Origin of the sequence: Cohnella terricola (assembly GCF_007786475.1) — a bacterium.
GTDB lineage: Bacteria > Bacillota > Bacilli > Paenibacillales > Paenibacillaceae > Cohnella > Cohnella terricola.
This window is the reverse complement of record NZ_VNJJ01000006.1, coordinates 1-115343: the sequence shown is the minus strand read 5'-3', so window position 1 is coordinate 115343 and position 115343 is coordinate 1. Positions and strand designations below refer to the sequence as shown.

106 protein-coding genes, 2 pseudogenes and 1 riboswitch (1 of these 109 running past the window's edge) are annotated in these 115343 nt (G+C 54.1%); of the genes and pseudogenes, 75 read left to right on the top strand and 33 right to left on the bottom strand.

What is annotated here, in order from left to right; all coding sequences use genetic code 11:
* Nucleotides 1-384: the 5' portion of a TetR/AcrR family transcriptional regulator gene (locus tag FPZ45_RS12480; protein ID WP_144701927.1), read on the bottom strand. It extends 270 nt beyond the left edge of the window; the window shows 384 of its 654 coding nt (coding positions 1-384); it begins with the start codon at nt 382-384; its stop codon lies off the left edge, out of view.
* 176 nt (nt 385-560) lie between these two features.
* Between FPZ45_RS12480 and FPZ45_RS12475 the strand changes: the two are divergent.
* The 5 genes and pseudogenes from FPZ45_RS12475 to sigJ all read left to right on the top strand — a co-directional run.
* A pseudogene (locus FPZ45_RS12475) lies at nt 561-686 on the top strand (NAD-dependent dehydratase); the annotation flags it as partial.
* 139 nt (nt 687-825) lie between these two features.
* Nucleotides 826-1524 carry an HNH endonuclease gene (locus FPZ45_RS25705; RefSeq protein ID WP_246120429.1) on the top strand — a complete coding sequence of 233 codons (699 nt, stop codon included), beginning with the start codon at nt 826-828 and terminating at the stop codon, nt 1522-1524.
* A gap of 20 nt (nt 1525-1544) precedes the next feature.
* Nucleotides 1545-2090, top strand: a complete 546-nt coding sequence (locus tag FPZ45_RS12465; RefSeq protein ID WP_144701923.1) for a guanylate kinase — start codon at nt 1545-1547, stop codon at nt 2088-2090.
* Between the two features lie 12 nt (nt 2091-2102).
* Nucleotides 2103-2765 carry a hypothetical protein gene (locus FPZ45_RS25325; RefSeq protein ID WP_186438371.1) on the top strand — a complete coding sequence of 221 codons (663 nt, stop codon included), beginning with the start codon at nt 2103-2105 and terminating at the stop codon, nt 2763-2765.
* A 96-nt stretch (nt 2766-2861) separates the two neighbouring features.
* A complete protein-coding gene (gene sigJ / locus FPZ45_RS12450) occupies nt 2862-3761 on the top strand; it encodes an RNA polymerase sigma factor SigJ (RefSeq protein ID WP_246120428.1) in 900 nt (299 codons plus the stop codon).
* Here the strand turns inward: sigJ and FPZ45_RS12445 are convergent.
* Nucleotides 3754-4200 (bottom strand): carboxymuconolactone decarboxylase family protein, encoded by a 447-nt coding sequence (locus FPZ45_RS12445; RefSeq protein WP_144701914.1) that lies wholly within the window; start codon nt 4198-4200, stop codon nt 3754-3756. The genes sigJ and FPZ45_RS12445 overlap by 8 nt on opposite strands.
* Nucleotides 4201-4750: 550 nt before the next feature.
* Here FPZ45_RS12445 and FPZ45_RS12440 point away from each other — a divergent pair.
* From FPZ45_RS12440 to FPZ45_RS12430, 3 genes are all read left to right on the top strand, one after another.
* Nucleotides 4751-7426 (top strand): YhgE/Pip domain-containing protein, encoded by a 2676-nt coding sequence (locus tag FPZ45_RS12440; protein WP_144701912.1) that lies wholly within the window; start codon nt 4751-4753, stop codon nt 7424-7426.
* Between the two features lie 207 nt (nt 7427-7633).
* Complete coding sequence (locus FPZ45_RS12435; RefSeq protein ID WP_144701909.1) at nt 7634-8650, top strand: ABC transporter substrate-binding protein; 1017 nt, start codon at nt 7634-7636, stop codon at nt 8648-8650.
* 82 nt (nt 8651-8732) lie between these two features.
* A complete protein-coding gene (locus tag FPZ45_RS12430; protein ID WP_186438370.1) occupies nt 8733-10331 on the top strand; it encodes an AraC family transcriptional regulator in 1599 nt (532 codons plus the stop codon).
* A 64-nt stretch (nt 10332-10395) separates the two neighbouring features.
* Here the strand turns inward: FPZ45_RS12430 and FPZ45_RS25320 are convergent, their stop codons facing one another.
* Complete coding sequence (locus FPZ45_RS25320; RefSeq protein ID WP_186438369.1) at nt 10396-10569, bottom strand: hypothetical protein; 174 nt, start codon at nt 10567-10569, stop codon at nt 10396-10398.
* 130 nt (nt 10570-10699) lie between these two features.
* Here FPZ45_RS25320 and FPZ45_RS12425 point away from each other — a divergent pair, with 130 nt between their 5' ends.
* Both FPZ45_RS12425 and FPZ45_RS12420 read left to right on the top strand, forming a co-directional pair.
* Nucleotides 10700-11860, top strand: a complete 1161-nt coding sequence (locus tag FPZ45_RS12425; protein ID WP_144701903.1) for a glycosyltransferase family 4 protein — start codon at nt 10700-10702, stop codon at nt 11858-11860.
* 12 nt (nt 11861-11872) lie between these two features.
* On the top strand, nt 11873-13183 hold the full coding sequence (locus tag FPZ45_RS12420) for a UDP-glucose dehydrogenase family protein (protein WP_144701900.1): 1311 nt from the start codon (nt 11873-11875) through the stop codon (nt 13181-13183).
* Nucleotides 13184-13306: 123 nt separating this feature from the next.
* On the opposite strand, the gene FPZ45_RS12415 is transcribed toward FPZ45_RS12420, so the two are convergent.
* From FPZ45_RS12415 to FPZ45_RS12385, 7 genes are all read right to left on the bottom strand, one after another.
* On the bottom strand, nt 13307-15052 hold the full coding sequence (locus FPZ45_RS12415; RefSeq protein WP_144701898.1) for a DUF4352 domain-containing protein: 1746 nt from the start codon (nt 15050-15052) through the stop codon (nt 13307-13309).
* 49 nt (nt 15053-15101) lie between these two features.
* Nucleotides 15102-16334 carry an efflux RND transporter periplasmic adaptor subunit gene (locus tag FPZ45_RS12410; RefSeq protein ID WP_144701895.1) on the bottom strand — a complete coding sequence of 411 codons (1233 nt, stop codon included), beginning with the start codon at nt 16332-16334 and terminating at the stop codon, nt 15102-15104.
* 34 nt (nt 16335-16368) lie between these two features.
* On the bottom strand, nt 16369-19470 hold the full coding sequence (locus tag FPZ45_RS12405) for an efflux RND transporter permease subunit (RefSeq protein ID WP_144701892.1): 3102 nt from the start codon (nt 19468-19470) through the stop codon (nt 16369-16371).
* Nucleotides 19471-19730: 260 nt separating this feature from the next.
* Nucleotides 19731-20738, bottom strand: a complete 1008-nt coding sequence (locus tag FPZ45_RS12400; RefSeq protein ID WP_144701889.1) for a FecCD family ABC transporter permease — start codon at nt 20736-20738, stop codon at nt 19731-19733.
* The gene (locus FPZ45_RS12395; protein WP_144701886.1) at nt 20735-21742 is read right to left on the bottom strand and encodes a FecCD family ABC transporter permease; all 1008 of its coding nucleotides are present in this window, start codon (nt 21740-21742) and stop codon (nt 20735-20737) included. The genes FPZ45_RS12400 and FPZ45_RS12395 overlap by 4 nt, the downstream gene beginning before the upstream one ends.
* A gap of 22 nt (nt 21743-21764) precedes the next feature.
* The gene (locus FPZ45_RS12390) at nt 21765-22730 is read right to left on the bottom strand and encodes an iron-hydroxamate ABC transporter substrate-binding protein (RefSeq protein WP_144701883.1); all 966 of its coding nucleotides are present in this window, start codon (nt 22728-22730) and stop codon (nt 21765-21767) included.
* A gap of 35 nt (nt 22731-22765) precedes the next feature.
* Nucleotides 22766-23743 (bottom strand): iron-hydroxamate ABC transporter substrate-binding protein, encoded by a 978-nt coding sequence (locus FPZ45_RS12385; RefSeq protein ID WP_144701880.1) that lies wholly within the window; start codon nt 23741-23743, stop codon nt 22766-22768.
* Nucleotides 23744-24072: 329 nt separating this feature from the next.
* On the opposite strand from FPZ45_RS12385, the gene FPZ45_RS12380 reads away from it, so the two are divergent.
* The 6 genes from FPZ45_RS12380 (at nt 24073) to FPZ45_RS12355 (ending at nt 32208) form a co-directional block, all read left to right on the top strand.
* Entirely contained in the window at nt 24073-28116 is a 4044-nt protein-coding gene (locus tag FPZ45_RS12380) for an S-layer homology domain-containing protein (RefSeq protein ID WP_186438368.1), read from the top strand.
* Nucleotides 28117-28307: 191 nt separating this feature from the next.
* Nucleotides 28308-29378 (top strand): dual-specificity RNA methyltransferase RlmN, encoded by a 1071-nt coding sequence (gene rlmN / locus FPZ45_RS12375; RefSeq protein ID WP_144701874.1) that lies wholly within the window; start codon nt 28308-28310, stop codon nt 29376-29378.
* Nucleotides 29379-29403: 25 nt separating this feature from the next.
* Nucleotides 29404-30378: an aldo/keto reductase gene (locus tag FPZ45_RS12370; RefSeq protein ID WP_144701871.1), complete on the top strand. Its 975-nt coding sequence runs from the start codon at nt 29404-29406 to the stop codon at nt 30376-30378.
* A 101-nt stretch (nt 30379-30479) separates the two neighbouring features.
* Nucleotides 30480-30809 (top strand): chaperone CsaA, encoded by a 330-nt coding sequence (csaA, locus tag FPZ45_RS12365; RefSeq protein ID WP_144701868.1) that lies wholly within the window; start codon nt 30480-30482, stop codon nt 30807-30809.
* 16 nt (nt 30810-30825) lie between these two features.
* Nucleotides 30826-31821: a peroxiredoxin family protein gene (locus tag FPZ45_RS12360; protein WP_144701865.1), complete on the top strand. Its 996-nt coding sequence runs from the start codon at nt 30826-30828 to the stop codon at nt 31819-31821.
* A 93-nt stretch (nt 31822-31914) separates the two neighbouring features.
* Nucleotides 31915-32208, top strand: coding sequence for a response regulator transcription factor (locus FPZ45_RS12355; protein ID WP_144701862.1), 294 nt, complete (start codon nt 31915-31917; stop codon nt 32206-32208).
* A gap of 65 nt (nt 32209-32273) precedes the next feature.
* On the opposite strand, the gene FPZ45_RS12350 is transcribed toward FPZ45_RS12355, so the two are convergent.
* Entirely contained in the window at nt 32274-32825 is a 552-nt protein-coding gene (locus FPZ45_RS12350; protein WP_186438367.1) for a pyridoxamine 5'-phosphate oxidase family protein, read from the bottom strand.
* A gap of 106 nt (nt 32826-32931) precedes the next feature.
* On the opposite strand from FPZ45_RS12350, the gene pdxR reads away from it, so the two are divergent.
* The gene (pdxR, locus tag FPZ45_RS12345; protein ID WP_144701859.1) at nt 32932-34359 is read left to right on the top strand and encodes a MocR-like pyridoxine biosynthesis transcription factor PdxR; all 1428 of its coding nucleotides are present in this window, start codon (nt 32932-32934) and stop codon (nt 34357-34359) included.
* 50 nt (nt 34360-34409) lie between these two features.
* Entirely contained in the window at nt 34410-34889 is a 480-nt protein-coding gene (gene greA, locus FPZ45_RS12340; protein WP_144701856.1) for a transcription elongation factor GreA, read from the top strand.
* A 60-nt stretch (nt 34890-34949) separates the two neighbouring features.
* On the opposite strand, the gene FPZ45_RS12335 is transcribed toward greA, so the two are convergent.
* Entirely contained in the window at nt 34950-35831 is an 882-nt protein-coding gene (locus FPZ45_RS12335) for a pirin family protein (protein WP_144701853.1), read from the bottom strand.
* A gap of 142 nt (nt 35832-35973) precedes the next feature.
* Between FPZ45_RS12335 and FPZ45_RS12330 the strand changes: the two genes are divergently transcribed.
* Nucleotides 35974-36645 carry an aspartate/glutamate racemase family protein gene (locus FPZ45_RS12330; protein WP_144701851.1) on the top strand — a complete coding sequence of 224 codons (672 nt, stop codon included), beginning with the start codon at nt 35974-35976 and terminating at the stop codon, nt 36643-36645.
* A gap of 87 nt (nt 36646-36732) precedes the next feature.
* On the top strand, nt 36733-37431 hold the full coding sequence (gene rpiA / locus FPZ45_RS12325; RefSeq protein ID WP_144701848.1) for a ribose 5-phosphate isomerase A: 699 nt from the start codon (nt 36733-36735) through the stop codon (nt 37429-37431).
* 73 nt (nt 37432-37504) lie between these two features.
* Here rpiA and FPZ45_RS12320 read toward each other — a convergent pair whose 3' ends face one another.
* The 6 genes from FPZ45_RS12320 to FPZ45_RS12295 all read right to left on the bottom strand — a co-directional run bounded on the left by FPZ45_RS12320 (nt 37505) and on the right by FPZ45_RS12295 (nt 43220).
* Nucleotides 37505-38218 (bottom strand): GntR family transcriptional regulator, encoded by a 714-nt coding sequence (locus FPZ45_RS12320; RefSeq protein WP_144702617.1) that lies wholly within the window; start codon nt 38216-38218, stop codon nt 37505-37507.
* A 9-nt stretch (nt 38219-38227) separates the two neighbouring features.
* On the bottom strand, nt 38228-39244 hold the full coding sequence (locus tag FPZ45_RS12315) for a sugar kinase (protein WP_144701845.1): 1017 nt from the start codon (nt 39242-39244) through the stop codon (nt 38228-38230).
* Nucleotides 39237-39995, bottom strand: coding sequence for a 2-dehydro-3-deoxy-phosphogluconate aldolase (gene dagF / locus FPZ45_RS12310; RefSeq protein WP_144701843.1), 759 nt, complete (start codon nt 39993-39995; stop codon nt 39237-39239). The genes FPZ45_RS12315 and dagF overlap by 8 nt, the downstream gene beginning before the upstream one ends.
* A gap of 1 nt (nt 39996) precedes the next feature.
* Nucleotides 39997-41100, bottom strand: a complete 1104-nt coding sequence (locus FPZ45_RS12305) for a DgaE family pyridoxal phosphate-dependent ammonia lyase (protein ID WP_144701840.1) — start codon at nt 41098-41100, stop codon at nt 39997-39999.
* Complete coding sequence (locus FPZ45_RS12300) at nt 41066-42184, bottom strand: amidohydrolase/deacetylase family metallohydrolase (RefSeq protein WP_144702614.1); 1119 nt, start codon at nt 42182-42184, stop codon at nt 41066-41068. The genes FPZ45_RS12305 and FPZ45_RS12300 overlap by 35 nt, the downstream gene beginning before the upstream one ends.
* A gap of 118 nt (nt 42185-42302) precedes the next feature.
* The gene (locus FPZ45_RS12295; RefSeq protein WP_144701837.1) at nt 42303-43220 is read right to left on the bottom strand and encodes a LysR family transcriptional regulator; all 918 of its coding nucleotides are present in this window, start codon (nt 43218-43220) and stop codon (nt 42303-42305) included.
* Between the two features lie 134 nt (nt 43221-43354).
* Between FPZ45_RS12295 and FPZ45_RS12290 the strand changes: the two genes are divergently transcribed.
* The 3 genes from FPZ45_RS12290 (at nt 43355) to FPZ45_RS12280 (ending at nt 47647) form a co-directional block, all read left to right on the top strand.
* Entirely contained in the window at nt 43355-44422 is a 1068-nt protein-coding gene (locus tag FPZ45_RS12290; RefSeq protein WP_144701834.1) for a branched-chain amino acid aminotransferase, read from the top strand.
* A 155-nt stretch (nt 44423-44577) separates the two neighbouring features.
* A riboswitch (cyclic di-GMP riboswitch) is annotated at nt 44578-44664 on the top strand.
* 78 nt (nt 44665-44742) lie between these two features.
* Nucleotides 44743-46602 carry a flagellar assembly protein A gene (locus FPZ45_RS12285; RefSeq protein ID WP_186438366.1) on the top strand — a complete coding sequence of 620 codons (1860 nt, stop codon included), beginning with the start codon at nt 44743-44745 and terminating at the stop codon, nt 46600-46602.
* 43 nt (nt 46603-46645) lie between these two features.
* Nucleotides 46646-47647, top strand: a complete 1002-nt coding sequence (locus FPZ45_RS12280) for an HD-GYP domain-containing protein (RefSeq protein WP_186438365.1) — start codon at nt 46646-46648, stop codon at nt 47645-47647.
* A gap of 278 nt (nt 47648-47925) precedes the next feature.
* On the opposite strand, the gene FPZ45_RS12275 is transcribed toward FPZ45_RS12280, so the two are convergent.
* Genes FPZ45_RS12275 through FPZ45_RS25950 form a run of 3 tightly spaced genes read right to left on the bottom strand, consistent with a single transcriptional unit; the run spans nt 47926 to nt 49611 of the window.
* A complete protein-coding gene (locus FPZ45_RS12275) occupies nt 47926-48612 on the bottom strand; it encodes a class I SAM-dependent methyltransferase (protein ID WP_144701825.1) in 687 nt (228 codons plus the stop codon).
* Nucleotide 48613: 1 nt separating this feature from the next.
* Nucleotides 48614-49087, bottom strand: a complete 474-nt coding sequence (locus FPZ45_RS25955; RefSeq protein WP_342780047.1) for a class I SAM-dependent methyltransferase — start codon at nt 49085-49087, stop codon at nt 48614-48616.
* Between the two features lie 59 nt (nt 49088-49146).
* Nucleotides 49147-49611 carry a MerR family transcriptional regulator gene (locus FPZ45_RS25950; RefSeq protein ID WP_342780046.1) on the bottom strand — a complete coding sequence of 155 codons (465 nt, stop codon included), beginning with the start codon at nt 49609-49611 and terminating at the stop codon, nt 49147-49149.
* A gap of 134 nt (nt 49612-49745) precedes the next feature.
* Here FPZ45_RS25950 and FPZ45_RS12265 point away from each other — a divergent pair, with 134 nt between their 5' ends.
* Nucleotides 49746-50345, top strand: coding sequence for a class I SAM-dependent methyltransferase (locus FPZ45_RS12265; RefSeq protein WP_144701823.1), 600 nt, complete (start codon nt 49746-49748; stop codon nt 50343-50345).
* A 59-nt stretch (nt 50346-50404) separates the two neighbouring features.
* Here FPZ45_RS12265 and FPZ45_RS12260 read toward each other — a convergent pair whose 3' ends face one another.
* Nucleotides 50405-51268 carry a polysaccharide deacetylase family protein gene (locus FPZ45_RS12260; RefSeq protein ID WP_186438364.1) on the bottom strand — a complete coding sequence of 288 codons (864 nt, stop codon included), beginning with the start codon at nt 51266-51268 and terminating at the stop codon, nt 50405-50407.
* A gap of 205 nt (nt 51269-51473) precedes the next feature.
* Complete coding sequence (locus tag FPZ45_RS12255; protein WP_144701817.1) at nt 51474-51764, bottom strand: hypothetical protein; 291 nt, start codon at nt 51762-51764, stop codon at nt 51474-51476.
* A gap of 195 nt (nt 51765-51959) precedes the next feature.
* On the opposite strand from FPZ45_RS12255, the gene FPZ45_RS12250 reads away from it, so the two are divergent.
* The 4 genes from FPZ45_RS12250 (at nt 51960) to FPZ45_RS12235 (ending at nt 56461) form a co-directional block, all read left to right on the top strand.
* On the top strand, nt 51960-53498 hold the full coding sequence (locus tag FPZ45_RS12250) for a bifunctional GNAT family N-acetyltransferase/carbon-nitrogen hydrolase family protein (RefSeq protein ID WP_144701814.1): 1539 nt from the start codon (nt 51960-51962) through the stop codon (nt 53496-53498).
* A gap of 15 nt (nt 53499-53513) precedes the next feature.
* On the top strand, nt 53514-54416 hold the full coding sequence (locus tag FPZ45_RS12245) for a carbon-nitrogen hydrolase family protein (protein ID WP_144701811.1): 903 nt from the start codon (nt 53514-53516) through the stop codon (nt 54414-54416).
* 384 nt (nt 54417-54800) lie between these two features.
* Complete coding sequence (locus FPZ45_RS12240; protein ID WP_144701808.1) at nt 54801-55322, top strand: RNA polymerase sigma factor; 522 nt, start codon at nt 54801-54803, stop codon at nt 55320-55322.
* Nucleotides 55319-56461, top strand: coding sequence for a hypothetical protein (locus tag FPZ45_RS12235; protein ID WP_144701805.1), 1143 nt, complete (start codon nt 55319-55321; stop codon nt 56459-56461). Before FPZ45_RS12240 ends, FPZ45_RS12235 begins: the two co-directional genes overlap by 4 nt.
* On the opposite strand, the gene FPZ45_RS12230 is transcribed toward FPZ45_RS12235, so the two are convergent.
* On the bottom strand, nt 56450-58135 hold the full coding sequence (locus FPZ45_RS12230) for an ABC transporter substrate-binding protein (protein WP_144701802.1): 1686 nt from the start codon (nt 58133-58135) through the stop codon (nt 56450-56452). The genes FPZ45_RS12235 and FPZ45_RS12230 overlap by 12 nt on opposite strands.
* A gap of 124 nt (nt 58136-58259) precedes the next feature.
* Here FPZ45_RS12230 and FPZ45_RS12225 point away from each other — a divergent pair, with 124 nt between their 5' ends.
* From FPZ45_RS12225 to FPZ45_RS12195, 7 genes are all read left to right on the top strand, one after another.
* Entirely contained in the window at nt 58260-59756 is a 1497-nt protein-coding gene (locus tag FPZ45_RS12225) for a DUF4153 domain-containing protein (RefSeq protein WP_144701799.1), read from the top strand.
* Between the two features lie 23 nt (nt 59757-59779).
* Entirely contained in the window at nt 59780-60250 is a 471-nt protein-coding gene (locus FPZ45_RS12220) for an NUDIX hydrolase (RefSeq protein ID WP_144701796.1), read from the top strand.
* A 5-nt stretch (nt 60251-60255) separates the two neighbouring features.
* Entirely contained in the window at nt 60256-60606 is a 351-nt protein-coding gene (locus tag FPZ45_RS12215; protein ID WP_246120427.1) for a DUF6509 family protein, read from the top strand.
* Nucleotides 60607-60766: 160 nt separating this feature from the next.
* The gene (locus FPZ45_RS12210; RefSeq protein WP_144702608.1) at nt 60767-62509 is read left to right on the top strand and encodes an ABC transporter ATP-binding protein; all 1743 of its coding nucleotides are present in this window, start codon (nt 60767-60769) and stop codon (nt 62507-62509) included.
* A gap of 17 nt (nt 62510-62526) precedes the next feature.
* A complete protein-coding gene (locus FPZ45_RS12205) occupies nt 62527-64284 on the top strand; it encodes an ABC transporter ATP-binding protein (protein ID WP_144701793.1) in 1758 nt (585 codons plus the stop codon).
* A gap of 17 nt (nt 64285-64301) precedes the next feature.
* A complete protein-coding gene (locus FPZ45_RS12200) occupies nt 64302-64538 on the top strand; it encodes a hypothetical protein (RefSeq protein ID WP_144701790.1) in 237 nt (78 codons plus the stop codon).
* A 68-nt stretch (nt 64539-64606) separates the two neighbouring features.
* Nucleotides 64607-65275: a DNA-binding response regulator gene (locus FPZ45_RS12195; RefSeq protein ID WP_144701787.1), complete on the top strand. Its 669-nt coding sequence runs from the start codon at nt 64607-64609 to the stop codon at nt 65273-65275.
* Between the two features lie 347 nt (nt 65276-65622).
* Here the strand turns inward: FPZ45_RS12195 and FPZ45_RS12190 are convergent, their stop codons facing one another.
* Nucleotides 65623-67089: a methyl-accepting chemotaxis protein gene (locus tag FPZ45_RS12190; RefSeq protein ID WP_144701784.1), complete on the bottom strand. Its 1467-nt coding sequence runs from the start codon at nt 67087-67089 to the stop codon at nt 65623-65625.
* Between the two features lie 187 nt (nt 67090-67276).
* Here FPZ45_RS12190 and FPZ45_RS12185 point away from each other — a divergent pair, with 187 nt between their 5' ends.
* The 8 genes from FPZ45_RS12185 to FPZ45_RS12150 all read left to right on the top strand — a co-directional run bounded on the left by FPZ45_RS12185 (nt 67277) and on the right by FPZ45_RS12150 (nt 76223).
* On the top strand, nt 67277-68440 hold the full coding sequence (locus FPZ45_RS12185; protein WP_144701782.1) for an iron-containing alcohol dehydrogenase: 1164 nt from the start codon (nt 67277-67279) through the stop codon (nt 68438-68440).
* A 155-nt stretch (nt 68441-68595) separates the two neighbouring features.
* Nucleotides 68596-70113, top strand: a complete 1518-nt coding sequence (locus FPZ45_RS12180) for a spore germination protein (RefSeq protein WP_144701779.1) — start codon at nt 68596-68598, stop codon at nt 70111-70113.
* The gene (locus FPZ45_RS12175) at nt 70110-71210 is read left to right on the top strand and encodes a GerAB/ArcD/ProY family transporter (protein ID WP_144701776.1); all 1101 of its coding nucleotides are present in this window, start codon (nt 70110-70112) and stop codon (nt 71208-71210) included. Before FPZ45_RS12180 ends, FPZ45_RS12175 begins: the two co-directional genes overlap by 4 nt.
* On the top strand, nt 71207-72319 hold the full coding sequence (locus FPZ45_RS12170; RefSeq protein ID WP_144701773.1) for a Ger(x)C family spore germination protein: 1113 nt from the start codon (nt 71207-71209) through the stop codon (nt 72317-72319). Before FPZ45_RS12175 ends, FPZ45_RS12170 begins: the two co-directional genes overlap by 4 nt.
* Before the next feature lie 110 nt (nt 72320-72429).
* Nucleotides 72430-73716 carry an MFS transporter gene (locus tag FPZ45_RS12165; protein WP_186438363.1) on the top strand — a complete coding sequence of 429 codons (1287 nt, stop codon included), beginning with the start codon at nt 72430-72432 and terminating at the stop codon, nt 73714-73716.
* Nucleotides 73706-74623, top strand: coding sequence for a polysaccharide deacetylase family protein (locus tag FPZ45_RS12160; RefSeq protein ID WP_144701770.1), 918 nt, complete (start codon nt 73706-73708; stop codon nt 74621-74623). The genes FPZ45_RS12165 and FPZ45_RS12160 overlap by 11 nt, the downstream gene beginning before the upstream one ends.
* A gap of 114 nt (nt 74624-74737) precedes the next feature.
* Nucleotides 74738-75835, top strand: coding sequence for an MBL fold metallo-hydrolase (locus tag FPZ45_RS12155; RefSeq protein WP_144701767.1), 1098 nt, complete (start codon nt 74738-74740; stop codon nt 75833-75835).
* A 52-nt stretch (nt 75836-75887) separates the two neighbouring features.
* Entirely contained in the window at nt 75888-76223 is a 336-nt protein-coding gene (locus tag FPZ45_RS12150; protein WP_144701764.1) for an MGMT family protein, read from the top strand.
* Here the strand turns inward: FPZ45_RS12150 and pepT are convergent.
* Nucleotides 76195-77430: a peptidase T gene (pepT, locus tag FPZ45_RS12145; protein WP_144701761.1), complete on the bottom strand. Its 1236-nt coding sequence runs from the start codon at nt 77428-77430 to the stop codon at nt 76195-76197. The two genes, FPZ45_RS12150 and pepT, sit on opposite strands and share 29 nt — an antisense overlap.
* Nucleotides 77431-77598: 168 nt before the next feature.
* Here pepT and FPZ45_RS12140 point away from each other — a divergent pair, with 168 nt between their 5' ends.
* The gene (locus tag FPZ45_RS12140; protein WP_144701758.1) at nt 77599-78117 is read left to right on the top strand and encodes a hypothetical protein; all 519 of its coding nucleotides are present in this window, start codon (nt 77599-77601) and stop codon (nt 78115-78117) included.
* A gap of 588 nt (nt 78118-78705) precedes the next feature.
* Here the strand turns inward: FPZ45_RS12140 and FPZ45_RS12135 are convergent.
* Nucleotides 78706-79896, bottom strand: a complete 1191-nt coding sequence (locus FPZ45_RS12135) for an oxalate decarboxylase family bicupin (protein ID WP_144701755.1) — start codon at nt 79894-79896, stop codon at nt 78706-78708.
* 80 nt (nt 79897-79976) lie between these two features.
* Nucleotides 79977-80858, bottom strand: coding sequence for a helix-turn-helix transcriptional regulator (locus FPZ45_RS12130; RefSeq protein WP_144701752.1), 882 nt, complete (start codon nt 80856-80858; stop codon nt 79977-79979).
* Between the two features lie 156 nt (nt 80859-81014).
* Here FPZ45_RS12130 and FPZ45_RS12125 point away from each other — a divergent pair, with 156 nt between their 5' ends.
* The 15 genes from FPZ45_RS12125 to FPZ45_RS12055 all read left to right on the top strand — a co-directional run bounded on the left by FPZ45_RS12125 (nt 81015) and on the right by FPZ45_RS12055 (nt 94410).
* The gene (locus tag FPZ45_RS12125; RefSeq protein ID WP_144701749.1) at nt 81015-82400 is read left to right on the top strand and encodes an MATE family efflux transporter; all 1386 of its coding nucleotides are present in this window, start codon (nt 81015-81017) and stop codon (nt 82398-82400) included.
* A 100-nt stretch (nt 82401-82500) separates the two neighbouring features.
* The gene (locus tag FPZ45_RS12120; RefSeq protein WP_144701746.1) at nt 82501-82953 is read left to right on the top strand and encodes an Rrf2 family transcriptional regulator; all 453 of its coding nucleotides are present in this window, start codon (nt 82501-82503) and stop codon (nt 82951-82953) included.
* 109 nt (nt 82954-83062) lie between these two features.
* The gene (locus tag FPZ45_RS12115; protein WP_144701743.1) at nt 83063-83431 is read left to right on the top strand and encodes a DoxX family protein; all 369 of its coding nucleotides are present in this window, start codon (nt 83063-83065) and stop codon (nt 83429-83431) included.
* 398 nt (nt 83432-83829) lie between these two features.
* Entirely contained in the window at nt 83830-84276 is a 447-nt protein-coding gene (locus tag FPZ45_RS12110) for a MarR family winged helix-turn-helix transcriptional regulator (protein ID WP_144701740.1), read from the top strand.
* A gap of 115 nt (nt 84277-84391) precedes the next feature.
* The gene (locus FPZ45_RS12105) at nt 84392-85342 is read left to right on the top strand and encodes a ring-cleaving dioxygenase (protein WP_144701738.1); all 951 of its coding nucleotides are present in this window, start codon (nt 84392-84394) and stop codon (nt 85340-85342) included.
* Nucleotides 85339-85956 carry an alpha/beta hydrolase gene (locus FPZ45_RS12100; protein ID WP_144701737.1) on the top strand — a complete coding sequence of 206 codons (618 nt, stop codon included), beginning with the start codon at nt 85339-85341 and terminating at the stop codon, nt 85954-85956. Before FPZ45_RS12105 ends, FPZ45_RS12100 begins: the two co-directional genes overlap by 4 nt.
* 104 nt (nt 85957-86060) lie before the next feature.
* Nucleotides 86061-87320 (top strand): MFS transporter, encoded by a 1260-nt coding sequence (locus tag FPZ45_RS12095; RefSeq protein WP_144701736.1) that lies wholly within the window; start codon nt 86061-86063, stop codon nt 87318-87320.
* A gap of 52 nt (nt 87321-87372) precedes the next feature.
* Nucleotides 87373-87798, top strand: coding sequence for an SRPBCC family protein (locus tag FPZ45_RS12090; RefSeq protein ID WP_144701735.1), 426 nt, complete (start codon nt 87373-87375; stop codon nt 87796-87798).
* Nucleotides 87785-88153 carry an ArsR/SmtB family transcription factor gene (locus FPZ45_RS12085; protein WP_144701733.1) on the top strand — a complete coding sequence of 123 codons (369 nt, stop codon included), beginning with the start codon at nt 87785-87787 and terminating at the stop codon, nt 88151-88153. Before FPZ45_RS12090 ends, FPZ45_RS12085 begins: the two co-directional genes overlap by 14 nt.
* Before the next feature lie 319 nt (nt 88154-88472).
* Entirely contained in the window at nt 88473-90323 is a 1851-nt protein-coding gene (gene abc-f / locus FPZ45_RS12080) for a ribosomal protection-like ABC-F family protein (protein ID WP_144701730.1), read from the top strand.
* Nucleotides 90324-90407: 84 nt separating this feature from the next.
* A complete protein-coding gene (locus FPZ45_RS12075; protein ID WP_144701727.1) occupies nt 90408-90683 on the top strand; it encodes an alpha/beta-type small acid-soluble spore protein in 276 nt (91 codons plus the stop codon).
* A 696-nt stretch (nt 90684-91379) separates the two neighbouring features.
* Nucleotides 91380-92006, top strand: a complete 627-nt coding sequence (locus FPZ45_RS12070) for a TVP38/TMEM64 family protein (protein WP_144701724.1) — start codon at nt 91380-91382, stop codon at nt 92004-92006.
* A 39-nt stretch (nt 92007-92045) separates the two neighbouring features.
* The gene (locus FPZ45_RS12065) at nt 92046-92519 is read left to right on the top strand and encodes a hypothetical protein (RefSeq protein ID WP_144701721.1); all 474 of its coding nucleotides are present in this window, start codon (nt 92046-92048) and stop codon (nt 92517-92519) included.
* 313 nt (nt 92520-92832) lie between these two features.
* Nucleotides 92833-93711, top strand: coding sequence for a protease HtpX (gene htpX / locus FPZ45_RS12060; RefSeq protein ID WP_144701718.1), 879 nt, complete (start codon nt 92833-92835; stop codon nt 93709-93711).
* A gap of 87 nt (nt 93712-93798) precedes the next feature.
* On the top strand, nt 93799-94410 hold the full coding sequence (locus FPZ45_RS12055; protein WP_144701715.1) for a hypothetical protein: 612 nt from the start codon (nt 93799-93801) through the stop codon (nt 94408-94410).
* 43 nt (nt 94411-94453) lie between these two features.
* Here the strand turns inward: FPZ45_RS12055 and FPZ45_RS12050 are convergent, their stop codons facing one another.
* Nucleotides 94454-95239, bottom strand: coding sequence for an HAD-IIA family hydrolase (locus tag FPZ45_RS12050; protein ID WP_144701712.1), 786 nt, complete (start codon nt 95237-95239; stop codon nt 94454-94456).
* 358 nt (nt 95240-95597) lie between these two features.
* Here FPZ45_RS12050 and FPZ45_RS12045 point away from each other — a divergent pair, with 358 nt between their 5' ends.
* The 9 genes and pseudogenes from FPZ45_RS12045 to FPZ45_RS26020 all read left to right on the top strand — a co-directional run bounded on the left by FPZ45_RS12045 (nt 95598) and on the right by FPZ45_RS26020 (nt 103126).
* A complete protein-coding gene (locus tag FPZ45_RS12045; protein WP_144701710.1) occupies nt 95598-96590 on the top strand; it encodes a LacI family DNA-binding transcriptional regulator in 993 nt (330 codons plus the stop codon).
* A gap of 29 nt (nt 96591-96619) precedes the next feature.
* A complete protein-coding gene (locus FPZ45_RS12040) occupies nt 96620-97594 on the top strand; it encodes an N-acetylglucosamine kinase (protein ID WP_144701707.1) in 975 nt (324 codons plus the stop codon).
* A 38-nt stretch (nt 97595-97632) separates the two neighbouring features.
* Nucleotides 97633-98934 carry a 6-phospho-beta-glucosidase gene (locus tag FPZ45_RS12035; RefSeq protein WP_144701704.1) on the top strand — a complete coding sequence of 434 codons (1302 nt, stop codon included), beginning with the start codon at nt 97633-97635 and terminating at the stop codon, nt 98932-98934.
* Between the two features lie 93 nt (nt 98935-99027).
* Nucleotides 99028-100011, top strand: coding sequence for a PD-(D/E)XK nuclease family protein (locus FPZ45_RS25945; protein ID WP_342780045.1), 984 nt, complete (start codon nt 99028-99030; stop codon nt 100009-100011).
* The gene (locus FPZ45_RS25940) at nt 99938-100969 is read left to right on the top strand and encodes an ATP-dependent DNA helicase (protein ID WP_342780052.1); all 1032 of its coding nucleotides are present in this window, start codon (nt 99938-99940) and stop codon (nt 100967-100969) included. Before FPZ45_RS25945 ends, FPZ45_RS25940 begins: the two co-directional genes overlap by 74 nt.
* A 58-nt stretch (nt 100970-101027) precedes the next feature.
* Complete coding sequence (def, locus tag FPZ45_RS12025) at nt 101028-101546, top strand: peptide deformylase (protein WP_144701701.1); 519 nt, start codon at nt 101028-101030, stop codon at nt 101544-101546.
* Between the two features lie 79 nt (nt 101547-101625).
* Complete coding sequence (locus FPZ45_RS12020) at nt 101626-101976, top strand: DUF3243 domain-containing protein (RefSeq protein WP_144701697.1); 351 nt, start codon at nt 101626-101628, stop codon at nt 101974-101976.
* A gap of 298 nt (nt 101977-102274) precedes the next feature.
* Nucleotides 102275-102721: pseudogene (locus FPZ45_RS26100) on the top strand (hypothetical protein); the annotation flags it as partial.
* A gap of 45 nt (nt 102722-102766) precedes the next feature.
* Nucleotides 102767-103126 carry a DUF4362 domain-containing protein gene (locus FPZ45_RS26020; RefSeq protein WP_425457002.1) on the top strand — a complete coding sequence of 120 codons (360 nt, stop codon included), beginning with the start codon at nt 102767-102769 and terminating at the stop codon, nt 103124-103126.
* A gap of 46 nt (nt 103127-103172) precedes the next feature.
* Here the strand turns inward: FPZ45_RS26020 and FPZ45_RS12010 are convergent, their stop codons facing one another.
* The gene (locus tag FPZ45_RS12010; protein WP_144701691.1) at nt 103173-103316 is read right to left on the bottom strand and encodes a DUF4023 family protein; all 144 of its coding nucleotides are present in this window, start codon (nt 103314-103316) and stop codon (nt 103173-103175) included.
* A 149-nt stretch (nt 103317-103465) separates the two neighbouring features.
* Here FPZ45_RS12010 and FPZ45_RS12005 point away from each other — a divergent pair, with 149 nt between their 5' ends.
* Nucleotides 103466-104629 (top strand): DUF3900 domain-containing protein, encoded by a 1164-nt coding sequence (locus FPZ45_RS12005; protein WP_144701688.1) that lies wholly within the window; start codon nt 103466-103468, stop codon nt 104627-104629.
* 68 nt (nt 104630-104697) lie between these two features.
* On the opposite strand, the gene FPZ45_RS12000 is transcribed toward FPZ45_RS12005, so the two are convergent.
* Nucleotides 104698-104955 carry a hypothetical protein gene (locus FPZ45_RS12000; RefSeq protein WP_144701685.1) on the bottom strand — a complete coding sequence of 86 codons (258 nt, stop codon included), beginning with the start codon at nt 104953-104955 and terminating at the stop codon, nt 104698-104700.
* Nucleotides 104956-104997: 42 nt separating this feature from the next.
* Complete coding sequence (locus FPZ45_RS11995; RefSeq protein WP_144701682.1) at nt 104998-105540, bottom strand: hypothetical protein; 543 nt, start codon at nt 105538-105540, stop codon at nt 104998-105000.
* Nucleotides 105541-105639: 99 nt separating this feature from the next.
* Here FPZ45_RS11995 and FPZ45_RS11990 point away from each other — a divergent pair, with 99 nt between their 5' ends.
* The 6 genes from FPZ45_RS11990 to FPZ45_RS11965 all read left to right on the top strand — a co-directional run bounded on the left by FPZ45_RS11990 (nt 105640) and on the right by FPZ45_RS11965 (nt 114148).
* A complete protein-coding gene (locus FPZ45_RS11990; RefSeq protein ID WP_144701680.1) occupies nt 105640-107934 on the top strand; it encodes an alpha/beta hydrolase in 2295 nt (764 codons plus the stop codon).
* A 110-nt stretch (nt 107935-108044) separates the two neighbouring features.
* On the top strand, nt 108045-108578 hold the full coding sequence (locus tag FPZ45_RS11985) for a sigma-70 family RNA polymerase sigma factor (protein WP_144701677.1): 534 nt from the start codon (nt 108045-108047) through the stop codon (nt 108576-108578).
* The gene (locus tag FPZ45_RS11980) at nt 108565-110016 is read left to right on the top strand and encodes a DUF4179 domain-containing protein (protein WP_144701674.1); all 1452 of its coding nucleotides are present in this window, start codon (nt 108565-108567) and stop codon (nt 110014-110016) included. The genes FPZ45_RS11985 and FPZ45_RS11980 overlap by 14 nt, the downstream gene beginning before the upstream one ends.
* Nucleotides 110017-110237: 221 nt before the next feature.
* Nucleotides 110238-110786, top strand: coding sequence for a glycerol-3-phosphate responsive antiterminator (locus tag FPZ45_RS11975; RefSeq protein WP_246120426.1), 549 nt, complete (start codon nt 110238-110240; stop codon nt 110784-110786).
* Between the two features lie 32 nt (nt 110787-110818).
* The gene (gene glpK, locus FPZ45_RS11970; protein ID WP_144701671.1) at nt 110819-112309 is read left to right on the top strand and encodes a glycerol kinase GlpK; all 1491 of its coding nucleotides are present in this window, start codon (nt 110819-110821) and stop codon (nt 112307-112309) included.
* A 132-nt stretch (nt 112310-112441) separates the two neighbouring features.
* A complete protein-coding gene (locus FPZ45_RS11965; protein ID WP_144701668.1) occupies nt 112442-114148 on the top strand; it encodes a glycerol-3-phosphate dehydrogenase/oxidase in 1707 nt (568 codons plus the stop codon).
* On the opposite strand, the gene FPZ45_RS11960 is transcribed toward FPZ45_RS11965, so the two are convergent.
* Complete coding sequence (locus tag FPZ45_RS11960) at nt 114084-115022, bottom strand: ketopantoate reductase family protein (protein ID WP_144701665.1); 939 nt, start codon at nt 115020-115022, stop codon at nt 114084-114086. The two genes, FPZ45_RS11965 and FPZ45_RS11960, sit on opposite strands and share 65 nt — an antisense overlap.
* Nucleotides 115023-115343: the final 321 nt, after the last annotated feature.

The following is a 115343-nucleotide window of genomic DNA, read 5'->3' as shown; positions in this document are numbered from 1 at the left end:
CATCAGATCGGCGTAGGTCAGTTTTCTCCATCCGGCCATTAATGCTTCATACAATACGGGAATCAAACTTTCACCCACATGGAGTAGTTCCTCTTGTAGATGATCGAATAGAGCGTTCAACGCCGTCCACACGGTCGGGAAACTGGTTAACAAGTCTTCCACTTGCACGTCGTTAGCGTGATCCCCTTCTTGGAACATGTCCAGCAGCATCTCTTCCGTACTGGAGAAGTACAGGTATACGCCTCCGCGACTCAGGCCCGACTCTTCCACGACGTCTTTCATGGTGGATGCCAGATAACCTTGACGGATGAAAACCCGTTTGGCGGCTTCCAGTATTTCCTTGCGTTTGTTTTCTCGATGGGTTTCGGTGATCTTAGGGGACATGTCGTCTTCTCTCCTCGTTCAAAATGACACGCATGTCGCTAATGTGGTTTATTCTAAATGACACACGTGTCGGTGTAAATAATGATTTGACTGATCGTTCGCAAGGAACGTGGAGACGTGGTAATGTAGGGAGGAAACGTTTTCCTACTTTTCCCGACATTCACGGAGGTGGCTGTATGAAAGCATTGTTTATCGGAGGAACGGGAACGATCAGTTCCGCGATTACGAAGCAATTGGCCGAACAAGGCTGCGAGTTGTATCTTCTGAACCGGGGGACGCGCACGGACAGGGTGCCTGCGGGGCTGTCCCATAACTATGGTTAGGGGCTGCCCCTTTTTCGCTCAAATTCGGCCAAATGCAAGTGTTGTAACGGTCTCTTAGACCGTTCTACGGACTTCCATGATTTGTCTGGTATGCTATACTCGGAGTATGACTATCGATATGGATCATTCAATACAGTCGCCGGCTACGGCGATCAAATTATGCGTACAATGCCAAGCGTATAAGCCTCTGGACGAATTCGCCTCCAGAAGCGGTCGCAGGGCGGGAAGAAGAAGGCGGAGAGGGACATGCCGGACATGCAGAATAGCGGGCGTCCCGGAAGTGAAACTCCCTCCTCGAAACGAGAATCCGACGAAGGCTGCGGCTGTCAAAGAGCATCCTCCTACTACTCGCCGCAGGCGGAAGAGGAAGAAGCCCGCATCGAACGCTCCTGGAGCGGTTCGTGGAGAGGTTGCGACAAAGCCGAAAATCAAGCTCGACCCGGAAGACCCATCCGGCCTTAGGCCGACGAAGCAGGGTTTTATTCGCATGCGCGGCAAAGGCGATAACGGACGTTCGTGGTACCAGGAAGTCGACCCGGAACTGGCCGTTACGCTTGTGCGGGAACGGGCGGCCGTGGTCGTTAACCGACATACGATCCGTCGCATATATAGCAACAAGGAATTCCGTAATCTGATTCTGACGCGGGATAATTATACATGCTACTTCTGTGGGCAATATGGAGATACGATCGACCATGTTTTGCCACGCGCCAAAGGCGGCCATACGACCCCGCGCAACTGCGTTTGCGCGTGCAACGAGTGCAATCAGTCGAAGGCGGACAAGGATGTCGACGAATTCGTTAGAAATATGAGATGACAACGGCCGGAGGAACAGTTATGTCTATTTGTCTAGTCGTGCTTCAGGGACCAAGCGCTTCGGGGAAGAGCACGATCCAATCGCGGTTAGGTCTTCCCCGAATCGTAACGTGGACTTCACGTTCACCCCGGGAGGGGGAGTCGGACGGTGTCGATTACCATTTTAAGAGCAGATCCGAGATGGAACGGTTGTATGAACTCGGACAAATGCTGGAGATGACGGAGTATCACGGCAACCTTTACGGCACGCCGCTCAAGCTGATCGAGGAAACCGTTCGCGATTCGGAGATGAAGTCGATGATTCTGGACGGGGCCGGCAGTCGGAAAGTCAAAGCGATGTTTCGCGACAACGTGCTGTTAATAGGGATCAAAGCGAGCAAGGAGGACTGCGAGAAGCGCCTAAGCTTGCGCGGACACGGCTTCGAGGAGATCCGAACGAGATTGAGCTCCTTCGATAGGGAAATCGCCGAGCTCTCCCATTGCGATGTGATATTGAACAATACGGACGACAACAAGGGCAAAATCGATATGCTGACCGACTTTATCCGGGAAGGATTGGGAAAATAAAGGGAAGCCGTAGTGCGTAACTGCGGCTTCCCTTTATTCGTCGGCAATGTAACGGTCTCGCAGACCGTTAGAGCCACCGAAACACCGATCAGGGACCTTGTAACGGTCTCGCAGACCGTTAGAGCCGTCGAAACTCCGACCAGGGACCCTGTAACGGTCTCGCGGACCGTTAGAGCCGTCGAAACACCGATCAGGTACCCTGTAACGGTCTCGCAGACCGTAAGAGCCACCGAAACACCGATCAGGGACCCTGTAACGGTCCCGCAGACCGTAAGAGCCACCGAAACACCGATCAGGGACCCTGTAACGGTCTGGCAGACCGTAAGAGCCACCGAAACTCCAACCAGGGATCATGCAACGATCTCGCAGACCGTTAGAGCCGTCGAAACACCGATCAGGGACCCTGTAACGGTCTGGCAGACCGTTAGAGCCACCGAAACACCGATCAGGGACCTTGTAACGGTCTCGCAGACCGTTAGAGCCGTCGAAACTCCAACCAGGGATCATGCAACGATCTCGCAGACCGTTAGAGCCGTCGAAACACCGATCAGGGACCTTGTAACGGTCTGGCAGACCGTTAGAGCCACCGAAACACCGATCAGGGACCCTGTAACGGTCTCGCAGACCGTTAGAGCCGTCGAAACTCCGACCAGGGACCCTGTAACGGTCTGGTAGACCGTTAGGTCAGGTCCGTAACAGCAAACAATATATGGATCGTTCTTCACGTCACGAAATCCGTTCGTGTATTGTCATATTATAGAGGTAAGAATCATGAACGGGAGGGGATTGCCGATGCTGCTTGCCCAAGCTTACGAAACCTATCGCCCGCGGCTGTTCGGACTCGCTTACCGGATGTTGGGGATCGCGGCGGACGCGGAAGATATCGTGCAAGATGTGTTTGCTCATTACATGCGGATGGAAGCCGAAGGGATTCGGGACGAGAAGGCGTATTTGACGAAAATGACGGCCAACCGATGCATCAACTTGCTCAAATCGTCGCGCCGCCGGCGCGAAGTATATACGGGGCCATGGCTGCCCGAGCCAATGCCGGATGACAAAGGCATCTCGTTTTCAGATCCGGCAGAACGCCGAGAAAACGTCGGCTACGCTTACCTCGTGCTGCTGCAGCGGCTGACTCCTTTGGAGAGGGCGATCTATATTTTGAAGGAATCGTTCGGATTCGAATACGGCAATATCGCAGAGATGCTGAATCGTACGGAGATGAGCTGCCGGAAAACGTTCAGCCGGGCAAAGGCGAAGGTTGCGGCAGATGAATCGAAGCAAATATTGGACGAGTCCGAGGGATCGGCCAAGAAAAGCTTCGTCGAAGCGTTCCTTCGCGCGTCGGATACGGGAGATTTCAAGCCGCTGACGGCATTCCTCCTTGAAGACGTAACCCTTATCACCGACGGGGGCGGCAAAGTCCGCGCGGCGATCAACCCGATTCTCGGAATCGGACGTGTGTTGGCTTTCTTCGAAAGCTTGACGGCCAAAGGCACTTTTAAAGAAGGGTTCGAGACCGTTCTTCTGCAAGGCGGCGAGACTGGTTTGGCATTACGCCGGGAGGGGCGGGTCGCGTACGTCCTATGCGCGGAGCGGGAGCCCGAAGGCCCCCGTATCCGCCGTCTCTACATGGTCGTCAATCCGGATAAGCTAACACGTTTTAACTAAAGCAGCCGGGGAACATTCCGGTAGACACGCCGATTCGATTCCAACTGTTAATCGCATTGATCGCCATAATCAGATCGACGAACTGCTTCTCGTCGAAATGGGCGAGCACTCGATCGTACACTTCGCGGGGGACGCCCGCCTCGGAAAGCCTAGTCACGCACTCGGTCAACTCCAGTACGGCGCGCTCCTTTTCGGAGAATTGGGGCGCTTCGCGCCAAGCGGTCAGAAGCATGACTTTCTCCACGGACTCCCCCATGCTAATCAAATCCTTGGAGTGCGTATCGATGCAATACGAACAGCCGTTGATCTGCGACGCGCGCAGCTTGATCCAATCGTAGAGCTTGCGATCGAGCCCGCTATTCTGAATCCACTGCTCGAGTCCAAGCATCGCTTTGAGCGCCTCCGGATTGACGCTGCGGTAATTCATTCTAAGTTCCATTTCCAATCTCTCCTTGCGGTTTGTTTTTGGTTCTCAAGAATAAGACAGAACACGCGCCTTAATTGTGACATGCGGCCGGACGGGATACATTCTTCGCAATTTATGCATTGGCAATACGGGTCGGTGTTATACGAAAAATCATACATAATGCGCTGTTTACACACCGAACGCACCGATTATAAATGAAATTTCATACAGAAATGGTCGCGAAGTGGGCGAGAGTGGAGATTATATATGAAATTTCATACAAAAATGGCCAAACGGAGATGAAATCCGAAAATGTATATGAAATTTCATGCAGATTGGTCCAATTGAAGCCCTACCCGGAGTATCGACGATACTGTCTGCTGTTTGAGCAGGGTGATGATTTTCCCTGACGGTTTTCTTATTAGTGTCCCCGAGCCGCCGTTGATAAAATCACCCGAACAAGGAACGATAAGGCGAAGAAGGGACGGCTTTCCGAATATTCCCTTTCATGTTAAGCTGTCAGTTGAAATATCGGTTATACACATCCAAGTCTCTTCATCCTAACGTTGCAGGTGATGTATTCATGCGGTCCATATGGCAAATTTACAAAACGGATTGGGTCAATATTTTCAAAGTGCCTACCGGAGTCTTTTTAATACTGGCGATTATTCTTCTCCCTTGTCTGTATGATTGGGTCAATATCAAATCGGTCTGGGATCCTTACGCCAACACGTCGGGCGTGAAGGTGGCGGTCACGAACGAGGACCAAGGGGCGACCGTTCTGGATAAGCAAGTGAATATCGGGGACGAGTTGGTGAAAAGCTTACGCCAAAATCCGAAGCTCGGATGGACTTTCGTCGATCGGGAAGAAGCGGAGCGGGGCGTGGACAAAGGTACATACTACGCGAGTATTCTCGTTCCGGCGGATTTCTCCGCGCGAATTACCGGAATCGCCGAAGGCAGGCTGGATCGGCCGGAAGTCGTGTATACCGTTAACGAGAAAGTCAATGCCATTGCGCCGAAGATCACCTCTTCGGGTGTATCATCGATAACGAAACAAATCAACGAAAATTTCACGGAGGCGGTCAGCGAAGCGCTGCTGACCAAGCTGGAGGAAGTCGGCGTACAAGTCGAAGAGCAGTTGCCGACCATTCGCAAGATCGAGAACGGCATATTCGAGCTTGAGAGCAAGCTGCCGGAAATTCGGGCCGCCGGTCAGAAGGTGCTGGAGATCGAGCAAAAGCTTCCGGAAATTCACGCCAAGGCGCAGATCATTCCGGAAGTTGAGCAGCGAATTCCCGAAATCGAGCAAGCCGCCGGTTACTTGCTGCAAATCCAGCAGAACTGGCCTAAGATTAGCGAGGCCGCGTCGGAGGTGCTTGTCATTCAGAGCAAACTTCCGGAAATCAAGCAGGCTGCGGCCAAGGTTCAAGAGCTGGATAGCAACTTCGACAAAGTCGCGGACGCGATTTCCCTAGCGTCGGACAAAACGGCCAAAGCGATGGAAATCGTCGCGGCGGCGCAAGACGCGTTGCCGAGAATCGCGGAGATCGCAGATAAAGGCGCGGCTTTCGCCGATCAACTGAATGAGTTTCTAGCATCGAATGATGGTGCGTTCTCGGCGATTGCCCCGGTCATCAAGCAGAATCTGGCTTTGGCGCAACAGGCCGCGGACACCATTGCGCTGCTTTCCGATAAATTGTTAAACGCTGATCCCGATACATGGCCGACCGCCGACGAAATATACGGCGCAAGGGACAAATTGACGGCAGTCGCAGGCGCGCTGGACCGTACTTCATCGCTGCTAGGACGCATCAACGCGTATCTGCCCGGAAGTCCCTTGACGGGAACGATCGAGCGGATCGATAACGCGGCTAACCGCATGCATCGCCAGTCGGAGATTCTTGGCGAGATCGGATCGGCGTTGGAGAAAGGGAAGGCACCCGCTCGCCAAATGGTCCAGCAATTGAACCAATTGGCGAAACAGACGAGCGAAGATTTGGGAAGCATCTTGTCCCGTTATGACAGCGAGATCGTCCCAGCGATCGCTCAAGGCATCCAGAAGCTCAAGACGACGGCCGGAGCCGCCGCCGACAAGCTTCAAGCGGCGAAGTCCAAGCTGCCGGATGTCGAAGCGATCCTCGCGGATACGAGAGCCGGTCTGGAATTCGGACAAGCGGAGCTGGGCAAGATCCAGGGACAGCTCCCGGAGATTCGCGCGAAAGTACATGAGCTGGCGGTATCTTTCCAAAGCAAAGCGGAAGCATTCGAGAAAGCGATCAATACGGCCGCCCCGTTCGTGAAGAACGATCTGCCTGCGATCGGCAAGAAGCTCGACGAAGCTGCCGCGTTCGGGAAGAACGATCTGCCGGAAGCGGAGCGGGAGCTCTCCAAGCTGGCCGATTTTGTCCGCAACAAGCTACCGGAAGTCGAGAACGGCGTGCACAAGGTAGCCGGTCTTGTCCGCAACGATCTTCCCCAATTGGAAAGCGCGGTACGCCAAGCGGCGGATAAGCTCCGGGCGGTCGAAGAGAATAATCATTTCGCAGAACTGGCCAAGCTGCTAAGGGGCGATATTCGCAAGGAAAGCGAGTTTCTGTCGGCCCCCGTGCAGATTAAGGAAAACAGGAAATATCCGATCCCGAACTACGGCTCGGCGATGTCGCCTTTCTACGGCGTGCTCTCCTTATGGGTCGGAGCGACGCTGCTGATCTCGTTGCTGAAGCCGGATCCGAACAACGAGGAAAACCGGTATAAGCCTTATCAGCTTTACCTCGGTCGGCTCGGAACGTTCGCGACGATCGGGATGTGCCAAGCGCTGGCCATCACGCTCGGAGATTTCTTTATCCTGGATACTTATGTAGCGGATAAGCTTGAGTTCGTGCTTTTCGCGATGTTGGTCAGCCTTGTGTTCGTGACGATCACCTATACGCTATTGTCCGTTTTTGGAAACGTAGGCAAGGGCATCGCGATTATTTTCATGGTATTTCAGTTCTCCAGCTCGGGAGGCACGTTCCCGATAAGTACGGCTTCGCCCTTCTTCCAGGCTCTGAATCCGTTCATGCCGTTTACGTACGCGATCAGTCTGCTTCGGGAAGCGGTCGGCGGCATTCTATGGTCGACGGCACTTCGTGATATTGCCTTCCTAATCGGCTTTATCGCGCTCAGCCTAGTGCTCGCTCTTGCTCTGAAACGCCCGCTGAGCGGAGTGATCCGGAAGTCGACGGAGAACGCCAAGAAAACGAAAATCATCGCCTAGGCCGCCCCGTGGCGAGTCTGGCGTTCGTCGGCACGCAGGCCCTCCTGCTTTCCCGTTTGGGATTGCGGGAGGGCCTTGTTGCGTAATTGGATACGTTTGTCGTCCGAATCTTTCATCCTCGATGTCCGGATACGACATGGCTGACGGCGGACGAATTTGCTATCATTGATAATGGTTATCATTATTAATTAGAAATGAGGAATAGAAATGCGTCATCAACGAAATACATACGGGGTTCTTGCCATCTTGCTGCTTGTAGTCGCGGTTCTGGCCGCATGCGGGAAGAACGATATCTCCCCTTCGACCTCGGGAACGGCGCAGTCGTCGGTCTCGCCTTCGTCTGCGCCCAGCGAATCAGGCTCGGAAGCTGAGGGCGACACCCGGGTATATAAAGACGGACTCGGCAGGGAAGTCGTCATCCCGGCGCATCCGCAGCGGGTCATTACGTCGCAATACTTGCCGCAGATGATCGCGCTCGACGTCAAGCCCGTCGGAGCCGCAAGCCACCTACTTACCAGTTTCGTCTCTATTAAGGATCAAATCGGCGGCATTGAGGATGTTGGGCCGGCTAACGAACTGAACTTGGAAAAAGCGTTGACGCTCGAGCCCGATCTGATCATCGTGGCGGAATGGAATGAGGACAAACTGGACCAGATAAGCAAGATTGCGCCTACGGTCGTCGTGCGATGGGAAGGCAAAGATCCGTTCCAACATCTCCAAGATGTGGCCGATCTGCTTGGCAAAACCGAAGCAGCGGAGCAATGGACCCAGGCTTTTCATAAAAAAAGCGAAGAAGCCCGGGTCAAGCTGGCCGAATTCGTCAAGGACGGGGAAACGTTCGGAGCTGTCGTCATCGGAGGTTACGAGAAAGGCCAACTCCGAGTGTACGGGCCGGGAAACGTCGGCTATACTTTGTTTGAGACGCTTCGGTTCCCGATGACGGATTACGTGAAGGAAGAGTGGGAGAAAGGCAACAATAGCCAAGGTCTTTCGATCTCGATGGAGAAACTTCCGGAATTTGCGTCGGCGGATCGCCTGTTCTTAGTCAAATTCGGCAACGATCCGGATTTCGTTAACGAGATCGAGAAGAGCAGGCTGTGGAAGGACCTTCCGGCCGTTAAGAACGATAAGGTCTACGTCGTCGACGATAAGTTATGGTTCTCTTATGACATCATGTCCTTTAGCGCCCAACTGGAGGATGCGGTTCGGCTGCTTTCAAATTAAAGGTCGAAGTCAAGAAGGAGCAAGGGGAGTTCTTCCGCAGGACGAAGAACTTCCCTTTTCGCGTCCGGAGGTGGAAGTTATTTTGTCCAATGCTAGAAATTCGTCGACGCGGTTATCGACGGTCTATGTTTGGGAGGAAATTCGCATCGAGAACTGCGAGCCGCTATCCCGCCGGCAGCTTCGGCAAACCGGACGGCATACGATGATTGTTTCCCGGGAAGGCGCGGGATCCCTCATCACTGGCGGGCGAGAGTTCTGCCTTGAATTCGGCAAAAGCTTTATTTTCCCTCCTGGCATTGCCATGGAACTGGATAATTCCTCCGAATATCCGCTAAGCGCTTATGTATTGGAATTCCTGCCTGTCTCGTTGCGCAAGAAGCGGCACAAGACGGTGGTTTCTCTTCCGGAGGGAGAGTATCGCATCGTCCCGTTTGCTCGCATGATCGAGTCGGCCCGAGCGTTGTTCGAAAATAGACATCTCAAGGAAGAAGCCGACCAATACGGCAATCACCTGCTCTTCCAGGAAATGATTCATTTGGCGCTAAAGGCGGAAGAAAAAGGACGGGATGACGATGCCGCGCGGGCGGTAAACCGAACGATCAACTATATCGAGACTTCGTACTCGCTGGATCTCTCTTTGGCGCAATTGGCGGAGATGTCCAGTATGTCGACAAGGCACTATTCGCGGCTGTTCCGAAAAATGACCGGTAAGAGTCCGATCGAATATTTGATCGAGCAAAGGCTGAACCGGGCCAAACGATTGCTGCTGACTTCCGGCGACTCGATCCAGGAGATTGCCGCGAGCACCGGTTTTCGCGATCCGTTCCATTTCAGCCGCAGCTTCAAACGGTATACGAGCGTATCTCCCCGCGTCTACGTCCATTTGCGGAAAGAGAATATCCGCGTAGCCGCGATGCAATACTTGGGTGAGATGCTAGCCCTAGGGGTTAAACCCGCCGGGGCTCCCGAGAAACTGCTTGCCGGAGGCTACTTTCGCGGAATGACGGAAGGAATCGCCCGGATCGGAAACTCCGTCGTCCAACCGGATTTGGCAAGCCTGACGGAACTGAAACCCGACGTGATCCTGACTTTCGACGGACATCATTACGAGGATTACGCCAAGATTGCGCCCTCTCTTAGCGTTCCGTGGTCGATGCCGTTCTTCGAACGATTTCGCTACATTGCGGAATGGATCGGCAGAAGCCGGGAGGCGGAAAAATGGATCGCAGATTACTCAGAACGACTCGAACGGACGCGTGAGATTGCAGAAAAAAAGCTCGGGGGAGCGACGGCATCGTTTTTCTGGACGAGGGGGCTTCCGCGAAATTTTCAAGTCTATTACGATATGCCTATTCTTTATCGGGATTTAAAGCTGGCTTCGCCTTCTATCGTGAGCAGCGTTCGGACGAAAGGAGGCTATCCTTTCAAGGAGGACATTCCCTTGAAGGAGATCCGTCGATATTCGGGTGACCATCTCTTTGTGGTCGTTTCCGACGATCCCGATTCCGTTCGCGATATGCGAAGCTTGAATGAGAGCCCGATCTGGAGAGACCTTCCCGCGGTCAAGAAAAATCAAGTCTATTCGCTGACGACGGATTGGCTAATGGAAGATCCGATTTCCTTGTCGGGACAGCTAGTGGACGTTGCGAGAATGCTGGGTTTATCCCAAGCGGATAGGTAGACTAGCAGAAAGTTTCAGAAGAAAGGCGCATGCATCTCATAGAGGTGCATGCGCCTTTCCTTTTCTATTCCCTTTCGCCCTGATGATCGGCGATTCGGTTTGCCGAACCGTTCTGTTCAAACACCTCGGCCGCGTCCTCGGCGGTGAATCCCACTTCGTCTTCCCCGGGGACGGGCATTTTGTTAAGCGGTGTCGTCTGAACTTCCGCCTTGGAGAGTTGTTGTCGGTTATTAGCCAAGAAAATCGCTCCTTTGCATCGATCAAATCCAAAGATTAGTATTCGGAAATGGCGATTCTTTTATGCACGGTTGATACTCCGATAACTTCGTCTTGCTACGATTAAAGCAAATCGTATGGAGGTGCTTCGAATGCCGGAGATTCGATTGGCCTTGTTTACCGATACGTATGCCCCAGAGATGAATGGGGTGGCAAAGACGTTGGAGAGATGGACTGCTTACTTGCGTTCGCGCGGAGTCGCGTGTCAAGTGTTCGCTCCCTCGCGGCCGAGAAAGGAGGACCCCGCGCCGGATTTGGCCGAGCGGCTGAGAAGTATGAGGTTCTTCCTGTACCCTGAGCTTCGGTTCGCGGTACCGCAAATGGCCGGAGCGGAAAGCAAGCTTCTCGAGTTTAATCCGACCGTCGTCCACGTCGCGACGCCCTTCGGCGTCGGGGTGACGGGAAGGCAGCTTGCGCTAAAGCACGGCATACCCCTTGTCGCTTCGCATCACACACACTACGTACGTTACCTGCCCTTTTACAACCTTCAATGGCTCGCCAAAGCGACCTGGAAATACATGAATTGGTTTCACCGCCCTTGCAAGCGTATCTACGTGCCATCGCCATCCGTGTTGGAGGAGTGTCGGGCAGACGGATGGGAAGGGCTTCGTATTTGGAGTCGCGGAGTCGATACGTCGTTATTCCGGCCGGAGTTCGACCGGGAAGGGCTGAGAGATGCGTTAGGCTTGAGCCGCGATCGGTTTACGGTGCTGTACGCCGGTCGGCTCGCTCCGGAGAAGCAAACGGAGGTGGCGGTGGAGGCCGTAAGCAGGTTCATTCGGAATACCGGCATCGATGCGGAGCTGCTGCTGGCGGGGGACGGTCCCTTCGTCGAGAGCATACGGACGCTAACGGAACGTCTACGTGTTCCGGCCCGATTCCTCGGGGCGCTGCCGCAGTCCGAGCTCAGGCGCGTTATGGCCGGATCGGATGTCATGCTCTTCCCGTCCGCGACCGAGACGTTCGGCAACGTCGTTCTGGAAGCGATGGCTTGCGGTCTTCCCGTTATCGGCGCCGCAGGCGGAGCGGTCCCGGACAATGTCCGCCACGGCGATAACGGCATTCTCTGCCCACCGGGAGATGCGGATGCGTTCGCGGAAGCTCTGTCCCGGTTGCATGGCGACGCTGAGCTGAGAACAATCTTGTCGGCGGCGGGCGTACGGGAAGCTTCTGTCCGTTCGTGGGACGGCGTCTTCGCAAGGCTGCTTGCGGATATCGAAGAAGCATCGGTCCCGGCCTTACAGGTTATATAGGAGGACTTTGCCATGAACATAGGCGTATTCGGAGCGGGATATGTTGGATTGGTGACAGCCGTCTGCTTGTCCGATCTGGGTTTCAAAGTGCGGGTCGTCGAGAAGGATCGCGTCAAACGGAATAAACTTCAAGAGGGCGTCAGCACGATCTATGAACCGGGGCTTCAGGAGATGCTTGTCCGCAACTTGAAGGACGGACGGCTGATTTTCACGGACGACAGTCCGTCAGCGATCCAGGCGTCCGAGGTGCTATTCGTCTGTGTCGGTACGCCTTCGAGACCGGACGGCAGTGCGGATATGTCGCAGATCGAAGCGGTGACGAAGGAGATCGTGGAAAGCAGTCTCGATTCGGAATACAAGCTAGTCGTCGTCAAGAGCACAGTCCCCGTAGGTACCGGCCGTTGGATAGAGAAAATGAGCGCTTTGTACGCCAAAGGCCGAAAGGCGAACCTGGAGATCGCCTCCAATCCCGAGTTTCTAAGAGAGGGGGCGGCCGTGAAAGAGTTCATGCATCCGGACCGAATCGTCGTCGGCGTCGCATCGGAGCGTGGAAAATCGTTGATGGAGGACGTTTATCGCTCTTTCGATTGCCCGAAGCTGTTCACGGACTCCCATACGGCAGAGATCATCAAGTATGCGGCGAATTCTTTTCTGGCGACCAAAATCTCCTATATCAACATGGTGTCCGATCTATGCGAGGAGACCGGAGCCGATGTTGCGCTTGTGGCCGAAGGCATCGGCTACGACAAGCGGATCGGTCCGGATTTCCTGAAAGCCGGTCCGGGCTTCGGCGGCTCCTGCTTCCCGAAGGATCTTCGCGCGTTCGCGCATATCGGCAAGTCGTACGGCCTTAACTTCGGCTTGCTGGAACAGGTAATGCAGATCAATCGCGAAAGATCGCAGCGCATGATTCGTAAACTCCGCGAGCAGTTATGGGTGCTGGGAGGAAAACGGATTGCCGTGCTGGGGCTCGCCTTCAAACCGGGAACCGACGACGTCAGGGAGACGCCAGCGATATCCGTTATAGAAGCGTTGCTATCAGAGGGGGCCTCCGTTCTGGCGACCGATCCGCTCGGTATTGCCGGGTTTCGCGATTTGCACGCAAGTCTTGCCGAGAGAATCTCGTTTGTTCAGGACCCGGAAGAGGCTTTGCGCGGAGCCCATGCCGCCGTGATCGTCACGGATTGGGAGGCGTATCGGCAACTGGATTGGGCGGACATCAAGCTGCGAATGGAAACGCCGGTTCTACTAGATGGAAGGAACATGCTCGATCGTAACGAGATGCGCCGTCTCGGCTTCGCGTTCATGGCGGTCGGCCGGTAGGCTTCTTGAAAATAAGGGCTCTGAAATCCGTTAGCCACAATTCGCTAATGATGTAAAGCACGAAACCGCCCGATATACGGGGCTCCATTGTGGAACGCCGTATACCGGGCGGTTTCATTTATCTTACTTTTGCTGCAGCGTCTGAATCAGACGAGCGGATTCGCCGGACGGCGTATCAATGACCTCGTAAATGTTTACCGTCAGCGGGTATTGATACTGCTCGGTGCGCAGGTTATCGAAGCGGAGCGTCTGTTTTCCGCTGATCAAACGATTCGGACCGACAAAGGAGAAGGTTTCCGAACCTAGCACGACGCCGAAGCTATCTGCGATATCAATTTTCAGCTTCGAGAAGCCAGCGTCAACAACGATGTCGTCCGTCCGTTTGATATCTAAATCAAGCGTCAACTTATAGGTGTAGGAAATGAACGGGACCGTATCCCCCACTGCGCCGAGCCACCAATACTTCATCTCTACTTGGAAAGGATACAGGTTCCAAATCTGCGAATCCTCCGCCTCGTTCTGCACAGCAACGCCGAGCTGCGCGAACGGAGTGCTGTAAGGCGCGTCGATCGTGCTGCCTTCCAGCAGACGCAGGGCAAAGCGCCCTTCTTCCTCTGTTTTCGGCACGTTAAATGCATAGCTGACCACATGGCTTAGTCCGGGCATGAGCCGCTGCGTGCTTACGTTTTGGCGGTCGCCAATGTAAGTGTAGCCTTCCCCGTTCGTGAGCTCCGCTTGGAACGCCGGGAGCACGGCAGCCTGCTTGCCGGTGTTCTGCAGCTTGAATTTCGCGATGGCAGTCTTGTATCCGTCACCTTGGTTGTCATGCAGATGCAGCTCGACCAAAGAAATCTGCACGTCTTTATCTACCAGCTCATTAGAAGGATCCAGCGCGATAGGCTTCCCAAACTCGTAGTTGCCCAAGCTGGCCAGAGAAAATCCGGTTGTCGTCGGCAATCCTATGCTCATATACCCGACATGGCGGACCAGTTCGCTTCCATCCGGCGCTTGGTAACGCGCCGGCTTCGTCACTACAAGTTCGCTGAGCTTGACACTCGGGGGAGTCGGGATCGCGAAGATCAGGTTGCGGCTTTCTCCGGCTCCGAGCACCTCGGACTTGTTATCCGCTTTCTCCCCGGCGTAAAGCTTCTTTCCATCCGATCCGCTAATTGCAAAATCGGGAATATAGGCTGTTTCCTTGCCGGTATTCGTCGCTTTCACGGTTACGATGGTTACGTTGCCTTGCGCCTTTACCTGTTGGTACACGCCTGCCGACGTATAAGCGATTGTCGGCGACAGCAGCTCATTCTGGAACGTCTGTCCCCATTGGATCTTGCCGAATGTGCCGCTGCCCGGTTCCCCATTCTTCCATACCTTTCCGGAAAGGTCCATGGAAAGTCGTGTCGTTTCCTTACGCGGGTAGACGTATTCGTCCACCTCCACCCAAGTTAACTTGGACAATTCAAAGGTGTTCGTACGCTTCACGGCCAGCGTATACACTAGCTCGACTTGGCCTTTCGGTTGGATCGCTCGCGAATTCGCCGCGCTTGGTGCGAGCGTGTAGGACACGCCGTCTTTGGTCGTCATCCTGAGCTCGTAATCCGGTACCCTCGTGATTTTGCTGGTTTCGTTCTTAAGCCGAACCACCGCTCCGACGATCGTCGAGTCGGATGACCTCTCCATGAAGGCGCCGATCAGTTGCGCCGACACGGTGCCTGTCAGCTTCTTATACGCAGATTGAGCTGTTTGTGCCGCCTGGCTTTGAGCGGTGGAAGCCTGACCGGCAAATGCCGCTCCAGCCAGCGGCGTTACCGTCATCGAGGCGGTGAGAAGAACGGCGGCCACCGTTTTTGTCCACTTTGTATGCATATCGTCCCTCCGAAAATCATTTCAGTATAATGGCATTTTCTCGCAAATATTAATTAGCAACGTTCACTTGTTCTCCATCCGACAATTGATGCTGCCCCGATACGATCAGCTTTTCTCCAGCTTTGACGCCAGAAATAATTTCCTGATTCAGCTCATTCAAGCGGCCCAGTTCAACCTTGCGTTTCTCAGCCTTATCTCCGTTCAGCACGAAGACGTAGCTGTCTGCGCCTTCCCGAACGATGCTGAGCGTCGGTATGGCTACAACCTGCTCCTCCGCCGCCTCGGTCAGACGAACCTGCACCTTCATGCCCGGCTTTAACGCCTTGTCCGGATTGGCAATCGACAGATTCAATTCATAAGCGTTCGTTTGCGTATCGACCACATCGGCGAAGTAAGTTACTTTGCCGGTGTACATGCTGCTGCTGCCTGGCACATAAAATTGCAATTGCGTTTTGCCCCGCGCCGCATTCGCCGCTTGAGCCGACAGCAACGTCTTTACTTTGATTGGATCGATTTGCAGAATTTCGCCGATGGCGAAGCCTGGGCTAATCGTCATCCCTTCCTGCACGGTCAGCTCGGACAACACGCCGCTGATGGGCGCCTTGATCTCATAGTTCGCCAGCGCGCGTTCCGACAAAACAACTGACAATTGCGAAGCCTTTAACTGCATTTCCAGTCCGGCCACTCCCGTTTCCTTAAGCAGCGCCAAATCGCTTTTCGCCGTCGTATAAGCCGTTTCCGCCTGATTCAGCTCCGATTTCCCGACCAGTCCCGCGTCGTAATCATTCTTCATCTTGTTGTAGTTCTTAGTCGCTTCCGACAGTGCCAGCTCCATCTTAGCCAAATTCGACTCCCACTGCTTCCGCCCGGTTTCAAGCGACAACGCAGCGCTTTCGCGAGACAGCAGAGACTGCTCTTGCTGCAGGAGAGCGTCCGTGTCGTCCAGCGCCACGATTACATCCCCTGCCTTGACCGTCTCTCCGCGTTTTTTCATGATCTGCTGTACGTCGGCTCCCGCTTTGGCCACAATGTGTACTTGAGCTGAAGCAAGTACATCGGCAACCTGCTCGAGAGGCTCGGCAATTTGTATCTTGGCGATTTCCGCCACCTTCACGGTTTTGGCCGCTACTTGGTTGGCATTCGCTGCCGTTTCCGCCGCGCCTTCGGTTTTCGGCTGGGAGGAGCAGCCCGCGATTACGGCAATCCCAGCGGCCAGAACGACGGCGATGCTAACCGTCCTTGCACGTCTTTTGACACGTTTGTTCGAGTTCGAAATGCTCATACGGTAATCTCCTTTATTTAAGTCTATCTTCATCCTAGCTTGCGATCGTTGGAGCGTCCGCCTGCTTTGTCTTTCTGCGGAACAGACGTCCCGTCCACATTTTAATAGAATGAATGGTTTCATAGACGATCGGTACGACGACCAGAGTCAGCAAGGTGGATGTAATCAGGCCGCCGATGACAACGACTGCCAAGCCTTTGGAAATGAGCGTGCCTTCCGACATGCCCAGCCCTAGCGGCAAGAGGGCGAATATCGTAGCCCCTGCCGTCATAATGATTGGCCGTAGCCGGTTCATACCAGCCTCGATCAGCGCATCGCGCACTTCATAGCCATCCTCGCGAAGCTGCTGTACGCGATCGATGAGCACGATGGCATTCGTTACGACAATACCGATCAGCATGAGGAAGCCGATCAGGGAGGTTACATTGAGAGACTCCCCGGTCACAAACAGCCCGAGCAAACCACCGATCACAGCCAGCGGCAGCGAGAACAGGATGGCGAACGGCGCGCCTGCGTTGCCGAAGGCAAGAACCATGATCAGATACACGATAAAGATGGAGGCTCCCATCGCTACGAACATTTGGCCGAAGCTCTCGTTGATATCGTCCGATACCCCGGTCACATCCCGGCCCACACCGGACGGAAGCTCGACCTGATCCAGCGCTGCTTGCACCTTGGCGCTGATGCCGCCTTTGTCCTTGCCTTCGATTTTGGCGGTTACGTTCACAACCTGTTGCTCTTTCTCGCGGGCGATCGAAACCGGAGAATCGATATGGCGTACACTCGCGATATCAGCCAAACGGATTTGCTCGCCGGTTGGCGTTTGGATCGGAATGTTCTCCAGCTTTTCCAGCGAATCCTTATAGGCTTGATCCATTTCGATCGTGGTTTTGTACATGACGTTGTCGAACTTCATGTCGCCGAGATCCCGCTTGCCGATCCACTCCGCCGCGGCTCCCAGCACCTGCCCCGTGCTCATGCCGTAAAGCTGCGCTTTGTTCTGGTTGACGAGCACTTTGACTTCCATCTTGGTTTCACCCAAGGAATCCTTGACTTCGCTCAGCTCGGGGAATTTCTTCATCTCTTCTTGAATTGTCGCTGCCGCCTGCTTCAGTAGCAGCAAATCATCGCCCTTGAGCGAATAGGAGAAGTTCGCTCCTCCGCCACCGCCACCGCCGAACGAGATGAGGGACCCGTCGACTTTGGATTTTTGCGGAAGCTCATATCGAATTTTTTCCTGATATTCCTTCAATACCACGCTCGCGTTGGCATCGCCGGCAACCTCGGTAAACATCGCCGAATTGTAAGGTACGGCATCATTCGAGAAGTTGTACCCGACAAGCGATTCTACGAAAATAAATTGAGGATTTCCGGTTGCGTCCTTCGCATTCATGAGCATGGATTCGATTTCCTTCATTTTAGCATCCATGGCTTCCAGCGAAGTTTCCTTCGGCATCTCGATCATGAAGTACATTTTTTTATCGGATTCGCTGGCCGGCATAAATTCGGACGCCAGCCTCGGAACGATTAGCACTACGGATAAGATGAACAAAAGGCCGGCAGCCAACAACGTCTTCATTTTGTGGTTCAACGAAGCTGCCAAAATTTTCTTATACTGCATCGCAAACTTACCTACATGATTCTCGTCATGGTGCGGTATTTTCGTGCTCTTTATGACGAGCAATTTGGCCAGCATCGGGATGACGGTCAGCGCTACTAGAAGAGACGCCATCAAAGCGCATGCGAGCGTAAGCGCGAACGGCCGGAACACTTCGCCGACCACGCCGCCGACGAATCCGATCGGAGCAAACACGCCCACGGTCGTCAGCGTTGAGGAGGTAATCGCCGCTGAAACCTGCTTGGTCGCCAGCAGGATGACCGATTCCCCCCGTTCCTGCGCTTTAGCCAGCCGGCTGTATACATTCTCGATGACGACGATACTGTCGTCCACGACCCGGCCCACTGCGATCGCGAGACCGCCAAGGGTCATGATGTTCAGCGTAACACCGAGAGGCGCCATCAAGAGCAGCGTCAGCAAAATAGACAGCGGGATCGAGATCAGCACGATAAATGTCATCCGGATATTGCGCAGGAACACCAGGATCATTAGCGATGCGAGAAGGGCACCAAGCGCGCCTTCCTTGACCATGCCGTTAATCGATTTCTTAATTTCCTTCGAATCGGTGAAAATTTCATGGAAACTGACACCGGGCAGCGTCGTTTCCCAATTCGCGATTTGCTTCTGCACGGCGTCACCGAACTCCACCGCGTTTGCGTCTTTTGTCTTGTAGAGATGAAGCCCAATCGCCGGCCTGCCGTCCAGACGGGCGTAGAAGGAAGATTCGCTGATCGATTCTACCTTCGCGATTTGGCTCAGCTCAATCGATTCGCCTCGCGGCGTCCCGATTAGCATTCGGTCCAAATTGTAGATGGTGTTCATTTCGCCGGTGACCCGGACCATTTCCGTGCTGCCGTTAAATTTAACCGAACCTGCGGGACTCGAGGTCAAATTGGACTGGATTTCCGATACCACCTGGGATACCGACAAACCGTAGTTCCCCAACGCGCGGGCATCCAGCCGAATGTTCAGCTTGGCTTCCTGGTTCCCGATCGCATCGATATGGTCGAGACCGGGGATAGAGTTCAACCCGGGTTCGATCACGTTTTTGAAAAGATTGTCGAGCTCCGCCTGATTCATGCCTTCTTCCCCGTAAATCGAGGAATAGTAGACCGGCTGAGAGGCGAAGCCGAACGTCATGACCTTAGGCTTTTCCGCACTATCCGGAATTTTAACGTTCGCAATCAGGCTTTCGATATCCTTCTTGGCGTCGTCCAGTTTCGTCCCTTGCGTAAGCTCCACAATGATCGTGGAAAAATTGTCGCTAGACGTGGAAGTGAGGTTCTTTAATCCCTTCATGTTCGCCAGCGATTTTTCCAGCGGCTTGGTTACCTTATCCAAGACATCCGTTGGAGGCGCCTTGTAGGGGGTACTGACCATGACTACGGGGAACGAGATATCCGGCATGCTCTCGACTTTTAGCGTACTCGTGGAGTACATTCCGCCAAACAGCAGCAAAATCATGAGAATCATGATGGCCGCCACGTTCTTCATGGCAAATTGCGTCATTTTGATCATTCAACGTTCCACTCCTATGTATATTGAACGCTACTTTCACTCTAACCCTCTCTCATTCTATAGGGAAGAGACATTATCCAAAACCTTCCTACGGCGGAATCCTGCCTAGACTTAAGTCCGGGCTTCGCGGTTGGCGGGTAGGCTCCGAGGTCCGTTAGCAATTATGCGCTAATGATGTATTTCGGTTACGTCAAAAAACACGAAATCGCCCGTCTCGGCATTCCGCAATGGAGGCCGTAAGACGGGCGATTTCGTGTCGTTTATTTCTTGAGCAGCAAGTAAGCGAAATAAGGTACTCCGATCAGAGAGACCATGACGCCAGCGGGAATTCCGGTAGGATCGGCGAGATTGCGGCCGATCGTGTCGGCGAGAAGCAGCAGCCAGCCGCCGAGCAGGACGGCGACGGGAATGAACAGCTGGTTGCGCGGACCGACGAGTGCCTTGGCGATATGCGGAGCCATCAGCCCGACGAAGGCGATGCCGCCCGTGACGGAGACGGCGGCAGCGGCCGAGGCGACGGCGGTCATGATCAGAACGATGCGTTCGCGCTCCAGCTTGAGCCCTACGCCGATCGCCGAGGCTTCGCTCAAACTGAGGATGTTCAGCCTGACCGACTTTAATAACGCGAAAGGAATGAGCAAGGCTACCCACGGCAGTAAGGCCCAAATAAACGGCCAATCCGCTCCCCAGATATTGCCTGCGATCCACTTGGCGATAAAATCGACTTTCTCCCGTTCCGCGGACGATATAATGACGATCATGATTCCCGACAAGGCCAGCGAGAATCCGACCCCTACGAGCACGAGGCGGATCGGGTTAAGCCCGCGCGTCCGGCTGTAAGAGAAAACATAGATCAGCAAGGCCGTAACGAGCGCCCCGATGAACGCGACAAGCGGAAGGGCATACACGAACGTGCCGACTTTGATCGGGAAGTACAGAAAGAATACCGCGATCGCTACACCGGCGCCGGAATTGATGCCGATGATGCCGGGGTCGGCCAGATCGTTGCGGGTAACGCTTTGCAGGATGGAGCCAGACAAGGCGAGCGCCATTCCCGACAGGAGCGTGATCAATATACGCGGCATCCTTACGGAGTATAGAATGAAATTCTCCTTGAAGGTGCCGTCCCCGAACAGTACAGGGAACAGCCTGTCGAAGGATAGCGAGGCGTATCCCAGCCCCATGCTCGCAATGGCCGTCAGTACGATGAGTCCTAAGCAAACGAGCAAAATTAAACGTTGTTTTCTAACGAGACTGGATAGGGTCATGTGAGCGCTTTGCCTCCTTTGCGCACGACGAACAGGAAGAAGGGCAAGCCAAGCATGGCTACGATGGCTACCATCGGCGTCTCGTAAGGCGCGTTAATCGTGCGACCGAGCGTGTCGGCGAGCAGCATGAACGCGGCTCCCGTAGTTACCGAAATGGGGAGTACATGCTTGTAATCGGTGCCCACGATCATCCGGACGATGTGCGGAATCATCAGCCCGACGAAAGCGATGTTTCCGACAAGCGCGACCGATGCACCGGTCAGGAAGACGACAAGAACGAACATGACCCCTTTCATGACAACCAGCTTTTGTCCGAGACCGGTTGCCACTTCATCGCTTAAGCTAAGAATCGTCACTTGGTTGGAAAGGAACAAAGCGATCGCGATTCCGACGAGAATGATCGGAGAGATCGCCTGGAGCTGCCCCCACGTCGTGCCGATCAGTCCACCGGCCGTCCACATCGAGACGTCCTTGGAAATCCGAAAGACGATGCTGACGCCCTCGGAGATGGCGTACAGGAAGGCGGAGACCGCAGCTCCGGCAAGCACGATTCGAATAGGAGACAAGCTTCCTTGGCGCAAGGCGCCGAGAACGATCACCAAGGTCGCTCCCAGGGCAGCCCCGATAAAGCAAGCGATCATAATACCGAAATAGTTCAGACCCGGTATGAATACGAAAGCCAGAGCGAGGGCCATGTTAGCCCCGGAAGTCAGGCCAAGCAATCCCGGATCGGCGAGCGGGTTGCGGGTAACCCCTTGCATGATGGCGCCGGATACGGCGAAAGCGGCGCCGATCAGCATCGCGGCCAGCTCGCGCGGCAGCCGGATTTCGCGCAGCACGAGAACTTTGTCCCCCTTATCTTGGGAGGTAAGCGCCAGCCATAGATCGTGGAACGAGGTATCGGCTGCGCCGAATACCATGGCGACTACGAAGCTCAAGACCAATACGATCAAGCTGCCAGCGAGCTTGTAGGCAAACGGGACAGAACGTCGTTTATTCGTCATTGTGATCTCATCTTCCGTTCATTTAACCTAGAAAACTTTTAATAAAGAAATCCAATTGATAATCCAAAGTCAGCGGGTCGTTAAAATAAAACCCTTTCGCATCGACTTCGTAAACGCGATCGTTCTTGACGGCCGGGATGTTCTTGTAGCTCTCGGTCGCTTGGAACGAATTGTCCGCATCGGAGTCTTTGCTAAAGATCACGTAGTCGCCCATATAGTCGGACACCACTTCCGAAGAGAGGGCGTAATAGCCGTCCTTAAGCACCATTTCCTTGACTTTGTCCGGCATGGACAGCTTCATTTCTTGATATAGAATCTCCGTTCCGCGCGCCCAGTGATCCCCGAAGACGTACAATTGCTTGCCGGCGGTCTCGATAACCGACACGGTGCTGTCCGCGCCGATCTTCGCCTTAATTTCATCGCCTGCTTTGGCTGCCCGGGCTTTGAAGTCGTCGACCCACGCTTGGGCTTCTTTTTCCTTGTTGAGGAGCTTGCCGATCTCCAGGTGTTGCGTTAAATAGTCTAGCTTACCGTACGTGAACGTGATGGTCGGGGCGATCTCGTTCAGCTTGTTGATATTCTTGGTATTGGAAAGCCCGATAATGAGATCGGGATCGAGCTCGATGATTTTTTCGAGACTTTCGTCGCTCACCGACTGTACGTCCTTCAGCTTCTCCTCGATCCGAGGGTTCTTTTTGGTCCAATCGTCCACGCCGACGAGAGGAACGCCTAGCGACATCACGTTACCGGCGAACGAAGAAAGTACGACGACGCGCTGCGGATTTGCGGGCACTTCGACCGGACCGTTCTCGGATTGGTACGTGATTGTGCCGGTTTCCGGAGCCGCCGAATCCGAAGGGGAAGCCGATTCGGACGGAACGGCCGTGGACGGCTGGGCGGAAGGGCTGCCCGAGTTATTCTTTTTGTCTCCGCATGCGCTAAGCAGAAGAACAAGAACCAAGGCCATTGGGATAAATAACTTTTTCATGTGCGAAATCTCCTAACTCTCATAACTTGCATGTGTTATTTGCCGAGGAAGCTATGTATGAAGAAATCAAGTTGATAATCCATGCTCAGCGGATCGTTGAAATAGAACGCTTTGGCGTTAGCCTCGAATACGCGGTTATTCTGAACTGCAGGGATGTTCTTGTACGTTTCGGTCGTCTGGAACGAGTTGTCCTCGTCTGTGTTTTTGCTGAAAATGACATAGTCGCCGAAGTAATCTTTCAGAACTTCTTGCGATACGGCGAAGTAGCCGTCTTTCTTCGTCGCTTCAGCCACCTTCTCCGGCTTGGCGAGTCCAAATCCCCCGTCATAGAGAATTTCCGTACCGCGTCCGAAGTTATCTCCGTAGACGTAGAGCTGTTTATTGAACGTTTCGATAACGGAGACGGTCGCGTCCGCGCCGATCTTCGCTTTGATTTCCTCCCCTGCTTTTTGAACGCGCGCTTTGAAGTCGTCGATCCACGCTTGCGCTTCCTTCTCTTTGTTCAGCAGTTTGCCGATCTCAAGCTGTTGCGTTAAGTAATCGACTTTGCCGTAAGTATAAGTAACGGTCGGAGCGATCTGTTTGAATTTGTCGACGTTGTTGATATTCGAAAGTCCGATGATCAGATCGGGTTCCAGTTCGATAATCTTCTCGACGCTTTCGTCCGTTACCGCCTCGACGTCCTTCAATTGTTCTTCGAACCGCGGGTTCTCCTTGGACATTTCGTCCACGCCGACGACCGGCACGCCAAGCGCCATAACGTTCCCGGTCAAAAAGCGGGTAATGACGACGACGCGCTGCGGGTTTTTCGGAACCTCGACAGGCCCGTCCTCGGACTGGTAGACGAACGTTCCGGATTCCGAATCGGCGGAAGCGGAGGGGGACGCCGATTCCGGCGAAGTTGGCTGCACGGACGGACTTGTACCGTCGGCGTTATTGGTCTTACCGCCGCATGCGCTGAGCATCAGAGACAAAGTTAGGATCAGGATGGCGGGCATGAACAGTTTTTTCACGAAATGACTCTCTCCCTTAGCACGAACGTGCTTCTCTTTGTAAATTCGGCCGAAATAAGCCGTTGTTTTCACTCTCTTAATTGAGAATGATTATCATAATCACAAAGATCATTGTACTGGCAAGCGTAATGACTGTCAATAGATAAGCTCATGAGGGCTAATTGTTCTGAGAATCTTTTTTGTCGCGTTAATCATTTAAGCTTGGCTTATAACTTAATACCTATAAGAAAAGTCGAAAATGTTTATAAAATGTTTAGTGCTGTCGAAGTAGAATGATTTCCTGATCGAAATGCATGACTTTATATCTATTTCACTCGGGAGGAACTTACATGAAAACAAGCAAGAAACTCCTATCGGCCATTCTATGTCTAGCTTTGCTGATCGGATGGTTTCCGGGAAAGACTGCCAATGCCGCGGCTCCGACCATAACGGGTTGGGACTCGTTGGGTAATTATATGGAAAGGGAAACGGCGCTTGTCGCTCCGGGGGTACAGATTACCGGCGGGGGGTCGTATGACGACAGCTACGTTAAATTCGGAGTTCTTAACAGTTCTACCGACGAGACGCTCGCACTGGTGCAGTCGGAGTTCCCTTCGATCGAAGCCGGTGTCGTAACGAGCGTTGGTACGGCAGTTTATTTAGGCGATGGAGTGTCGACCAAACAGATCGGGACGATCAACAAAATCTCGGATGGTCAGCAGGGGCGGAATTTGCAGATCGATTTCTCCACGCCGCTCGTTAACGGCAACTTCGAGGATAACGGCGGCAGCGATACAGGCTGGACCATTAATAGAGCGCCGGTGATTATGGGACCGCTAGCCTCGAAGACGCAAGGCAGGCCCGTCACGATTAGCGGGAGCGGACCGTATACGGTTACGGGGCCAGGTTATTCTTTTACGACGGATGTTAACTATATTTCCACACAACACCCGGCGTGGGGATACGAGGGAGATGAAAGACCGCTGTCGGTGACAGCCGCCACGTACAGCAACGTTTATCGTTCGCAGATCGTTACGGAAGGCGAGAATCACGCGTTGCGGCTTTTTTTCAGCGGTACTCTTAGCGTAAACAACAACGGTAAACCTTCTTACGGAACGACCTTTGGTCCAGAGGCGATCAGCACTCCATTCTATGCGCTGGCCGGCGACACGCTGGCGTTTGATTGGAAGGCGTCTCTTATTGATGACGATTACGAGGTATACGGTTTCTTATATAACCTGGAAACGAACAACTATACCGAATTGATGTACGGTCGCGGCGGCAATCAGCCGTGGACGACCGCTCCGGGCGTGATTCCCGCGAATGGCACTTATCAATTCCGCTTCGTTACCGGTTCGTACGACAGAACGGGCGGTTTGGCGGTAGGGGCTTCTCTCTACATCGACAACGTCAGAGTATTCGGCAACTACGTTGACGACGCCGTCGTAGAGAAGGTCGCAAGATTAGTCACCTATCATAATTCGTCCAACAATCCTCCTGATAATAGGACGATTACGATCGAGGCGCGGAACAAAGCAGGCGATATTTCGTCCGATTCGAGCAACTTTACCGTGACTCAGAAAAACGTGCTTACTTACCTGCCGTCCGCTAACGGAACGCTTGTAGGAACGCTTGTGCAAGATTTGGAGACGAGCGAGACGGGGACGCCGGTGACAGCCGTGCCGGATGCGGGCTTCCGGTTTATCGGCTGGAGCGACGGCAAACAAACCGCCACCAGAACGGACGACGCAAGCGCCGACTTGACGGTTACCGCTCTGTTCGCCGCCAGCGAAGCGGCGATCGGAACCGTAGATACGCGTTACAACGTAGATAATGATCGAACGACCATTTCCTCCGACGAGAGCGTGATTAAACTCGGGGTAACGGTTGAAAGCTTCCTGAAAAACTTAACCAAGAACGAACATTCCGATTGGAAGGTCATTCCTTCCGGAACGAACGTAACTAACGAGACGCAATTCAACACCGTTACCGGCAAAGCGCCCGCGGAGTATCTAAGGCCGGGAGATAAGCTGGCGGTCAAATCGGCGGACGGATCGATCGTTGTATACGAGATCGAATGGGCACCCTCGTTCGCCGGAGGCACGGGGACAGCCGGTGATCCTTACCGGATCGATACGGCCGAGCAACTCGCGGACATGAAATACGAGTTGGACAAGCATTTCGTTTTGACGGGAGACATCGACCTTAGCGACTATTCGAACGGGGACGGTTGGAAGCCGATTGGCGATCAGACTTCGCCGTTTAAGGGAACGTTCAACGGAGACGGCTTCGTTATTCGGAATATGACGATCGATCGGCCGGGCGCCGACGACGTCGGATTATTCGGACATACCGATCGGGCGGTCATTCGCAACGTGGGCTTGGAGAACGCCGAAGTGAACGGCGGCGATTATACCGGAATTCTGGTTGGACGGGCCGATAACACGACGATCGAGAACAGCTACGCGCTCGGAGACGTCTCCGGCGGTGATTATACGGGAGGCTTGGCCGGCCAAGTCAACGGTTCCGTCGTCTCGAAGACTTTCGTATCGGGAAGCGTTGAGGGAACGGGCAATACGGGCGGATTAATCGGCCAAGCAAACGGCGGTAAAGTCAATCATTCCTATTACAATAGCGACACGACTTCACAGTCGGACAATTCGGGCAAAGGAAGCCCGAGAACGACATCCGAGCTGCAAACCCAAGCGACTTTCGAGAACTGGGATTTCAATACGATCTGGGTGATCAACGAAGGCAACGATTATCCGAAGCTGATGCCTCGCGTCGTGCAAACCGTAACCGCGCCTACCGGCGCTGTCATTGCAGGCGGAACGATCTCGGCCCAAGTGTCCAGCGGAACGTCCTCGGTTACGGTCGATCTCGCGGTCAACCCGTCCGCAAGCTGGAAGCTGTACAGCGATGAGGCTTGCACTCAGGAAATCACGGATCGGACCTTAGCCCTGACAACGGGCACGGCTACGGCTTACGTTAAAGTAACGGCCAAAGACGGGATGACGACCTCCGTTTACAAGTTGACCGTTACAACGTCGTCATCTTCGGGAGGCGGAGGTGCGCCGGCTACCGAAATCATTAGAGTTCCGGTGGAGGGTAAGGGAAGCAACGCCGTTACCTCGGTAACGATCAATAGAACGAAGGCGAACGACGGTACGAAACGCGACGAAGTAACGTTGACGCTAGAGAACGCCAAGGAAGCGGTCGCCAAATTAAAAGAGGCCGGATCGGATACGGCCAGAATCGTTCTGCCGGATACGAAAGATGAGGTGTCCCAGACCGACATCCGTATTTCGAAAGACGCCCTCAAGGCGTTCGCGGATGGAGGCATCAACCTGGAGATCGTAACCGTTAACGGACGAATTTCCATACCTGCCGCGTCTTTGCAAGGAGTCGGCGATGATCTCTATTTCCGCGTCGTACCGATCAAAGAACAGTCCAAACGCAAGGAAGTCGAACAACGGGCGAGAACGGAAGAAGCGGTACGACGCGTGGCTGGGAGCAACGAGGTTGAAATCGTCGGCAGGCCGATGACGATCGAAACGAACCTGAGCAGCCGTGCGGTCGATATTACGCTTCCGATACCTGCAGCCGAGTTGCCGAGCGATTCGGTCAAGCTGCAACGATTCCTCGACAATCTCAGTGTGTTCATCGAACATGACGACGGAGAAAAGGAATTGGTTAAAGGAAAAATCGTCACGCTTGAAGACGGCAGCAAGGGCATCACGTTCAGAATTACCAAGTTCAGTACGTTTACGATTGTTCAGTTGGGGAACGTGTCGGAGAACACGCAAACGTCCGAAATGCATAAAGGCTACATCGCGGGCTTTGCCGATGGAACGTTCAAACCGGATCAAGGCATCTCTAGGGCAGAGATGGCCGCGCTTCTGGCTCGCGTAGGGCCGGGAGCAGACCAGCCTTCCCAAGCGATCAAGTATACGGACGTTTCCGGCACCTATTGGGCGCGTTCGGTTATCCAACATGCGCAATCCACGGGATTAATGACCGGCTTCAATAACGGTTCGTTCGGTCCCGACAAGACGATCACGCGAGGAGAAATGGCGGCGATCACCGCTCGCTGGCTTAAGCTTGAAGGAAAAGCCGAGTCCGGCTACTCGGATGCTCAAGGGCACTGGGCCGCAGGCTATATCTCGCTTGTCGGCAAGGCCGGTATCATGCAAGGAATGCCGGACGGAAAATTCCAACCAGACAAAACGCTGACTCGCGCGGAAGCAGTGGCAACGATCAACCGCATCTTGAAGAGAGAACCTCTGAAAAACTCCGCGAAGCCTTCGTGGAAGGATGTGTCTAGCAGCCATTGGGCGTTCGGCCATATCGAGGAAGCTTCACATGACCATGAAGCCTCGCTTCACAGTAAATAATCACATATAAGCAAAAGCCCGGCCCCTTGAAACGGACAAGACGAGGGGGGCCGGGCTTTACGCATGACCGTCGCCGCATGATTTCTTTCTATTTTCCGTTACAAGCAATGATGCCTTGTTAATCCAAGTCGTTTCTGGGAAAATAGGAGCAAGATCGCAAGCTCCGGCTTCTAGTGAAATGAGGGTTAGGCATGAATAAAGAATCGATCTACGGACTGACGTTCGATCAATTGACCGACTGGCTGATGGAACGAGGACATAAGAAATCCCGGGCGGCCATAGTCTGGGAATGGCTATACCGCAAGCGGGCGACGGACTTCTCCGAGATGACCGGGGTCAATCCGGATTGCTTGAGCTTATTGGAAGAGCATTTCGTCATGCATACGCAGACCGAGCATACGAAACAAGAGTCGGTGGACGGGACCGTCAAGTTTCTGTTTCGTTTGAAAGACGGCAACCTGATCGAGACGGTGCTGATGCGGCATAAGTTCGGCTTATCCGTCTGCGTGACGACGCAGGTGGGATGCAATATCGGCTGCAGCTTTTGCGCGAGCGGGCTGCTAAAGAAGAGCCGTGATCTATCCAGCGGGGAGATCGTGGAGCAAGTTATGAACGTGCAGCATTATCTGGACAAGGCGGGCAAAGGGGAAGCGGTTAGCCATCTGGTGGTGATGGGTATTGGAGAGCCGTTCGACAACTACGTCAACCTGGTGAATTTCTTGCACGTCATTAAAGATCAGAAGGGGCTTGCCATCGCGGGGAGACGCATTACGGTGTCGACCAGCGGGCTGGCGGACAAAATATACGAGTTCACCGACGACGACCTGAGGGTCAATCTGGCAATTTCCCTCCATGCGCCGAACGATGAATTGCGAACGCGGATCATGAAGATCAACAAGGCGATTCCGATCGCGAAGCTGATGAAAGCAATCGATTATTACCTGGAGAAGACGAAACGCAGAATTACTCTCGAGTACATTCTGCTGAAGGATATCAACGACCAAAGAGAGCATGCTCTCGAGCTTGCCGAGCTGATCGGCGACAGACGACCGCTCGTGAACGTCAATCTGATTCCGTACAATCCGGTCGACGAGCATAGCCAGTACCAGAGGACTGCCCGGACGACGGTAAGCGAGTTTTACGATACGCTGAAAAAGCAAGGAGTGAGCTGCAGCGTACGTCTGGAGCATGGAACCGACATTGACGCCGCTTGCGGACAGTTGAGAAGCAAACAAGTTAAGAAGGAAGCCGTGTCAAGCTGAATAACGTTGCGGAGGGGGACGACAGATGAAGTATCGCCGTCTAGGAGCTAGCGGGCTTGAAGTCTCGCAATTGGGACTTGGCACCAATGCTTTCGGGAAGCGGGCCGATCAGGAAACTTCTATCCGTATCGTGCACTACGCTATGGATAACGGAATCAATTTTATCGATACGGCGAATATATACGCGGGGACGGAATCAGAGCGGATCATCGGGCTGGCGCTTGAAGGGCGGAGGCACAACGCCGTCCTGGCAACGAAGGCGGGCCTGGTGAAGGACCAAGGGCCCAACGGGCGCGGTTCTTCCAGATTTCACCTGCAGCGGGAGCTGGAGGACAGCCTACGCCGTCTTCGGACGGATTACGTCGATCTGTATCAGATCCATACGTTCGATCCGAATACGCCGCTGGAGGAGACGCTGCGCACGCTGGACGATTTCGTCAGTTCCGGCAAAGTCCGCTATGTCGGTGCTTCCAACTATGCGGCATGGGAGATCATGAAGGCGCTAGGGATCAGCGAGCTGAGAGGATATTGCCGTTACGTCTCTACGCAGACGAGCTACTCGCTGGCCGACCGTACCCCCGAGAACGAGCTCGTCCCGTTTTGTCTAGATCAAGGGGTAGGAATCATTCCTTATTTCCCGCTCGCGGGAGGGATTCTGACCGGCAAATACGGCTCCGAGAATAAGGCGCCGGACGGTTCCAGAGCGCAAACGGACCCTGGATTCGCCCGATTCCTGGAAGATCGGAACGTAGCGCTTGGCGCGCAGGTCGGCAAGCTGGCCTCGGCTTTCGACGCGACCCCGAGTGCACTTTCGCTGGCGTGGCTGATGGGAAGGCCGGCGGTATCGACCGTAATCGTGGGAGCGACGCGCGTCGAACAGATGGACGACAATTTGCGGAGCGTTGAACTTGCGTTAGATGCCGGTACGCTGGAAGAGCTCGATACGATCAGCGAGCCGTTCCGCTACGGAAAGCCGTTCGCGACGTATCGGTTGTCCTAAGCCGTCCGGTGGGGGTGGAGGAGGAACGATTTTCTGTCCTCGTCTTCTCTCAGAGAGCTAAATGATAGCGCTTTAAAAGTACATTGGAGGATTTATTTAATATGGCAACAATAGAGGATTTTATGACATTGGATATACGTATCGGTACGATCGTGCGTGCAGAGCCGTTCCCCGAGGCCAGAAAACCGGCGATTAAACTGCAAATCGATTTCGGAGATTTGGGGGTTAAAGCTTCATCGGCGCAGATTACGCGTAGATACGAGCCGGAGACGCTCATTGGCAAACAAGTCGCTGCGGTCGTCAACTTCCCACCTAGGAAAATTGCCGGTTTCAAATCCGAAGTGCTCGTTCTCGGGGCGGTTCCCGAGGAAGATGACGTCGTGCTGCTGCAGCCGGATCGCCCGGTGAATAACGGAACTCCTATCGCATAATCAAGGGGGGAGCCTCATGCCTCTGCCTAATCTGCAGCTCGGCACGTTCGTTCTGAATATCGAATTGTTGGTTTATGTTGCGGCGGGAATGATCGGCGTTCTTGCCTTACGGTTTCGGCTTAGGGAATACGCGGATCGGGCAAGGCTCGTATCCGATGCGTGGAATGCCGTCTTCCTATGGATTGCCGTCTGGAAGGCGAGTCTGCTTCTGCTTGATCCTGCGGCCGTTGTCGCCCATCCGCTCTCGCTTCTGTTCTTCAGCGGCGGAGTGAAGGGGATCTGGCTTGCTTCGGCATCGTCGCTCGGGTTTATTTTCTTGCGAAGCTATAGAAAAGAGGGGATTCGCCGATCGGCGGCTGCAGCAACGATCTGGGGAGCCGGTATGGCATCGGCCGCGTTGCTGGCTCACCTCGTGTTAAGCAGCTCGGCAGGTAACTTGGATTATGCGGGATTCATTGCGGCCATCATATTATTGGCGGCGCTGCTTAGTCCGTCGCCAAGAAGAGCGGCTCAGGCTCTAGGGACGCTGCTTGTCGCAGCGATGGTCGTCTACACGGTGCTTGGCCCGACGACGTCTCGGAATGTTCGCAGCGAGCAGTCCGCTCCCGATTTCGAACTGACGGATTTGAACGGAAATTCAGTCCGTCTGTCCGATTACCGGGGAAAGACAATCGTCATGAATTTCTGGGCGACATGGTGCCGGGTTTGTCAGGCGGAGATGCCGCATGTGGAGAAGTTCTATCAGAACAATAAAGACGGGGATATCGTCGTGATTTCCGTAAACGCAACCAGCCAAGAGAGATCCGCCGCCGTCGTGGAAAAGTACGCGGGCGTGGGCGGGATGAGCTTTCCAATCGCGCTCGACCCGCAAGGCGATGTGTTGAAGCAGTATGGGGTTACCGCATTTCCGACGACCTATATTATCGATCCGTCCGGGAAGGTGAAAAACCGGTATTTGGGAGCCATCAGTTACGACGACATGACGAAAGCCGCGAAAACGCGAAATTCTTAGCCACTACATTTCGTATTTATATGTTATTATTTCCAAGTAGGATATTATTCTCCACGCATAAGCGATCATAACGAATATTGAGGTGCCGAATTGATGATGCAGCATGAGTCTTCGTATTTGTTGGACATCGTAGCCTATTTCGCCCAACTGCACGGATTAACAGCGCGGGAGCAGGAAATCGTGTACTGCCTTTCGAAATACGGATACAGCAACAAACGCCTGGCGGGTGAATTGTGCATATCGGAGAAAACGGTAAAAAACCATATCGCTAAAATTCAGGAAAAAACGAGCGCGAGCTCAACGAGAGAACTACTGTCCATGGTTGTCGAGCAATTCATCGTTTGCCACAGCATGCAAACGGACAAAAAGCTAGCTCTCGCGCTTTAAAAAGAAAAAACGGATCGGCAACCGGCGTCATGCGGTTGCCGATTTTCATTGGCGCCTATGCCGATTTACGCCCGCTCGTCGCGCAGCGTTTTCCCAGGGTAGAATAACCGGCTTTCTTCTGGCGTTTCGTTCATCTTTGCGGTAATCGAATTCGGCACGAGCTTGAACACGCTTGTCTTGCTGCCGAGCGAGGAGATGTATTTCTCGACATGGCTTTGGGACAAAGGCTGATCGTAGTATCCCGGCACATATTTGTCGAGCATGCTTTGCATGGCCTCGGTCGCTTCTCGGGGATCGGATACCGGCTCGACGTTGCCGAAGACCATGACACTCATATACGCAGTGTCCGTGTGGGCCGGAACGACGGCGGAGATCGTGCCAAGGTCCTCGCATACGGAGAAACACGCGCGGGTATTGCGCCGCATCGCGTCGACCTTGCGACCTTCGGAGGCACCGTGAAAGTAGACGAAACCTTTCGACCAGACGTAATTCAATGGGACGACATAAGGGGAATCGTCCGCGGACAAGCCGAGAAATCCGGTTCTTGCCTGTTCGAGAAACGTGTGTATTCGGTCTTGATCCTTGCACTCAAGCTTAAACATTCGCATGGGATACATGGGCTATCTCTCCTCGGGTAATCTATGGTAAGCTCATTGTACAGATCGTCTGTCACTGTTGAAAGTGACAGATTTTTATCATTCCTAGGGGTCAGATGGAGGGGCAATGAGCGGATTATCGCCTTTGTTGGATAGGGAAAGCGGCATTCCCGTTTACCTACAGCTTTATGCGTATATTAGGCAGCAGATCGAATCCGGCAAGTTGGCGTTCGACGACAAACTGCCGTCGATCCGGGAGCTCTCTTCGTACTTGCACGTAAGCAAAAATACGGTCGAGATTGCCTATCAACAGTTGGTTGCCGAGGGTTACGTGCATAGCAAGCCGCGAAGCGGGCTACGCGTTCTGCGGGTCGAGCCGGTAATGGGGGAGAAATCCGGCGTTCCGGTTAGAGGACCGTCCGCGACGGCTCCGAAGATGACCTCGGGGAAGAACGCCGCGGAGATCGACTTCCGATACGGGGACGTCGCGTTGGAGAAGTTCCCGCTTGCGGTTTGGAAAAAATGCATGTCGGACGCGCTAGGAGGCGATTTGCGTCAAATACTCGGTTATGGCGACTTGCAGGGAAACCCGGAGCTTCGTTACGAGATTGCGCGGTATTTGTACGCCTCCCGTGGCATCTATTGCTCTCCGGAGCAGATCTTCCTTGCCGGAGGTACGCAGCAAGCCATTGGTTTGTTGTGCCAATTGTTGCCGCTGGCGAAGCGGGTCGCGATTGAGGACCCCGGCTACGACGGGGTGAGGACGGTGCTGGTCAACCATGACCGCGATATCATTCCGATTCCGATTGAAGCGGACGGGCTGAACGTGGAGGCTGTCCAGAGAAGCGGCGCGGGGGCCGTCTATCTTACCCCGTCCCACCAATTCCCTATCGGAGGCATTCTGCCCGTCCACAAGCGGGCTCGGCTGCTGCAATGGGCGGCGGACGAGGACGCGATGATCCTCGAGGACGATTACGACAGCGAATTCCGTTATCAGGGGCAGCCGATTCCGGCTTTGAAGGCGATGGATTCCCGCGACAGGGTCGTCTATCTGGGGACGTTCTCGAAGTCGTTCCTGCCGGCGATGCGGCTGGGTTACTTCGTGCTTCCCGAACGACTGGCCGGCGATTTCCTGACGCGGCTCGAGCCTTACAGCCAATCGGTATCGCCGTTGCTGCAGCAAGCGATGCTCATGTTTATGAAAGAAGGGCACTTCGAAAGACATGTCCGTAAAATGAGAAAGCTGTATCAAGGCCGGCACCGAGCGCTTCTGAATGCCGTGCATCGGCATTTGGGGAGCCGGGTCGGGATTATCGGGCACAAGGCGGGTCTGCATTTGCTGCTCGATATCCACGGCCGGGACAGCAGCGAGTTGATCGCGCTCGCGGCACGGCGAGGCGTAAACGTGTACTCCCCGAGAAGCTATTGGTGCGAACCGGAAAGCTGCCCCCGTTCCTTCGTCATGCTTGGATTTGGGGGGCTTAGCGAGGGCGCAATCGAAGAAGGCATCCTTAGATTAAGGCAATCGTGGTTCGGGCACGAAAGTGCAACATGATCGGATATAAGGTACAATGGAATAAAGAAAGAAAATAGGAGCTGTAAACCATGCCCGACGATGAAGTGATTCTGACCAAAGAAGGATTGGATAAATTACAAGCCGAGCTTGACGACCTGAAATACGTGAAACGCAAGGAACTGGCCGCTCGCATCAAACTCGCGATCAGCTATGGAGACTTGAAGGAGAACAGCGAATACCATTCCGCCAAAGACGATCAGGCGTTCATGGAGACGAGAATTCTCGTGCTGGATAAGATGCTCCGTAATGCCCGGGTCGTCGACGAGAACGAAATCGACAACTCCAAGGTACAAGTGGGCTCGACCGTCGTGCTTAACGACATCGAATTCGACGAGAAGATCGAGTATCGGATCGTGGGACCTGCCGAAGCGGACGTGACGGACAATAAAATCTCGTACGAAAGCCCGCTCGGCAAGGAGCTGATCGGCAAACGCCTAGGCGACATCGTGAGCGTGGACGCGCCCGTCGGCGTCGTGAAGTACGAGTTGTTGGAGATTAAGGCAGGATAAATATTAAAAAGGGATCAAGCGGGAAGTTCAGTTCTCTGCTTGATCCCTTTCTGTTAGGCGTCAGAAATCGGCTCCGCCCATTTTCCCCGTTTGAAAATCGCGGAAAGCTTCGACCAGTTCCTCCCGGCTATTCATGACGAACGGACCGTGCATGAAGACGGGCTCGTCGATCGGTTCGCCGCTTAAGACGATCACGAGCGCGTCGTCGGAGAGCCCTTCGATGAGGACCTCTCCAGATTCGTTCCGGAACAGGACGAAGTCCCCCTCTCCGGCAGTCGTCCCCCCATTGATTTGCGCCGTTCCCCGAAGCACCAACGCGGCCGAATTGTACGAAGAGGGCAGCTCGAAGCGCGCCTGACCTCCGTTCTTGAACGCGATATCGAAGAGATGGATCGGAGTGAACGTCGATGCCGGGCCTCGAACTCCGTCGTATTCGCCGGCGATAATCCTCACGGTACCGCCTCCGTCCGGCAATTCCGCCCGCCCCATATTTTCTTTCAGCAGCTCTTGGTATTTCGGCTGGTGCATTTTATGCGCTCTGGGAAGGTTGACCCATAGCTGAATCATCTGAAAGAGGCCGCCCCTCTTCGAGAATTCCCGTTCATGATATTCCTTGTGAAGCAGGCCGGAGCCCGCGGTCATCCATTGCACGTCGCCAGGGCCGAGAATGCCGTGGTTGCCGTGATTGTCGTGATGCTCGATATGTCCCTCGTAAGCGATCGTGACCGTCTCGAAGCCGCGATGGGGATGCGCGCCTACTCCTTTAACCGATTCCGAAGGCGGGAAAACGTACGGGGCATTATAATCCATCAGGATAAAGGGGCTAAACCGCGCTCCGAAATCTTGTCCCGAAGGAAAATAGTTGGATACCCGGAAACCGTCGCCAACCATATGAACAGGGGCACCACGAAAAATACCTTCGATTCCGCGAAATGTCGTCATGCGTAATCTCTCCCTCCAATAAATCTTAATTTTATAAATCTTAAATTAAAGATAAAACATAAATCGAATTTCGTCAAGCGTATCGCCCTCCTTCTTAGTCAATATGTTAGAATCGATAAAAAAGATAAGGGACGGGGGAAGGATGACCATACGCATCGGCTGTTTGCACGCCCATTATTCCAACATAGAATACATTGAACAAGCGTTGTCCGGCCGCGAGGCGGAGCTTCTTCATTTTGTGGATCCCGCGCTCGTGTACCGCATCTCATCGGACGAGAACTTTAGTCTGGCCGAAGCCGGGCGCAGGGTGAAGGAACAGATCGAATGGATCGAGCATGCCGGCGTCGATGCGATACTCGTTACGTGCACGAACTACATCGCGGTCATGCAAGATGATCCGTTCACGGCATCGGTACCGATCATGAAGATCGACGAGCCATTTTTTGCCGATATTTGCCGTTATGACGAACCTCAGCTATTGCTTTTTACGAATCCGGCTACCGTCGACGGGACGATGAAGCGACTGCGGGAATACGCGCGGATGAATGGACATAAGCCCGATGTCGAAGCGCTTGTCATCGAAGGCGTGTTCGAACTGATTATGAAAGGGAACAAAGATGAGCATAACCGAGAGTTGTCGGATCGCTTGCGCAGGCTCGTCGGAGTAGGGGAGGGCAAGAGTATCTCCGTCGGCCAGTTGTCCATGTCGGAAGCGGCCGGGCGGGTAGCCGCGGAATCCGGCGTCCCGATCGGAAATCCGCTCGAAAGCCTGATTTCGAGCATGGATACTTTGTTATGGCATGAGACGGCATAACGAAGGTACCTGTTCAAAGTAAGCGGTTAATCATGGTATAATAAGGCTCAGTTATGCGAGCGCAAATCAATCGAAGCGAGGTTTATCATGATCTGGGAAAATAAAATCGCGACTACATTGCAATGGACCAAGGAAATATCCAACAGAGAGCAGAAGGAAGCGGTTGCGGCCAAGATCGCCGAGCGCGTAAAGGACGGGGACGTCATCGGCGTCGGCTCGGGTTCGACGTCATACCTTGCGCTGCTTGCGATCAGCAAAAAAGTGAAGGAGCAGAAGCTTAACGTATTGGCGATTCCGACTTCGCATGAAGTGTCGATGACCTGTTCGATCATGGGACTTCCCACCTCGACACTGCTGAATGCGCGTCCGGACTGGTACTTCGACGGTGCGGATGAAGTCGACTCGCGCAAGAACCTGATTAAAGGGCGCGGCGGTGCGATGTTCGCGGAGAAGCTCGTCATGAAGAGCGCTCCCGAGAATTATATTCTGGTCGACTCCTCGAAGTTCGTCTCCCATCTCGGAGAGAAGTTCGCGGCCCCGATCGAGGTAGATCCGCGGGCGGTTAACCTGGTCGAGACCGAACTGGCCAAACTGGGCGCTAAGGAAGTGCAGATACGCATGGCGGTGGCCAAGGACGGACCGGTCATTACCGAGGCGGGCAATCTCATTCTGGACGTGCGCTTCAATAAGATCGAGGATGGATACGAGAAGGAAGTCAAGTCGATCCCGGGCGTTATCGAATCCGGACTGTTCATGGGGTATAACTTGGAGATTCTGACGACCTGATTTTGTTAAAATCTTAAAAACGGCTTTTGTTCTCCCGTCAGGGGAGACAAAAGCCGTTTTTTGCACCCAACAATCACGCGTCGTAATTGATAAGATACGACTGCAGCGCCGTATTGTAATAGCCGATACTGTACTCGACGACCTCTCCGAAAGGCTCCCGGGAATAACGGGATCTTCGCAGCAATGGCATCCGAGGCTCGAGCTCGAGCAGCTCCGCGACTTCATCGGGAGCGGCGGTAACTTCGAATTGATCGCGAAAATCCACGAGACCAATGTCGCGTTCCTCCAATAAGCCGTACAGCGACTGTTCATCCAGATCCTCAGGCGCGAGATCTCCCGACCTGGTCGTAAGGTAGTGCGAATAGTAAATGTAAGGGACATCGTCCAGATAATAAAGCCGCTGTATAAGCAAGCATCGGGCACCGAACAGTCGATACGGCTCCGATCCGGGATCGTTGTCGATCGTCTCGGACTTCAGCAATTTTTTGCGAATGCGATGTCCTTCCTCGACGAGGATTTCCGTAAAGCTTTTCCCTTTGGACAGTTTTGAAACGGACGTATTGCGGATGACCCTGGTGCCTATGCCGCTGCCCTTCTCCAAATAGCCCTCTTGCACAAGTTCTTGAATCGCATTGCGAACCGTAATCTTACTCACGTTGAATTCCTGCTCGAGCTGGGGCTCCGAAGGAATCAGCATTCCGACAGGATATGCGCCGTGAAGGATCCGGTCTTTCAGAATGCTCCTGATCTGCATATATAACGGCTTTTTATTGCGGGACAAAGCCAACTGCATCCTCTACCTCTCTATATCCCCTGCCGATCGCTCCATGGCCTTGAGAATCTCGTTTTCGGAGGACACGGGGGTGTCGCCTGCGGTCGTGTGGGCAAGCATCGCTGCCGCGGCCGCGAAACGAACCGTTTTCTCTGGCGCGAATCGTTCGAACTCTCCGTGAACAATTCCGCTCGCGTAGGCGTCTCCTGCCCCAATTCTATCATAAACGGCAAAGGTCAACGTATCCGAGAAGAAGAAATTCCGCTGCGTATACATATAACCTCGCAAGGAATGCGTATTATCCGGATTAACGGATCGATGCGTGCCCGCCGCGACGGAAATGCCATAGCTGTCGGCCACGGCTGGAATGAGTTCGGCCAGCAGATCTTCCCGCGCGGACTTCTCGGACGCCAGACCGAGAATATGCATCGCGTCCAGTTCGTTCAACATCGCGATATCTGCAAGCCGCAGCATGCGTTCGTAGAACGGTTTGGCCTTCGCGTAACCGTCGTTGCCCCACAAGGAAGGGCGATAATTGCAATCGAAAACGACGTGGCCTCCATTGGCTTTGACAGCCGATGCGAAGCGGAACATATGGTTCCTTACGACATCGTTCATAGCCAGCGTAATTCCGCAGAAATGGACGGCGTCGACTTGTTTGGCGATGCTCTCGAAATCGTAAGTTTCTTCGGGCGCCGTATTAAAGCTGCTTTCCATCCGGTTGGAATACGTTACGCGGCTCGGACGGGGGCCGAATCCGTTCTCAAGGAAATACATGCCCATATATTTGCCGCCTCTGGCGACGAACGATTGGGAGATGCCCAGCTTGCGCAGCGAAGCCGCCGCTGCGTCCCCAACCGGATTGGGAGGCAGGCAACTGACGAGATAGCTGTCGTGTCCGAGACGGGCAAGCGCCCCCGCGACGTTAACTCCCGTGCCGGAAAAAGAATAGCTCAGCGTGTTTGCTTGCGACAGCAGATCGTACCCCGGCGCTTGCAACCGCATCATGACTTCGCCGAACGCCGCGATTCGCTTAGCCATCGAAACGTTCCGCCAGTTTTTTCATGATCGCGAGGAGTCGTTCGACATCGGCTACGTTCGTTCGGCCCGAGCTAGGGTCGATAATCGAAGAGTAGACGTGCGGGATGACCTGTGGTACGCCTGCCTCCAAGCAAATGCGCACAATCGCTTCGAAGTTGTCCATGTCGATGCCGCCCGTAGGTTCCAGCGCGAAGTTTTCTTCGCCGCAAGCGCGGGCGACTTCGCGAAGCTCGTCTTCTCGGCTCAAACCGTTCATCGGGAAATATTTAAGCGCGTTTCCGCCCATATCTCTGACGAGCGCGATCGCGGACTTAACGGAGACGACGGCTTGTTCCTGTCCAGCCGCACTGATGGGTCCGGTCGAAACGTTCACGAATCCGGGCTGCCCGGTCGGGGACACGAGCGCGTTGATCCAGCCGTCACGCCCGTCCAGGTTGGCCCGGGTTGCGCCTACAGCCGGGAAAACCTGATTGATATGGCTTCCCGGATAATGCTTGGCAATCTCCGCAACGACGGCCGCTTGGCGATTGTCGCCGGCGCCGAGTCCGATCGATACGGCATCGTCGATCGCTTGGCCGTATTGACGCATGGCCGTTACGGCGGCTTCAGCCGTCGGGTAATCCTTGGACAGCACGCCGACGACCACATGTCCTTCGGCGGCTTCGAACACTTCTACGGCATTTTCGATATCGCGCGCCAATACGTTCAAGGCGACGCGGTTGCGGTACAAACGCTTTAATAAGTTCGACAAGTTAGAGTCCCCCCGTAAGTTCGCGTATTCTGGATTCGATAACATGGATATCGTCCCCCTGAAGCGGACGGGGATCGATATCGAAGTAGCCTTGCTTAACGCCGTAGTCTCTAGTGTAGATGGCGATATCGCCGTCTTGCAATCCGTCTACGACTTGCCCGGCATTCGCGCCTGCCAGCGCCGGATCGATCTTGATACGGGCGCGGTAGATCGCGCGTCCGGCTTCGTCCTGCACGATCGTCACTTGGACGCCCGGAAGCTCGTTTAGAGGCATTAAAGCTTGCAGGGAAGCTTTCTCCAACTCGCTCTTGTCGACTTTGGCACCGTATTCGTCCAACGCTTGAAGCAGACCGAACGTCGCTTCTTTGCCAACCTTCATGCTCCGTCCGATGCCGTGCAACTGAACCTTCAGCCATTCGACATATTGGCGTTTGCCCGCGACGATGCCCGAAGTCGGGCCTTCGATCGCCTTCGATCCGCTGTAGATCGCCAGATCGGAGCATTGGACGTATTTTCGCAAGTCTTCTTCGGCCGCCGCATCCACGATCAACGGAACGTTATTACGTTGCGCGACTTCCCAGGCCTCTTCGACGGAAATCATGTTCTTCTGCACGGAATGGTGCGATTTCACGTAGAGGATGGCGGCCGTTTGGGAAGTGATCGCGTCTTCGATGTGCTCGGCCTTTCCTTCGTTGGCATAGCCGACTTCTACGAGCTTGCCGCCGCCAAGATAGACCATCGTTTCGACGGGAGCCCCGTATTGCACGTTATGGCCTTTCAAAATAATAATCTCGTTATCGGTCAGCGGATCCTGATGCAGTCTTACGCTCTTCCGACTGTTGCCTCTAGTCACGAGTGCAGCCACCGACAAGGCGATGCCGCTGGACGCGGAGTTTACGACGACCGCGGCTTCCGAGCCGATCGCTTCCGCGATATAATCTCCGGCTTTATCGACAAGATCGGCGATCTCCACGTATTGCTGCCCGCCAATTTTCATAGCCTCCATGACCGTATCCGTCGGTGCGGACACGCCGAGAATGCTCATGCGCCCGCTGGCGTTGATTACCCGTTTAAGGCCGTATTTCGCATTTAATGAGTTTGCCACTCGCAACAACTCCCCTTGGTTCGATGATGAAGTTTGCGGAACGTTCATCGCCTTCCGAATCGATAAGCGTAACCGGCTTCCGATCAACCGCAAACAGCGTGAGATTCGCCGGGTCGCCGATCCGAATGCGCCCGAGCTCCGGCCTGCCCAACCATTCCGCCGCACGGCGGGTGACGGACGCGATGACCTCTTCCAGGGAGTATCCCAGATAAAGAAACTTGGAGAGGACGTTTGCCAGGCTGTACACCGGTCCGTTCAGCCGGTTGCCGCGATAGATGTCGCTGCTGATCGTATGAAGTCCAATTCCGTGGCTTCTTGCGGCTTCGGCGACTTTGAAGGAGAAACTGGCCGTGCCATGTCCGACATCAAGCCGCACGCCGCGTTCGAGCGCTTCGAGCAGCGCCCGGATCGGCTGGCCATCCTCGCCGAATAGATTGTTCTTTTTTCCGTTTAAATAATGAGTAATGATATCTTTATTCGCCAATAAAGGAAGGATTTCCTCGATGCTCGGCGGGCCGGAGCCGATGTGAACCATCAGCGGAAGCTCAGTTTCATCGGAAAGTCGGCGCGCGATGCGCAAGGGCTCCAGCCCGCTAGGTCCGACGACGCTGCGGCTGATCCGCGCTTTGAGGCCGACGATGGCTTCGCGATAACGCAGGGCGGACTGGGAGACTGCCGACCGATCGATCCATTCCAGATTGGTCAGTTCGTCGATCCTCGCCAGACCGATGCGCGAAATATTCAGAAAGGCAAGCAATCGCGTCGCGGCGCGTTCACCGAGCTTTAGCAGCTCGCCGATCCGATCGGCTCCGCAGCTGCCGGCGTCGACGATCGTCGTTACGCCCTGTTTCACCCCGATCTCGTCGATCTCGTCCCCGTACGGTTCGAATTCGGAGAAAGCATGGACATGCATGTCGATCCATCCGCTCGATACGTAGTTCTGTTCGAAATCGTTCAAGCATGGTGCCATGTCTCCAAGGCTGCCTGACGGAGCGATGTTGGCGATTCTCCCTTGATCGACGAGAATATCGATCGATTCTCCGTTTAATTGCTTGAGGTTGCGCAATAGGTAACGGTCTTTCAGAGTGATCACCCGCTTTCCTTATAACAGTGTAAGTAGCTTATCTTCCCTATAAACAACATAACGTTATAATGTTTGTGGGTCAACAAAAATCTAAAGTGGTTTTTCTTGGGCTGACTTTTTACGTGATATCGCGGAAATTAACGAAGGCTTGAGGGAAGATCTCCATGAAGTGGCGGGCGCTTTTCGAAAGATGGCGGTCCTTAAGCCATACGATGCCGACTTCGCTTTGGAATTCAGCATTGGAAATGGCGATTTTCCGGATGCTTTGAGGGGCAAAAGAGTTCATCACGGATTTCGGCAAGATCGCGGCTCCGATTCCCGATGCGACTAAGGAGAGCGTGATGGCTACGCTTGAGCATTCACTGACGATTCGAGGTTCCAGGCCGAACCGTTTGAATTCCTCGAACACCTGGTTATGCATGAACGTCGTTCGGTCCGTCTTTAAGGTGAGGAACGGAAACCGCGCCAGATCCTGCAAGGTCATCGACCGAAGAGCGGGGTCTGGACACCACTCGCTCGGGAGGAGGGCGACGAACGGGTCGGAAGGAAGCGGCATGACGGAATAATGCTGCGACTGAAAATCGGATTGGAACGGCAGCCGGGTCACGATCAACTCGAGATCCCTGTTCTCCAACAGCTCGCCCAGCAAGAAATGATCTCCTTCCTGTATTTTGAAGGTAACTTGGGGATACTTTTCCGAGAACCTCCGAATGACGCCCGGCAGCAAGGCGACGCAAGAAACGACGGCACCGATCGAGAGAACGCCTTGAACCCCTTCTCCGATCTCTTGTACGTAAGCGATCGTTTCGTCGAACTGGTGCATTAGCGTTATCGCCCGCTGCCGCAGCAGTTCTCCCGCTTGGGTAAGCTGCAATTGCTTGCCCGTTCGGTCGAACAAAACAACGCCCAACTCCTGCTCCATTAGCTTAAGCTGACGACTGAGAGGGGGTTGCTCCATGTTCAGGAGCTTAGCCGCCCGGGTAATCTGCCCCTCGTTCGCGATGGCTAGAAAATAACGCAATTGCCGCATGTCCATTCGAATCCTTGCTCCTTTCGCCTGCATACCCAAAAGGTATGAATTACCGATAAAACAGATATTATCAATATACTTAATCGTTTGGTATGATTCAATTAGAAACTAACGGATATAGACAAGGAGAAGATGACGCAATGGGCCTTAAAATTACCGTAGAACGTTCGACCTCCCCTAAACAGAAACCGGATACCTCCAACTTGGTCTTCGGCAAACATTTCACGGATCATATGTTTATCATGGATTACGACGCCGGCCAAGGCTGGCACGACCCGAGGATCATTCCTTACCAACCGATCTCTCTGGACCCAGCAGCCAAAGTGTTCCATTACGGGCAGACTGTATTCGAAGGGATGAAAGCGTACAAAACGCCAGGAGGACCGGTATTGTTGTTCCGTCCGTTCAAAAACCTGCAGCGGCTTAACCGTTCCAATACGAGGCTGAGCATCCCGTCGATCGACGAAGACTTGGCGATGGAAGCATTGAAGCAGCTTATTAAGATCGACGAGGATTGGATTCCTACCGACGAAGGGACTTCTCTGTACATTCGCCCATTCGTCATCTCGACCCAAGCGACGCTCGGCGTCTCTCCGTCTGAGCAGTATTCCTTCATGATCATTTTGTCGCCGGTCGGCTCCTATTACGCGGAAGGAATCAATCCGGTCAGCATCTTCGTGGAATCGGAATACGTTCGGGCCGTCGCAGGGGGCGTCGGCAACGCCAAGACTGGAGGCAACTACGCTGCTGGCCTTAAAGCGCAGGAAGAGGCATCGGGCAAAGGCTACTCCCAAGTGCTCTGGCTCGACGGGGTTCACCGCAAGTACATTGAAGAAGTCGGGAGCATGAACGTGTTCTTCAAAATCGACGGTAAAGTCGTCACCCCGGCGCTCAACGGGAGCATTCTAGATGGCGTTACCCGGGATTCGGTCATCCAAGTGCTGAAGCATTGGAATATCGAGGTCGAAGAAAGAAAGCTCTCGATCGATGAGTTGGTTGAAGCCTATCGGAAAGGAACGTTGGAAGAAGCTTTCGGGACGGGGACGGCTGCTGTCATTTCGCCGATCGGAGAATTGAACTGGCAAGGCGACAAGATGACGTTAAACGAAGGGCGAACGGGGCCGCTGTCGGAAAAAGTGTACGAATTCATGACTGGATTGCAAAAAGGCGTGGTCGAAGATCCGTTTGGCTGGGTCGTGAAGTTATAAAGGCAAGTGGTATTTAGCATATGAATTTACATTTTTCGATAATTCTCTTGAAAATGATGAGACTATAGACATATAATTATAAATGAATAAATTATTGAACTAGGCACACGTGCTTATATGAATAGTTCAAATGTTTTATACATCAACGAAACGCATACATGAAAAGGCAAACCTCTTGAAAGAGGGGGACGCAAAGCTATGGGCCTAAGGAACGAACGTTCTATGGTCGCCAAGCTGCCGAATGGAGCGTTAGGCATCTTCCATTCGGAAGGTGTCTTTTTTTTGGTCAATAAGAGTTTGCGATTCGAGAGGTGTCAATCTTGAAGAAACAAATATCCGAAGCCGAATTGAAGACGCTGATCCGCCAATTGAACATCGAGCCAGCAGACAATATCGATTTCGAAACGATAGACGCAGAAAAGGGACTTACGGAAAATTCGTCTCGGAGACAAGATGGCTCGATCCGAATTCGCAATCAGCAGATTCTGGTTCAGGACCCGACGGTCGGCGGGGAAAACGCGTGGATTTACCCAGTGCGTCCGATAAGGCTCTTCGTCAACGATGAAGAAATATTTTCGGAGACGCGTGTTGCGGCGAAAGATCGGATCACCTGGAAGATCGAAGAACTGTCCTTGTTCGAGATTACGATTACCGAGGACAAGCTGTTCGCGCACCTGCAGCTTTATGCGCTCGAGCGTTATGCGGCAAGGCTGGTCGACGACGGTCCTTCAACGCGGTTGATCGTTCGGGCGGAAGAAGACTCGAATATCGTGCTGAAGACGGTACAGCTTGCCGATGTTGTTGCCCAACTGGAGAAAATGTCGATCCGGGCCAGAATCGAATTCGCCGCGATCCAGCAAGAGCTATTGGAGCCTACCTATCGGCACGTTGTCGTGGCCTGCGGCAAAGCTCCGATTCCGGGCGAAGACGCCAGGCTGGAAATCTATTTCGCTCAGCAGGTGACGAGCGAGTTTTTTGAAGTGGACGGAGTGATCGATTTCCGCAACCATCTCAGAATCCCTTCCGTGCGGGAAGGAGAAGTGATCGCCAGGAAAATCCCGATAGTGGAAGGGCAAGCCGGTTATGATGTCTTAGGCAACGTTACGTTGCCCACGCCTCCGAAAGATCTGTTCATTATGGCGAAGTCGGGCGTCGAACTGACGCAGGACGGAGTTGTCATCGCGCGCGCGCAGGGGCGTCCGAGAGTGACGGGGGGGAAAATCAAAGTCTTCGATGTCGCGACATCCTACTTCGTCTCCGGGAATGTGGACATCGAGACCGGCAATATCGTCTTCTCCGGCGACGTTATCGTGTACGGCGACGTAATGGACAATATGATTATCGAATCGCTCGGCAACGTGTACGTCTATGGCAATGTATACAATTCTACGATTACGGCTACGGGAAGCATCAACGTAAGAGGCAATGTCCTGGCAAGCAAGTTGTACTCCGGATACTTCGGTGTCCTGTTTAACCGTCTATATCATACGTCTATGCTGTTATACAGTAATATCGAGAAGCTGCTGTCGGCGGCTAAGCTGCTTACGGATACGTTAGAAGCGAAAAGGCAAACCGTTCGCTACGGGCAGATCATTCAACTGTTGATGGAAACGAAGTTCAAGGAAATTCTTCCCGCCGTTAAAGAACTCCAAGTCGTCATTTCCAATATCCAGCATCTCAAACAGGCGGAATACGGGAAACTGAAGGAGCTTGCAGACATTTTCACCCATCCCCGGCGATTGCTTGAAACGGCCTCGCACGATTTCGTTCAAGGTTTCCTCGCGTTGCTCCAAGATACTCACAGTGAAGTGGCAAGAATGCAGGAGGATAAAGTCGAGATCAGCGTCAGCCAGTGCCAGACGAGCGAACTGAAATCCAATGGAGATATATTCATTTATCGCGACGGGGTGGTGCAGTGCGAGCTCTATTCCGCGGGCAACATCGTTTTCCGTTCCAATCGCGGGATGTGCAGAGGGTCTAGGCTCGAGGCGGGCGACAGCATCAGGGCCAAGGTTGTCGGCGGACTGACGGGTGCAATGTCCGTTCTTGCGGCGAAGCGCAAAATTTATGTCAAGAAGATGTTTTCCGGACGGGTTTGCATCGGCAAATACTGTAAAGATATTTTCGAGCCTGTCGAACATGTCAGCTTCGATATCCAGACATTAAAGAAAAGCCTTTAAGGTCACCGAGATTAGGCTTAATAACGGATTTGGTGGGATGAATATGATGAGCTCCCGACAAGATCAGTACGTGGGCATGAGGGTAAACAAGAACATATACAACAAGAGGGGAATATTGGTTGTTCCGGCCAAGCGATTGCTAACGTCCAAGGATGTCGGCTTGTTGTCACAGCAAGGCGTATTCTTGACCGACCACGACGTGGAGTCGGTTATGATCGACCATCTGGTGGCATCCGCGATCGAGGAAGTCAAAGCGTTGTTCAAATTTGCGCAGCAGACAGAGCGGATTCCTTTCGAACGCGTGCGCGACAAGATCGTTCCGATCATCATATTCATGAGCAATCATCCGAACTTGAATCAAATTCTTCTCTATCTAGAGGTGCATGACGAATACATCTATAGACACAGCATTGCCGTGGCGCTATTATCCCGTTTGATCGGGAAAGCCCGAGGGATTGACGACGCTCAATTATGGGAATTGACGGCGTCAGGATTCCTTCACGATATCGGCAAATCCCAGATTCCCGCCTCGATCCTGAACAAACCGGGGAAGCTGACCGCTGAGGAGTTCCGGATCGTTAAGGAGCATACCGTATACGGATACGAGATTATTAAACGATCGGAGGGAATTCCTGAACGACATGCTTACGTGGCGCTGCAGCACCACGAACGGGAAGACGGCAGCGGTTATCCGTTCGGATTGAAAAGCGGAGAGATCGATGTATTCAGCAAGATTGTCGCGGTGGCCGACGTGTTTCATGCGATGGTGTCCAAACGGGTATACAAGGAGCCGATGCCGCTTTATCAAGTGTTGAAGGAATTGTCCGACAACGTCTACGGATCGTTGGAGCCGGCCATTACGCTCAGTTTCATAAAACGAATAATGGACGTGCTGATCGGCAATCAAGTCGTGCTCTCCGATGGAAGAGAAGGCAAGATCGTCATGGTCAGCTCGCAGGATCCGATTCTCCCGGTCGTAGAGATCGACGGGCATTATATCGATTTGAGCAAGGAACAGGGGCTATATTTGGAGAAAATCGTATAGACGGCGTAAGAGGTATCGACCCGCCATAATTCAATAACGATAGAAATCATCGCTATTGTTGAAATCGGAGTAAGAGCTGAGCGATTAGCGATCCAAAACATCGTACTTAGCTAGGTAGTCGCGGTCAAAGAACAAGCTTACGACGAAAAACGATAAAGAACATCTCTATTGTGGTAAAACAACAAGCCAACAAGTAGAATTGCGATGTTTCACATCGTTATTCGGGAGTAGTATTCGTGAAACCGTCAGGGTGATCTTCTCTGACGGTTTTTCTTGCGTCATGGAGTCAACCACCAAATTCCGGCGCATTCGGGCACTCGGACGAGCCTGTGTTCCGCGACCTTATCGGCAAGTTCGTCGCCGAAGAAAAACCGGGTCAATCGTTCGGCTTGATCCGGGTTGTCGAAGGCGTAATCCATGCGAATCCACCGATGAGCGAAGCCGTACGTCTCCGTCAGTTTGGCATAATAGGGCCGGAGAAAGTCGGGCGCGGATGGAGTTTCGCTGCCGGTACCGAGCGTTTCGAAGATGATCGCCGTTCCACCCGGCCGAAGGACGCGCTTGATTTCCGCGATGACCTGATCTAAATTCCTCTCCCAATCCGGTACGTTGGAGCTGGTCAAGTAACAGATGCTCCATCCCGAGACGATTAGATCGACACTTCGATCGGCCAGCGGCAAGCGTCGGTGATCGGCGACTTGAACGGACCAGTTGGACAGCCCCGATTCGCGAAGGCGCTCGGCGGCAATCCCGAGCATGGCTTCCGAGGCGTCCAAGGCGATCAGCGATGAGGCTTCCGGGGCGAGAACCGCCGCAAGCCGGCCCGTTCCCGCACCCAAATCGGCAATATCCAGTCCGCGAATCGGCCGAATCTCCTCGACGACGGATTTCAGGTTCGGCTGACTGTCTATTAACTCATGGTATCGGGCAGCTTCTTGCTTGTAAATGCGGTCGTGATCGGGCATGTTATCGTTCCTCCTTGCGGGCATGGATAATATGGAGCAGATGGTTCACGCGATGCGTCTTCACTGCATACCCGCTTGCTTCGAACCACCGAGTCAGCATAGGGGCGGAAGGATATTCGGGATGCTCGCGCGGTTTGCCTACCGCGGAAGCGTCCATGAGATCCGCGATGCAGATTTTTCCGCGCGGCGCGAGCAGGCGTTGCATCTCTTCCAGTGCAAGCCATTGCTGATCTTCGGTCAGATGATGGAAAGCAAAGCTGGTTACGATAAAGTCGAATCGTTCTCGAAGGTAGGGAAGAGCCAAGAAATTCCCTAATCTCGCGGCCAACCCGGGATATTTCGTTCGGGCGAGACGCAGCATTTCCCTCGATTGATCGACGCCGGACATGGAGCAGCCTTTCTCTATGAATCGGCCCGCCAAGTTTCCCGTTCCCGTTCCGATATCGAGTCCGTGTTCTTCGATGGACGGATTCACCCATTGAACAATCCGATCGAGAGCTGCTTCATAGTCGACGTAATTGCCCGAATTCGCGGTTACTCTCTCGTCATGAGTCGGTGCAAGCCGATTGAAATCCCACCGGTCTTTCCAATCGGAACGCTGTTCCCTCTGTTTTCTGGAAGCTTCGGCGAATCGAAAATGTGCTCCAACGGCAGCGATTTCTCGGTTCTGAGCCATTCGATCATATGATCAGCCGTTTCGATCGCTTGTCTGATCCGCAGCCACTCCGACGTCATGACCGATCGTTGCAGCTCCAAATAGTACTGCAGTTCCTCCATGCCGTTCTCTTCCCATTTCTCCAGCGCTTGCCGGATATCGGCGAGGGACATTCCCGCCTCGCGGAGGGAGACGATCGTCTGTAATCTCCAAATCTCGTTCTCCGTATAGACGCGATAACGATTGCTCTGCTGCTTCGAGGGAGACAGCAGTCCCCGCTGTTCGTAGAACCGAATGGCTCTAGGCGATATATTGAGCTTATCGGCGGCTTCTTTGATCCTCACGGCGCACCCCCTTGACCCTATTGTAAACTTTGTCGTTACGTCAATGTAAAGCCTTCTCTTTGCTAGAGATTGCAATCCGGCTAAAGCGCGTGTATCGTGAAGCTGAACGAGCGGGAATCGCCGGGGAGGTCAACATGGGAATAGGAGCGAGAGAGACGATTACGCTTGCGTTGTTAGCAGCGTTCCTGGTGGGGGCCGTGTCCATCGTATGGAAGAGCTGGCGGAATGGCATTTCGCCAATGCCTTCTTCGGCCCAGGTCAGAAGCGTCGTCGCGAAGGAAATCAACCGGCTTGGCGGGAACGGTTCGATTATTGAGGCAGGATCCGGCTGGGGAACGCTTGGCATACATATCGGGAACAACTGCAATGGTTGGAGACTTGTCGGAGTGGAGAACTCTCCGGTCCCGTTGACGGTGTCGCGACTTGCCGCTTGGCTGACATTCGGGGTATATCCCGGCGGCGGGCAATCCCGCAGCTCGCCCGGCTTGCGGAATCCGGTTGTTTTCCGTAAAGGCGACATTTACAAGACGACCTATACTGGGGCGGACATCGTCGTGTGTTACCTTTATCCGGGCGCGATGAAGAAGCTTGAGCCGATATTGCGGGAACAACTGGCGCCAGGGGCACGCGTCATTAGCGTGTGCTTCGCTCTGCCCGGCTGGCAGCCGGAGAGAGTGGTCGCTTGCGGGGATCTCTATCGAACAAAAGTTTACGTATATCGCAAAGACAGCTAGCCGTATCCCTATTCATCTAGGGAATCCGGCTAGCTGTTTTTTTTGGAATAGAATGATAGCTATTTAATGACGGAGGTGCGATAATGTCCGGATGCGACCATCTCGTCGACCGTGACTAGTTCGTAACCTTTGGCCTTCAAGTCTTTAATTATGGACGGCAGCAGCTTGACCGTATGATCGAGCGAGTTCTTGCGCCCGCCGAACGAATGCATGAGAATGACGCCGCCTTCTTTGGTGTTGGTCATGACGTTCTTATGCATAGCGGCGACGGAACTGCCCGCCCAGTCTTTCGTATCGACGGTCCAAGCGACGTGCTGCATACCGCTCAGATGTACGGTCTTCAGCACGCTGCCCGAGATCGCGCCGTAGGGGGCGCGCATCAGGCTCGGGGTCACACCGGTCGCCTTGATGATTTCCTTTTGCGCCTTGTCGATCTGCTCAGACAGCGCCTTCGCGGACAGCTTCGTCAGGTCGCTATGGCTCCAAGAATGATTGCCGACGGAATGTCCTTCCTCGACGATTCTCTTGGCGGTCTCGGGATACTTCCTGACCTGGGTGCCTACCAGGAAGAAGGTTGCTTTTACGTCGTTTTCTTTAAGAATATCGAGAATCTTTAACGTGTAGTTATTGTCCGGTCCATCGTCAAAAGTCAAAGCGACGAGCTTGCCTTCATGGGCTTTGGCCGGCTGCGTCGGGACGGGATCGGGACTCTCTTGCGGAGGCTGCACCTCCGGTTCCGCCTCGTTCGCCGTTTCTTCCGTGATCGTAGGCTCAGGTGACGCCCCGCTCACGACGGCCCCGCCAGTCAACCCGATACTATTCCATTCTTGCAGCATGCCGCATCCGCTTAACCACGCTGACATCAACACGATCATAAACGCGCCTAACCAGGCGCGCTTGACGCTCGCTCTTTTTCCCCGCATCACTTTTTCCTCCACCATGGTTCCTCTATATCAGCCCAAAAAAGAGATGCGACTGGGGATAACCCGGCGGCTGGGATCCCCATCCCCGGACGCTCGAGCCGACTCGCTTTCAGTTCTTTTTGGATACTTATATAGACGGTGGAGACCCCTGAAAAGTTAGCGGACTTTCGTCGGAAAATTAATTTTTTTGTCTAACGTCCCCGCATTAGAAAAAAGTACGGTAAAGCTTCCTTTTACTGGTCGGATTAACCGGTTTGTCCGGGACCGACAGGCGGATTTCTTCGCGTCTGGCGGCATCGATTGCCGAAGCCGCTCTTCCCTGGAGGGTTTCGACGATGGCGAAGAGCTCCGCGACGGAGCGGCGCAGCTCGTCGAGCTCCGCGCGATGTTGGCGCACCTGCGCGGACACGACTTCGTCGGCTTTCTGCCCGAGAGAGCGTTCGACTTCGGAGACCCGCGCCAGCAACTCGTATTTATCCTCTTTCAACAGGCTCATAACATCCACCCCATTCGTTAACGTTATTTATCCCTATTCGCGATTGATTTCGCTCCCCCTGCGCGTGCGACAAAGGAAGTGGAGATTCGCCAAACAAAGCGCAAAGATTACATAAAAAACGTGGTCCGATAATAGAGCGATAAACTTGGTGGGTACAATAAAAGGAAATGCCTTGAATAAAGGAGTCCCATTGTCATGACAATCGATCCGCTCGCTCATTTCGAGAAAAAAGTCGTCATCCGCAATATACGTCCCGAAGACTTCGCCAACATCATAGAGCTGCAAAGCATTTGTTTTCCGAATATGGCGCCTTGGAAGATGAATCAACTGGAAAGCCATGTCCGCATTTTCCCCGAGGGACAAATCTGCGTCGAACTGGACGGAGAGATCATCGGCTCGTGTTCGAGCTTGATCGTCAATTTCGATGATTACTTCGAACAGCATACTTACGAGGAAATTACCGATAGAGGCTATATTCGCAACCATAATCCGCGAGGCCGGAACCTGTACGGAATGGAGGTCATGGTTCATCCGGAATATCGCCGCATGAAAATCGGCCGAAGGCTCTACGAAGCGCGCAAGCGGCTCGCGGAGAAATTGAATCTGGAAAGCATCATCGTCGGAGGGCGCATTCCCGGTTATCATCATTACAGCGATCGAATGTCGCCGCGGGAATACGCGGAAGAGGTTCTGCAACAGAACATCTACGATCCGGTGCTCACGTTCCAGATGATGAACGGCTTTACGCTGAAGCAGATCATTACGGGCTACTTGTCCGATGACGCGGATTCCAAGAATTACGCCGCTCTGCTAGAATGGAATAATATCGAGTACAAACCGAGCATCAACAAGCTGCATTACAAAATGTCTTTTCCCGTCCGCATCTGCGTGATTCAATATATGATGAAGAAGATCGATTCCTTCGACGAGTTCGCGACCCAATGCGAGCATTACGTCGACGTGGCCTCGGACTACAAATCGGACTTCGCCGTGTTCCCGGAGAATTTCACGATGCAGCTTTTGTCCTTCCTGGATGAACGTTCTCCGAGCCAGGCGATTCGCAAGCTGAGCACGTTTACTTCGCAGTACGTGGAGCTTTTCTCGGAACTTGCGGTCAAGTACAACGTAAATATCGTCGGGGGCTCGCATTTTATCGAAAGCAACAACCGGATGTATAACGTCGCGCACCTGTTCCGCAGGGACGGGACGATCGAACAGCAATACAAGCTGCATATTTCCCCGAACGAGCGAAAATGGTGGGGTATCAACGGCGGCTCCGAGCTGGACGTGTTCGAGACGGATTGCGGCAAAATCTCCATTCAGCTCAGCGGTGACATCGAGTATCCCGAGCTGTCCCGGATCGTGGCGGAGCAGGGGGCGCAGATTATTTTCGTGCCTTTCTGCGCGGAAGACCGGCAGACGTTCCTACGGGTGAAATATTGCGCTCAAGCGAGGGCGATCGAGAACCAGGTGTTCATCGTCACCTCGGGGACGGTCGGAAACCTGACGCACGTGGACAACGTGGATGTGCAATATGCGCAATCCGGCATTTATACGCCTGCGGATTTCTCCTTTCCCCGCGACGGCATCGCCGGAGAGTGCAGCGAGAATACCGAGACGGTCACTATGGCCGAGGTCGACATGGAAATTCTCGAGCGGTACCGCAAATCGAAAGATACGCTATCTTTTCAAGATCGCAGGACAGATCTCTATTCCTTACAAATTCGTACATGACTTCAAGAGGTGTTTATGAACAAGCTGACGATCGCAACGACGCAATACGGACTGACGGATATTACTTCCGAGGAACAATTTTGGGCGGGAATCACGGAGAAAGTCCGTGACGCGGCTGAACAAGGCGCAGGGATGATCGTGTTTCCCGAATATATGACCGCCCATCTGCTCAGCCTGATGCCGCCGATGCTGCACGACGAAGCTTGCCATGAGCTCGATCGTATGACGGACGAATACGTACGGTTTTTTAAGGTGTTGAGCAAGGAAACGGGTGTTGCGATTCTGGCGGGGACCCATATTTGCAAATCAAGCGTGGAAAAGGTCGGAGCAAGCGCCAAATTCTACGTTAACCGGGCGTTCCTCTTCTTCCCGGACGGCCGGATCGAGACGCAGGACAAGGTGCACCTGACGCCGGAGGAACAGATTCGTTGGCCGCTCAGCCCTGGGGACAGCCTGAACGTGTTCGATACCGTATGGGGGAAGATGGCGATTCTAACCTGCTACGATATCGAATTTCCGGAGCTCGCCAGGGCGGCGGCGCTGCGAGGTGTGGAGATGATCCTCTGCCCGTCTTACACGGACAGCTCGCATGGCTATCATCGCGTACGGTACTGCTGTCAGGCGAGGGCGGTCGAGAACCAATTGTTCGTCGCGCTTAGCGGCCTTGTCGGGGCTTTGTCCGAGGAGCGTCCGCAGGTCGATGCGGGCTTCAGCCAAGCCGGCTTGTTCGCGCCGTGCGATTTGCCGTTCCAGCCGGACGGCATTGTCCAGGCCGGTGATGCCAACATCGACATGACGGTACTGGCCGAGGCAGACTTCCACATGCTTCGCGAGAATCGCGCACAGGGCGCGGTTGCTCCGTTCTACGACCGAAAGCCGGAGGTGTACGAGCGCGAGCTTCGGAAGTCCGGGCATTGATCCGGGCAACGACGCAGTCGTGCATCTGCTCTAACAATAAGCCGCTAAACGCTTGGAAGACCGAGCGCTTAGCGGCTTTTTAGCGTAGTTGCATAAATGCAATTAATTGTAGCGGTCAATGACTTCTAGCGATGATTAATTGCAAAAGTACAACTAAATAGGAACTGAATGGCTTCACGAGACTAAAACCTCGCGATTAGTTGCACTTTTACAACTAATTCCTGTTTTGAAGCGGGATTGCCTAAAATAGTTGCACATTCTGCAACTAAATCCGGGCGAGCGACGAATAAACGGGAGAACGACAACAATTCGATCCGCGAACCGAACCGAATTCGGAATGATGACAAGATATAGGTGAATGGCCATTCGGAAAGGAGCAGCATCTTGGAAATCGAAGAGTTAAGCGATCTTGTGAAACGGCACGGTAAAGCGATTTACAGCTTTTGCCGCGTATTGGCGGCGAACCGGGCGGACGCGGACGACCTCTACCAGGAAACGTTCCTGAAAGCCGTGGAGAAGCGAGAACAGTTGGACGCGAGCCGAAACCCGAAAGGATTCCTTCTTTCGATTGCCGTCGGCCTTCGTCGCAACCATCGTCGGAAATTCGCCTGGCGACAGCGAATCGCGCCTATGGACGAGCTTGCCGCCGCCGATGACAGGTTCGACCTTGCCGGGGGAGCCACCCCGGAGGAGACGGCGATCTCGCGTGAACTTCGCGATCGAATCCGGGACGCAGCCGACGGGTTGGGCGATAAGCTGAAAATTCCGCTTTATCTATTCTATACCGCCGACATGTCTGTCGATGAGATCGCGTCGGCGCTTCAGATACCCGTCGGAACCGTCAAAAGCAGGCTTCATCAGGCGCGCAGGACGATGAAAGAAAAATTGGAGGCGGAATTGTTGTGAATGACTCCGAAAAATTAGACCGTCTGCTTAAACAGGCATTGGCTTCGGAAGAGGAGCCCGAAGAAAAGCTGAACGAAGAACTCATAAATCGATATAAGGAGAGAAACCGGATGAAGAGGGGAACAAGAAAAAGATTATCCGCCGGCGTATTGGTCGCCGTGCTCGCGGTTGCGCTGTCCGCAACGGCGTACGCGGCGACGCAGCTGTTCAGTTCCAAACAAGTTGCCGAGCATCTCGGGGAGAAGGCGTTGGCCGGCGCGTTCGGAAGCAGCGACGCGATCGAGATCAATAAGACGGTCACTTCGGGAGGGTATGAAGTGACGCTGCACGGCATCGTGTCAGGCGCGGGACTTCGAGGGCTCGATGCTTCCGGGATTTCTTCGGACCGGACGTACGCGGTCGTGTCCGTTGCTCGACAGGACGGCAGCCCGATGCCGAAAACAAGCGATCCGGAATACGGGAAGGATCCGTTTTTCGTCTCCCCCCTGATTAAAGGGCTGAAGCCGTGGCAGGTGAATATCTTTACGATGAAAGGCGGTTACGCTGAGACCGTCGTGGACGGAATCGCTTATCGGCTCATTGAATGCGACGGAGTGGAAATGTTCGCCGACAGGGGTGTGTATCTGGCCGTCAGCAGCGGCGGCAGCTTCTTCAGCAAAGATGCGTTCGTGTACGACGAACAAACGGGGGAGATCGCTCCGAACGGCGATTACGCGGGAGCGGCGGTATTGTTTGACCTGCCGCTGGACAAGGTCAAAGCAGATCCGGCGAAGGCGGACGCGTATTTGCGCGAGTTGCTGAAGGAGCCTTCGGACGAGAAGACCTCGGAAGCGTCCGCATCCCCCGGCAGCCCCGAGGATGAGCTAGTGAACGAGATGGAACGCTTGAACAGCAAAATTCCGGACGCCAAGGTTCTGGAAGGGTCCGTCCTCGAGGTCGGTTACGACGGCAAAGGGAACATCGTCTACGATTACGACGGCTGGCACGTCGTAAGGCTTGCTGAAACATTGTTCACCGAAGGCCAGACGGGCGAATGGGTAGTTGCGGGCTTCAGCGGCGACGATAGCGGATACAAGGCGCTGCAATTTTCCAAGGATGAGCAGGGCGTGGTAAAGGGACGCATCCTCCTACTCGATTAAATGGCCGGCTGGAGGAAACCAGATCGTGCGAAGGTTGACCCAGCCTTGGGAGTTGAAAGTGACTCCCCGGACGGTCGGCAGGTAGGCGGTCGGCAGCGGCTTTTCCGATAAGACGTGCAATTGGTTTTCCTTCAAGAGGAGCCGGTCGATGATATCCAGATCCTCCGTCCTTGCATCCGGATCCGTCTCCCGGACGACGCGGCGCAGCGCCGTTTCGATATCGATCCGGGTATGGGAGTCCACGTGTTCGGCGATCGTCAGATAGAGATCGTATCGTCTTAACTGCTCGTCCCGGTCGCGGGACAGGGAGAACAAGATCAGATCGGATTCCAGCCGGATCGCTCCTTTAAATTCTTCGGGGGAGACGGACACGACGTTGCAGGCGTAACCGAATTGTCCGAGGCGGTCGGCGAGCGCATCGGCGTCCGATTTGTAGGGCGGAATTGTCGCGATCTGAATCGGCACAGGCCCGTCTTCCCGAGCCGAAGACCGTGCCTCGTTTTCCAAGCAGGTGAATAAATGAGCTCTTACAGTCGGATCGGTTAACGGTCCGGCTTTTTGCGTGTTGCAGGTGACGAATTTCCGGACCGTCGTATCCGAGTGGATATGGGTCCAGGAAGGCTCGCCGGCGGACAAGTTCGGAATGACGTGGAACGGCGATACCGGTTCGGTTTGATGGGCCGCGGGTTCGTCCGATGCCCAAGGAACATGCACGATCTCGACCCGGTCCAGGTGCGCTCTTCCTTGAAAATAAGAGCCGAACGCCTCCAGAACGCATATCCCTTCATTCATGGCCGCCACCTTGAAGGGGCCGGTTCCGATCGGTTCTGTACCGAAGCGATAACTTCCCAATTGATTCAGCTCTTTGGGAACGATCGCGGCGCGGCTCGTGCACAGAAATGGGAGGAATAGCTCGTTCGGTTCCTCGAGCTCGAAGCTGACGACCGTCGGGCTTAGCGCACGGACGGATTTGATTTGCTTATAGATATAGCTGTACAGCGTTCTTCGCGATGACCGGATCAATCGTTCGAACGTGTATACGACATCGTCCGCGGTCAACACTTTGCCATGGTGAAAGAGGACTTCCTTGCGCAGGAAAAAAGTCCATTTCGTGCGCGCGTCGTCGGCTTCCCACGCATGGGCGATGCCCGGGGCGATCTCGCCGCGCCTTTCCGTACCGCGGACAAGGCCGTCGAAAACGTGGCTGGCGACGAAAGATTCGGCGAGCAAGTTCATGTATAGCGGATCGACGGTATGAAGCGGCTGGCGAATCGGAATGCGGAGCGTGTCGATCTGCCGATCTTTTCTCGTTTCGGCGTGATGGCCGAAATAGGAGAGCAGCCAACCCTGCAGATGGTCTTGAAGAGCGGAAGACTGCCGATGTATCCGGATCTGCCCGATCGCGCGAGCGACGTCTTTCCGATCGATCGCCTGCAGCATAGCCTGGGAGGCAATATCTTCGGCCTGCGCAAGAAAACTGAGCTCCGAACGCCGACCTCGTCCGCGGGAAGAAGCCCAGCCGATCCAGCCGTTCCGGCTCATCGCGCGAACGATATTGGCGGCATTGCGAGGCGTGCAGTCAAGCAATTTGCCAATCTCGTCCAAGGTTGTCCAGGCGGGGGTCGCGTCCCCGAAGCGGGAATGCAGCAAAAGAAACTGTTGATGCAGCTTCATGGGTCCTCCTTTATTCAAAGCCTCTTCGTTAAAATAGGAAATTTTCCAGTCGTTAGTTTCTATTTATTTTCCTATTTTAACATCTAAAATAGGCATTAGAAAACGAGAAGCGGAAGGTGATAGGGTGAACACGTTACGAAAAGCTGCAACGGGGAGTCCGTTGGTCGCCCTGATCGGGGCGTTCGCGCTGGCGGTCGGCCATCAGTATTTATTTTACGGACACGTTCCGGGGGTTTCGTTTCCCCTGTTCGTCATTCTGTTGTACATATACTTATTTCACGATTGGAGGGCGCGCCTGGGGGAGATAACGGGAATCGGATGGTTTCTGGCGGCAGTTATTCTTTTGCTGTCTCTGACCTTTGCGCTGTTTCATAATCCGGTGTTTCGGGCACTGAATTTGCTCGTCGTACCGGCGCTGGTCTTCGTTCATCTCGCCTACGTTCGCGGAGCGAATCGCGTCGCTTGGTGGGACTATCGGATTGTGGGTGAAGCCTGGAGACATCTGGTTCCCCAAAGTCTTCGTCACGTTCCGACGATCTTTCGCTTGATGAAGATCGCGCTGTTCCGCAAGCTCGGAGCGAATCGGAAAGCTACGGCGAACAAAGTCGCGATCGGGCTTGTCGCCGCCGCTCCGCTCCTCGTCATCGTCGTGGCGCTGCTCGCTTCGGCGGACGGGGCGTTCAACCGGGTGCTGAACGGCATCCCGGAATGGGGGAGCCGGATTTTCATCGGCGAAGGGTTGGCGCGGGGAATCTGGATCATCGGTCTTGGCGTTCTGTTCTTCGGATACTTCCGGGGCTTCGCGAAGCCGAGAAGAATCAGGTCCAACGTTTTCGTTCAAGAGGACGCCCCCATCGGGGGAGCGCGGATCGCCAAGGCGGGAATCGATCCGGTGATTCTCGCTACGGTGCTTGTCTCGGTGAACGCGGTGTATCTGCTGTTCGTGGCCGTCCAATTCGGTTATCTGTTCGGGGCTTGGGACGGTCAACTGCCGGACGGGACGACTTACGCGGAATACGCCAGAAGAGGGTTCACCGAACTGGTAGCCGTGACCGCGATTAATTTCGTCCTGTTGATGACGGCGTTAGTCTACGGAGGACAGCTCAAGAGGTTTATCGCCGCGTTGCTCTACATCCTGACCCTTTCTTCAGGAGTCATGCTGTTTTCCGCATATATCAGGCTCGCCATGTATGAAGAAGCATACGGATATACGTATATCCGTTTTCTCGTCCATGCTTTTATGATCTATTTGGCCATTCTTTTGCTCATTGCCGCGCTTCGTATCCGCATGCCGGTCATCCCGATGGCGAAGTGTTACGTCGTGCTCAGCCTGGCCGCTTATGTGGTTATCAACTACGTGGGCATGGACCGTATCATCGCCGAGCAGAACATCGATCGGTTCGAGGAAACCGGCAGAATCGATCGCCCATATTTGAGCGGCCTCGCGCCGGAAGCCATACCGAGGCTTGTTCGATTCAGCAAAGACAATAAGGACGAAGAAATGATCGGATTGCTCGATAACCGCCGGGCAGATTTGGCTCTGGAAGATCGGGATTGGAGATCTTTTAACGTGTCGGTCATCTCGGCGGAGAAGGCGTTAAACGAATTGTATGAACATTAGAGCAGAATGGGGGAGGCGCGGACATGGGATACATCGCGGAGTTAAGATCAGTAGTCGGCACGAGACCGTTGATCATGGCAGGAGCATGCGTGCTTGTGTTTGACGAGAACGGTCGCCTGCTCTTGCAACGACGCACGGATAGCAGCGATTGGGGGACGATCGGAGGAGCACTCGAACCGGGAGAAACGCTGGAGGACGCGGCAGCCCGGGAGCTGTGGGAGGAGGCGGGATTACTTGCGGATGGGTTCCGGTTTATCGATCTGTTTTCCGGCCCGGACATGTACTACCGCTACCCCCATGGAGACGAGGTATATAACGTAATGGCCGTGTATGAAGCGCTCGGGGTCAAAGGGACTCCCGCCGTGAACGATCATGAGGGAATCGAGTTGGGCTATTTTTCTTTGGACGAACCGATCGCGGAGCTGAACCCTTTTACCGGACTCGTACTAGCCAAGTTGGGATATCCGATCCCCTCGAAGCGGAAGGAGGCATAATCGCCATGTATGTGGAAATGTGTATAATGAGGACATCGGGTACGAGGAAGGATGAGAAAATGCTGGCGGTTAGCGAATACAGCGTGGAGTTAGTGAAGGACCCTTTTCGGATTTTGGCGGGCAAGCGTTACGAGTTCGTGATCCAGTTGGAGCTTGACGAGGAAGACGAGCTCTACTCCGCGGAAGGGATCGAGATCAAAGCCGTCTATAAGGTGGACGGGGACGAAGCGGGCGTGGTAAGTTACGGTTTGTACGAGAAATCGACGGGCCGGTACATCGACGCCGAGCTGGAGGACGAGGAAGAAGAGGCGTTGGCCGCCTTCTGTCGTGAGCATTACGCGGAAAGCGAAAATTAACCGATACATCCCAGAGCGGTGAGCATCCGGCAATTTGAGTCGGCCTCGCCGCTTTCTTTATATCGGAAATTTAAGGTTTTGTTCGTATAGACGCGAACGAATGGAGCGGTTAAGATCGAAGCATGTGCACAAAAAATGGCAAATAGGGAGGGTGAAGACACTGTCGTTCGTCATTCGCCTGAAGTGGTTTTTCAAGGAGAGATGGGGAAGTTATTCTTTGGCCATCGGCTTAATGGCGCTGGTCAGCCTGCTATCGATGATACCTCCCCGGCTCATCGGGAACAAGATCGATGTTATGCAGAAAGGAACGCTGTCGGTCGCCGAATTGAGCCAGACCGTTCTATTACTTGTCGGCTTGTCATTGCTCATGTACGTACTCGTATACATATGGATTACATCGTTGTTCGGTAATTCGGTGCTGATCGAGAAGTTGCTTCGATTTCGGCTGCTTAAGCATTTGACGGGAATGCGCCCCTCGTTCTTCCAACGACACAGCACTGGGCAATTGATGGCGCTGGCGACCAACGACGTGCTGGCGATCGGACAGACGGCCGGCTACGGCGTCATGACGCTTGTCAACACGCTGGTCGGCATTTCAGTCGTCGTTGTGATGATGCTCAGCTTTATCAGCGCGAAGCTGATGATTGCCGCGCTGATCCCTCTGCCGCTGCTCGTTGTCGTCATCAGCAAGCTGGGAGGGATTGTGCGCGGCAGGTTCATGGCTGCGCAGGAAGCGTTCGGCCGAATGAACGATCACGTTCTGGAGGCGATTTCCGGCATTCGGGTCATTCGTTCTTACGTGCAGGAGAAGGACGACCTGCAAGCCTTCGACCGGATGACGACGGACGTGATGGACAAGAATCGCAGGGTGGCGATGTTGAACGCGTTGTTTCATCCTTTGATTTCTCTGATCGTCGGATCGAGTTATGCGATTGGGATCGGATACGGCTCTTATATGGTTTTCCGGGATGAAATTTCGCTAGGCCAGCTTGTTACCTTCAACATTTACTTGGGTATGCTCATCTGGCCGATGATCTCGTTCGGTGAGTTTATTAACGTTCTACAGAGGGGCAGCGCCTCGGCGGGACGGCTCGACGACGTACTGAGTGAGCAGGCGGACGTACAAGATGCCGATGATCCGGTCGAACCTAATGTTCCCGAATCTATCGAAATGAGGGCGCTGACTTTCGCTTATCCGACCGCCGCCGCTCCGAGCCTGATCAACGTATCGGTGCGACTGGAGCGGGGACAGACGCTAGGCGTCGTCGGCAAAACCGGAAGCGGCAAGAGTACCTTGCTGAAGCAGCTTCTGAGGCAGTATCCGCTGTCATCGGAAATGCTATTCCTGTCGGGCGTTCCGGCAGAAAGAATCTCTCTCGACCGCATGAAACAGTGGATGGCCTACGTACCGCAGGAGCATCTGCTGCTCTCCAAGACGATAAGCGAGAATATCGCGCTCGGCAAACCCGGCGCCACACCGGAGGAGGTGGCCCGCGCGGTCGAGATGGCGTCTTTTTCCAGCGATGTCTCGCAACTGCCGCAAGGGCTGGACACGCTTGTCGGCGAGAACGGCGTTATGCTGTCCGGAGGTCAGAAACAGCGGTTATCTATTGCTCGGGCGCTGCTGGTAGACGCGGAAATTTTGCTGCTGGACGATTCCTTGTCGGCGGTCGACGCGCGGACGGAAAGCCGTATCGTGGCGAATCTAAGGCGGGAGCGTGCCGACAAGACGACGTTGATCACGACGCATCGCCTGTCCGCCGTCAGCCACGCCGACTGGATCCTCGTGCTGGACGAGGGGCGCGTGAAGGAAGAAGGCACGCATGAGCAATTGATGCTCCTGGGCGGCTGGTATAGGCAGCAGTGGGACCGCCAGCAGATGGAAGCCGGCTTGGAAGAATAATCGGATCGGAGGCTCGTATGGCATCCAAACGTTCGAGCGGGAGCAGACTGCTCTCCTATGCACTCGTATACAAATATCGAATTATCGGCGCTTTGGCGCTGTTGCTCTGCGCGGTAGGCGCGGAGTTGGGCGGTCCATATATTATCAAGACGATCATCGACGGACATTTGACGCCGCGCACGGACGATATCGGCCCCGTACTGGGTCTACTCGCGCTATACATCGGCTTGATTTTGGCATCGGGGCTGCTGAATTTCTCGCAATCCTATCTGTTGCAATCGACCGCGCTGCGCATCATCAAAAACATGAGAATGGACGTCATGCGCCACATTCAGCGTATTCCCCTTCGGTATTTCGATAACACACCGATCGGGCAGATCGTATCGCGCGTCGCCAACGATACGGAAGCGATACGGGAGCTGTTCATGAGCTTCATGGCGACGTTCGTCGTCAGCTTCGCGCATTTGATTGGAATCTATGCGGCCTTGTTCATTCTGGACGCGAAGCTGGCCGTTTACACGTTAGCCCTTCCGCCGGTGTTTGCGCTGATCATGTACTTTCATTTGAAGTTTTCCAAGAAGTACGTTTCTATCATGCGCGCGAGGCTCAGCGATATGAACGCGATGCTCAACGAATCGATTGCCGTCATGCCGATTATCCAAGCCTTCCGCAGGGAAAAGGTGACGCTGGAGGAATTCGACCGGCTGAACGAGGATCGCTACGACGCGCAGGTCAAGCAGTTCCGCGTATTCTCCCTTTCGTCGCGGAATATCGTCGGAACGATCGGAAGTCTCGTCACCGCTTACGTCATTTGGTACTTCGGCAATCTTTCGCTGTCCGGCACCGTGTTGTCGATCGGCGTGCTGTACGCGTTTATCGATTATTTGGGACGGATATTCAACCCGATAATCGGTATATTCGACCAACTGATGAACGCGCAGCGGGCATTCGTCTCCGCGGATAAAGTGTTCGCCGTTCTCGATATGGAGGGCGAGGAGGTGGAGGATGCTTCCGGAGCGGCTAAGCCGGAGGGCGAAGTGAAATTCGAGAACGTGACCTTCGCTTACAACGGCGACGATCACGTGCTGCGGAACATCTCATTCGAAGCCCGCAGAGGAGAGACGGTGGCGCTCGTCGGGCATACGGGGTCGGGCAAAAGCTCAATCATCAATCTGCTGCTGGGCTTTTACGAGCCGGGAGCGGGGCAGATTACGATAGACGGCGTCGATATTGCGACGCTGTCCAAGCAGGAACTGCGCAAGCATATGGGAATCGTGCTGCAGGACCCGTATTTGTTCGCGGGTGACATCAAGTTCAACGTCAGCTTGTATAACAAGGAGATTTCTCCGGACCGAGTGAAGCAGGCGCTGTCCGACGTTGGGGCGGCCCCTTTTGTCGAGCAGCTTCCGAACGGATACGACGAACCGGTCGTCGAGCGGGGGAGCACTCTGTCGTCGGGGCAGCGTCAGCTGATCTCTTTCGCTCGGGCGTTGGCGTTCGATCCGTCCATTCTGATTCTCGACGAAGCGACCGCCAGTATCGACAGCGAGACGGAAGGCTTGATCCAGCAGGCGCTCAAAGTCGTCAGCGAAGGCCGAACGACGCTCATCATCGCGCACCGGCTGTCCACGATCCGCGACGCCAGCCAGATTCTTGTGCTGCATCGCGGCGAGATCGTCGAGCGCGGCACCCACGACGAACTAATGGCGCTTCGCGGCCGCTACTTCAAGATGTATCAGCTTCAGACGGGGGAGAAAGCCCCTTTGCCGGCCTGAGGTTGAGGCTGCGTGGGATGTCTTACGGTCTGGCGGACCGTAAGAAGGGTGAAATCGTGGCCGGCGGGATGTCTTACGGTCTGGCGGACCGTAAGGAGGGCGAAATAGTCGCCAGTGGGTCGTATAACGGTCTGCCAGACCGTAACAAGGGCGAAAACGCCGCCAGTGGGTCGTGTAACGGTCTGCCAGACCGTAACAAGGGCGAAATCGCGACCGCGGGTCGTCTAAGCTATGATGAAAACATAAGCGCGTGAAGCACACCGCTCTGGTTCCCACTCTGGGACTGGGGCGGTTATTTTTATTTTTGAGGAGTGTGAGTGTAGTGGGAAAACAATTTGAATCGGAATATCGTGCGTGGCTGGAACGGCATATTGGTGAAAGTCGAGGAGAGCGTCTTCGGCGAATAAAGGATCGTCACGGTTTTGGAGAAAAATCGTTCTTGGAACATGTGTGGTGGCCGGTCGTAGGAAATTTGGATGATCTACATCCGGAATATGAGTTCATCGACGCCCGGGGAAAATACAGTTACATGGATTATGGATATATTCGCGATCCGGGACCGACCTGCATTGAGTGCGACGGATTCGGGACGCATGCTCGAGATACTGATCGCTATACATTTATGCGCGGTCTGGATCGACAGAATGAAATTGTTTTGGGTGGTTGGAACATTCTACGGTTCTCCGTTGATAAGTTAAAGGAAGATCCGGTTGACTGCCAGAGTTTTATAAGAAGAATGATGGAGGAGTGGTACGGGCAAGAACGACCAGGATTACTCGAAATCCCGCTATATCAACGCGAAATCGTCCGTCTTGCCGCCCGTTCGGTAATTCCGATCACTGTGGAGATGGCATGCGATTGTTTAGGGAAAAAGGAGAAGTTTGTGAGGAGGGAAATTCGGGAGTTGGTGGAGAAGCGGATTCTCGCGGGGGTATCCGGAATAAAGCGCATTTGTGCTTATCGTTTAACTAAGTATGGCAGACAACTTTAGTTTCATAAGAACGGAAGATTGGCCGCCGAGCCGTCTAACGGTCTGCCAGACCGTAAGGAGTGCAAATTCGCCGCCGGCGAGCCGTCTAAGGGTCTGCCAGACCGTAAGGAGAGCGAAATCGCGGTCGGCGGGTCGTCTAACGGTCTGCCAGACCGTAACAAGGGTGAATTCGCCGCCGCCGAGCCGTCTAACGGTCTGACAGACCGTAACAAGGGCGAATTCGCGGCCGGCGAGTCGTCTAACGGTCTGCCAGACCGTAACAAGGGCGAAATCGCGACCGGCGGGTCGTCTAACGGCCTGCCAGACCGTAACAAGGGCGAATTCGCCACCGGTTTTATTGCGACAGCCTATTTCTCGGTCATCTTATTCAGATCGGAGGCGAGCTTGTCCAACTGCAAGAAGCTCTCGACGATATCTCCGATTCTCGTATCCTGCGTCGTCATGCTGGCGGACATCTCTTCCACTGCGGCCATGTTCTGTTCGGTCGCCTCGGTGATCTTGACGATGCGCTCGGTGATGGCATCGTACTGGGTATTCAAATCTTCCGCGGAATGATTTAGGTCGGAGGAATGCCGCTCGTTCTGATGCGAGTCAGCTGCAAGGGAGCGCATTGCTTCCGCAACCTTATTCACCGATTCTCCGCTGCGAATAATGCCGAGCTGTCCTTGGAGAACCTGTTCTGCGGCCAGAGTCGTCTTCGTCCGGATCGTCTCGAGAATGTTCTCGATCAACTCTGTCGATTGGGTGGAGGACTCGGCGAGCTTGCGGATTTCATGGGAGACGACGGCGAAGCCCATGCCGTGTTCGCCTGCCCGAGCGGCCTCTATCGCCGCGTTAAGCGCAAGCAAGTTCGTTTGGTTGGAAATGTTTTTGATCGTCGAGACGATGTCTCCGATCTGCTTGTTTTGCTCGTTAAGCTCTTGCATCAGAGCAGCGGAATCGTCGATCGTTTCATGAACTTGTTTCATCTGCGTCTCGAGCGCTTCCGCTTCATGATTGCCGATATTCGTATAACGGGCGGAATTCTCCGAACGCTCTTTCATTTCCGTCGCATGGGCGGCGAGCGACGCGATCTCTTGCCCGATCAGCCGAATCGATTCGCTGATGTCCGCGACGCCGGAAGTCTGGCTCTCCATACTGGACGCGACTTCGGAGAAAGCAGTGGTTACCTCTTTAGAGATCGTATTGGTCGACGTCATGTTTCTCTTCAGATTGGAACTGAAGTCGTTAAGGGTAACTAGTGACTCCGAGACCTGACCGACGATCTGCTGCGCCCGGTTTCGTTCGGCCACGGCCTGTTCGCGCTGGGATGAAGCTTCGGCTTGTACGCGTTCGCTGAACTTCGCGGATACGTACAGCGGAACGGCGATCAGCAGAAAATAGAGCATGATCGTAAAGGGATCGTTATTGCCGAACATCTCGTCCTTGAAGGGACTGAGGAAACAATAGATCGTAAGCGCGATTCCCGAAAGGCCGGAGAAAGCGATGGCCCGGGAACTGCTGTAAAGACTCATAACCGCCAGATTGACGTAAACAAGAAAATAAGTCGTAATAATGGGGCCGGTCGCGATAAGCAACACGGTCAGTACTGTAATAATCACGGATACCAAGTACATGATATATGGAGACCACCAACGTTTGTATGTCAGCAAGGTGGCCGTACCGCCTGCGATGGTGCCGATAACCGCAAGCACAATGATGGAGTTGGATGGCGCTCCGGCCAGAAAATCCACGACGATTCCCAGGACGAGCATTCCCCAGATGATGTTAACGAGTAGCTTGTTTCTACGATGCAGTATTTCGGTGTTGCCCACTGTCCATCCGCCTTCCGGTCCTATAAAAATAATGTCGAATAACGAAAACAATACCATAATCAACCATCATACTACAATAAAAGCGACGCCGGTATTGCGCCTTCCCGGGAAAATGTGCGCGTTTCTTCATTCAATGGTACACTGGGTTCGATGCACGAAAGATTACGCCTAGGAGGGAATACGAAGCATGAACGCATTTGAATTGTACAATCCGACTAAGCTGGTGTTCGGAGCCAACATGGTCGAACGGCTGGGCGAGTTAGTCGAGCCTTACGGGAAGCGAATCTTGCTCGTATATGGCGGAGGGAGCATCAAGAAATCAGGGCTGTTTGACGACGTCATGTTCCAACTCGGCCGGATCGGAGCCGTCGTGCACGAACTGCCCGGAGTCGAACCGAATCCGCGTCTCTCGACGGTGAACAAGGGGATCGAAATCTGCCGTGCGGAGAACATCGAATTCGTGCTGGCGGTCGGAGGCGGCAGCGTGCTGGACGCGGCTAAAGCGGTTGCGGCGGGAGCGTTGTACGACGGTGACGTATGGGATTTTACGATCCGCAAGGCGGTCATTCAGGAGGCGTTGCCGATCGGTACCGTTCTGACGCTTGCGGCTACCGGCTCGGAGATGAACGGAAATTCCGTCATCACCAACTGGGAAACGAAGCAGAAGCGCGGACTCGGCAGCAAGCATATATATCCGCGATTTTCGATATTGGATCCGAAGCTGACTTACACGGTGCCCGCGAATCAGACGGTTAATGGCATCGTCGATATCATGTCGCACGTATTCGAGCAATACTTTACGTTAACGACGGATATTCCGCTTCAGGAGCGTTTCGCGGAATCGGTCTTACTTACGGTGATCGAGAACGGAGAGAAAGCGATTAAGGACGGCACGGATTATGATGCGCGGGCCAACTTGTTGCTTGCGGGCACGTATGCCCTTAACGGGACGTTGCCGAACGGAGTGACGACGGATTGGGCGACGCACGGCATCGAGCATGAAGTGAGCGCCATCTACGACATTCCGCATGGGGCGGGGCTTGCGATTATTTTCCCGAACTGGATGAAATACGTGTATCAAGAGCGCGTCGGCAAGTTCGTGCAGTACGCGGTTCGGGTATGGGGCATCGATCCGGCGGGCAAGACGGACGAGGAGATCGCGCTTGCGGGAATAGAAGCGACCCGCGCGTACTTTACCAGAATCGGTGCCCCCGCGACGCTCGGAGAGCTGGAGATCGGCGACGAGCATCTGGAGCGGATGGCCGACGAAGCGACGCAATTCGGTCCGATCGGTTCGTTTAAGCAATTGACGAAGGACGATGTGCTTCAGATCTTGAGAAACAGCTTGTAAATTCTCGAGGCGGCATAAGGCGATTCCGAAACTGCTCCAACAACGGGGCGGTTTCTTTGCATTTCCATTTTAAGAATAAGAGATGGAAGGTCTGGTAACAATACCCTGGAACCGGATTAGGAAAACGGGGTGCACGTATGGGGTTTTTCAGCCGCATGTTTACGAATAATAGGTCCAAAAGCAAGGGGACGGCCAAGCGAAGCCATATCGCTTCGGAAGATAGAGCCGTATCCGCAGCGACGAAGGATAACGTCGAATATGTGCAGCAGGCTCTTTATCAGACCGGTGATCTTGAGAACAGGCCGATCGTCTGCTCGGCCGGCCAAGGATGTCTTCTTTATCTTGATTCCGTCTGCGATCCGGACAAGATCCACGAATTTATTCTAAAGCCGCTGTTTGCCGCCGGGGAAGACGATCCGATGAGCGTGATCACGTCCTCCGACGTTCAGAAGCATACGGACCTAGAGAGGGCCATCGATCTTATGCTTGAGGGGTATTCCGTTCTTCATTTCGAAGGAGGACGGGAATGCTATGTCGTCCGAGTTCCCTCGGTGAACAATAGAGCGGTAGAAGAGCCGATGAACGAGAAGGCGATTCAAGGGGCCCACAACGGGTTTATCGAGAGCATGAACGTGAATCTGCAACTGATCCGCAAGCAAATCGGCAGCCGCAATTTGGTCGTTCGCCGGTATAGGCTGGGAAAGATGACGAAGTCCGACGCTTCGATCGTCTATTTGAACGATCTGGCCGATCCGAAGCTGGTCGACGAGATCGATCGCAAAATTAAAGCGATCGACGCGGATAACTTAATGAACGCCTATATGATTCTCGAATATGTAGAAAACCAGTCGTTCTCCCCATTTCCCCAAATCCTGCAGACGGAGCGCCCGGATCGGACGATCGGCAATCTGCTCGAGGGACGGATTGCCTTCCTGATGGAAGGAACGCCGACAGCGTTGATTGTACCCGTGTCTTTTTTCGTATTCTATCAGTCGCCGGACGACTATAATAGCCGAACACTAGCGGGTACTTTCATAAGGCTTCTGAGGCTGTTTAGCTTTTTTATCGCCATTATGCTTCCGGCATACTATATCGCGGTCGTGTCCTTCCACTATGAAGTGATTCCGAAGGAAGTGTTCTACCAGATCAAGGGAAGCGTCGCGAAAATTCCTTACCCGCCTATTCTGGAAGCCCTGTTCATGGAACTGGCGATCGAGTTGCTTCGGGAGGCGGGTATGCGTCTGCCCGCTCCGATCGGCCAGTCCATCGGAATCGTGGGCGGTTTGGTCATCGGCGACGCGGTCGTTCGGGTCGGACTGGTTTCTTACCCGATGATCATCGTCGTCGCTTTGACGGCGATCGCTTCCTTCGTGGTTCCTTCCCACGAGATGAGTTATTCCGTCCGCCTGCTCAGGTTTCCGCTCATGCTCTCGGCGGCTTTTTTGGGGTTTCAGGGTATCGTCTTCAGCCTGATGGCGATTCTGGTTCACTTGTGCATACTGGAGTCGTTCGGCAGGCCTTACTTCGCGCCTCTTGCCCCTATGCGCTTGAAGGACTGGAAGGATTCTCTCATGCGCTTGCCTTTCTGGATGTTGAATGAGCGTCCTATGGAGTCGCATTCCCAGAAGCTAATTCAAGAAAGCAACCGGCAGAAAGGAGGGGCGAAACGATGATCGCGGGTAAAGACAAAATCACGCCGGGACAACTGATGTTTGTGATCATTCAAGCGCAGATCGGGGTTAACATCCTGTTTCTGCCCTCCAGCGTGGAATCCGTCGCCAGCAGCGATGCCTGGATTTCGGTCAGTCTCGCCGGAATAACGACGATGATATTGATTTTGGCCATATGGGGGTTGAGCAGGCGCTTTCCCGGTATGATCCTGTTCGACTATTTGCCGTTGCTGCTTGGAAAACCGATCGGAACAATCGTTCATCTCGTATTCGCGGCATCTTTCATTGCCGAATGCAGCCTCACCTCGTTGTTATTCGTCAACGCCGTTAGAGACTGGATTTTCCCGAATACACCCAAGTCGATCGTCCTGATCTTAATATTAGCCGTATCTCTCTATATGGCGCGAGAGAACCTGCGGGCGATCGCCCGGTTTTTCGTGCTCACCTTCGGTTTGATCTTCCTAATGATCTTTATCGCAACGTACGCATATAAGGAAGCTGATATCATGTACATATTACCGATCAACCAGGCCGGCATCCCGAGTATCATCAAAGGAGCTCTGTTTTCGATGAATTCGTTCTTCGGATACGAGATGCTATTTTTTTGTTATCCTTATGTGCAAGGCAAAAGCAGGACGATCCTTAAAGCCGTCTTTTACGCGAATACATTCTCTGTCCTGGTTTATGTCTATCTGGTGTTCACCTGTTTGCTCGTCTTCACTCCGGAGGAGATTAAAATTATCCCTCAACCGATACTGTACATGGTAAAGGCACTGTCTTTCACAATAATCGAGCGTGCCGACCTCTATTTCCTGACGATCTGGACGGTCGTCGTGACCTCGACGATCATGGCTTATCTCTTTATGTCGGCCAGATCGGTGTCGAGCCTGTTCGGCATGAAGAATCATGCGGGGACAACTCCGTTTGTGACCCTCATTGTTTTCTGTATTTCGCTTTATCCGCACAATCAAGACATGGTCAACAGATTAAAGAGTATCGTCGGGATTCTGGGCAGCGTATCTTTCGTAACATTGCCGATCGTTCTGTTGTGTATCTCCTATTTGTTCAAAGTACAAAGAAAGGAATCGGCGGAAGGATGAGTAGGAGATTTGTTTGCACATTAACCGTCGCCGTAGCGCTAGCGGTATGCGGATGCTGGGATCAGCAGTTGTTAAAGAACGAAAGAACCGTGAGTATAGGCGGCATGGATGAAGCGCCTAAAGGAAAACTCCGGGCAACCGTATCCATTCGGGATACGACGATTACGGAGGCGGGAAGCAAAGATACGAGCGAAATTCATACCGTGGTCGCGAGAAGCACCCAGCATGCCAGGCAGAAGATTGACGAAGAAGTGTCGGGAATCTATTCGGCCGCGAAATTGCGGGTTCTGCTATTCGGAGAAGAATTGGTTAGAAATCACGATATCATGCCTTTTCTGGACGTCTATTACCGAGATCCAAAGAGTCCGCTTAGCGCGAGGATAGCCGTTGCCCGAGGAACGGCGGAGGAGTTGATCCGGCTGAAGATGGTCGGCGACAAGACGATCGGCTTATACGTCGATGACCTACTGAAAAGCATGGAACTGGACGCGGCCATCCCGCAGGTCAATATTCAGACGCTTCATCCCTTGGACCGCGGATTCGATTTTTCGTTACCGTTGTTGGCCGTCAAGAGAGGAGTTCCGGCCGTGCAAGGCATGGCTTTGTTCAACGGAATTCGCTTGACGGAAACGCTAAATCTTGATGAATCCCGGGTTTATTTGCTATTGACCGGATTGGGTAAACAAAATTTAAGAATGACGCTACAGCCTATGGAAAAAAACAAATCAAGCGGGTACCAGTACGTCACGATCAATGTTAAAAAAATTAGGCGCAGTTTAAAGGTGATCGTCGCGGACGATCAGGAAATTCAGGTGAGACTGAATCTGAAGCTAAGGGTGGCGGTCGAGGAAGATCCGAGCAATCATCTGTACAAAATGAGCGTGATGCATAACCTGGAACGTCTCTTATCGGAGGAGTTGACGGATAACTCAAAAAAGATCATCCGTAAAATGCAGAAGGCTGGCCACGACGGCTGCGGCGTTGCCCGCAGGCTGATGGCTTTTCACCCGAAGCTGTGGAAGCGGATCGATTGGAAAAAAGAGTACCCGCAAGTTCGCTTCGACACGCGCGTGTCTTTGGAAATCGTAAATACGGGAATTACGCAATGAGAAGGTAGGATATTCCACCCAAGCTTCGAATATATAGAAAAGGAGAAAAATTTCTTAAAGACTTTCTTGAATGCGTTTACAATTCGAGAAGCGGAGGAGGGCGATGTTCCGTGAAATCCAAGCTTATGAATTCCCCGATGATGTATGCCTTCGGGATGTTGGCCATGATGATCCCGAGCCAAGCGTTCAGCACTTTTTACAGTTACTACTACGTGGAGAAACTGGGTCTCGGCATCGGCCTCGCCACGTTGGCCCGCACGATCTTCCTCATCTGGGACGCGGTCAACCAGCCCCTGTTCGGATATTGGTCGGACCGGACGAAGACAAAGTACGGCCGCAGGCGTCCGTGGCTGTTCGGGGCCATTCCGCTATTCATGCTCGCGTATATTATGGTGTTCTCCCCGCCGGCCGGCGTATCGGAGATGGGGTTGTTCACTTGGTTCCTGATCGCGCTGATCTTCTATGAAGCGGTGGCGACGGTCATCTGGGTCAACTACGGAGCATTGTTTCCCGAGCTGTTCAAAGGGGATAGGCTACGCACGAAAGCTTCCGCCGTTCAACAAGGGTATCAGATCGTCGCTATTCTGATCGGAACTTCGCTGACGCCGTTCTTGTTCGGCGCGATGGGATTCGGCAATATGGCGATCGTCTATGCGATCGTATTCGCCGTTCTTATGCTTGTGTTCCTTCGTTTCGTGAAAGAGGACGAAGAGGCTGTCGGTGCGCCGCAGCCCAAGCTGAGAGAGGCCTTCAAGGAAACGCTCAAGAATAAACCTTTCTGGCTCGTCAATATTGCCAATTCGTTCGCCCAGACCGTTAACGGCTTGCTGAGCGCGACGATTCCTTTTTACGCCAAATACGTGCTGAAGATTCCGGAAGACCAAAATACGATTCTGCTCGCGTCCGTGTTCGTCTCGGTCATTCCGCTTGTCGGGGTCTGGTATTGGCTACTGCGCAAGATCGATCCGGTCAAGGGATGGAGATGGTCGTTCGTCGCCTACGCGCTATCGGTTATTCCGCTGGGGTTCGGAACCAACCTGGCAAGCGGAATCGCGGCGGGAGTGATCGTCGGCTTCGGCTTGGCTGGATTTCTCGTATCCCCGCCGATGGTAAACAGCCGAATCATCGACCAGGACGCGCTCAAGACAGGGAGCCGCCGCGAAGGTGTCTATACGGCGGTCAGCGGCTTTATCGTTCGGTCAAGCGGGCTGATCTCCGCACTGGCTTTCCTGATCGTCGGCGTCATCTTCGGTTACGAGAGCGGGGACAATCCGGGGCCAGACCCGGAGTCCACCTTCCGCTATCTGATCAGTGCAGTCCCGCTAATCCTCCTGATCATCTCCATCGTAATCTCATTATTCGTAAAAATTGAAAGGAAACCGGAGCATGAGTCTTAAATATCTGATTATCAACTGCGACGATTTTGGCCAGAGTCCGCCGATGAACCGGGCGATTATACATTTGCTCGAGGAACGGCGCGTCTCTTCGGCGACGATCATGGCCCCCGCGCCCGGTTTCGAGGAAGCGGCGGAATGGTGCGCCCGCAAAGGGCGGGACAACGTCGGGCTGCACCTGGCGCTCACGAGCGAGTTCGACGCGGTTCGCTGGCGGAGCGTGACCGGTCATCCGTCGCTTCACGACGAGAGCGGACATATGCCGAGGACGGTCGAGGAATTCGAACTCAGGGCTGACGCCGCCGCGGTCGTTAGGGAGCTGGACGCGCAATATGAGAAGGCGGCGAGAGCGGGCATCAGGCTATCGCATGCCGACAATCATATGGGCAGCTTATACGGAACGGCGACCGGCCGCAGCTTTATTCCTCAAGCGTTGCGGCTGTGCGCCAAGCGGAATCTGCCGTTTCGCCTGTTTCGCAAGGTGTATCCCGGAGACCCGCTGTTATCAGATATCCCGGGCGTCGAACGGGCCGCGGCCAAAGCTTCGGCACTTGCCGGAATAATGGGAGTCGCGATTCCCGATTACTTGTTGTCCCACCCGTTTCACATGCGGGAGGGAGAGACCTACGATCAGTTCAAGCGGGAAATGATCGGGAAGCTGTACGTCCTTCCGGAAGGAATCAGCGAAACGTACATTCATCCGGCCATCGAGGATGCCCGCATGCTCGAACAGGTTCCGCATTGGCGGAAACGAGTGTGGGAGTACCAGCTTATGCTGGACGATGACTTCTCTTTTGCGCTGAAGGACGCAGGGGTCATGCTGACGGACTATTCGTACGTCCGTGAACATGGGGGAAGGTCGCGGATCGGTTCCGCGTTCAGGTTGGCGAGAGAGTTGATGCGAAATTAGATGCCCTCTCCTCCGATTGGATTTCCGAGCAATTTCGGGTTACGATAATGCAACGGGTACCATTCAACATCAATAGATTCGTAACCGACAAGGCTCGGAGAAGAGGAGATCATCATGTGGATTGCGCTTTCGGTTGTCATCGTGATTGCGGCCGTACTTCTTATAATTAGTTATTATCCCCCGCTCGGGGGCAAAGCTTCCAAGCAGAGCAAGCTTCGGATCGGCGAATCCCCCAATCGGCTCAAGAGGACGTTCGTGAACCAGATTCCCACGGATATGAGCATGAGCATGGGCATGATGATCAAGTCGTTGATCGAGTTCGCCAAAGGCAATCCCCGCGGCAAACCGGACGCGCCGATCCCCGTCTCTGCGATCACTGCCGACCAGTTGGGCAGCGCGGAAGATCAAGCTTCAGTCACTTGGTTCGGCCATTCAGCCGTTCTACTAGGATTGGACGGCAAAACGCTTTTCCTGGATCCAATGTTGGGTCCGACGCCTTCGCCGTTCCCGATATTCGGCGGACGTCGCTACAGCCAAAGATTGCCTCTTGAGATCGATAAGCTCCCTCCAATAGACGCGGTGGTGTTGTCGCACGATCACTACGATCATCTGGATTACGACACGATCAAGCAATTAAAGCATAAAGTCAGGCGGTTTATTGTCCCTCTTGGCGTCGCCGCGCATCTGGAGCGATGGGGAGTGGAACCGGCTATCATTACGGAGCACGATTGGTGGGACGAGCTGGTCTTCGAAGGAATCAAGCTGACGTGCGCGCCAGCGCGCCACTTCTCCGGCAGGAATATCGGTACCCGGAACTCGACTTTATGGTGTTCATGGGTGATCTCCGGCAAGCAGGCCAACATTTATTTTAGCGGGGATAGCGGTTACGGACCTCATTTCAAAGAAATCGGGGACAAGTTCGGACCGTTCGATCTCACTTTGATGGAATGCGGACAGTATGACGAACGGTGGGCCGCTATTCATATGATGCCGGAACAAACCGTACAAGCCCACATCGACGTTCGCGGAAAAACGATGATCCCGATCCATTGGGGCGCGTTTACGCTGGCACTGCATGACTGGACAGATCCCGTCGAACGGGCGGTGAAGGCGGCTGAGAAACTTCATGCGATGTTGGCGACGCCTAGAATCGGCGAGACGGTCCGCATCGGAGAGCCGAAGCTTCCTACGATTGCTTGGTGGCGGTCATAAGGGAGGTTTGGAAAAGGCACAAAAAACTGGCGAGGAAAGGCGATGTGAACGGATGCAGCCCTTTACGGAACGGGTCATCGAAGTGATCAAGGGAATACCGGAAGGAAACGTGATGACTTACGGACAAGTCGCGGAAAATGCGGGCAGTCCCAGAGGAGCCAGGCAAGTCGTACGGATCTTGCACTCGCTGAGCGAGAAGCACGGCCTGCCTTGGCACAGAGTCGTGAACGCGAAAGGGGAGATCGCGATCCAGGAAGGGGAAGGGCGCTATATGCAGAAGCTCTATCTGGAAAACGAAGGGGTCGAGTTCGGCCTGAACGGCTTGATCGACCTCGACGTCTACCGTTATCACCCTCCGGTTAAGCCGATTTCTGCTCGAAAAGCTTGACGATCTCGAGAATGACGTTCGTCGCCTTGATCATGTTGTCGACGGATACGTACTCGTAACGGCCGTGGTAATTCTCGCCGCCCGTGAAAATATTCGGAGTCGGCAGTCCCATATAGCTAAGCTGAGAACCGTCCGTTCCTCCGCGGATCGGACGAACGATCGGCTCGATGCCGAGGTTGTTCATCGCTAGTTTGGCGATGTCGACGATCTCGATAACCGGCTCAATTTTCTCGCGCATATTGTAATATTGATCCTTGATCTCCAGCACGATCCGTTCTTTCCCATACTTCTCTTGAAGCTCTTCCACGATCGCCGTGAGAAGGGCTTTTCTTCCGTTAAACCGCTCGCGGTCGAAATCCCGGACCAGATAGTTAAGTTTCGTTTCTTCGACATCGCCGTGAACGGAAATCAGGTGAAAGAATCCCTCGTAATCTTCCGTGAATTCAGGCGCTTCTTGGACGGGTAGCTTGTTTTGAATCTCTAACGCGATCTTCGCGGAGTTGACCATTTTGCCTTTCGCAGTGCCGGGATGCACGATCTTGCCCGTGCATGTAATTCGAGCCGCGGCGGCGTTAAAGCTTTCGTACTGGAGCTCGCCGAGCGGACCTCCGTCCATCGTATAGGCATAGCTTGCGTCGAAGGCGCCTACGTCGAAGCGATGAGGTCCTCTGCCGATTTCTTCGTCCGGCGTGAACGCGACCCGGATCCGTCCATGCTTGATCTCGGGGTGCTTGATCAGATAAGCCATCGCGGTCATGATCTCGGTCATGCCGGCTTTGTCGTCGGCCCCTAGAAGTGTTGTCCCATCCGTCGTAATCAACGTGTGTCCCTTGTACTCCGCCAATTCAGGAAAATCCCTCGGAGACAGCACGATCCGCTGCGCTTCGTTCAGTACGATGTCCCCGCCGTCGTAATTTTCAACGATCTGCGGTTTCACGTCTTTGCCGGTAAAATCGGTCGCTGTATCCAAGTGGGCGAGGAAGCCGATCGTCGGCACATCCTTATCCGTGTTGGCGGGCAACGTGGCCATGACGTAACCGTTGTCGTCCATCGTGACATCCTGCATTCCGATGCTTTTCAGTTCCTCGACGAGCATCCGGCCAAGTGTCAACTGTCCTTCCGACGTTGGACAGCTCTGGACGTTTTCGTCGGATTGCGTATCAACCTTAACGTACGTTGTGAATCTTTCAATAATCTCGTTTTTCACGGTATCAATCAGCTCCTTGAGAATATCTTACCAAAGTTTTGCGCGAGTATAAAACCTAGCGTCGGTCATTCTGAATTTGCCATAGACGGAATATGCTTTAAGGAATACAATTTATGTAAGCGCAATCATTTGGCGAGTCCCCATGAGACAATCAGGGAGGCGATCGGGATGGGTACGCGTTTGTTGTCCGAACATCTAGTACAGCAGCACAATCCGCAAATTCGATATGTCAGAATCCACACGTCCGGTACAAATAAAGCGACCCTCTACGCTTGGAACGAGGATCTCGTACTCCTGGAAGAGGATGCCGCTGCATTGGCTGCTTTCGCGGAGAGTTATCTGGCCCCTTACGTTTGTTATCGCGTCAAACCCTACTCGGAATTGCAAGAAGACGGCGTGCCGAGGGAGTTCGAGGTTCCGGAGAGGATCGTGCAGGCGGCGATGCGGCGGGATTTGGACCCAGACGGCGTCGTAGACGTCATGAACGAGATGCTGGGGAGCGGAGGATTAGCGTTCAGCAGATACGATTTCAATACGGGCATTCTTCATTTTATCGTCCATTCAACGACAAGCTTGACGGACATTGAGAAAGAATTGATGCACAGGTACCTATCGGAGCTTATGCCCCTTGGTTCCCGGTGCGAGCTTGCTTACTGGAGCGGGGAAACTCGGCTGCGCTCGGGCTGAGGAGCCTCGGTAGATGAATAACTAAGCGGTCGAACAGGATAAAACCTGTCCGACCGCTTTTTTTATCGACCCGCCAGCATCGAATAACGTTAGAAATCATCGCTATTGTTGAAATCGGAGTAATGGCTGAGCGATTAACGATCCAAAACATCGTACTTAACTGGATCGTCGCGGTCAAAGAACAAGTTTCCGACGAACAACGATGAAGTATATCGCTATTACGGTAAAAAACGACCAGCAAGTAGAATAGCGATGTTATACATCGTTATATGGGAGCGGTACTCGTTGGATACCTGAAGGCCGATACTTACATACAGCTCGCGAGCCATCTAAACTCCGGCCACTAGACACCGCTATATTAGTTCCCGGGAATATATACGAATAATCATACATAATGCGCCGCTCACACGCCGAATTCGCCGATTGTATATGAAATTTCATTTAGAAATGATAGCCAAGGAGGCGAAGGAAGAAATTATATATGAAATTTCATACAGAATTGGTCAAATGGAGATTTGACCCGAAATTGTATATGAAAATTCATGCATAATCGTTCTAATCCCCAAATTAGCGAAGGGGCAGCTCGGTCTATCCGTCTCTATAAGGCTGCGGATATTTGACGACCGGCCATTTCTCCTTGCGAAGCGCGTTCATGAGCGGCGGTCCGACATGGAGATTGTTCGCGACGAGCGGATAAGGCGTCAGTGCCATCCACTGGTTCAGCGAGACGTCGGCGAAGCGGTTGCTCTTGAACATCTCCAGGAACCATACGCTCGTATTGCCGGTGTTCTGGATGTAATGGCCGAACGCGAACGGCACGTAGCCGACGTCGCCCGCGCGATAGTTGAATGTGCGCGCCGCGCCTTGGCCCGCGAACACGGTCATTCGGGCTGTGCCGGACAAATAATACTGCCATTCGTCGTTATTGGGATGCCAGTGCATTTCCCTCATGGCGCCCGGTTTGACCTCGACGAGCGCAGCGGCGATGCCGGTGGAGATGGGGAAATTGCGGGAATCGACGATCCGCACGGAACCGCCCGGAGTGACGATGGGCTCTTGGGCGAGCAATCGATAAGTCATGGCAAGGGGAACCGATCCTTGAGGATCGGGGACGGCTTGGCTGTCGATCGGACCGGGTACGTTGTCCTGATATATATAGCGTTGTTTGTCCGGGAGGAAAGCGAACGCGCTTTCCGGTACGCCGAAGTTCGCGGAGAGAACGTCCCGAGGCGTATGGGCGAACCAATCCGAGAGAGAAAGGGTGTTCAAATCGGAAAAGTGTCCGTCGTCGAAGACAAGCAGAAACTCGCAGCCATCGGCCAGCCCTTGAATCGAATGGGGAATTCCCGGAGGAAAGTACCATAGGTCACCGGGATCGACGTCGGCGATGAAGTTGCGACCGTCTTGATCAACGGCGGTAATCCGCGCGTGCCCCGAGATCATAAAGGACCACTCGACCTGCTGATGCCAGTGCATCTCCCGGACGCCTCCGGGCGTCAATCTCATATTCACGCCGGCTAGCGTCGTCGCGATCGGCAGCTCCCGAACGGTCACCTCCCGGGACCACCCGCCATGGTTCAGTTGCATATGTGCGTCGGAAAAGGAAAACTTCAAATTAGAAAGCATTCCGGCATCCGTTGCGGGCGGAACGAACATGTCGGGGTTTTCCAGGTCGCGCATGATGTCGCGGGGGCCGGTGTCGGTCGCTCCGGCTCCGTCCTTGCGTATCGGTTGAGGGATATAACCGTGTCGATCGGTCGCGCGAGGCGAATGATCCATCAGCGAAGACAGCTCCTCTCGATCGAAAAGATAAATATGTTAGTAACTTATGAACCCTCTATGATTCACATGTCTGATTATTATCCTTGGGAGAACCTTTGCCGGTAATGCCGCGGGGATATGCCCTCGATTTTCTGAAAACAGGAACTGAAATAAGCCGTTTGGTTAAAGCCGACTTCCTCCGCGATTCGCGCGATCGAATAATCGGTTTGCATCAGCAGCAGCTTGCTTTGTTCGATTCGATACCTAAGCAGATAGGACATCGGGGACAGGCCATACTCTTTCTGCATGCAGCGCGCGATGTACACGGGGTGGAAGTTGAGCGCTTCACCCAACGATCGGGCGGTGATCTCCTCCCGGAAGCGGGCGCGCAAATAAGCGGCTGCTTGTTCGGCGCACGCGGATGCCGGGGTCAAGGGTTCGGATTCGATGCCGACGGATAGATGGCGAATGACTTCCTGGAAAATAAATTGCTGCTGTAGGCGGGATGCATTCAGATGCGCTTCTGGAGTCAGTTCGTTAATCCTATCTATCAGTTCCCAGAACTTTCCCGGTTGAACCAGCTTGGTATATTGAGGGAGTACGAGGGAGGAGGTGCTGGCGAAGAAGTTGCGCGATTCATCCCAGACGTCGGAAGACTCAGGTGCTCTTCTAGGCGGGAATGCATTCGTAGCTTGCCAGGCGCCAGTCGTCTGGAAATGCAGCCAATAATGGCCCGTTTTGGACCGGCACCCTTCCGTCGCATAATGGGAGACGTCAGGGCGAAGGATGAGTACGTTTCCCGCCGATACTTCGTAATGCCGGTCCTCTTCTCTGATATAGATGCAGCCGTGCGTGACCGCAAGCAGATCGAATACGCGAATGTTGCGCCTGCTGAGGTGTCGGTCTCCGACAGCAAATTCCGTATGCCCGCTTGAGATGTAATGGAGCATCGGGGGCACGTTGAATTCGAGCAATTCCATCCCGCCACATCCTCGTTGTCGAAGTTTGAAAAATGAAAGAATCGGTTTGAAAACTGACACATTGCGTATGTGATTCCTACTATAATGTGTTTTGTGTCAGAAGTCGATTATATAAACAACCAAGCTGGAATAGCCAAAGCATCGGGAGTTGGAATCGTGAAATCGAAAAAAACGAATTTCGGTCTATGGGCGCTGGCCTGGCCTATCTTTATAGAATTGCTGCTTCAATCGTTGCTGGGCACCGTCGATACGATCATGGTCAGCCGGATTTCGGATAATGCGGTCGCTGTGGTCGGGTTATCGGGACAGTTGTTTAACGCACTCATGACTCTTTTCGTCACGATATCCGGGGGCGCGGGCATTCTGATCGCCCAGAAGCTCGGGGCCAAGCGGGGAGAAGACGCCCGGTCGATCGCGACCATGGGCGTGACGATATGCGCGGTGATCGGACTCGGAATCAGCATTCTGCTCTATACGCAGCCACGCGCTTTGGCGGGCATGCTGCACGTCTCCGATGAATTGCTGCCGCTCTGGGAGACTTACGTTTCCTTGTTCGGGGGCGGAATAGTGCTGACCTCGTTGATTGCCGCGCTTAGCACCGCGATCCGCAATACGGGCAACACGAAAGCGCCGATGGTGATCGGAATTGCCATGAACCTGATCCATATCGGCATGAACTACGTACTGATATTCGGCTTGTTCGGATTTCCGGAATGGGGCCTGTTCGGGGTGACCGTCTCCGGCAACGTCAGCAGACTGATCGCGGTTGTGCTGCTCTTCTATATTTTCATGAACTCGTTCGAACGGAAGATTCGGTTCGCTGACTTCTGGATTTTTAAACCGAAGCTGCTGCGGGAGATTTTAAATATCGGGTGGCCGCTTGGCATTAACATGTGTGGGTGGGTTTTCTCGCAGCTTACGATCTATGCATTTATCTCGATATTAGGCGCTAAGGAATTAGCGGCCCGAACGTATATGAATTCGATGGAATCGTTCTGTTTCATGCTCGGCTATGCGATCGCGATAGCTCTCCAGATTCAAGTCGCACATCTATATGGTGCCGGCAAGAACGAGGAAGCTTATCGGGGAGCCTTCCGCGGGCTTGGCATCGGGCTTGCGCTCGTCATGGTCAACGCTTCGGTGTTGTTTTTCGCGGGGAGTTCCTTGCTTGGCATGTTCACGAAAGATCCGGAAATCGTGGCGATCGGCACTTCCTTGCTTGCGCTGAACCTGCTGCTGCAGCCCGGCAAGGTCATGAATATGACTTTGAACAACTCGTTAAATGCGGTGGGGGATACCCGGTTTACGATGATCGTTGGAATTGTCTCCATGTCTATCGTCGCTACGGGAGGCTCCTACTTGTTGGGCATTCACGCGGGTTGGGGGCTTATCGGAATTTACTGCAGCATGATCGCCGACGAATGGGTGCGGGGCGTAATTGTGTTACGTCGCTGGATGGGAAAAAAATACTTGTTCAGATCTAGAACGGGATCGGAAGTGGACGCGGCCAGCAAGAGCCGGGAAACGAGTTTGTCTGTATAACGCCATACACGGATGATGCTGAATACGTTCGTTTGCGACTGGCCTTGGTTGCGAAACGCGGAAGACCGAGGGTACAATAGACCGATAGGAGGTGATCTTCATGGGCGCTTCTGGTCGTGGTAACCAAATCGGTCCTCCGCGGTTCGCGGTAGCGGTTCATATTCTGGTATGGCTCGCGCGCAGTGGATGCAGCTTGTCGAGCGCGGCCATCGCGGATCAAGTGAACTCTCATGCGACATTCATGAGGAGAGTTCTTTCCAAGCTGGCCCAGTCGGGGCTCGTAGAAGCCAGGGAAGGCAGGGATGGCGGCTACAGCCTGAAAAAACCGGCGGAACGGATTACGCTTGCGGACGTGTATACGGCGGTAAGCTGTGACGGGACGGAACAGGGAGAACAGCCGGATTGCGACTCGGCCAAATCGTCATGCGACGGCGAACCTGGCAAGAATGAAACATTGGATCATGCGTTAGTCGAGATCATGGACACCGTCGATCGTCGGACGCTCGAATATCTTGAAGGATACACGATTGACTTCCTCGCGAGATCGTTATAATATGTGCTTAGATTGGGTGCAGTTAACTTTGCTGTTGGCTGCACCTTATTATTGGACTTACTGTGCTTATATCGGGCTCAGTATATTGATCACGAGGAGGAAATTGGGGATGAATATTTTATCCGCGGTATTGCAAGCTATTCTCGGCCTGGCGTTTCTGGGAGCGGGGTTATCCAAGCTGGCGGGGGCGAAAATGCACGTCGACAACTTCAACCACTGGAAGCTGCCGCAATGGTTTCGGATCGTAACCGGTCTTGTCGAGGTCGTAGGGGCTGCCGCTTTGGTTGTCGGCTACTGGGAGCCAAGTTGGGCTTCGGCCGGGGCGTTGTGGCTAGCCGTTACGATGCTGGGCGGCATTCTGGTTCACGTGCGGGTGAAAGATTCGCTGAAGCTGACGTTTCCGTCGATCGTCTTGTTTATTCTGCCGGTTGGTTTGTTTCTGATTCGGCTGAACGATCTGGCCGATTTTCCGGGTTAACACATGAAGAGACCGACCGCGATTGCCGCGTGTCGGTTTTTTTGTTTATGGAAGTGGTGCCTGCCTGTTAGGGATGATTAGCGATGAGAAACATCGTATTTTCACCTCTCGAGGCACGAGTTGGGAGCAAGTACGATGAAAAACATTGCTATTAGAGGTGAGTCGTCACTTTTTTCTCGCTCTCGGAATGATTAGCGATAAAAAACATCGTACCTCCGCTTCGTGTGGCGCAGGTTAGGAGCAAATACGATGAAAAACATCTCTACACAGGACGATCTTCCCTAACGGCTTTTTCTTGGCGAAAAGGCGTTGACAATCCATCCAAATTGTATTATCTTAAAATCAAGATAAAACAAATTGAGATAATCGTTCGCTATCGATAAGGAGGGGCAAGAGAAATGTCCGATCCGCAAAAAGATGTTTCGCTCGATCTGTTCATCGCGCTTAGCCGCGCAAGCCAATGGGTGAATGCGCATGCCGATCGCGATATTAAGAGATACGGATTAAACCGGACCGAGTTCGGCGTCCTTGAACTGCTGTACCATAAAGGATCGCAGCCTCTGCAACAGATTGGCGGCAAGGTGCTCATGAGCAGCGGCAACATTACGTACGTCGTGGATAAGTTGGAGAAGAAAGGCTACGTTAAGCGCAGGGATTGCACCGAGGACAGGCGCCTCGTATATGCGGACATCACCGATGCCGGCCGTAAGCTCATCGATGACGTATTTCCGGAGCATGTCGAAGTCATTCGTCGCGCGGTAGGCGGTTTAAACGACGAAGAGAAGCAAGCCGCAAGCCATCTGCTGAAGAAGTTGGGCAAATACGCCGAAGAGAGCTTTAAATAGCCGAGGGCTAAAGCTCTCCGCTGCAAGCCCCATTGAGACATTTTTTTTGCCACATATCTTAAAATAAAGACTCTTAATTTTGTATATAATAACCTAGGCAAAGGAGAGGATTACAATGAGTCAAAGAACAACTGGCATTCATCACGTAACGGCTTTCGTACGTCACGCTCAAGCAACCGTCGATTTTTATTCGGGGGTGTTGGGATTAAGATTAGTCAAAAAAACGATCAACTTCGACGCGCCTGAAGTGTACCACCTCTACTTCGGCAATGATGCAGGCAGTCCGGGTACTGTCATTACTTTCTTTCCATGGCCGACTTCGCGCAAGGGCCGCATCGGCGGCGGTCAAGTCGGGATTACGACCTATGCCGTTCCAACGGGCAGCTTGGACTTCTGGAAAGCGCGCTTCGAGATATTTGGCATTGCGACGACTGAGATTAGCCGCTTCAGCGAGAGATTCCTGCAACTGGAAGATCCCGACGGCCTCAGAATCGAACTGGCTGAACGCGAAGCGGGTCGGGCAAGCAACTGGACGTTCGGAGGAGTGCCCACCGACAAAGCGATCAAAGGATTCGGCGGAGCGGTGCTCTTCAGCTCAGCTCCGGAACGGACCGCATCGGTGCTCCAAAATGTCATGGGGCTGGAGAAAATCGCCGAAGAAGGCGGTTTTGCACGCTACTTGGCATCTGGCGATCTGGGCAACGTCATCGACGTCAACATCGACCCGATGGAGCCGGGACATGGCGGAGCCGGAACGGTTCATCATATCGCATGGCGTGCTGCCGACGACGAAGATCATGCCCGTTGGAGAAGCCTCGTCGAAGAGAACGGCTTCCAACCAACTCCGTTCATCGACCGTCAATACTTTAACGCGATCTACTTCCGGGAAGAAGGCGGAATCTTGTTCGAGATCGCAACCGATCCTCCGGGATTCGCACACGACGAGCCTGCCGAAACGATGGGCGAAAAGCTGATGCTGCCGGATTGGTTCGAGCCGCATCGCGCTCAGATCGAGCAAGGATTGCCTCCGATCGAGGTGCGCGTGCTGAAGGAGGATATGGAATGAAACATATCTTTAAGCAAGGCTCCGATTCGAAGGCGCCGGTTCTGCTGCTCTTGCACGGAACCGGCGGCACCGAGCAGGATTTGCTTCCGCTGGCGGAGATGATTTCTCCCAAGTCTTCGGTTCTGAGCGTAAGAGGTAATGTGCTCGAGAACGGAATGCCGAGGTTTTTCCGCCGCATAGCCGAAGGCGTCTTCGATCTCGAAGACCTTGTCTTCCGTACGAAGGAGCTTCACGGCTTCTTGGATAAGGCTTCGGAGGAATACGGATTCGATCGCCATAACATCGTGGCGGTCGGCTATTCCAACGGTGCAAACATTGCCGGAAGTCTTCTGTTCCATTATGCGAATTCGCTGAAAGGGGCGGTTCTCCATCATCCGATGGTGCCTATTCGGGGCGTGAACCTGCCAGAGTTGACTGGCTTACCGGTCTTCATCGGCGCAGGCGAGAACGACCCGATCTGCACGCCAGAAGAGACGGAGGAGCTTCGAGGGCTGTTGGCGAAAGCAGGGGCCGCCGTAGAGACGCATTGGGAACGGTCCGGCCATCGTCTGACTCCATCGGAAGCGGGCGCGGCTGCAGAATGGTTCCGCGGCAGATTCGGAGCGGAAGCATGATCGGGCTGAGAAACCCCCGAAACGAACGTTTCGGGGGTTTCTTTGCGTCTTTTTGGGGCAGGTTATAACGGGATTTCGATTTTTTCGTTTCGGAGGAGCTGATCATGACAACTCGCCTACAACATCGACAAGCGGGGGCATTTGACGGGCAGACGCGGTTGTTGCTTGCGGTTAACGGGCTTTTCATTACGGCCGGGGCGTTGTCCGGAACTTACTTCGGAATTTACATCTGGAAAGCCAGCAACGATTACATACGACTCGGATGGTTCACGCTGATCACGCACGTTGCGATGGGGCTGACGTTCTGGATCGCAGGAAACGCGGCGAAGGAAGGCAACAAAATGATCCTGTTGCGGCTCGGGATCGGAATATCCGCCGTTTTCTACGCCATTGTCTTGCTTCTGAAAGGGAATGCGGTTCACTACATATGGCTATTGGGGCTCATACAGGGAATGGCGATGGGGCTATTCTGGCTCGCTTTTAACGTCGTGTATTTCGAAGTGACGGAGCCGGATAACAGGGATAGGTTTAACGGCTGGACGGGGACGATCGGGTCTCTGGTCGGGATCATCGTTCCTTGGAGCTCGGGTTTTCTCATCTCGAGGCTTGGCGGCAATGCCGGCTACCGGATAATCTTTATCCTTTCGTTTTGCATTTTCGTGGCAGGTATCGCGGTTAGCTTCTTTCTTCGCAATCGTAGAACGAAGGGGAACTACGATTGGCGCTGGCCAATCGGGTTGTTGAAAGACTCAGGCACCTCCTGGCGGGCGGTATTGGGCGGGCTAGCGTCCCAAGGCATCCGGGAGAGCGTCTTCGGCGTCATTATCGGGGTGCTGATCTACGTGCAGACCGGAAGCGAAATGAAGCTGGGCAATTTCATGTTGGTTACGTCTGCCGTCGGATTCGTCAGCTTCCTGATCGCGGGCAAATGGCTGAAGCCGGAGTGGCGGAATCGGGGGATGCTGGTAGGCGCAATTGCTCTCGTTGCGGCCATACTTCCTCTCTTCGCCGGTCTTAGCTATGCGACTTTGCTCGCTTTCGGCGTCAGCGCCGCTTTATTTTTTCCCCTATATCTGCTGCCCATGACTTCTACCGTATTCGATCTCATCGGTCGGGATGAAGACAGCGTACAGAGACGGGTGGAGTTCGTCGTCGCTCGCGAACTCGCTCTGAACGTTGGAAGAATTATCGGTATGACGGTCTTTATGTGCACGATATCCGTCAGCAAAGCGCCGGCCGTTATGAATTGGCTGCTTCTTTCCGTAGGAAGCTCGCCCTTGCTCAGTTGGATGTTCATGAGGAAAGTATTGGCGGAGCGGGTGAAGGGTACAAGGCTTGACGTGAAACCAAAAAGTATCCTATAATACGAATCAGAAAAGGAAACCAAATGGTTTCGTAATTTGAGGAGGACACAACATGAGCGATACGATGAACGCCAAGCTGCCCGACATTCGCCAAACCCAAATCTACAATGCGCCGATCGAGAAAGTGTGGGCCGCCGTCTCCACTTCGGAAGGAATCGCGGCATGGTTTATGCCGAACGACTTCGAGCCGGTCGTCGGACATGAGTTCCATCTGGAAGCGGGACCTTTCGGGAAGTCCCCGTGCAAGGTGACCGAGATCGACCCGCCTAACCGTCTTTCTTTTAACTGGGGCAAGGACTGGACGTTGACGTTCGAACTTATCCGTCAAGGCGACCAAACCGAATTCACGCTCATTCATAGCGGTTGGTCCGCGGAAGGGGTAACGGAATTCGGACAACCGCATGCGGTCGTACGCGAGAATATGAACGGCGGCTGGATCGGAATGGTGCGGAAGCTGGGCGAATATGTCGAGAGATAATGCCGCTGCCGCCGAGCAGAAGCACGACGTATTTCAGGCGATTGCGGACCCGACCCGCCGCGGGCTGCTTCGCCTGCTTGTCGACGGGGAGATGCCGGTGAACGCGATCAGCAGCCATTTTCCGATGACCCGACCCGCGGTCTCTAAGCATCTTCGCATCCTGGCGGACGCCGGGCTGGTCAAGGAGCGGAAGGTCGGCAGGGAAACGCGTTACCGGATGGATGCGGACCCTCTTCGGGAGCTCAAGAGCTGGCTGGCCTTCTATGAGCGGTTCTGGGAGAACAAGCTCGACGCCCTCAGACGGTACGTGGAAACCGACGAGCCGAATCGCGGCCAAGAACCGTCCGAGCTGTAAGAAGTTCGCTTAGGGGCTTGCTTCATGCGAGGCAGCCATGTTATCGTTGGGATAATTGATTAGAGGAGGTGAAGGTAGGATGAACCGAGAGTTCGTGAATAACCAAGTTAGCCGGTTGCCCTTGGCAATGGCCGGCATCGTTCATGGTTTGCGTTCAGACGGGAGAAGTCTGTCCATTAACGACCATACGATTTCACAACTCGCGAAAAGGCTCCTACCTTGACCTGAACGGATGAACACAGGGCGTAGGGAATTTTTCCCTACGCTCTTTTTATATTTTCCAAAGCAAGGTGGAGGACCTTCAATAGGAGGAACCCTCATGTTAACGATCAATTGCCAAAACGTTAAAAAATATAATACCGCCCAGCTTGTGCTCGAGAACGTCACTTTCGAGCTTCATCACGGGGAGAAGGCCGGGTTAGTCGGCCGCAACGGAAGCGGCAAAACGACTCTGATGCGCCTGATCGCTAAAATCGATACGCCCGATGAAGGGCTGCTAACCGTACGCAAGGAGGCACGGATCGGGTATTTGGCGCAAATCCCTGTCAGCGACGAGCCCCACACCATCTATGATGTACTTGCTCTCGGGTTGAAAGATTTGTTCGACTGCCGGACGGAGATGGCCAAGCTTGAAGCGGGAATGTCGGACGCGTCCGTTCGGCCCGAGAGGCTGGAGACGCTGCTCAAGCGCTATTCCGCGCTGCAGGAGTTTTTCGAGCGGGAAGGTGGTTACGAGCTTGACGCCCGCATCGATCAGGTTGCCGGAGGCTTGGGCATTGCTCGGGACTGGTACGGACGGGATTACGCGTCGCTCTCTGGGGGAGAGAAGACCAAAGTCGGGTTGGCTTCGCAGCTGATCCGCAAGCCCGAGCTGTTGTTGCTCGACGAGCCGACCAACCATCTGGACATGCGCGGCGTCGAGTGGTTAGAGGAATTTCTAACGAAATATGACGGAGCTTGCCTGATTGTCTCTCATGATCGATATTTTCTAGACCGCGTCGTGACCAAGATCGTTGAACTCGAAGACGGTGAATCGACGGTATTCCACGCGAACTATTCGAAGTATGTGAAGGAGAAGGAAGAGCTTCTGCTTCAGGAATTCGCCGATTACCAGGAACAGCAGAAGAAAATCAAGAAAATGCGCGAGACCATCGCGAGATTGATGGAATGGGGCAGGATCGGCGATAACGGAAAGTTTTTCCGCAGGGCGGCATCCATGCAGAAGGCGCTTGACCGGATGGAGAAGCTGAAGCGTCCCGCGATTGATCGCAAAGAAGCCGAGTTCGAACTGAAGCCGTCCGATCGGTCGGGGAAACAAGTCGTCTCTTTCGAAGGCGTAAGCAAGCGGTACGGGGAAAGCATCGTGTTGGACAGAGCTTCCGGTAAGCTTGAATACGGGGAAAAGGTCATGCTGATCGGGCCGAACGGCTCCGGCAAATCGACGCTGTTGAAGCTAATCCTCGGGGAGACGTCTGCGGATGAAGGGGAAATGACGCTCGGTTCAAGGGTGGAAGTCGGTTACTTGGCCCAACAAGAGTATCCCGGCGATCCCAAACAGTCAGTCCTTGAATATTTCCGTCAGGAGGCCGGCATGGAGGAAGGGGAGGCAAGATCGCGATTGGCCGCCTATCTGTTCTATGGCGCGGAAGTGTTCAAGCCCGTGAGCCTGTTGTCCGGAGGGGAATGGACCCGACTGCGGCTCGCTTTGCTCGTGCTGAAGAAACCGAACCTGCTGATTCTGGACGAACCGACGAATCATATGGATATCGCGTCGCGCGAAGCGTTGGAGGAAAGTTTGGAGGAATTCCCGGGCACGATTCTCGCGGTCACCCACGATAGGTACTTGATCAACCGGCTCGCGCGGAAAATATGGGAGCTCGACCGCGGAAGCATCCATGTATACTTGGGCGACTTCGACGAGTATAAGGCCAAGAGTACGGATAAGCCGAAACCTCGAAAGGAGCGGGTTTCCAGCCCGAGTCAGAGCCGTCGGAAGGCCTCTGATTCACGAAGCGAAGTTGCTGCCCCACTCGGGGAGCGGCTGGAGGCGGAGATTGCAGTGTTGGAACGGCGATTGGCGGACTGCGACGTCGGCGTTGTTGAGTTGGAGATTCTTCGGGAAAGGCTGGATCGACTATACGAGCAGTGGATGACGGAAAGCGAACAATAGACGGATTCGGATAAATCCGCGAAAGATAGGAAAGTCTAATTATCGCCTTGGTTACCAATGAAACGAACGGAGGCGAGCATGGAGATGGCAAGAAGGAGGAAGCTGGTCATACCGGGCGCGGAAGAAGGCGTTACCGCGTTAAAGGCGGACGTCATGCGCAAGGAGGGCTATTCGGTCGATCCGGCGAGGCCTGACGACGTGAAGTACGAGGTCGCGGAGGATCTCGGCGTACCCCTGCAACGGGGAAATAACGGCAAGCTGACGACGGAGGAAGCCGGAATGGTCGGCGGCAAGATCGGCGGCTCGATGGTACGGGAAATGATTCGGCTCGCACAAGAAAAACTGACCAATAAGCCCTAATCGGCGAAAAAGCGGAGATCCCTTAGCGGGACTCCGTTTTTTTGGCTCCCGGGTTGGATTAACAGAGGGAGGCCGATTGACTTATAATAGAGAGAACAATGCGTCGGCAACCGAAGATTTCCTCTGTTTACGCTCATCATACAACACGAGTCGCTCTTACATCTCTGACGAAGGTAAGAGTGGCTCGTTTTTTTGTGTTTTGATTTTGCCAGAACCGCCCCCGCCTAGGCTAACGGAACTGACAGCCCTTATTTGCCCGAACATCCGCTGGTCCGAATCCTAACGGAACTGACAGTCGCTATTCGCTCGAAACAGGCTGGATTCATGCTTTTCGGACCCCCATAAGGTCTCCGACGTCCGTTAGATTTTGAGTAACATGGATTTCGATGAAATAGCGGCTCTGAGTTCCGTTAGAGTGAGCCGTCAAATCCGACTAGTGAGGTGAGGAAATGTCTATACTGATTACGATAGTGTTTCTTTTGATCAGTATCGCGATCGTTGTTGGCGGTCATTTTTCAATTTTATCTTTATACGCTTGATGCCGATAGGTAAGGGGAGTTTGGGGGCCAGTGGTCGGAAGCTGCAAATCAAGCGGCTGTTCACGAAGTACGAGGATTGTAAGATTTGCAATGGCATCGGATAGTCGGACTAATGTTATAATAGGCTCATCAAATCGGAAAAGGTGCTAGCCCCAAGATGAGCATCGTATCGGACATCCTCTCCAACATTACAGAAGAGAACTTGACCAATTTATTGGAACGTTACCGCGATTTCGGTCCTTTCCCCGGAATCGCGTTGACGTTCTTGAAGTCGTTCGTGCCGCCGCTGCCCACGATTCTAATCGTCGGGGTAAACGCGGCCGTTTACGGTTTGTGGCTCGGTTTTCTCTATTCCTGGATCGGGATCGTAGCCGGATGTCTGGCGACGTTCCTGATCGTGCGCCGGATCGCGGGACATCCTTACTTCGTGCGCTTCGCCCGCAAGCCGAAGGTGCAGAAAAGCCTGACCTGGATACGCCGCAACGCGTTCAGTTACGTGTTTCTGCTGAGTATCTTTCCGGTCGGCCCGTTCGTGGTTATCAATATTGCCGCGGCGATCGCGCAGATGCGAATTCGGTCGTTTTTTATCGCGATTCTATTCGGCAAGGCGATCATGGTTATGTCGGTGTCCATTATCGGACACGACTTCAGGCGATTCATCGAGCGTCCGTTCGAATTGATCTACGTCGTGCTGTTCGTAGGCGTATCCCTGTGGATCAGCAAGAAGATCGAAGCGCGGTTTACCAGGGATGCGGAGGTTTCCGAACCGGCCGGACGGATATGATATAATCAAGGCAATACTTATAGGCGAGGCGGTTGGGCAATGTTAGATTTCGAACAAAAGCTGGCGATTATGGAGACTTTCCCGCAGTTGGAACGCAGGGACGTGTCGCTGGGCAGAGTGAATTTTCACTACGCCGGGAGCGTAACGGATAAGAAGAATGTAGGCTTTCATTTTCATCCGAACGGCAACGGATACGTCTACGCGGCGGAGATCGGCGGGGTCGAGACGGACGACAAAGGTTTCGTAAACGTTCGCGATTATGGCGCGGATGAGCTTCGGGATCTTGTGGAGCGTTCGATCCGCTCGTTGTCCGACGATGGTACGTCTCTGGGCGAGGGACAAGAGGCCGGAGGACTGGAAGAGAAATGGCGAAACCCTGAGGGAGAAGAGCTTTCTTTGCAGTTCGAGGACGACATGTGGTACTTGTTCGCGGGGTTGAATCTCGAGATGGCTTTCGAGACTCGCGAAGAAGCGGTGGAGTATCTGCAAGAAGAAGGCTTCAGCCGCGTATAGCGGCGAACGATGGGAAGGGCGGCCGAACGCGGTCGTCCTTTTTGCGTTTCAAGGCCAAAAAAGTGCCTTGGCGAGACGGTTGACGGGGGAAGGTGCGAATGAGGGCCAAAAAAGTGCCTTGGTGGGACGAATGTCGGGGGAACGTGCGAACGAGAATTTTTTGAAACGACATGCCCGCCTGTTACGTAAATGTAAGTAAGCCGTGGCGAAAGCGGCCGAAAAGAGGAAAAAACAACCCGCGTTGCCTAGGAAATACGCTATAATCAGGAAGAGCATGGAAAATCATTCTACCTAACGATAGTAGGAGGACACAATGAAACGCATTCTATTGTTTATTTTAACGAACTTGCTAGTCATGCTGACAATCGGCATCATTCTTTCCGTGTTCGGAGTCGGGTCGTATCTGAACGACTCCGGCGGAATCGATTTTATGTCGCTGCTGATTTTCAGCGCGATCGTCGGGTTTACAGGGGCTTTGATCTCGCTGGCCATCTCGCGCATGGTAGCCAAGTGGATGATGAACGTTCATGTACTGAACCCGAACGGGAATCTTTCCAGCGGGGAACGCCAGATCGTCGATATGGTTCACCGTTTGTCCCGCGCAGCGGGGCTGACCCATATGCCGGAGGTCGGGATCTACGAATCGAATGAAGTGAACGCGTTCGCGACCGGCCCATCGAGAAAACGTTCGCTGGTCGCCGTGTCGACTGGCTTGTTGGACGAATTGGACGCAGACGCGGTCGAGGCGATTATCGGACATGAGGTCGCGCATATCGCGAACGGAGATATGGTCACGATGACGCTGCTGCAAGGCGTTGTGAATACGTTCGTCGTCTTCCTGTCGCGTATTGCCGCATGGGCGGTATCCCGGTTCGTCAAAGACGAAGTCGCTCCGATCGTTCATTTTATCGCCGTGATCGTCTTCCAGATCGTCTTCTCCATTTTGGGAAGCTTGGTCGTGCTTGCGTATTCCAGATACCGCGAGTTCCATGCCGATGCCGGCGGGGCGCATCTAGCTGGCAAGGACAAGATGATTCACGCGCTTCGCGGATTGCAAGCTTATCAAGAACGTATGAATGACAGCCAGCAAACCGCGGTCTCCACTTTGCAGATCAGCGGCAAAAAACGCAGCGCGCTGTTCTCTACGCACCCGGATCTGGAAGAAAGAATTCGCCGTCTGCAAGCCAGCTAAATAGGCCAATTGACAGCCAGAACCCCAAACAGCTCCATTCACGGTCGAAGCCGCGGTGGAGCTGTTTTTATAAGCGAGGTCAGGTGCTTGAAGAAGAAAACGGGACTCATTATTTCGTTCGCATTAGTCGCAGTAATCGTGGCGGTCGCCGTTCTATGGCATTCGAAGCAAAATCCCAATGCGGCGACGGTCAACGAGAAGATCGTTCAGGTCGAAAGCTTTCACGTGAGTGCCGATACCGCCCATCTGCAAACGTTGGCGGAGGGCACTGTATTTGTCTATGGAAATGAAGCGACTGCCGAGCGGATACAGATCGTGGCTCGGATCGAGGTGGATCCGGCGGATTGGGGAGGCGTTGCCTTCTATGTCCCGCTCGGCTGGCGGGTTTCTGATATCGTCAGCGATTATCCCGAAAATACGGAAGCGAAACCTGCCGACTACGTCTCGACTTGGACGACAGCGTCGGCAGATTCGCGATGGCGCGCAATGATCGAAGTCGCAAGAGACCGTTCCTATACCCCGATCGGAGGCGGCAAAGGAACGATCGTGATCGATCTGGTCCCCGATAAAAAGACGGTGTCTCGTTCCACGCCGCTCCATATCGGCGTGGAAGTCGGCTCGGAGGAAAAAGACGGCGCAAAGAGTATGGGCACGGATTCTATCGAGGTGCCGGTATTTAAATCGAGGAGTGACGGGTGAGGGAGTGTCAGCCAGTGAATGTCATCGTTCATCCCTCCAGAAGTTACAGCATGGTGCGAATATCGGCAATCGATTCCCAGATGAAGTCCGGTCGCTCTTCCGCGTCTTCCGCCTGTTCGAGGGAAGTCGACCCGCTTAGCACGAGCGCCGTTCGAATGCCCGCGCGCTTGCCGAGGGCGATGTCGGAATGCAGGCTGTCTCCGATCACCAGGCAGCGTTCCGGGGGGAGCCGCAATGAGCGCAAGGCCGCATCCGACATGTACGCCGAGGGCTTGCCGACGACGACGGATACGCTCGCGCCTGTCGTACTGACGATCGCGGCGATGAGTCCGCCGACGTCGATGTTTTCTCCCCCGTCCCCGGGAAACGTCTTGTCTTCGTTCGTGACGATGATTTTCGCGCCGTGGCGGGCAGCGCGGAAAGCGGAATTCAGCTCCGCGTACGTCAAAGTCTCATGCAGCGTAATGACGAGCCAATCGGCTTCTTCGGGCGTGGCCGCCAGCTTGACGCCATGGCTGACAAACTCCTCCCGCAATCCGGGGTCTCCCAGAAGCCATGCTTGGCTATCCGGATCATGCTCCAGCAAGTAAGCAGCCGTCACGGTAGAAGTTAGCACGATTTCTTCTTCCGCAGCCGGAATCCCCAAAACGCGCAGCTTATCCTGGCACATTTTACGGGAATAGTTGCCTCTGTTGCTTAGGAACACGACCTTCTTGCCGACTGACCGGATATGCTCCAACGTCTCGCGAGCGCCGTCGATGGCTTTCGCTCCGAGGTATATCGTGCCGTCCAGATCGATAATTAGTCCGTCTATCCCATTCAAACCCATGGTGTCCAGTCCTCCTGAATCCATTCTATTTCTATTGTCCTTGCGTTCGCATGCGGATGTCAACGAGGGAAGGAGTAAATTCCCCTATTGTCATCACTTACATTCCGTAATATAATACTCTCAAAAGTTAAAACGCTTTAACTTTATTGAGCGGGAGAATGGGGTTGATTCCATAAATCAAACTCTTTAGTATTTCTTTTTTTACCTAAAAAGTTAAAGCGCTTTAACTTTTGAGTATTCTGATCACGAAGGCGCCGTCGGAACAGATCAAGCAGGTGTTCGACAGAACCTCCCTTCTTCGTCTCATCTATGGTACGTTATCTACAACATTCATTTTTTTGCACAGGAGCGTATGACGATGAAGGTCAGTATCTTTGATGTCGCCAAAAAGTCGGGGTTATCCGTGGTCACGGTGTCGAGAGTGCTTAACAATGCAAGCTCGGTACGCCAGAAGAACAGGGAAAAGGTACTGCAGGCGATGAAGGAGCTTAACTATCAGCCGAACGCCTCCGCCCGCAGCCTGGCCCGTGGCAAGACGGGGATTATCGGACTCACCTTGTCGACCTTGCACGATTCTTTCTTCGACGCTGTCGTGAAGGAAATTAACGACAGATTGGCCGGCCACGGTTATTTCCTGGCACTGTCGATCACGGGAAACGACAAAGAGGCGTTTCATCGCTCCTTGTTCCAGGAAGACCGGGTGGACGGCGTGATACTGTTGTCTCCGACGGACGAAGACGAATATATTATGGAACTGAAGCGGAAGAAGATTCCGTTTATCATGATCGACAATTCGAAGCAAAATGCTTCCGTTTCTTCGATTATCGTGGACAACTTCAAAGGCGGCTACGAGGCGACGAAACATTTGATCGAACTCGGCCATACGCGGATCGCGCATATCGCCGGACCCGATCCGTTCCTCAGCAGCCGCGAACGGGAACGGGGTTTCCTGGTCGCGATGGAGGAGGCCGGGTTGAAGCCGTACCGCATCGAACGGGGAACGTTCGAAATATCGTCGGGGTATGACATCGCCATGCGCTGGATCGATTCGGGCGAGTTGCCGTCCGCGTTGTTCGCTTCGGACGATTACATCGCTCTGGGCGTCATCGACGCCTGCTTGAATCGGGGAATCCGCATCCCGGAGGCAATGTCGATCGTCGGCTTCGACGATCAGAAATTCGCTTCGGAATTTCGTCCGATGCTGACGACGGTACGACAACCGGCGGACAAGATCGGGGCGGCGGGCGTCGATCTGCTGCTTGAGGCGATGAGCGATTCCTCCAGACGCAAGGTTACAATCCAGATCGAGCCGGAACTGATTATTAGGGAATCCACGGCGCGAATCATATAAAAAAGCAGCCAAAGGCGGGAGTGGGGACCGTGAAATATTATTTAGGCGTCGACGGCGGCGGGAGCAAGACCTATACGCTAATTATCGATGAGCAAGGAAACATCGTTGGCAAAGGGCAAAGCGGCAACGGCAATCATCAGACCGGGTACGAAATCGCGAAAGACAACATTCGCGAATCGGTCGTGATGGCTTTGGGACAAGCGGGCTTGACGCAAAACGACATTGAGTTCGCGTACTTTGGTTTGGCCGGCGCCGACAGGGAGATCGATTACGAGATTTTGCGGCCGATGATCGCCGAGCTCGGTTTTCCGCGTCACGAAATTAATTGCGATACGATGATCGCGATGCGGGCGGGAACGGATCGGCCGTACGGCGTCGTCTTGATCTGCGGCACGGGAGTGAACGGCGCGGGAGTCAATGCTGAAGGACAATTCTATCAATGCGGCGGATTTACTTATTTATTCGGAGATTTCGGAGGCGGCGGCTCGCTCTGCGTGGAGGTTTTCCGTGCCGTCGTCCGCGCTTGGGACGGCCGCGAGCGGCCGACGCAGCTTACGCAGCTGCTGCTGGACGATCTGGGATTCGACAGCGTACAAGCGATGTTCGACGATTATCTGGACGAGGGCAAATCTCCGCCAATCCGCATCGCGAAGCTGCTGTTCCAAGCAGCGAATTCGGGCGACGAAACGGCGCAAGAGATTTTGCGACGGCAGGGCGAAGAGCTTGGTTTGACCGCGAAGGCGATCATCGAGCGGCTCCGCATGACGGGCGAGGCCTTCGACGTCGTTATGGCGGGGAGCATCCTCACTCGGGGAGAAGGGGACTTCGTTCATCGTTATATCCGGGAAACCGTCGAATCGGTCGCTCCCGGGGCCAAGCTCGTCAAGCTTGAAGTCGAGCCGGTCATCGGCGCGGTGTGGCTGGCGGTGGAATCGACGGGAATTCCGCTTCCGGAGCGAATCTACGAGCGTCTGCGTTCCGTTTCGGAATTCAGTTTAGCATAGAAGAGAAGCTAATCTAACAACAGGGAGATGGAGAAGAGATGGCCAAAGGATTGAAAATCGCCGTTATCGGCGGAGGTTCCTCTTACACGCCGGAGATCGTGGAAGGCTTTATCCAAAACTACGACAAGTTGCCGATCCGGGAGCTATGGCTCGTCGATATCGAAGAGGGCAAGCATAAGCTCGAGATCGTCGGGGCACTGGCGAAGCGAATGGTGGAAAAGTCCGGCCTTCCGATCGACCTGCATCTGACGCTCGATCGCCGCCAAGCGATCGCAGGCGCGGACTTCGTCTCCACGCAGATGCGCGTGGGCCTGCTTGAAGCGCGGAAATGGGATGAGCACATTCCGAACAAGTACGGCGTCATCGGGCAGGAAACGACGGGTCCGGGAGGCATGATGAAGGCGCTGCGCACGATTCCCGTGCTGCTCGACATCTGTAAGGACATCGAGGAACTGGCTCCGAACGCATGGTTGCTGAACTTCACGAACCCGGCCGGGATGGTGACCGAAGCGATCACTCGCCATTCGAAAGTAAAGAGCATCGGATTGTGCAACGCGCCGATCGGTTTGCATAAATGGCTTAGCAAGAAGTACGAGACGACTCCGGAGCGTCTGTACACCGAATTCGTCGGGCTAAACCATCTGCACTGGGTCACGCGGATCGAGGTGAACGGGGAAGAGAAGCTGACGGAGCTTCTCGATAAGCGCGAGGAGTATTCCGGCAAGAACGTTCCCGCGACGGAATGGGATCTGGAATTTTTGCGTGGCCTAGGCGGATTGCCGTCCTATTATTTGAAATATTTCTATTTGACCGATGCCATGCTGGAGGAGCAACTGGCTTCCCTCAAGGCCGGAGGGACCCGCGCCGAGGTCGTGAAACGGGTCGAGGACGAGTTGTTCGAGCTGTACAAAGATCCGAATCTGCAAGAGAAGCCGAAGCAGCTGGAGCAGCGCGGAGGAGCTTATTACTCCGAGGCAGCCGTCAACTTAATGGTATCGCTGCACAACGATAAGCGCGACATTCAGACGTTAAACGTCGCCAACGGCAGGACGCTCGATTTTCTGCCGGAGGATGCATCCATCGAAGTGAACTGCGTCGTCACGGGCCAAGGGCCGTTGCCGCTGCCGGTTACGAAGGTGCCAGAACAGGCCAAGGGTTTGATCGCCGCTGTCAAAACGTACGAGAGATTGACGATCCAAGCGGCCATTACCGGTGATAGGCAAATCGCACTGCAAGCGATGGCCAGCCATCCGCTCGTCCCTTCCGTGAAGGTGGCCAAAGCGATGCTGGACGAGATGCTGGAGAAAAACAAACCGTATTTGCCAGCGTTTTTTAAATGAGAGCAACAGGGGACCCGATAACGGGTCCTTTTTAATTCCGTCGCGCATTATTATACAATAACAGAACAAACGTTCTGTCGAGGAGAGTGCGCGATGCCCGACTTGGTATCTCTTTCCGTCAGGGGACTCGTCGAGCATGTGTATTGCAGCGGCAGTCTCGACGCCGGGTTTCGAGCGACCAGCTCGCTCGCGGAAGGCACGAAAGCCCATCAGAGAATACAGCGGCGATACGGAGAACAGGATCGGAAGGAAGTCTATTTAAGCGCGGAGATTCCATGCGGGGATCTTCTGTTTGCCATAGACGGACGGTGCGACGGCTTGCTGACGGACGAAGGCGGCGGGATCACGATCGACGAGATCAAGTCGACGGCACGGGAGATCGGGGCGATGACGGAAACCGATTCCTCGCCCGTCCATTGGGCACAGGCTAATCTGTATGCGTATATGTACGCATTGGAGAGCGGAGTCCGCCGATTGCGCGTTCGCCTGACTTACGTGCAGAAAGATACGGAAGAAGAGAAACGGTTTGAGCAGGAAGCGGAGTTCGATGAATTGAGGCGGTATGCGGAGGGTGTCGTCGAGGCGTACGCGCCCTACGCCCGGATGATGCTTCGCAATCGGAAAGAGAGGGACGACAGTATAGCGGGCTTAGGTTTTCCGTTTCCGGCCTACCGCGAGGGGCAGCGCAAGCTTGCCGCTTCCGTCTATAAGGCGATCGATGAAGGCCGGAAGCTTTTCGCGATGGCTCCGACGGGGATCGGCAAGACGATCTCGACGCTGTTTCCCGCGATTAAGGCGATCGGGCAGGGAAAACTCGGGCAACTATTCTATCTGACGGCGAGAACGACGACCCGGACCGCGGCGGAACGAAACCGCGCTGTTGATCGACGAAGCGCACAATTTGGTCGACCGCGCGCGGGAAATGTACTCGGCCTCTCTGGAGAAGAGGAACTTTCTGGAGCTGGAACGGGAATTCAAGGGTGGATCCCCGTCCTTGCACGCTGTGGCCAAAGCGATCAACAAGTGGTTTATCGAGCTCAGGAAAAAGTCCGGCGGGCAACCGATCATCATGCATGACGCTCCTTCAGAGCTGTTGGAGCTGGCCGAGGCGCTCGCGACGCTCGCGGAGAAGGAACTTGCCGGGAACGGTAAGGGCGCGGAAAGCGCGAACTTATTGGAGGCGTACTTCGCCGTCGCCGGATTTCTGAGAATCGGGAAGTTATATGACGAGCGGTACGTGACGTATGTCGAAGTTGAGCGGAACGAGGTTCGGCTGAAAATGTTCTGTCTGGACCCCTCGCACCTGTTAAAGCAAATAGGCAAAGCCTACCGCTCACATGTGTTTTTCTCGGCGACATTGTCACCGCTGAACTATTTTATGGATATGCTGGGTTCGGAGGAAGAGGATTATTCCATCAAGCTCGGTTCCCCGTTCCGGAAGGAGCAATGGGATGTGACGATCGTTCCCCTCTCGACGAGGTATACGGATCGGGAACGAACGAAAGAGAGGCTTATTGGCGAGTTGTTGTCGTTCATTCGGAAGAGACCGGGCAATTATTTGATTTTCTTCCCGTCGTACGAGTATATGAACGATATCTATCAGGGTGTCGTCGCGACAACGGGTGAGTCGATAAAAACCTTGCTTCAGACACCGGATATGACGGAGGAGGAAAGAGAAGGTTTTCTCGCGGCCTTCGATGCGGGTAACGAAGGGACTTTGGCGGGCTTTGCGGTCATGGGCGGGATTTTCTCGGAAGGTGTCGATTTGGTCGGGAACAGGCTCGGCGGAGTGGCGGTGATAGGAGTGGGTATGCCGCAGATCGGACTGGAACGTAATCTAATTAAAAATCATTTCGGCGAGTCAGGTCGGGTCGGCTTCGATTACGCATACGTGTATCCCGGCATCAACAAAGTGCTGCAAGCGGGAGGTCGGCTCATTCGCTCGGAACATGACTGCGGATCGCTTATGCTCGTCGACGACCGGTATACGCAACTAAAGTACGCCCGACTCCTTCCGGAAGAGTGGCGCGAATAAAAACTCGCATGTTATATTAGGTGTTGCTTAATTGTTTATGAAAGGGGCATCCATCACAGTGTCCGTATTGAATATCGTTCCTTTCGGGGAATCTATTTTGCGCAAGAAAGCCAAGCCGGTAGAAGAACTCACGCCGAAAATGATCAAATTGCTCGACGACATGGCGGAGACGCTCTACGCGTCGGAAGGCCGTGCGGGATTGGCCGCGCCGCAGGTCGGCATTCTCAGAAGGGTGGTCGTCATGGATTGCGGCGACGGCCTGATCGAGCTGATCAACCCGGAGATCCTCGAGATGAGCGGAGAACAGGAAGGAGCGGAAGCCTGCCTGTCTTATCCCGGCTTTCATGGGTACGTGACAAGGGCCAACTACGTCAAGATTTCGACGATGAACCGGCAAGGGGAGAGGGTCGAAATAGAGGGCGAAGGATTTCTTGCCCGCTGTATCCAGCATGAGATCGATCATCTGAACGGCGTCCTGTTCGTGGACCATGTGAAGGAGCCATTCCTGTACGACGACGAGTCGAAGCGTAAGATCAGCCTGTTCGAAGTCGTCAGACTGACGAATCAAGGGTTGTAATTCCGAAGTGCGAGGTTCGATCAAGCCATGAAAGGGAACAATGATAAAGCTTGATCAAACAGCGCTAGGAGGGGTTCGGATGGCCGAACACAACCATGTCGTGGATAAAGATGGAGATATCGATCCGGACAAGGTCGGGGACGCGATCGCGAGGATTGAACCGGCGGAACGCGAGCGAATACTGAGGAATTTCGACGAATTCAAGGGCTATCTACACAGGAGAATTCGCATGGCCGAGAACATCGGACTGAGCGAGGAACAGATGGCGATTATTGCTCAGAAGGTCGCCGATTATTTGGCTGGCCACGAAGAGCCGCGCAATAGCGAAGAGCTTCTGCTGCAGGAGTTGTGGAAGATCGGAACGGAGGACGAGCGGCATATGCTGGCGCATATGCTTGTACGTCTGGCGCAGGAAAAGCAAACCCATTAGAAGGGAAGAAACCCGCTCGATCCGAGGAGCGGGTTTTTCTTATAACAACGAGTCAATCTCTATGTGTAATAACGATACAAATCATCGTTGTTGGTCCAACTCTGTCTGATGGGCGATGAAACAGCGATACAAAACATCGTAATTAGCGACAATATTGCGGCTTGGAAACGAGGTTTCGGCGATTAACGATGCAAAGCATCGTTAATGCGGCAGCAAAACCAATGGGTAGCTCGCATAGCGATGTTAAACATCGTTGTTCATAAGTTTCTCGAAACAATCCGAACGCATCGTTCGTCAAATGGATAGGAGGTGCGTTCGGTTGATGAAAACAATCGGTTTGCTGGCGTTTGCGGTCATGTTCGTTCTTGCGGGGTGCGCCCCTGCTGAGTCCGGTACTGGCCCTAAAGTAAGCACTCAGTCCAACGAAGATCCTTCCCTGGTGCGGAAGAAGGCATTCGCTCTTGTGGATTGGAAGCGGCTTGATCTGCAAGAGGTGAAGGTGAGCCGTTCCCAAAGGTTCGGAAGCGTCTATCCGGCAGTCCTCGGCACTTTCGTGAGCGAAGAGGATCTGGCCTTGTTCGAAGAAGCTTTCAGGTCCGCAGAGAAAATAGAAGGGGTATTGGATGTCGCCATGCCGGAGTACGATCTGACGTTCTCGAGTAAGGACGGAGAGACGGGCTTCCACCTCTGGCTTGGTCAGAGCCCGGGCCGCAAGGGATTATATACATACGTGGAAGACACCGGGACGGGCTATACGATATCGGAAGAGTATGCGGACCGGCTGCGCCAATTGATTCGCTCAATCCGTTACGGTCCCGAGCAGGCGATAAGCAACGGGGATATCGTAAACTTGCACGGCGAACTCTCCAATCTGCAGAAATGGACTCAATTTGTTGATCAGGTGCGGCAAGGCAATCGGGGGGAGGCGCATCTGACGACGTACACGATCGAAGGAGACCCGATCTTTCAAGACTTGCTCTTCGACGGGGAGGTCATCCAATTTGCGTTCGACAATACGATGGACGGCTTCGGGACGCCGACGAGGTCGAATGCGTTCTGCAAAAACCTGGAGGAGGACGATCAGGTATTCACGTTGTCCAAATGCGATCGGGAAGGGCCGGCATTTTATTTTTCTGCGAGACCGCAGTAAGTAGCGCAAACAAACAAGCCCCTTGGAGCGCAAAGGGCTTGTTTGTTTATTTGTTGGTGCTATGCTGCTTGCCCGGCAGCTTCTTGCCTGGATTCTCGCTGGAGTTGCCATGGCGCTGTCGCTTGCGGTTGCGCTCGTCTTTGTTCTGGGTATCGTGCAGCTTGGCTACGAACTCATGCGTATCGTCCATACGAAAGAATGTCCCTCCTAAATTCGAATATGCTTATATACTTTCCCCTAAAGTGTGATTTCTAACAATTCGCAGCTTGCCGAAGAAGACAGGAACCTGATAAGATTTTTGTAAAGTTATCGAATTCATCTCAACGACAGGAGTCCGACATGAAATTCGCCGTTCAGTATTTATCTTTTTTCGTCATTCAGAACGAAGGGTCCGATCCGAACGGCCCTAAGAAATATAAGCATTATCAGACGCTCACCCACGAAGAATACCAGGACAGCGAGCTTAAAGCGTTCCTCGACGGGGAATTCAAACGCATTGCGAAAAGGAAAGCGGAAGTCAACGCCGTATCGGAGAACGTGCCGACCAAGATCGGACGATTCATCGTGGAGCCGGGGTACGATCTGACGAGCAACCCTAACTACAACCTATTCCAACGGCTCAGAACCGCGACGGACAAAACGGAATTTCACCATTGCAGCGACGATGTCCTTCGCCTGTATATGGATACGATTTCGGTGAGAGGCGGCGCGTTCGTGCTCGCGACGGCCAAGCTGAACGACCTGTTCGACGATCCCTTCCTGTTCCTGTTCAAATGCGACTTCGAGTCGAAGATCGCGCGGGTGTCCGATGAGCGAAGCCTGATTACGCAGGTGGAGATGGCGATCAACGCGAAGAACATCAAGTCCATCCAATATCCGCATATGCCGGAGGAAGGTATGATCGAGGAGTGGGAGCTGAAGATTCACCAGGCATCCCATGCGCGTTATTTCGAGGATTTCTTGAAGTACGTCAGCTATGAGAAATCGAAGCCGGAGATCGTCGCCGATCAAGTGATGGGTCTGGTTCATCAGTATATGGAGACGAAGTGGCAGGCGGCCGATATTCCGTACTACGACGTTGCGGAAGAAGGCGAGGATGCGCCTTCGGCGCCGGTGACGGAAGAAGTCGCGGCCATGCGCCAAGAGAAGCAGCAGTTTGACGTATGGGCGGCGGGGGAGAAACGCGAGCTTCAGGAAAAATGGGCCCATGATCACGTCATGGAAGCGACGAAACAAATCGTGGAGCTGCAGCCGGACCTCGAGTTGAAGTTTAAGCTGGACGACATTCTGATCAAAGGGCATATGGACGATTACGGTAACAACATCCACATTGCCAGAATGAACGGACGTTACGTCGTTCTGATCGAAGGGGACTCCTTTCAATTCGAGAAAGGGGTATCGCCGATCGAACTGCTCCATCCGGAGGAGATGCAAGAAGTACTGCAGCGCGTCGGCAACGGCGTGCGCAGGCGCGCGAGCGGCGAGGCGCCACCGTTGGATTGATGCATGATGAGGGCTGTTCCTGGTGCAAGTCGCGAGACTTGCCGCTCAAGGGGCGGCCCTTCTTCGCGTCATGGCGCTGTAACGGTCCGGCAGACCGTTACAACCGCCGAACCCCCGTCCGCGTATACTGTAACGATCCCGCAGACCGATATACCCGCCAAACTCCCGTCCGCGTGCGCTGTAACGATCCCGCAGACCGTTACATCCGCCAAACCCCCGTCCGCGTGTGCTGTAACGATCCCGCAGACCGTTACAACCGCCGAACCCCCGTCCGCGTGTGCTGTAACGATCCCGCAGACCGTTACACCCGCCGAAACCCCATCCACGTGCGCTGTAAAGATCCCGCAGACCGTTATAACCGCCGAAACTCAATCCACGAGCGCAGTAACGGTCCCGCAGACCGTTACAACCGCCGACACCCCGTCCACGTGCGCTGTAACGGTCTCCCAGACCCTAACAACCACCGAACCCCCGTCCGCGAGCGCTGTAACGGTCCCGCAGACCGTTACAACCGCCGAACCCCCGTCCGCGTGTGCTGTAAAGATCCCGCAGACTGTTACAACCACCGAACCCCCGTCCACGTACGCTGTAACGGTCCCCCAGACCGTTACAACCGCCGAAAGCCCATCCACGTGGGCTGCAACGGTCTCGCAGACCGTTACACCCGCCGAAACCCCATCCAAGTGCGCTGCAACGGTCCCGCAGACCCTTACACCCGCCGAAACCCCGTCCACGTGCTCTGTAACGGTCCCACAGACCCTTACACCCGCCGAAACCCCATCCGCGTGCGCTGTAACGATCCCGCAGACCGTTACACCCGCCGAAACCGAGTTAAATCGTGCAAATGGGAGTACATGCGTCTGTAGTCCGACGAACCCCATCCATGTGCCCTGTAACGGTCCCTTGGGCACGATTTCAAATCATTGGAGTTCGTGAACCGTCCGTGATAGGTTTATAATTAATAGAAGCTGACAACAAAATTATCTTCATCATCTATCGAGGGAGAATCTATGAACCTTGAATACAGTGAAGCGAAAAGAAAAAATAGAATAGCGAACGGGCTAAGACGAAGGCTGGCTGGATTGCGCGAACGTGACTCTGGGATATGGCGATACGGAATCGTCTTGCTGTGGATGCTCAGTGGCACCGCTGCCGCTCTTGCCGCCCTTGGCATGCCGACTGGGTTCGGAACTACGTTCGACGTAGTCGCGGGTTTCTTGCTGAGCACGGCGGGAATGGCGATCTCGTCTTGGACGGTCGCGGTTCTGCTTGCACTCGCGGGAGCTAGGGTTCCGCGGTTTACGATAGGCGGTTTCCTCTATACGGGGGTCATCGTTTATTGCGTCCTTATGTATTCCGACCTCGGGTGGAAGGCTTCGCTCGTTTTCTCTGCGGCATGCACGCTTGTGACTTTGGCGATCGGCCTTGCAGTCGGCGCGATAGCGGTGCTGAGCGTGCGCCGCAGGTTGCTCGCGATCGGCGTGGCGGCACTCGCCGCGCTCGTAACGATCGTATCGATTGTCGGTGTTTCGCAACCTGCGTCGGAAGATCGTGCGGCGGACGGCGACCGGGAAGTTGCCAAAGGCGACGGCGAAGTCCGGGCGCTGTCCGTAATTCCGTCCGATCCGTCCCAACAGGGAAGCTACTCTTACCGTTACTTGACGTACGGCAGCGGGAAGGATAAGCATCGCGCCGACTTCGGAGAGCAAGCGGATATGCGATCTTCGTCCGTCGATGCTTCGGCCTATATCAAGGACTGGCCGTGGTTAAGGAAGCAGTTCTGGGGCTTCGACGAAACGGCGCTACCTCTGAACGGAAGAGCGTGGATGCCGGATGGCGACGGCCCGTTTCCGGTCGTGCTGATGGTTCACGGCAATCATCTGATGGAAAATTTCTCGGACGACGGTTACGGCTACTTGGGGGAATTGTTGGCAAGCAGAGGGATCGCGGCGATCTCGGTCGACGAGAATTTCCTGAATTACTCGACCTGGTCGGGCATTCCGGATCAAGATATGAAGCTGCGCGCGTGGATGCTGCTGAAGCATATCCAACTGCTGGAGTCGTATAACGAGCAAGAAGATTCACCGTTCTACAATCGTCTTGATCTGGAGCGAATCGGTCTTCTCGGGCACTCACGCGGCGGCCAGGCGGCCGCGATGGCCGCGGATGCGGAACGATGGTTCTCGGAGGACGCGGATCTGCCTAAGAACGGCACCTACAGAGTCAAAGCCGTGATCGCCTTGGCTCCGACGGATACGGAGGTAGATGGCGGCAAACCCGAACTGCGGGATATATCGTATTTAACGCTGCAAGGCGCAAAGGATGCGGATTTGGTCAACTTTTACGGCGATCGTCAGTATGGTCGGGTCTCGTTCTCGGGCCACACCGATGCATTCAAGGCGTCCTTGTATATCGAGGATGCCAACCATAGCCAGTTTAATACGTCCTGGGGGCGATCGGACAACGCACTTCCCGCGGGATTGTTTATTCGTCCGAAAAAAATGCTAGAGGCGGAAGACCAGCGCCAGATCGCCAATATCTACGTGTCCGCGTTCGCGGAAGCGGTATTCCATCAATCGAAACAATATGACGCGTTGTTTCGGGATTATCGGGCAGGGAGCGAGTACCTTCCCGAGACGCGTTATTTCAACCAGTACGAGGATGGGGATTTCCGGCCGTTGGTCGATTTCGAAGGGGAGGACCGCACCTCTCCTTCTCCCGGAGTCGCGGCCGAGGCGACCAATCTGACCGAGTGGCGCCAAGCGGAAGCATTGAATCGGCAAGGAGAAAGCAAAGAGGGCAAAGGCGCAGTGCTAGAGTGGAGAGACGAGGCTTCGTTTTCGCTTCAGCTCGTTCCGTCGCTCGTCGGTGGACTGGACAACGATGAGATTCTGATGTTTTCTCTTGCGAATATGGGACGGGAGCTTGAAGCAAATACGGAGGCATTCGAGGATCCGGACGAGATCGAAGCGCTGCAGAAAGCCGTGGAATCGCCGTTGTCGATCGACATCGAGCTGGAAGACCTTTCGGGCCATTCGGCAAGGCTTCCGCTCGACGAGTTCATGCAGGCGGAGCCGCAAGTCGCGACCGAGTTCACCTGGCTTCCGCGGCTGGAGGCCGTCGTGTCCGAGGGGAAGTTCAAGGATACCGAGGAGCCGGTGTTTCAGACCTACGAGCTTCCGCTTAAAGACTTTACCGATGCCAACCCCGACTTTGATCCGGCAGAATGGACGCGGATTACGTTCCATTTCAACGAAGGCCCGGGCAAGGTCATGCTGGGCAACGTGGGGTTGACCGCGGGGTGAGGCGTATCTGGGAAGCGAGACCCTGTAACAGGGGTCTCTTTTGCTATGCCGTAAAAAAAGAAAAAACCGTTTACCCTCGGACGCAGTCTAATGGGTAAAGGAGGGGCTTCATGGATACGGAACAACTGGCGCGAGCAGCGAGTCAAGGCGACGATGAAGCCTTTTACCTGCTGATCAACGCCGAGAAGGAACGTCTTTATAGAATTGCTTACTCGTATTTGCGTAACGAAGCGGACGCGCTCGAAGCCATTCAGGAGACGACTTGCCGGGCTTACGGCAAGCTTCGCCAATTGAAGGAGCCGAAATATTTTCTTACATGGTATATCCGCATCTTGATTCATTGCTGCATCGACGAACAAAAACGCAGACGCAGAGCCTTCTTTCCTTGGAACCTATCGGAGCGCGCTCCGGAGCCGCAAGGTGATACGGATGACAAGCTAGAGCTGGAGGAAGCGATCGGGAAGCTGGAGCCGCGGTATCGGCATGTCATTATCCTGAAATATTATCAGGACATGACATTGACCGAAATCGCTCGCCTGCTAGAGAAGCCTGAAGGGACAATTAAAACATGGCTGCACAAAGCGCTCGCGCAATTGAGGCAACAAATCGGACGGGAAGGGGGCAACGGATATGTCGAAACATGATTCTTTGGAAAGCGCCCTTTATTCCGGCGGAGATGAACCCTCGGGAATTCAGGTTCCCCCGAATCTGGACGAGTTCATCCGAAAAGGGATCGAGCTCGGACAAGCGGAACGGCGCAGGGGACGCAAACGGGCAAGACGGCGGTTGTGGACGGGGAGTGCGGCTCTTATTCTGCTCGCCGCCTGCGTGTTCTCGATTCGCCTATCGCCGGCGTTCGCCTCTTTGCTGCGCGAGATCCCCGGTCTGGAAACCTTCGTGAACTATATTCGCAGCTCGGAAGACCGGTCATTAGGATGGGCGCTAGATAACGATCTCGTGCAACCGCTTGGAATATCCGAGGATTACGAGGGCGTGTCACTAACAATCGAAGGGCTGATGGCAGACAACAACCGGGCGGTCATATTCTATTCCATCGATAGTAGGTCTGACCGCGTATTCGCCAAGTTGGACAAGTGGGAGATAACCGATCGGAACGGAGAATCGCTCGGCGCCATGATCAGCTCCGGCGAGACGGGCGTCGAGCAAGAGAAGCCGTTCAAAGGAAAGAGCAGGGGGACGATCGACATTCAGATGCCGGAGGGCAAACGGATACCGGATGTCGTTGTCGTGAAGACGACGCTTCAGAACGGCGATCCGGAGAATCCTAACGCGGTGAAGAATGCGCCGAATCCGTTCGTCGAACCTCCTTCGGTCATCGTTCCGGATCTGCTGAACGAGCATCAATACGAAATCGCGGTCCCGGTCGACCATTCGAAGTTCGAAGGGATGAAGCGGGAGTACGAGATCGATAAGACGATCGAGGTCGAAGATCAGCTCATTACGTTCACCAAAGCGACCGTCCACCCTTTGCAAGTGACGTTGACAGTTATAGGGGACCCTCGCAACACGAAAAGGATCTTCGGCGCGGGAGATATTCGAATGACCGACGAAACCGGAGCGGAGTGGAAATCGTTCTGGAGCATGGGAGAGATCGAGGACGGCGCGACAATCGGCTTCGAGAGCAGCTATTTTCACGAGCCTAAAGAGCTCTATATTGAAGGAGGTTGGTTCCGAGCCTTAGATAAAGATAAGCTTGAGGTCGTAGTCGATACCGAACGGGGGCAAATCATCCACGCGCCGGACTCCCGTTTACAGTTAACGGCCGTAGGTCCTTACGGGAAATTCAATAAGTTGACGTTTTCCCTTACGGTAAATAAAGAGTTAGACAATATGTTCTACGGCGGGATCTTCGCTTCCGAATACAAGGATGCTTCCGGCAAAAAATACGAAATGGTGTCTATCCCAGGAGGAACGATATCGGGGGCGACGGGCATGGGTGGTCCCGGTGAATATGAAAGTTATTTTTATCTGGAGGACGTTGACTACAAGCAGCCGCTTACCTTGAGCGTCTACTCGTATCCGAGCTACATTCGCGAGCCATACAAAATTCGGATTAAATAGCAGGCGACTCGGGACTGCGGGGAAGACGAAGATTCCAAAATTTCGCGGGATCGGCTATAATGTGAGCATACAAGTAAATCACATCGCTGTGAGAACGATGAGAACAGCTGCCAGGCAGGTGCGAACTCCCCGAGTCCGTGTCCGATTCGGCAGCTGTTTTTTGCGTCCTAGCGGCATAAACCGAATCCGGAAACCGGCGCGGCCGAGAAAGGTGAGAACAGATGGGCTTGTTGAACATGCATTCGGTCATACCGGCTGTCCGCAATATGAAAGAATTCGAGCAAGCGCTCGCTTCTTCGCAAGAGGTTATTTTTCTGCTCGAAGGGGAGCTCATACAATTGCAAGGAATCGTATCCAGCGCCAAGCGGGCGGGCAAGAAAATATTCCTTCACCTTGACATGGTTCGTGGCATTAAGGAAGACGAGGCTTCGATTCATTTTCTGGCTAAGGCCGTCAAGATCGATGGCGTGATCAGCACCCGAACCTCGAGTCTCATCCATGCAAAGAAATACGGTCTGAAGGCTGTGCAGAGAGGGTTTCTGATCGATTCCCATTCGGTCAAGACGATCATCCATTCCGCGTCCCACGTCCAACCTGATTTTATCGAGATTCTGCCGAGCTACTCTCACCCGAAGATCGGGATTATTCAGCGGGAGACCGGCATCGACATTATTCTAGGCGGTTTTATCGACGGTCCGGAGGACTTGCCGCCGTTGTTCGCGGCGGGAGCGATCGCGGTATCGACGAGCAACGCGAACATGTGGAAGTAAGCGACCTATTTTCTGATACGGGAGGTTTATCGGTGGAGCGATACATTTTGTCTTTGGATCAAGGTACAACGAGCTCGCGGGCGATCCTGTTCGATCATGAGGGACAGATCGTGGGCAAGGCGCAGCAGGAGTTCAAGCAATATTTTCCGCAGCCGGGTTGGGTCGAGCACAATGCGAACGAGATCTGGGGCAGCGTGCTGGCGGTGATCGCGACGGTGCTCTCCGAGACCGGGGTGAAGCCGGAGCAGGTCGCTGGGATCGGCATTACGAACCAACGCGAGACGGCGGTCGTATGGGACAAGGAGACGGGAGTTCCCGTGTACAACGCGATCGTGTGGCAGTCCCGGCAGACGGTGGATATCTGCGAAGAACTGAAGCAAGCTGGTTATAACGATAAGTTCAGAAGCAAAACGGGACTGCTGATCGACGCGTACTTCTCCGGGACCAAAGTCAAATGGATTCTCGATCGCGTGGAAGGAGCCAGGGAAAAGGCGGAGCAAGGGAAGCTGCTGTTCGGCACGATCGACACGTGGCTGATCTGGCGGCTTTCCGGGCGCAAGATTCATGTCACCGATTATACGAACGCGTCCCGTACATTGATGTACAACATTCACGAGCTGCGCTGGGATCCCGAACTGCTGGAGCTGCTGACGGTGCCCGAGCAGATGCTGCCGGAAGTGCGGCCATCGTCGGAAGTATACGGATTGACGGACGCGCATCATTTCTTCGGATACGAGATTCCGATCGCGGGCATCGCCGGAGATCAGCAGGCGGCATTATTCGGTCAGGCGTGCTTCGGCCAAGGGATGGCGAAAAACACGTACGGAACCGGATGCTTCATGCTGATGAATACAGGCGAAAAGGCGGTGTCGTCCGATCACGGACTGCTGACGACGATCGCGTGGGGGCTGAACGGCAAGATCACTTATGCGCTGGAGGGCAGTATTTTCGTTGCGGGGTCGGCCATACAGTGGCTGCGCGACGGACTGCGGATGTTCGCCGATGCAAAGGATAGCGAACGGTATGCGGCTCGGGTCGATTCGGCGGACGGCGTGTACGTTGTCCCGGCTTTCGTTGGCTTAGGCACTCCTTACTGGGATAGCGACGTGCGCGGCGCCGTATTCGGACTCACCCGAGGCACGACGAAGGAACATTTCGTTCGCGCGACGCTCGAATCGCTCGCTTATCAGACGAAGGATGTGCTGAAGGCGATGGAGACGGATTCGGGCATTCATCTGTCCAAGTTGCGGGTGGACGGAGGGGCAGTTAAGAACGACTTCCTGATCCAATTCCAGAGCGATATGCTCGGCGTTCCGGTGGAGCGACCCGTCGTGAACGAGACGACCGCGCTCGGCGCGGCTTATTTGGCGGGGCTTGCCGTCGGTTTCTGGGAAAGCGAGGAGGAAATCGCGCGGCAATGGAGCATGGATCGCTCGTTTGCCCCTACGATGCCGGCCGCCGAAGCGGATCGCTTGTACGAGGGCTGGGGGAAAGCGATAAGAGCCGCGATGGTTTTCAAATAAATGCATAATATGATACAGTAATCACAAGTAAATCATGAGGTCAGAGACGTTGAGAGACCGCTTCGCGTTATGTGTATTTGCGCATAATGTGTTTGCGGTCTCTTTTTATTTTCGAGAGAAGAGGGATTCGGGATGGAGACAGGGGATTTCTCCGGAAAAAATAGATCGACGTTCCTCGCCGACATGAGGAAGGAAGAGGTTGATCTGCTCATTATCGGAGGAGGCATTACGGGAGCGGGAATCGCGCTTGATGCGGCTAGCCGAGGTTTGAAGGTGGCGCTCGTGGAGATGCAGGATTTCGCGGCGGGGACGTCGAGCCGTTCGACGAAGCTAGTGCACGGCGGCTTGCGGTATCTGAAGCAGTTCGAAGTGAAAATGGTGGCGGAAGTCGGCAAGGAGCGGGCGATCGTCTACGAGAACGGTCCGCACGTGACGACGCCGGAATGGATGCTGCTGCCGATATACAAAGGCGGGACGTTCGGCTCGTTCTCGACCTCGATCGGATTGCGGGTCTACGATTACCTGGCCGGCGTCAAGCGGAACGAAAGACGGATGATGCTCACAGCGGACGAGGCGTTGCATAAAGAGCCGTTGCTGAAGAGAAGCGGGCTGCTTGGAGGCGGCTATTACGTGGAATATCGTACGGACGATGCAAGGCTGACGATTGAAGTCATGAAACGGGCGGTTGAGCTCGGAGCGCTGGCAGTGAACTACGCGAAGGCAGAGAAGTTGTCGTATGCTGACGGGCGCATCTGCGGAGCGACGGTGACGGACCTGCTGACGGGAGAGACCGGGGAAGTGCAGGCCAAGGCAGTCGTAAACGCGACGGGACCGTGGGTCGATACGCTGCGGGAAATGGATCATTCCAATCGCGGCAAGAAGCTGCGTCTGTCCAAAGGAATTCACCTGGTCATCGACCAGAGCCGGTTTCCATTGCGGCAAGCGGTCTATTTCGATACGGAAGATAAACGGATGGTATTCGCCATTCCGCGCGACGGGAAGACGTACGTAGGGACGACGGATACGTTCTACGACGGAGACAAGGCGCATCCGACGATGACGGAAGAGGACCGGAAGTACGTCATCGATGCGATTAACTTCATGTTTCCCGACACCCGTATTACGGAAAAGGATATTGAGTCGAGCTGGGCAGGCGTGCGGCCGCTCATCTACGAGGAAGGGCAAAATCCGTCCGAGATTTCCCGGAAGGACGAGATCTGGGAGTCGGAGTCCGGTCTGATCACGATCGCGGGCGGAAAGTTGACCGGGTACCGCAAGATGGCTGAGGATACGGTGGATCTGGTGGTTCGGAGGTTGGGCGGGCGCGTGCGGGCAACGGCTTGTCGCACGAAAGAGATTGCGATATCCGGCGGCGACGTGGGCGGTTCGCAGCGGTTAGACGATTACGCCGCCAATGCGGCGAAGCGGGGAGAAGCGTCGGGGCTAGCGCCGGAGATCAGCTTGAAGCTGGCGCGTTTCTACGGCTCCAACGCGGAGCGAGTGTTCCGCTATGCGGAGGAGGCGATAGCGGAATCGCATCGATACGGCTTGCCTATAGATCTATACATGCGGGTGAGGTATGGCGTGGAGGAAGAGATGGCCGCGAAGCCGATCGATTTCTTCGTGCGCCGGACCGGCGCGATGTTTTTCGATATCGAGACGGTCCGGATGCGGAAGGAAGGGGTCGCCGCGCTAATGAAGGATTTGCTCGGCTGGAGCCCCGAGCTCGCCGCCGAATACGCGGCAGAGCTCGACAATGCGCTTCGGGATGCCGTTATACCGGCCGATCTGCAAGAGCGGAACGACGCGTCTCGTAGATCGCCAGACGCTGGCGAATAACTTCGAACAAGGAGACCGGACAGCCATGGCGCCGTGCCAACTCGATCAGGTACCCGTGGATATGTTCGGACTCGGTGGGCAGACCTTGCGTCATATCCCTTAGCATGGAAGTTGTGCTGGCCGAAGACATGCCCTCGACGATCGCCATCTGCTTGTTGGTATAACCTTCGGATAATCTGCCTCCGGCCGCCCGAACGACGCGTTCGGTTTCTTCGAAAGCGCGGCGGAACGTCTCCAATCCCGGCTCGCTATCGCGAATCTCGCCAACCGTCGCTTGGAATAACGTCGTTAGTCCCGACATGACGGAAATGAAGGCGTATTTCTCCCAGAGGTCTTGTTCGATATCGGCCCTCTCCGAGAATAGCGATACGCCGGACAAGGTTTGGTGGACGATTTCGTATTCGGTGTCCGTCAGGTTTGCGCGATAACGTCCGTACGTATATCGGTGCATCGCAGTCAGATGGCGGATCGAGCCATCTTCCTCAAGCGTCGCTTCGATGCGCGCGACGCCTCCGAGCAGCGGTTGTCCAGGCAGCGCTTCGGCGATCTGTTCCATGTGTTTCATACCGTTCAGTAACGGAAGAATCGCCGTACGGGAATGTAAGTACGGCTTGAGTTGATCGAGCAACAGGGGCAGCCCGTAGGCTTTGGACGCAATGACGGCAAGATCGAACGGACCTCCGGTTTCACCAGCGACCAGCAACGGGGGATGACCGACATAATCGCCGCTAGGGCTAAGCACGACGAGGCCATTGGCGGCGATTTGACGTTTGCGGCCTTCCCGTACGAGCAACGTGACGTCGAGTCCGGCTTCGAGCAAACGTGCCGCGGCATATCCGCCAACGGCACCCGCTCCTACCACGAGAATTTTCATATTCGTTCAACTCCTTATAGATTTGCGAGAATCGGAAATATTCCTATCATATCCGTATCGAGGATGCTCGGGCAAGTCTTGTGGGGGAATCAGCTTGGAGGCCTTAAGGAGATTTCTCGAAAAAATCGTGCAACTCGCTGCGGTGGCGAGAAAAGTGGCAGAGATACTCGAAAGAATCGTACAACTCGCCGCGGTGGCAGTAGAGTCCATATAATTGTGTAAAATGGCTGTTGGTAAACATTAAATAAAGCCATGTTGAAAGTTCTCTCTTAGAATGAGGTTGTCGAGACAACATTCATCGGAGGAATATCAACATGACTC

Coding starts and splice junctions, on each gene's coding strand:
- FPZ45_RS25705 (WP_246120429.1), top strand. CDS start 826: ATGGATCATTCAATACAGTCGCCGGCTACGGCGATCAAATTATGCGTA.
- FPZ45_RS12465 (WP_144701923.1), top strand. CDS start 1,545: ATGTCTATTTGTCTAGTCGTGCTTCAGGGACCAAGCGCTTCGGGGAAG.
- sigJ (WP_246120428.1), top strand. CDS start 2,862: ATGAACGGGAGGGGATTGCCGATGCTGCTTGCCCAAGCTTACGAAACC.
- FPZ45_RS12445 (WP_144701914.1), bottom strand. CDS start 4,200: ATGGAACTTAGAATGAATTACCGCAGCGTCAATCCGGAGGCGCTCAAA.
- FPZ45_RS12440 (WP_144701912.1), top strand. CDS start 4,751: ATGCGGTCCATATGGCAAATTTACAAAACGGATTGGGTCAATATTTTC.
- FPZ45_RS12435 (WP_144701909.1), top strand. CDS start 7,634: ATGCGTCATCAACGAAATACATACGGGGTTCTTGCCATCTTGCTGCTT.
- FPZ45_RS12425 (WP_144701903.1), top strand. CDS start 10,700: ATGCCGGAGATTCGATTGGCCTTGTTTACCGATACGTATGCCCCAGAG.
- FPZ45_RS12420 (WP_144701900.1), top strand. CDS start 11,873: ATGAACATAGGCGTATTCGGAGCGGGATATGTTGGATTGGTGACAGCC.
- FPZ45_RS12415 (WP_144701898.1), bottom strand. CDS start 15,052: ATGCATACAAAGTGGACAAAAACGGTGGCCGCCGTTCTTCTCACCGCC.
- FPZ45_RS12410 (WP_144701895.1), bottom strand. CDS start 16,334: ATGAGCATTTCGAACTCGAACAAACGTGTCAAAAGACGTGCAAGGACG.
- FPZ45_RS12405 (WP_144701892.1), bottom strand. CDS start 19,470: ATGATCAAAATGACGCAATTTGCCATGAAGAACGTGGCGGCCATCATG.
- FPZ45_RS12400 (WP_144701889.1), bottom strand. CDS start 20,738: ATGACCCTATCCAGTCTCGTTAGAAAACAACGTTTAATTTTGCTCGTT.
- FPZ45_RS12395 (WP_144701886.1), bottom strand. CDS start 21,742: ATGACGAATAAACGACGTTCTGTCCCGTTTGCCTACAAGCTCGCTGGC.
- FPZ45_RS12390 (WP_144701883.1), bottom strand. CDS start 22,730: ATGAAAAAGTTATTTATCCCAATGGCCTTGGTTCTTGTTCTTCTGCTT.
- FPZ45_RS12380 (WP_186438368.1), top strand. CDS start 24,073: ATGAAAACAAGCAAGAAACTCCTATCGGCCATTCTATGTCTAGCTTTG.
- rlmN (WP_144701874.1), top strand. CDS start 28,308: ATGAATAAAGAATCGATCTACGGACTGACGTTCGATCAATTGACCGAC.
- FPZ45_RS12370 (WP_144701871.1), top strand. CDS start 29,404: ATGAAGTATCGCCGTCTAGGAGCTAGCGGGCTTGAAGTCTCGCAATTG.
- csaA (WP_144701868.1), top strand. CDS start 30,480: ATGGCAACAATAGAGGATTTTATGACATTGGATATACGTATCGGTACG.
- FPZ45_RS12360 (WP_144701865.1), top strand. CDS start 30,826: ATGCCTCTGCCTAATCTGCAGCTCGGCACGTTCGTTCTGAATATCGAA.
- FPZ45_RS12355 (WP_144701862.1), top strand. CDS start 31,915: ATGATGCAGCATGAGTCTTCGTATTTGTTGGACATCGTAGCCTATTTC.
- FPZ45_RS12350 (WP_186438367.1), bottom strand. CDS start 32,825: ATGTATCCCATGCGAATGTTTAAGCTTGAGTGCAAGGATCAAGACCGA.
- pdxR (WP_144701859.1), top strand. CDS start 32,932: ATGAGCGGATTATCGCCTTTGTTGGATAGGGAAAGCGGCATTCCCGTT.
- greA (WP_144701856.1), top strand. CDS start 34,410: ATGCCCGACGATGAAGTGATTCTGACCAAAGAAGGATTGGATAAATTA.
- FPZ45_RS12335 (WP_144701853.1), bottom strand. CDS start 35,831: ATGACGACATTTCGCGGAATCGAAGGTATTTTTCGTGGTGCCCCTGTT.
- FPZ45_RS12330 (WP_144701851.1), top strand. CDS start 35,974: ATGACCATACGCATCGGCTGTTTGCACGCCCATTATTCCAACATAGAA.
- rpiA (WP_144701848.1), top strand. CDS start 36,733: ATGATCTGGGAAAATAAAATCGCGACTACATTGCAATGGACCAAGGAA.
- FPZ45_RS12315 (WP_144701845.1), bottom strand. CDS start 39,244: ATGGCTAAGCGAATCGCGGCGTTCGGCGAAGTCATGATGCGGTTGCAA.
- FPZ45_RS12295 (WP_144701837.1), bottom strand. CDS start 43,220: ATGGACATGCGGCAATTGCGTTATTTTCTAGCCATCGCGAACGAGGGG.
- FPZ45_RS12290 (WP_144701834.1), top strand. CDS start 43,355: ATGGGCCTTAAAATTACCGTAGAACGTTCGACCTCCCCTAAACAGAAA.
- FPZ45_RS12280 (WP_186438365.1), top strand. CDS start 46,646: ATGATGAGCTCCCGACAAGATCAGTACGTGGGCATGAGGGTAAACAAG.
- FPZ45_RS12275 (WP_144701825.1), bottom strand. CDS start 48,612: ATGCCCGATCACGACCGCATTTACAAGCAAGAAGCTGCCCGATACCAT.
- FPZ45_RS12265 (WP_144701823.1), top strand. CDS start 49,746: ATGGGAATAGGAGCGAGAGAGACGATTACGCTTGCGTTGTTAGCAGCG.
- FPZ45_RS12260 (WP_186438364.1), bottom strand. CDS start 51,268: ATGCGGGGAAAAAGAGCGAGCGTCAAGCGCGCCTGGTTAGGCGCGTTT.
- FPZ45_RS12255 (WP_144701817.1), bottom strand. CDS start 51,764: ATGAGCCTGTTGAAAGAGGATAAATACGAGTTGCTGGCGCGGGTCTCC.
- FPZ45_RS12250 (WP_144701814.1), top strand. CDS start 51,960: ATGACAATCGATCCGCTCGCTCATTTCGAGAAAAAAGTCGTCATCCGC.
- FPZ45_RS12245 (WP_144701811.1), top strand. CDS start 53,514: ATGAACAAGCTGACGATCGCAACGACGCAATACGGACTGACGGATATT.
- FPZ45_RS12230 (WP_144701802.1), bottom strand. CDS start 58,135: ATGAAGCTGCATCAACAGTTTCTTTTGCTGCATTCCCGCTTCGGGGAC.
- FPZ45_RS12220 (WP_144701796.1), top strand. CDS start 59,780: ATGGGATACATCGCGGAGTTAAGATCAGTAGTCGGCACGAGACCGTTG.
- FPZ45_RS12215 (WP_246120427.1), top strand. CDS start 60,256: ATGTATGTGGAAATGTGTATAATGAGGACATCGGGTACGAGGAAGGAT.
- FPZ45_RS12205 (WP_144701793.1), top strand. CDS start 62,527: ATGGCATCCAAACGTTCGAGCGGGAGCAGACTGCTCTCCTATGCACTC.
- FPZ45_RS12200 (WP_144701790.1), top strand. CDS start 64,302: ATGTCTTACGGTCTGGCGGACCGTAAGAAGGGTGAAATCGTGGCCGGC.
- FPZ45_RS12185 (WP_144701782.1), top strand. CDS start 67,277: ATGAACGCATTTGAATTGTACAATCCGACTAAGCTGGTGTTCGGAGCC.
- FPZ45_RS12180 (WP_144701779.1), top strand. CDS start 68,596: ATGTTTACGAATAATAGGTCCAAAAGCAAGGGGACGGCCAAGCGAAGC.
- FPZ45_RS12175 (WP_144701776.1), top strand. CDS start 70,110: ATGATCGCGGGTAAAGACAAAATCACGCCGGGACAACTGATGTTTGTG.
- FPZ45_RS12170 (WP_144701773.1), top strand. CDS start 71,207: ATGAGTAGGAGATTTGTTTGCACATTAACCGTCGCCGTAGCGCTAGCG.
- FPZ45_RS12160 (WP_144701770.1), top strand. CDS start 73,706: ATGAGTCTTAAATATCTGATTATCAACTGCGACGATTTTGGCCAGAGT.
- FPZ45_RS12155 (WP_144701767.1), top strand. CDS start 74,738: ATGTGGATTGCGCTTTCGGTTGTCATCGTGATTGCGGCCGTACTTCTT.
- FPZ45_RS12150 (WP_144701764.1), top strand. CDS start 75,888: ATGCAGCCCTTTACGGAACGGGTCATCGAAGTGATCAAGGGAATACCG.
- FPZ45_RS12140 (WP_144701758.1), top strand. CDS start 77,599: ATGGGTACGCGTTTGTTGTCCGAACATCTAGTACAGCAGCACAATCCG.
- FPZ45_RS12135 (WP_144701755.1), bottom strand. CDS start 79,896: ATGGATCATTCGCCTCGCGCGACCGATCGACACGGTTATATCCCTCAA.
- FPZ45_RS12130 (WP_144701752.1), bottom strand. CDS start 80,858: ATGGAATTGCTCGAATTCAACGTGCCCCCGATGCTCCATTACATCTCA.
- FPZ45_RS12120 (WP_144701746.1), top strand. CDS start 82,501: ATGGGCGCTTCTGGTCGTGGTAACCAAATCGGTCCTCCGCGGTTCGCG.
- FPZ45_RS12115 (WP_144701743.1), top strand. CDS start 83,063: ATGAATATTTTATCCGCGGTATTGCAAGCTATTCTCGGCCTGGCGTTT.
- FPZ45_RS12110 (WP_144701740.1), top strand. CDS start 83,830: ATGTCCGATCCGCAAAAAGATGTTTCGCTCGATCTGTTCATCGCGCTT.
- FPZ45_RS12105 (WP_144701738.1), top strand. CDS start 84,392: ATGAGTCAAAGAACAACTGGCATTCATCACGTAACGGCTTTCGTACGT.
- FPZ45_RS12100 (WP_144701737.1), top strand. CDS start 85,339: ATGAAACATATCTTTAAGCAAGGCTCCGATTCGAAGGCGCCGGTTCTG.
- FPZ45_RS12095 (WP_144701736.1), top strand. CDS start 86,061: ATGACAACTCGCCTACAACATCGACAAGCGGGGGCATTTGACGGGCAG.
- FPZ45_RS12090 (WP_144701735.1), top strand. CDS start 87,373: ATGAGCGATACGATGAACGCCAAGCTGCCCGACATTCGCCAAACCCAA.
- FPZ45_RS12085 (WP_144701733.1), top strand. CDS start 87,785: ATGTCGAGAGATAATGCCGCTGCCGCCGAGCAGAAGCACGACGTATTT.
- abc-f (WP_144701730.1), top strand. CDS start 88,473: ATGTTAACGATCAATTGCCAAAACGTTAAAAAATATAATACCGCCCAG.
- FPZ45_RS12075 (WP_144701727.1), top strand. CDS start 90,408: ATGGCAAGAAGGAGGAAGCTGGTCATACCGGGCGCGGAAGAAGGCGTT.
- FPZ45_RS12070 (WP_144701724.1), top strand. CDS start 91,380: ATGAGCATCGTATCGGACATCCTCTCCAACATTACAGAAGAGAACTTG.
- FPZ45_RS12065 (WP_144701721.1), top strand. CDS start 92,046: ATGTTAGATTTCGAACAAAAGCTGGCGATTATGGAGACTTTCCCGCAG.
- htpX (WP_144701718.1), top strand. CDS start 92,833: ATGAAACGCATTCTATTGTTTATTTTAACGAACTTGCTAGTCATGCTG.
- FPZ45_RS12050 (WP_144701712.1), bottom strand. CDS start 95,239: ATGGGTTTGAATGGGATAGACGGACTAATTATCGATCTGGACGGCACG.
- FPZ45_RS12045 (WP_144701710.1), top strand. CDS start 95,598: ATGAAGGTCAGTATCTTTGATGTCGCCAAAAAGTCGGGGTTATCCGTG.
- FPZ45_RS12035 (WP_144701704.1), top strand. CDS start 97,633: ATGGCCAAAGGATTGAAAATCGCCGTTATCGGCGGAGGTTCCTCTTAC.
- FPZ45_RS25945 (WP_342780045.1), top strand. CDS start 99,028: ATGCCCGACTTGGTATCTCTTTCCGTCAGGGGACTCGTCGAGCATGTG.
- FPZ45_RS12020 (WP_144701697.1), top strand. CDS start 101,626: ATGGCCGAACACAACCATGTCGTGGATAAAGATGGAGATATCGATCCG.
- FPZ45_RS12010 (WP_144701691.1), bottom strand. CDS start 103,316: ATGGACGATACGCATGAGTTCGTAGCCAAGCTGCACGATACCCAGAAC.
- FPZ45_RS12005 (WP_144701688.1), top strand. CDS start 103,466: ATGAAATTCGCCGTTCAGTATTTATCTTTTTTCGTCATTCAGAACGAA.
- FPZ45_RS11990 (WP_144701680.1), top strand. CDS start 105,640: ATGAACCTTGAATACAGTGAAGCGAAAAGAAAAAATAGAATAGCGAAC.
- FPZ45_RS11985 (WP_144701677.1), top strand. CDS start 108,045: ATGGATACGGAACAACTGGCGCGAGCAGCGAGTCAAGGCGACGATGAA.
- FPZ45_RS11980 (WP_144701674.1), top strand. CDS start 108,565: ATGTCGAAACATGATTCTTTGGAAAGCGCCCTTTATTCCGGCGGAGAT.
- FPZ45_RS11975 (WP_246120426.1), top strand. CDS start 110,238: ATGGGCTTGTTGAACATGCATTCGGTCATACCGGCTGTCCGCAATATG.
- FPZ45_RS11965 (WP_144701668.1), top strand. CDS start 112,442: ATGGAGACAGGGGATTTCTCCGGAAAAAATAGATCGACGTTCCTCGCC.
- FPZ45_RS11960 (WP_144701665.1), bottom strand. CDS start 115,022: ATGAAAATTCTCGTGGTAGGAGCGGGTGCCGTTGGCGGATATGCCGCG.